Genomic DNA, 115,343 nt, shown 5'->3' with positions numbered 1-115,343 from the left:
CTCGGCAAAACCCAAGGTAGCGATATTGAAGCTAACAAAACCACCTATGTTAGTTTACTTGGCTTAGAGGGTGCGCAGCAGCGCCTCAACGATTTACACCATAAAGCGCTTCATGCGCTGGGCAAAATTCCTTACAATACCAAATTATTGGAAGCATTCGCAGATCATCTGCTGAACCGGGATCATTAATACATGTCGTCATCAAGTAGTCACTCAGCCGCTTCAACAGCTTTGTTGGACAGCATCAATACACCTGCCGACTTACGTTTGTTAAACGAACGTCAGTTGCCGCAGCTCTGTGCCGAAGTGCGCGAGTTTCTATTAAACTCAGTAAGCCAAAGCAGTGGTCACCTTGCCTCCGGGTTAGGCACCGTTGAGCTGACGGTGGCGCTACACTACGTTTACTCGACACCGCATGATCAACTCGTATGGGATGTTGGCCATCAAGCCTACCCACACAAGATTCTCACTGGCCGTAAAGACCAACTGCATACCATTCGTCAGAAAGACGGCTTACACCCGTTCCCATGGCGTCCAGAAAGTGAATACGACACACTCAGCGTCGGCCATTCGAGTACCTCAATTAGCGCTGCTTTAGGCATGGCCATTGCTGCACAACGCAACAATACCCAGCAAAAAGTTGTTTCGATTATTGGCGATGGTGCGATTACCGCGGGCATGGCTTTCGAAGCCTTGAATCACGCGGGTGATATCAAACCCGACATGTTGGTGATTCTGAATGACAACGACATGTCGATTTCGGAAAATGTTGGCGCATTGAATAACCATTTGGCGCGCGTATTATCGGGCAAGGTATATACCTCCATTCGTGAAGGCGGTAAAAAGCTATTGCAAGGTATGCCAGGCATTTCTCACCTTGCGAGCCGCGCCGAAGAGCATATGAAAGGCATGGTTGCGCCGGGCACGATCTTTGAAGAGCTGGGTTTTAATTATATTGGCCCGATTGATGGTCATGATGTGAACCTGTTGGTTGATACCCTTCGCAATATGCGTAATTTGAAGGGCCCACAGTTTTTGCACATTGTGACGCGCAAAGGTAAGGGCTACGCACCGGCTGAAAAAGATCCAATTGGTTACCACGGTGTGCCTAAATTTGATCCGTCGCAAACCTCATTACCTAGCAAAAAGGCCGCTACGCCGTCTTATTCAAAAGTATTTGGTGATTGGCTCTGCGAAATGGCTGCTGCAGATGAGAAACTTATGGCCGTAACACCAGCTATGCGTGAAGGCTCAGGTATGGTCGAGTTTTCGCAGAAGTTTCCACAGCAATATTTTGATGTTGCCATTGCCGAGCAGCACGCGGTAACTTTTGGTGCGGGTTTAGCAATCGGCGGCTATCATCCGGTGGTTGCGATTTACTCAACGTTTTTACAGCGTGGCTACGATCAATTCATTCACGATGTGGCGCTACAGAATTTACCGGTGCTATTTGCGATTGATCGAGCCGGTATTGTTGGTGCCGATGGCCCAACCCATCAAGGCGCGTTCGATATCAGTTACATGCGCTGTGTGCCGAACATCGTCATCATGACACCGAGCGATGAAAACGAGTGTCGTAATATGCTCTTCACCGGCCACCTGCACCAAGGGCCGGCAGCCGTTCGTTATCCACGCGGTAATGGCTCGGGTGTGAGCATGGATGAGCAAATGCAGAAGCTTGAGATCGGCAAAGGCCGCATGGTTCGTGAAGGTAAAAAGGTCGCGATTCTTAACTTCGGTACATTGCTTAGCGAGGTGATGAGCTGTGCTGAAACGCTTAATGCCAGCGTGGCCGATATGCGTTTTGTGAAGCCACTGGATACCAACCTCATCGATTCGCTTGCCGCTGAGCACGATCTATTGGTGAGTGTTGAGGAAAATGTAGTTGCTGGTGGGGCTGGTAGCGCCGTCAGTGAATACTTGGCCCAACAAGGTAAGACAGTGCAAATGCTTCATCTTGGCTTGCCTGATGAGTTTATTAAACATGGTAGCCAAGAAGAAATCCGTGCTGAGTTACAACTCGATGCCGCAGGCTTAGAGGCTCAGATTAAGCAACGCATGAGCAGCATGTAAAACTACGGTGCTGGCCACTCCGGCCAGCAAGTCGTCAACCATAATGCCCGCCCCACCTTTTAAGTTTCGATCGCACCAACCGATTGGTCCTGGCTTGACGATATCAAAAAAGCGAAACAGTGCGAATGCCGCCAAAACGTTGTACCACGTGAATGGCAATGCAATCATTGCAATCATATAGCCAGCAATTTCATCCCAAACAATCGCAGGATGGTCATGCACGCCTAATGTTTTTGCGGTGTAACCACAAATCCAAAAGCCAACGATGGCAGCAATGATGGTAATGATACTGTAGGTGAGCAAACCACTCAGTTGCATTGCATAAACAAGTGGAATTGCTGCTAACGTGCCAAAGGTTCCCGGCGCTTTTGCCGCAAGCCCACTGCCAAAACCAAACGCCAAGCAGTGAACTGGATGCAACAATAAACGCTTCATCATTTACTCTGCGGATGAATCAGCAGGCGAACGAAAATGTTCGAAACCTGGTGTAATATCGGGGAGTTGCCACGGTTCGTCATCATGTAACAACTGAATCATTTCGGCATCTTTGGTGACCCGTCCTATGCATACAGGTTTGCTAGGGCTATGTGCAGTCACCGTATCAAACAAGCCCCGCTGGGCTTCTGGCACGGTAAACAACAATTCGTAATCATCGCCACTCGTTAAAGCGTAAATCAGCGCTTGTTCCTCGGTGAGGCTCTCCGTTAAGGCCAACGATAAGGGCACTTCGTCGACACTTAAACGTGCACCAACATGCGATGCTTTAAGAATATGGCGCAAATCGGCGAGTAGTCCGTCTGATACGTCGATAGCACTACTGGCTATTCCACGCAATGATTGACCTAGGGCGACACGCGGTGATGGGAAATACAGGCGTTCAGTGAGTTTACGTTGATAATCAGGGCTTAACTGCTGGCGATGTTGGCGAGCAGCTAAAGCTAACCCAGCATCACCTAAGGTGCCGCTCACGTAAATCCAATCGCCTGGCTTCGCACCACTGCGACGTAACGCTTTGCCTGTAGGCACAAAACCGTGGGCGGTGATCGTTACTGATAGCGGACCTTGTGTCGTATCGCCACCAATGAGTTGGCAATTGTAGTAGTCGCAGATTTCACGTAAACCATGCGCAAAGCCGGTTAACCAGTCATCGTTGATTTCCGGTAACGTAATAGCGAGGCTGATCCATGCGGGTTCTGCTCCCATTGCTGCTAAATCGCTAAGATTCACCGCAACGACTTTATGGCCTAGTGCGCGAGCCGGGGTATCGCGATCAAAATGCACGCCCTCAACCATAGTGTCGGTAACAATCACCAGTTCACTATTTTCAGGAACCCGCGCAATTGCGCCGTCGTCACCAATACCTAAATCAACATCGTCACGTTGCGGTAGACGATGTGTGAAATAGGTTTCAATCAGATCAAATTCGCCAAAGGCCATAGCAATAACGCTTACTGACGAGCAGCGCGGAGTGAGTCGATAGCTTTATCAAGAACACCATTCACAAAACGATGACTATCATCAGCGCCAAACGATTTCGCTAATTCAATCGCTTCGTTGATAGCAACTTTGTATGGCACATCCAAGCGCTCACGCAACTCATACGCAGCTAAACGCAGCACGGCGCGTTCTACTTGGTCGAGATCTTTGAGCGGACGGTCTAAAAATGGTTCAAGAGCTTCATCTAAAGTTGATGATTGCCCAGCAACACCGCGTACTAACGCCAAAAAGTAATCAACATCTACTTTACTGGTGTCATTATCGGTTAAAAACTGGGCTTCAATGTCACTCATGCTATTTTGTGACAACTGCCATGAATATATTGCCTGAACGGCGAGCTTTCTTGCCTTACGGCGTGCAGCTGGTTTCATGAATAACTCTCTTAAATTTGACTCAGAACATTAACCATTTCGAGCGCACTCAAAGCAGCTTCAGAGCCTTTGTTTCCGGCTTTTGTGCCACTGCGCTCAATAGCTTGTTCAATGCTGTCGGTGGTAATAATACCAAACGCGACTGGAATCTCGTGCTCCAGTGCCACACGACCTAATCCACTATTGCTTTCACCAGCAACGAAATCAAAATGCGGTGTACCGCCACGGATCACTGCGCCAACAGCAATAATCGCATTATAGCGACCTGATTTAGCTAATTTTTTTGCAGTCAGTGGAATCTCGTAAGCGCCAGGAACTCGCACGACCGTAATATCGTCAGCATTGACTTGGCCATAGTGCTTCAGCGTTGTTAATGCGCCTTCGAGCAGGCTATCAACCACAAAGTGATTGAACCGAGAAACAACAATCGCAAATTTCTTACCTGGGGCGGCAATTCCGCCTTCAATGACGTTCATGGTTGGATCCTTTTCTAAAAATCGGCGGGATGATAGCACAATTTTGCCAATCAGGCATGTTCTGGATATTTTCCTACTGCATGAGCCAGAGCATCTTTAACTCGCTGCAATTCATCATCAATTGAACCGGTGATCATAAATGCTGGGGTAATCTCCACGACCTTCCTTGAGAAATCTAGTGCAATCGGCACCACTGGTACCTGCGCCGCCTGCGCGATATGGAGAAAACCTTTTTTCCACTCGGCGACTTTCTTGCGTGTTCCCTCTGGTGACAACGCTAAGATTAAATGGTCGCGCTGGTTAAACTGCGCCACCATTTGTTCAACGACGCCGCTGGCTGCTCGTCTATCAACAGGAATTCCACCCAGCCAACGCAATAAGCCATTTACTGGGAAACGAAAAATGGTGTGTTTGCCGAGGTAACTTAAGTTCAGGCCAAGTGCCAACATGGCAAAAACACCAATAAAGAAATCCCAATTCGAGGTATGCGGTGCAACCGGTATAATCGCCTTTTTCACATGCGGCAAATCGCCAACGACACGCCAGCCACCCAACAAACGCAAGCCAACACGACCAACCCAACGACTAAAGGCATTCCCGCGTAACGGAAATGCCCCTTTAACGTTATCCGGTATGGACTCAGGATAAGATTGTGTCATGGTTGCTTACTGCATTAATGCGTCTTGAATCGCTTCAAGTTTCAATTTGATACGGCGAATATTATCTGGACCGGTACGTAACATTTGCTTCTGTGCTGCTGGCAATGCTTCCAAGGTCGGGTCTGCATAGCGATACATGACGCTATCATCATTTAATTCGATAACGGTTCCAACCGACGGAGTTTCCAGCAACACGTTAATCGCTTCTAACAACATCTGGTTTGGATCTTGGTCGGGGTAACCAATTTCACCAAGGGCTTGCTTCACCAGCGGTTGATAGCGTTCAAACATCGACACCAACACATCTGTATCTAAACTAACAAACCAGTCAACCATTGGGTTGTAGCGATCATAGCTACGCGGGTCGATATAAATTTTGCCGTTTTGTTCGAGCACTCGGAATGACGCGGTAGGGCCTGCAATAACAGCTTTCTCGCGAATCACTAACCCTTGGCGCAAGTTATCGACAAACACAACGGTATCGCGAATCAGTTGCTGACCAGAGATAGGCTCAACGTTTTGCTCTGCAGCTTTCAGTTCATCTAACACTGCCGTGGTGCTATTCGCCATGTCTGGCAACGGTACTTCCGGCTCAGGTTCAGGCTCTAGTTCAACTGTTTCGCTAATTTCAGGCACCGGCTCATCAATTTCTGGCGAGGTTTCCAGTTCAGCTTCGGGTTCTGGTTGTTGAGACTCTTGAACAACTGGCGCAGGTTGCTTGATTTCTGGCTTCGCCGCTTGCTCCTGTTGCTTGGCAAGATAGAACACCACAGCAATTGCTATTGCGAGTAACACAATAACACTGATAATCAACTTACCTTTATTGGTGGCGGTTGTTGCTGCCGGTGATGGATCTTGCCCAAAATCTCTCATTATTTGCCCCTTGCTCGATTATTTCTGATCGCGCTCAGCTCGATAAAAAACCAATTCACTATCGGTAGATTCATCGGCGTTAAATCGATAACCACCGGCGTTGAACTGGCGCAGTTCTGCCACTGACTTCGGCTGTTCGGTCATAATATAGCGCGCCATCATACCGCGTGCTTTTTTAGCCCAAAAGCTAATAACCTTGTACTCACCGTTTTTCTCGTCCTTGAACACTGGGGTCACAATTTGCGCTTTCAAACGTTTTGTTTGCACGCTTGAGAAGTATTCGTGTGACGCTAAATTAATGACCAGCTCTGAATCGATCGTCTCTAAATCTTCATTGAGCATGTCAGTAATTTCATCGCCCCAAAACTCATACAAATTACGTCCACGCGACGTGTCGAGCTTGGTGCCCATCTCTAATCGGTAAGGCTGCATTAAGTCGAGTGGCCTCAATACACCATATAGACCTGACAATATGCGTAAATGTTCCTGAGCATAGGCAATTGATTCAGCAGATAACTTTTCTGCGGCTAAACCACTGTATACATCACCGTCAAATGCATAAATAGCAGGACGCGCATTGTTTGGCGTAAATGGCGTATGCCACTCGGCGAACCGAGCAGCATTGAGACCTGCCAACTTATCGCTAATTTTCATTAATTCGCTTAACTGCATCGGAGATAGCGCTTGGCACCGATCCACCAGTTCCTGCGCCCGTTCTAACATGCGCGGCTGCGAATGTTCAGCGGTTGGCAATGGACTGTCGTAATCTAAGTTCTTTGCTGGCGATATGACTACTAGCATCGTTATCTCCGTTTGTTTGTGACTTTAGCCCTATGGCATCGGGTCTAAATCTTCACCCTCTTTTTCCACCTCTGGCGGCATCAAGTCTTCACGACTAACACCAAGCGCAAGCGCTAATGAGCTGGCAATATAGATTGATGAATAGGTACCAATGATGACACCAAACAATAACGCTGTCGCAAAACCGTGGATTAACTGGCCGCCTAAGAAAAATAGTGCCATCAATACTAAAATCGTGGTTAACGACGTGATCACCGTCCGGCTCATCGTATCTGTTAAGGCACCGTCAATAATCTCCTGCGAGGTACCTTTGTGGTACTTACGGAAGTTTTCACGAATTCGGTCACATACCACCACGGTATCGTTAATTGAATAACCAATTACCGCGAGCAACGCTGCCAATACCGTCAAATCGAACTCAAGCCCGAGCACTGAGAACAAGCCAAGGGTGATGATGACATCGTGCGCCAATGCGCCTACAGCACCGAGAGCGAGTCGCCACTCGAAGCGCAATGCAATATAGATGAGAATACAGATCAGCGCGGTTAACATCGCTAAACCACCCTGCTCGGTCAACTCGTCACCCACTTGCGGCCCAACGAACTCAATCCGACGCATTTCCACTTGACCGTCAGATTCGGCTTGTAGCAAAGATAAGATTTGATTACCTAGCTCTTGTGCTTTAACGCCTTCACGCGGCTCGATACGAATCAAAACATCTTGTTGTGTACCGAAGTTTTGTACAACGGCGCCACCGAACCCATTGGCGTCTAGGGTTTGGCGCACTGCTGGCAAATCAGCGGCAGTTTCATAGCCAACTTCGATGACGGTACCACCAGTGAAATCAAGCCCCCAGTTCAACTGGTTGACGCTCAAGCTCACGATAGACGCGATAATCAATAAGCCACTAATAAACCATGCGCCAAGACGATAGCGCATGAATGGTATCGTTTTATTTGTCTTAATAATCTCATGCATAACAGTACCCCTTATACCGACAATTTATCGATGCGCTTGCCACCCCAGACAGCGTTTATAACTGCACGGGTACCGATAATTGCGGTAAACATCGAGGTGATAATGCCGATTGCGAGGGTTACCGCAAAGCCTTTAACTGGCCCTGTACCCACCGCAAACAAGATGATTGCAACAATCAACGTGGTAATGTTGGCATCCATAATGGTCGAAAATGCGCTATCATAACCATGGTGAATGGCTTGTTGCGGACTTCGTTTGTCACGAATTTCCTCGCGAATACGCTCAAATATGAGTACGTTCGCATCAACCGCCATACCAACAGTCAAAACAATACCGGCCATACCTGGCAAGGTAAGCGTGGCGCCAGGGATCATGGACATAACGCCAACAATAAGAACTAGGTTAGCCGTTAGAGCAAGGTTCGCAACCAGACCAAACTTCTTGTAATACAGCACCATAAAGAAGATAACGAGGATAAAGCCCCATAATATGGCTTGTGTTCCCAAGGCGATATTCTCTTTACCGAGACTCGGACCTAGAGTTCGTTCTTCTACGATTTGGATTGGTGCAATCAAAGCACCGGCACGCAGTAACAGCGCTAAGTTCTGAGCTTCTTGTTGCGAACTGATACCAGTAATTCGGAAATTGCTACCTAGGCGGGCTTGAATAGTGGCAACGTTAATCACTTCCGCGTGACGTTCGAACACGATGCGATCGTTCTCGTCACGCTCGCCAGTTGCTTTAAATTCAATAAACAACGTGGCCATCGGTTTGCCAATGTTGTCACGTGTCGCCAGCGACATTTTGTCGCCGCCAGCACCATCGAGTGAGATACTCACTTGGGGACGCTGGTTTTCGTCAAAACCTGACGTGGCATTAACAATATGGTCACCCGTTAAGATCACGTCTTCGCGTAATAAGGTGTTACCACCGTTACGGTTAGGAAACAATTCTGAACCAAACGGCACACGACCCATTTCGGCATCACGCAAACTATTTTCATCATCGACCAAACGGAACTCGAGGGTCGCTGTTGCGCCCAAGATTTCCTTAGCGCGAGCTGTATCTTGCACACCCGGTAATTGAACCACAATGCGCTCAGCACCTTGACGCTGCACGATAGGCTCGGCAACACCAAGCTCGTTCACACGGTTACGAAGAATCGTCACGTTTTGTGAAATGGCGTAATCTTGGGTCTCTTTCAGTTTTGCTTCAGTCATACGCAGACGCAGCGTTTGCGTTGCTTCGTCTTCAATGAGCGTATATCCAGGGTAACGGTTATCTAAGTACTGCTCCGCTGCGGCGTAATCTTCGGCACTGCGCAATTCGACCACAACGTCTGAATCGTCACGGCGAATACTGGTTGAACGAATGCGTTCTTCGCGCAATTCAGAGCGAACGGTGTCACGCATTTGGTCTTGAATTTTACGCACTGCTTCTTGCATATCCACTTCCATTAAGAAGTGAACACCGCCGCGCAAATCAAGACCGAGTTTCATCGGCTCTGCACCGATATCTGCCAACCAGTCTGGCGTCGCCGGGGCTAGATTCAAAGCAACGATATAGTTGGTGCCTAGCTCTTTTAACAGCGCATCCCGAGCTTGCAATTGTTCAACATCAGAATTGACGCGAACCAAAATCTGCTCGTTCTCAAGCGTGACACCCTTGGGTGTGATGTCCAATTGCTCAAGGGTTTGTTCAACACGCCCTAACGTATCTGTCGTTACAGATGCATTACGACTTGCCGAGATTTGCACGGCGTAATCTTCACCGTACAAATTTGGAAGCGCATACAAGGCAGCAATCGCCAATACGGCGATTACCATCAAGTTCTTCCACAACGGAAACTTATTTAACACGTTAAATCCTTATCTCTTATTACAGAGATTTCATCGTACCTTTTGGCAGTACTGCAGTAACCGCTGATTTCTGAACTGTTACTTCCATACCTTCGGCAACTGTGATCACCATAAAGTCTTTATCGTCTGAAATTTTGCTGATACGGCCAACAAAACCACCGTTCATCAGTACTTCATCACCTTTGCTGATGCTTGATACCAATTCTTTATGCGCTTTCACACGTTTTGCTTGTGGACGGTAAATCATGAAATAGAAAATCAAGCCGAACATAACCAGCATGAAAACCAGTTCCATACCGCCACCTTGTGGTGCTCCGGCTTCTTGTGCGTACGCTGTTGGAATTAAGAAATCCATGAATATCCCCTTACTGTATTTTTAAGTTATTGAGGTTAGAAATGGGGCTGAATATATTGCAAACAAGCCCTAATTTCTAATTTTTAATGAATGGCGGGCATTCTAACGAATTTCTGCTTAAATAGGGAGTAAATTGACGTAAACTAGTATTTCAGTACGTGCAACGGTTACGAACCATATTAGGAACCACAATAACAACATGGAATTGGCCACATTATTTTATTGGATTGACCATTTAGGCGTCGCCGTTTTCGCGGTTTCTGGCACCTTATTGGCGTTTCGCAAAAACATGGATGGCTTTGGCGTCATCGTATTGGCTACCGTAACCGCTATCGGTGGTGGAACTACGCGCGATCTCATTTTAGATATGCCGGTGTTTTGGGTATACGATCCATACTATTTATACACCGTTGCCCTTGCCGCTTTAGTCACTATTCTATGGTTGCGCTACAAAGATTACATTCATCAAAAAACCTTGTTACTCGCCGATGCGGTGGGCGTTTCGTTCTTTACCGTGATGGGCGCACTGAAAGCCTTTGAAGCAGGTTTTTCACCACTCATCTGCGTGATTATGGGTACCATGACTGCCTGTTTTGGCGGTATGCTACGCGATGTCCTCGCACGCGATATCCCCATGGTGTTAAAAGGTGAGTTGTATGCCACAACTTGCCTCATTGGTGCATCAGTGTTTGTACTGATTGAGCCGTACTCGCAATTGTTTGCGATTTTAATCGGTGGTATCACCACATTATTAATACGCTTAGGCGCGATTCGCTGGCAATGGTCTCTCATAGTCTTTCATGAGAATCAGGATGGGCACCGTTAACCATGCTCAGTACTGGGTTTGCTATACTCATCGCAATTATTTATATCGCCATCTTATACAGCATCGCGTATCGCGGTGAGCGCAAACCTCCAAATCAAGTCAAACCCTATCGTTATGCGCTTGCACAAGGTATTCACTGCACCACTTGGGCGTTTTACGGCACCATCACGCAATCCGCTTATTACGGTTGGTCGGTTGCGCCGACATACATTGGCGCCATGTTGGTGTTTTTATTTGCGCACCGCATTCAAATGCGCCTACTACACGTCTGTAAACAGCAAAACTTAACCTCAATCGCTGATGTTATTAGCCATCGTTATGGCAAATCACCCACGCTTGCAGTAACTGTGGCACTGATTGCCCTGATTGGTATCGTGCCCTACATTGCACTGCAATTACGCGCTGTTACCGGAAGCTTTGCGGCGGTTACTGGACTGGCAGAAAAACCGTTGCCATGGTTTGGTGATGTAGCGGCCCTCGTGGCGCTGGCGATGATGATGTTTGCAATATTATTCGGTACTCGACGCATGAGCTTGGCCGAACAGCATTCTGGCTTAATGGACGCCGTTGCATTTGAATCCATTGTTAAGCTACTAGCGTTTATGGGCGTTGGCGCATTCGTGAGTTACGCCATGTTCGATGGCGTTGCCGATGTGTTCATTCAAGCTTCGCAAACAGCCGAAATTAGCACTGTTCTAACGGGTCGCGATGACGGCGCCTTTGTGTATGTCACGCATATTCTACTGGGCGCCATTTCAATGTTTTGTTTACCGCGCCAGTTCCATGTCAGTTACATCGAAAATACCGATCCCGAAGAGCTAAGAGCCGCACGCTGGGCATTTCCGCTGTATTTATTTGCCATTAATTTGTTCATTTTGCCAATTGCCCTGGCTGGTTTGTTACTTGTTCCCGAAGCGGCACAAACGGATACGTTCATGATTACGTTGCTGTTAGAAGCCGACCAACCAGCGGTTACCGCCGTTGCCTTTGTTGGTGGGCTTGCCTCGGCGACCAGTATGGTTATCATCGCGACGCTGGCTCTGAGTATTATGATGTCCAACGACGTTGTCATGCCATTTTGGTTAAAGGCAACCAAGCGTAAATTACGTAATGTGTCATTTACTTCGCAACGTATTTTAGCTATTCGGCGCACCACCATCGCACTGATTATTATTCTGGCGTTTGGCTTTCACAAGTTAACCGAAGCGAATTTACCATTAGTCAACGCCGGCCTCCTGTCGTTAGCTTTATTGGCACAGTTAGCGCCAGCTTTACTCGGCGGTATCATCTGGCAGCGCGGCAACTACACGGGGGCCACTTTTGGCATTGCCGCCGGTACCGCATTGTGGCTATGGCTGTTGTTTCTCCCGTCAGTCCAACTCAACCGCGGTCTATCCGATACTGAATTGAGTTTTGGGGTACTGGTAAGCCTTGGCGTTAACTTAGCGCTATACGTGTTTGCCTCATTCGTTTCTAAATCTTCGACTATCGAGCAACAGCAACGACGTTTGTTCACAGACCCGACGGGTGGTCATGCCGAGCTTTATCAGCATCAGCCCATCACTTGGGGCCGCTTACGCCAATTGTTAGCACGATTTTTCGATTCGGTTGAGCTTGAGCGTTTGAGCGAACGCCTAAATCACGGTCTGACTATCGACAATGCTGACGAGCTGGTGCCTGGCTCATTGCTTGCCCGAATTGAACGTGAACTCTCAGCGGTCATTGGTAGCGCCGCCAGCCGTATCCTGCTCGATACCGTAACCCAGCAACCTTCGGTACCGATTGCGCAAGTAGTCACTTGGGCCACTGAGGCATCGCAGCTTTATAAATTCAATCGTGAGTTATTACAGGCCTCAGTCGAAAATATTCCGCAAGGAATTAGCGTGATTGACCAAGACCTTCGCCTCGTGGCTTGGAATCACCGCTACGTTGAAGTATTTGAATATCCATCAGGATTTCTGCAAGCTGGCATGCCGGTAGCCGATCTCCTCCGTTACAACGCGCAACGTGGCTTAATTAATACGGACTCACAATCTGATTTAAACGATGAAGTTGAAAAGCGCTTAAACTATCTACGCCAAGGCAGCGCCTATCGTTACCAGCGCCAGCAAGGCCAACATGTGATTGAATTACAGGGTGCGCCAATGCCGGGTGGCGGGTTTGTCACGACGTACACCGACATTACGGAGCTCGTTGAAGCGCAGCGCGCACTTGAGAAAGTAAATTTAGAGTTGGAACAACGGGTCGCCGATAGAACCGTTCAGTTGGTTGAAGCAAAACAAGCAGAAGAGCGCGCGCATCAGAGTAAGTCGCGTTTCTTTGCGGCGGTTAGTCACGATTTGATGCAACCATTTAATGCCGCAACATTGTTCTGCGACATGCTAACGCAACGGCTTGACGGTGATGCGGCCAAGCTATCGCGTCAAATACAGCAATCATTACAAAATGCAGAAGAACTGCTGACCATGCTGCTTGAAATGACCCGACTTGAAGCGGGTAACCTTCCGGTCAACAAACAACAAATCGCCTTGCACGATGTGATTCAACCACTGGTTGATAGCCAACGCATTATTGCGGCAGAAAAAAATCTTCAAATACGTTATGTCGCAACTCACGCTCAGCTATTTACTGACCGGAAGATGATTAGCCGTATCATTCAAAATCTTCTGTCTAATGCGGTGCGCTACACCGATTCAGGGAAAGTTATGATCGGTTTGAAACGCCACGGTGATAGCGTCCAACTCAAAATTTATGACACCGGTAGAGGCATACCAGCGGATCAACGCGACAAAATATTCCGCGAGTTTCATCAAGTCAGCCAATCGGGAGATAACCCAGGTTTGGGGCTGGGGTTAGCGATTGTAGAGCGAATGTGTCGGCTACTGGGTATTCCACTTTCATTAGAGTCAACGGTTGGCAAAGGTACGGTATTCACCTTATCGCTACATAATGTGACGTGGCAAAAGTCGATACCACGGGTCGCACCGCCGCAAACATTGAGCGCTGAACGATTTCTGGAAAATACCAACGTTTGGTTACTCGATAATGATGCGCAAGTGCTGCAAGCAATGGAACAGTTATTTACGCACTGGGGAGCCCGAGTGGTTGTGGCAACCAGTCGCGCGCAATTGCCATGGCATGAACACGAGCCGGACTTGTTAGTATTTGACTACCATTTGGACGAGCAAGATACCGGCATTGCGGTACTTGAAGCGGTTCGCGAGCACTATGAAAATGCGACCATTCCTGCCATTATCAACTCCGCTGACCCCGATGAAACAGTGCGTGAGCAGGTTATTGCCAAGTCGGCACTGTTTACCCCGAAGCCAATCAAAACGGCGGCGTTAAAGCGGCTGGTTAAACGTCTGTTGCGTCGCTAAATTCACTGGCATTCAGCATTTGTTTGAAGAGGATGCCAGCTTGGGTTCGATTGATGACGTTTAGCTTGCGCAAAATGGCAGACACATGCTGTTTAATCGTTGTCTCTTGCACATTCAATTCATAAGCAATCTGCTTATTTAACAAGCCATCAGCTAAACATTCCAACACGCGAAATTGCTGTGGTGTTAGCTGCTCAAGACGCTGCGCAAAATCGAGATATTGTTCTGGATGTTCGGCTTCAACTGCATCACGTAAATGCGTCGGCAACCAAGTGTCGCCCGCAAGCACACAGTGAACAGCTTGCTGTAATTCAGCGAGCGGCATCGATTTTGGAATATAGGCACTAGCACCAAATGCCATGGCTTGACGAATTGTCTGCAATTGTTCGTTAGCCGACACTATAACGACCAAGATATCAGGGTAACGACTACGCAAGGAGGTAAGTCCGGTTAGCCCGCGATTACCTGGCATGGTCAAATCTAACAATACAAGTTCAACTTGGGGTTCTTGCTCAATAACTTGCAACAACTGCTCAAATGAGGCGACTTCGAGAATAGGGGCAACCAGAGTTTCAAGTAATGCTTGTTTTAACGCTGCCCGAAATAATGGATGATCATCTGCAATGATTGCTCGCGCCATGCCTGAACCTATGGAATGTTTATCGAAAGTATCCATGCTAGCGCGTCCAATGAAAAAAGTCAGTGGTTACCTGCCATTTGCGACAGGTAACCACCAAGTGGGGATAAATTAAAACTTATACCCCACAGCCAGGGAAACAGTGCGTGGATCACCGTAGTAACCGACAACTGCGTCATCGCCGAAGGTTGGTCCGAAGTTGTAACCACCAACACGATATTCTTCGTCAGTTAGGTTCTTGCCGTGTACGCCAACCGTCCAGTTGCCGTTAGCCGAATACCACACTACGCTGGTGTTGAGTAAACCGTAACCTTCTTGGTCAAGCGGTGACGGGGCTTCAAACATTTGCACGTCATCACGATAGGCATAGTTTGCTGACCATACAATTTCACCACCCGCCATTTCGAATGACTTATTAAAGCCAATGCTGTACGTCAATTCTGGTGTATTTTGGAATGACCAAGCATCGGTTACATCAGTGGTTTCACCGGTTGCCGGCTCTTCATAGACAACTGAATCGAATTCAGCATCGATATAGCCAAGCATAGCAGTGAAGTTCAAGGTATCGGTTGCCGCGAATACTGATTCAACCTCAAAACCTTTCACCGTCGACTCACCGGCGTTCAATACTTGCGATGAAATACCTGCTGGCACAACACGCTGTACCGTCACTTGCATATCTTGATAATCAGAGTAGAAGATGGCGCTGTTCAGACGCATACGGCCGTCCAACAACTCAGACTTCACCCCGAACTCGACGGTATCAACGATTTCTGGATCGTACGGCTCGTTAATCGTTGGGTTCAACGACTGGTCAGCACGCATATCGACGCCGCCTGACTTAAAGCCATTGCTGTAACTACCGTAAACCATGACATCGTCAGAAACCTTATAGTTTAAGGCAACATGCGGTGAGAATCGGCTCCAATCAGCTTTCGTCGTAAACTCTGAGTTCACCGCAAATGGGTCGCCAAAACTGTCCACTGGGGCCGTATTGACGTAGTGCACGCCTAAGTAGGTATAACGGAAGACATCTGCTTCTTTCTCATCTTTGGTGTAACGACCACCGACCGTTAACGTCAGGTCGTCAGTCATTTGATAGTTACCTTGACCGAACACTGCAAAGCTGTCGGTTTGCACACAACCACCATTATCAACTGTTACACCGCCTAAGGCAGCGAGGTACATTGGTAGAACGGTTCCGAATACACCACAAGCTTCACCATCATAGAAGTACACACCACCGACAAAATCAAAGTTGTCGTTGTTGCTGTAATTTACTTGGAATTCTTGGGTAAATTGCTCGTCTTCATAGATAGCTGGAACCATGAAGATTGGCTCACCAGTCGAGTTAAAGTCGATGTTGGTGTTGGTATAACCTTCACGACTTGCGGTAACCGATTTAAAGCCCCACTCGGCGTTAATATCCCAGTTATAAACCAATGACCATCCTTCGGTTTCAACCAAGTTATCAACTGGCATTGCAGTGTTTGAGTCATACACATCATCAAGTGGCTCTTGGCCGGTCACTGAACTGGTCAGTAAACGATGTGCACCTTTCGCGTTTGATTCGTCTTCAGTGTTATCGTAAGAGAATTTCAAATCCATATTCTCGTTGATCAACCACTTAGCCGATAACCGGTAGGTCAGTAAATCTTTGTTGTAGTTCTCGTCGCCGGTGTTTAAGAAAGTACCAAAACCATCGCGTTGTAATGAGGCAATGGCGCCACCGACAAAGAAATTATCACTTAACGCAGTTTGACCAGAGATTTTCAGGTCACGTTGGTTGTAACTACCAATGGCACCCTGAACTGATAACTCATTATATCCAGTGAGCTCTTTGGTGACGTATTTTAACGCACCACCAATGGTGTTTTTACCGTACAAAGTACCTTGTGGGCCACGTAGTACCTCAATACGTTCAATATCGAACACTTCTAAAACGGCGCCTTGAGGACGCGCAACATACACATCATCAATATAAACACCCACGCCAGGTTCAAAACCCCAGAGCGGGTCTTGTTGGCCGACACCACGAATATATGCGGTTAGTGTTGAGTTGGTACCGCGACTGACTTGAATGGTGGCGTTAGGAATACGCTGCTGCAATTCGGTGATGTCTTCAACACCAATTTCTTCCAGATCGCCCGCACCAAATGACGATACCGATACCGGAACCTCTTGTAGGCTTTCAGTTTTACGACGTGCAGTAACTTCAATGCGTTCAAGACCTTGCATTTCATCTTCATTGGCCTGTTCTTGTTGCGCATAGGCTGGCATCGCCATTACCGAAGCAATGGTCATCGCAAGTAATGAGCGGCGAAAAATGGGTTGACTCATGATGTCGTTCTCCCGGATTGTTAAGTTGTTTTGTGTGCTAGTTGTTTTAATAATTTTCAGTGCAACGAAAGCAAACTGTTGTCATGGCCTAAGTACCCTAGCCTAAAGTTTTGCTTTTGTATTCTGTACGTTAGTACTATGTAAAAAAAAGTGCGCTTGCAGCATGATACGTCACATCAATGCAGCAGTTCAGGTCATGGCACTCCTGAAACCAACCTTCAAAGAGGTAATGCATGTTAAGCATGATAGGACTTGTTGGGGGCTTAGCCCTGCTCATCATTCTGACTTTGCGAGGAATGAACTTATTTATCAGCGCACCACTGTGTGCTGTGCTTGTTGCACTATGCAGCAGCGTTCCCCTATTCCAGGGTGATTTAAATTTCGTCAGCGCTTATATGAGCGGATTTTCAGGCTTTGTGGCCTCTTGGTTTTTCATGTTTTTGCTCGGATCGATTTTCGGTAAATTCATGGAGGACACCGGTGCCGCCGACAGCGTTGCCAAATGGATTATTGAAAAACTCGGCCGCAAGCAAGCAATGCTAGCGGTGGTTCTGGCTTGTGCGATTTTGACCTACGGTGGTGTTAGTGTCTTTGTCGTTGCGTTCTCTGTTTATCCCATGGCGCTATCGCTATTTAAAGATGCGAATTTACCACGCCGGTTTATTCCAGCGGCACTCGCCTTTGGCTCGGTCACATTTACCATGACGTCAGCCGGCTCACCAGAAATCCAAAACTGGATTCCGATTGAGTTCCTCGGCACGTCACCGTACGCGGCGTGGGAAGTCAGCTTGTTTGTAGCGATTTTAATGGCGCTATTTGGTTATTGGTGGCTGAACCGACTGATTCGTCGCGCGGTGGCGAATGGTGAATGCTTTGAAGCGCGCAGTGATGACCCGAAAAACTTAGAGCGTAAACTACCTAACCCCATTAGCGGTCTTGTGCCATTAATCGTGGTGCTTGCACTGAGCTTTATGTTTCATGAAGAGCTCAAGCAAAATGCATTGATTATTGCGCTATCTGGCGGGGTCTTAGCGATTTCAATCATCAACCACAAATACTTCCAAAATATATCGCAAGCATTAACCGAAGCGTCCACTGGCGCTTTAGTTGCAATCGGTAATACCGCAGCAGTGGTGGGCTTTGGTAGCATCGCTAAAGTCACACCAGCATTTGAACAAGCTGTCGCATTGATGACAAGCCTGCCTGGCAATGAACTTGTTGGTGCTGCGGTTGCGGTCAGTGTTATCGCTGGTTTAACCGGTTCAGCGTCGGGTGGTCAAGCCATCGCGTTACCTGTGCTTGGTCCACATTATATTGACGCTGGCGTGAATCCGGATCAGCTTCACCGGATTGTGGCGATTTCTTCAGGTGCGCTCGATTCCTTGCCGCACAATGGCTACGTGGTAACGACCATTCGCGGTATTTGTAAAGAGACCCACCAAGCGGCGTATTGGCCAGTGGCCGCCGTAACCGTCGTTGTTCCATTTGTTGGCCTTGCCGTGGCAATTGGCCTGTTTATATGGCTATAAATTATTTGCACTTAATCGAGGCACTTTATGTTTGAAGTATCTACAAGCGCCGCTGTCAGCCTACCAGGCGATGTTCAAGATAGTCAGTTACTGATTATCGATTTGCTGCGGCATGCGGTGCGCCGACACCCGCAGCAAGAAATTGTTTCGCGACGGCTAGAAGGCGATATTCATCGGTATTCCTACCAAGCCTGTTACGAGCGCACGTGCCAGCTTGCACACGCATTAAAACAGCTCGAAATTGAGCCTGGCGATCGCGTGGCGACCCTCGCTTGGAATACCTATCGACATGTCGAATTATATTATGCTGTCAGCGGCATTGGCGCCGTTATTCATACTGTCAACCCGCGCTTGATAGCTGAGCAGATCAAGTGGATTTTGGACGATGCTGAAGCGAGTTGGCTGTTTGTTGACTCGAGCTTTATCCCGCTTCTGGATGAATTTGCCAACGAGCTCAAAACGGTAAAAGGTATTGTGATTTTAACCGACGCAGAACAACAACCTATGTTGGACCATATCTGGTTACCTGTGCAAAATTATGAAACCTTGCTCAGCGAACAACCACGCGAATTTGATTGGCCTATTTTCTCTGAGCAAAGTGCTGCATTGTTGTGCTACACCTCGGGCACCACCGGTAATCCCAAGGGCGTTTTAACATCGCATCGCTCAACTGTATTGCATGCGCAGGCAACCCTGAGTGCTGAGTTACTCGACTTACGCACCGACACCGTGTTGATGCCGATGGTATCGATGTATCACGTTGGTGCGTGGGGCGCCCCCTACGCTGCCCCGCTTGCGGGAAGTAAGTTGGTGCTACCCGGCGCCGGTATGAGTGGTGCCGACATGCATGAGCTTATTACTTCTGAAAATGTCACTGTAGGTTTGGGGGTTCCAACAATTTGGCTAACCTTGCATAACTACTTGCACGAACATCAGCTGCATATTCCTTCATTAGAGCGTGTATGCGTAGGTGGCGCGGCATCTCCGCTTGGTTTAGTGAAAACCTATGACGAGCTTTATGATGTTTATTGGCAGCCTATTTGGGGCATGACTGAAACGGGCCCGTTAGCCTGCTCTGCGCCACCGACCGCAGCGATAATGGCGCTTCCTGCAACCGAACGCTATGCCATTCAAACTACTGCGGGCCGAGCCTGTTTCGGTGTGGATATGGCGATATTTGATGCATCTGGTCACCCGCTCCCACACGATGGTGTTACTTCGGGAGAATTGAAGGTACGTGGCCCTTGGATTGCCAGTAGCTATTACCGCCGTGACGACCCTGATATTTTTGCTGATGGCTGGCTTGCCACCGGCGACATTGCCGTGATTGATACGCAGGGTTATATGAAAGTCGTCGATCGCAAAAAAGACGTCATTAAAAGCGGTGGTGAATGGATTAGCTCGTTAGATATTGAAAATATTGCAAGCCAGCACCCAGATGTTAATGAAGGTTGCGTGATTGGCGTCAAGCACCCGAAATGGGACGAGCGCCCGCTGTTGCTTGTAGTCGCTAATAAAGGGCATCACATTGATAAGCAAGATATTTATAAATTCCTCGAAGGTAAAATCGCAAAATGGTGGATGCCCGACGACATTATTGTTGTCGATAGTCTGCCACATACCGGCACCGGTAAATTAATCAAAAACGAACTGCGTAAGCAGTACTTAAATTATCTGATGGAGCAATCAGCATGATTCTTCGACTCACAACACTTATTTTTATCATGGCAGTTTCGTCTGTAAGTGCCGTGCATGCATCTGAACTATTGGTTGAAAAAAAGTCATTTACAACCAAAAACTTTGCCACTGTGAGTGGCGAAGTTATTCCGGAAGTGACCATTGGCTGGGAAGCTTACGGTGAACTGAACGAAGCGAAAGACAATGTTATTTTGATTACTCACTTCTTTTCCGGCAATAGTCATGCGGCTGGTAAATACACGCCAAATGACCCGCAGTCGGGCTACTGGGACGCGATTATTGGTCCTGGTAAAGCAATTGATACTAATAAGTACTACGTATTGAGTTCGGATACGCTCGTTAATGCATTTCCGCATTTACCGCACGTGATTACAACCGGCCCAGCATCAATTAATCCGAAAACTGGAAAGCCTTATGGGTTAGATTTTCCAGTTGTCACTATCCGCGATTTCGTCAACGTGCAACATGCGCTCGTTACCAGCTTAGGTATCAACAAGTTACATGCTGTTGTGGGCGCTTCAATGGGCTCGTTACAAGCGCTGGAATGGTCAGCAGCTTATCCAGATATGGTGGAGCGCATGGTATCAGTGATTGGTGCCGGCGCAATGGATGCTTGGACCATTACCGCACTGGAGCACTGGGCGCGTCCAATTAAATTGGATCCGAATTGGAACCACGGTAATTACTATGATGGCGAGGCACCGCTACAAGGCTTGGCCAGTACACTAACAATGATTACCCAGCAAGCGATGCACCCAGTTGCTTTCAATCAGTCATCGCCGAAACAAGAAACGCTGCCAAAAGCAGCACTTGAAAGTGTGACCAATGGCTTGCCTGCAACCGACTTTTGGTTTGGTGCGGCCGCTAAGAACGCGCCATTAGCAGACGCGAATCACATTCTTTATTTAGTGCGGGCGAATCAATTGTTTGTCGCTGGACATGAGCAAGATTTAGCAACTGGCCTAAGTAAGGTAAAGGCAAAAACGCTATTTCTGCCAGCGAAAAATGACCTGCTATTACAGCCTTATTTAGCGAAGCAAGCAGTAGAGATTCTTAAAGAGCAAGACAAAGCACCGCAGTACGCTGAAATTGACGGTATTTTTGGACACCTTGATGGCGTTTACAATATTCAATCCAAAGCCACGGAGCTTGCCGAATTTATCAATCAATAAATGCAGAGAAAAACACCGGCATTTGCCGGTGTTTTTTATTGTGCTTAGTCACCTAAAACGCCTTTCAAACGATCTTTAAGCTTGTCTTCCAGCTTGCTTTCAAACTTAGCTTTAAGCAATTCTTGCAACTTCGCATCGCGCTGGTCTGCATCACCAAGAAGTGTTGAAAAGCTCGCTAAGACGTCTTGGTTTTCACCCAGAAATCCGCCAGTCTGCTCCTGTAATTTAGACTGCAAGCCAGCTAGCTCTGTACGACCGGCATCTAATGCGGCGGCTTTCAAAGCACTCCCTAATTGACGATCTAAATCAGAGTTAAATGAAAACTCCGGAGCATTGAGCGCACCTTGAATATCCGCGTTAATATCCAATCGGTTTAATTGGCGAAGCGCATTGGCAATAACTTCCGTCCAGCGGTTTTGCGCACTCGCCTCTACTTTCATATCAGCCAAACGAACGGTGCCGCCACCATCAAACATATTGTCGCGTAACGACACTTCACCTTCTGAATCGAGCAGTGCCGCCGCCAGAGTAGCGACAAACTCGGCTTGCTCGCTCAACTCGAGGCTATTCAGTTGAATCCCTTTCACCTGCCATTGCTGCTTCGCGTCAATTCCTTCTGCAGTTAGTGCAAGTTCGCCATTTAAGTTTAAGTTTTGCCACAAACTTGAGTTATCGGCACGCGCCATAAATGTTGTCGGTTGACCAAGTTGCTCATGTTGATGGGTAATGTTTGCCCAATCAACATCAAGTACGGTTTCGCCCCAAGCAAACTCAGTTTTTGCCTTTTTAATTAAAAACGATGGTGGTTCGTTGGCGTCACTAAACTCGAACCATATACCCTCGCCACGCTGTGGCTTAACCAAGGTTTCATCTGCTGAACGGGCTAACATTGGCGCCAACTGCTCATAAGCCAACAAGATGTACTGACTCCACTGACGCATTTGCTCACCAAAGAGAACTGCCGTGATTTCACTCAGGCCTTCACTATTAAGTTGCATCAGCTGCTGGGCACGCTCTAAATCTTGCTGCGGTGCAGACTTTACAGCTTCAAAATCAGCTTTTAACGTATCGACAGCGGCGGACGCTTGTTCTTTTACTTCTTTCAAGCGTGCTCTGTCGGCCTCAAACTTTTCCTTAAGCGCATTAAATTGTTCGCGCCGCTCTTGCAACTGCTGCGGGGTTTTGATCTCACCTTCAGTAATTTTTTTCAGTTCAGCTTCATAGGCTTTGAGATCGTCTGCAGTGGGCAGACTATCACGTGCTTCTTCCAGTACAGCTTTTTGCTCAGCGACCGTTACTTTTGCTCGTTCAATTGCTGCGGGTGTCTGCAAATCAACTCGAGCGATAATGTCGTCAACATTAGGCATCGAGAGATTCAACTTCGCTAAGCCATCTTTGGTCCAATCCTGGATGTCTTGCTTATCCGGAATCTGATATACCTCACCCGGGGCTGAGCGTTGTTGATGGACGCGAATACCAGTGCTCACCACGTTCTCGAAATGGAAGCGACCAAGCAATAACTGTTCGACATTAATCTCACCCGTCACATCACCAATTACCAAGCGATTAAATTCGGGCTCTGCGGGATCAGTTACCTGAATACCAGTAATTTTCAAACCCAGTGGGCTCCAGTGATGTTCCACTTGGCTAATATTTACTTCCGCCCCATTTAAGGTGCCTATAGTTCGCTCCAAGGTCCACTTAATAATGGTATCGAGGAGCAACCAAGAAAACGCAACGAGAAGCGCGCAGATAATGATAAAAGCACTCAGCCCCGACCAGCGAATAGCGCTTGGGCGAACGGTATTTTTTGTATTAGTTGCGGACATAACAGCTTACCCCCGTAAATCTGAGTAAATGACCCAAAAACGATTCGCTTTAAGCATTTGCACTAACTTGAGCTTGTTAAACCACTTTTGAATGCGCGTACGATACTGGGTAATGATAAAGAAACTGACAAACAATAGGATGGGCGCAAAGGCAACACTAATTATAAAGCTACCTAAGGTAATACTGTGGTGAAACTGTAACACGCGCCAAAATGCAGATTGATACATGGATTGCCATAGTGGTTGCCAGCTTTCGCTCGACAGCAGATAGAAACCAAACTGATGGAACCAAGGATCAAGTAAATACGCGATTCCCGAGCAAATGATAAAGCTCAGAATAAATCCAGTAAGGTTAATACGAAATAGCAACGCAATCAGCAGTATTGCTAAGTTATGCAGACGCCAAAGTGGCGTGAACCCCATCATCATACCAAGCACAAAAGCAAACGCTAATGCCCACGCACCAGACTCCGAGTTGAGCGCCTTTAAAAATTTTGCCAGTAATGTAAGCATAACAACATACTCCGAACTATATTTGTAAGCACAAGAATAGCTTACCTAAATTCATTCGGCTATTTTTCAACGTCTTTTTTACAAAAATAATAATAGAAGAAATTATATAAAAATATCTTTCTGAGCTATTGTAATTTGTTCAAATTAGGCATAAAAATGCGCGGCAATTTCGCTTTGGAGCCACTATGCAAAACGCAGCTTTAATCATTCTTGACGACATTACCGATTGGCAACCTTACTACCCTAGTCAGGCCACGGTTACGGCAAGTGAATACTTACTTCAGTCGACGAGCAAGACACGCACACAAATTCTCAATTTGTGTGGTGACTTGAGTTATTTATCGACTGGCTATTACGTCAGTTTGTTAGCTGAAGCACGAGGCCAACGCGTTTTGCCATCCGTGACAACCATTAACGATTTGGCGAACTTCAGTCACTATCAATTGCTGCTTGCCAATACCGATAAGCACCTCAATAAATTTTTAGCGACGGCTGATAAGTCGTTGCCTGTTCGTGTCCTGATTTGTTTCGGGCAAACCGAAGAACCACTGTTGAATAACTTCGCTCGTCAAATGTTCGACCGTTACCCGTGTCCGATCATGTGGGTCGAATTTAGTTATCAAGGGCGTTGGTTTATCAATCAGTTAGTTGCTGGTGCATTACCGGACCTCTCCGATACGCAACAGACATTTTTTGGTGATGCTCTAGACAGTTTCAGTAAACGGGTGTGGCGCAAGGCACGCGCGCCGAAAGAGTATCGCTACGACCTCGCCATTTTGCACGACCCAGAAGAGCCGATTCCGACCAGCGACAAAAAGGCATTACAAAAATTTATTAAAGCGGCCAAAGAAGCTGATATCGATGCAGAATTAATCACAGCGGATGACTACAACCGATTACTTGAGTTTGACGCGCTGTTTATTCGTGAAACCACGCGCATCAACCATTACACCTATCACTTTGCTAAAAAGGCTGAAGCGAATGGCATGGTTGTCATTGATGCGCCGCATTCTATTTTGCAGTGCGCGAATAAAGTATTTTTGAAAGAGTTGTTAGACAAGCACGGTATTCCAACACCGCGCACTGAGTTGTTATTGAGCCAACAAGATATTGATTACGGAAAAATTGGTCAACGATTGGGATATCCTGTCGTGCTGAAGATTCCTGACGGGTCGTTTTCAATTGGTGTCGAAAAAGCAGAGTCAGAGGAAGAGCTACAACGAGTGGCCGCTGAGCTGTTTAAGAAATCGACAATTTTGCTTGCACAAGAATTCGTGAAAACCGAATTTGACTGGCGTATTGGGATTTTGAACAACCGCCCTATTTATGCCTGTAAATACTTTATGGCACGCAATCACTGGCAAATATACAACCATGCCAGCACGACAAGTCGGGCAAAATCGGGTGGTTTTGAAACCGTCGGCGTTCATCAAGTGCCAAAAGATGTGGTGAAAACTGCGCTACAAGCAACTCGTTTAATTGGCGACGGCTTGTACGGTGTTGATATGAAGGTGACGGCAAAAGGCCCTGTGATCATTGAGATCAACGACAACCCGTCGATTGATTCTGGGGTCGAAGATTTGCTGTTAGGTGATGAGCTGTATCACATTATCATGCGTGATTTTGCCCGTCGCTTGGATGAAAAATAATGCGTGAAAATAGCGCTCGTTGGCATATTCGCGAAGCCACATTCAATGATGTTGGAGCTTTAGTTCAGCTTGAAGAGCGCTGTTTCGATTACAGCCGCATGGGGCGCCGAAGTTTTCGGCGCTTATTAGCCGGGAATACCGGGCATGTTTTTGTTTGTATGAGCGAAGACGGCGCGCTTGCCGGTTACTATTTATTGCTGACGCGAAAGAACAGTCGTCGTTGGCGGCTTTACTCCATTGCTACCGCACCAGAGTCACGTGGCACCGGACTCGGCCGCGTACTCCTCGAGCATGCAATTCACACCGCTCAGCAACAGGGTGCAATTAGTCTGGGATTAGAAGTGAAAGTCGATAATACAGCAGCGATAAGTTTGTACGAAAAGCTCCATTTTGCGGTTATCGATTTACTTCCTGAGTACTACGACGATGGTACGGATGGTTATCGGATGCGAGTTAGTTTTGATACGTCTATAAATCAGGAAAATCGGTAAACACGCCATCGACACCAAGCTCAAGTAACCAGTCTTTGAGTTGCTGATAACTCGTCACGCCTTCCGGTAAATCATCGGCACGCAACGTATAAACGTGTACCTTCAAGCCCGCAGCTTGGGCATGGGCGATAACATCCGAGAACTTTGGCTGGCCGTTCTCATCGAGGCCCAAATAAATATGGTTCAACCAAATACCGACACCACCGGCGTAGCTACTTAGCGTTTCTAAACCTGCGGCAGTGAGCATCGTGTTGTAATCAATATCGCTCTCATTCCAACTATTTTCAGCGACCAACTGCACTAGTGGTAGCTGTGTCATGAATTCGCGCTTCAATCGGCGCAATACTTCGGGGTCAAAACTTTGCAAATAAATCGGCGCTGGCGGCACAACGTCGCTGAATCCATAGCGTGCTAAAACACCGAGTGTTGCTTGAACGACATCATAATTTTGAGTTTTATGCCAACGCGCCGCCTTGAATTCAACGTATAGGCCGGTATTCGTATTGCGCGTTTGATTTAAGCCAAGAATAAGCTCAATCTGCTGCGCCAGCGACATGATTTTAAAATCCCCGCTGGTCACGGAGAATCGCTGTGGGTAACGCTGCTCGCCATGTTTACTTTTACGTTCGGTGAGCGTTAACTTTTGGAGTTCCGCAAAGGTAAAGTCAACCACATAGTAGTGGCCATTGGGACGGTGTTTGTCCGGATAAACCTCTTTAACGTTGGTCACAAAATCCAAAATAATATCGTGCAACACGACGGGAACATGGTCGCGTGTCAGTACTACATCTTGTTCGATGTAGTCGGCATTTTGGGCATGGGCCAAAGCGACCGCAACCGCAGAGTGCTCAGGCGCATAACCTGAAGCTCCGCGGTGAGCAATAATTAACGGTGACTTAGCCTCTTCGCTTGCTGACGGTTCAGTTAACTGCTGTGCCCAACTATTCGAGCATACCAGTCCGCTTACGACCAGAAGAGCGGCGAAGCTGAGTTTGCCTTTCATGATTGACGATACCAAACTTTATCACCCTGATTCTGGTAACGACGAATTAACTCAGATATCTTCTCGGGCTCGGTACGAACGCCGCGTTGTTTTAAATAGTCTTCGTTGTAGAGTTTGCTCGCCGAGCGCTCGCCAAGATCACAAGAGAACGTCACGACCGTCTTTCCTGGGCCATGCAATACTGCGGCTTGCAATGCGCCAGCCACGTTTAAACACGAGCTACTGCCAAGCACTAAACCCTCGTGCTCCACAAGGTATCGCGACAACGTAACTAAATCGTCATCAGGAAGGTTTACTGCCGCATCAATACGCGCCTGTTTAAAGTTCTCAACCAAACGCATAATGCCGATGCCCTCGGTGAACGAGCTACCTTGACTGACATATTCTCCAGTTTTCAAATAACTGTAGATGCCAGAACCATCTGGATCAGCCAACCAAACTTGCATGTTCGGGTTGCGCTCTTTGAGATACATTGAGTTACCAGCAATCGTTCCTCCGGTGCCAGCGACAGACACCAAAATATCAATGTTGCCATTGGTTTGTTGCCAAATTTCAGGGCCAGTCGTCAGATAATGAGCTCGCGCATTACTGGTATTCTCAAATTGATTGGCCCACCAATAGTCATCATTTTGTTCAGCCAATCGGCGCGCCGTATGATAAAAATGGTTTTCGTTTTTAAAAGGAACTGGGTCAACCGTTTTAAGTTGGGCGCCGTGCAACGTAATCATGCGCTCTTTTTCTTTGCTCTGATCATTGGGCATAACTGCCAGCATGTTCAAGCCAAACGAACGAGCAACCACCGCGAGACCTATTCCAGTGTTTCCGGCGGTGCCTTCAACAATCGTCATACCGGGCTTGAGTTCACCTTTGTCCATCGCATCTTTAATCATTTGCAATGCAGCACGATCTTTTATCGAACCACCAGGGTTTTGCGACTCCAACTTCACCCAAATATCACAACCGGTTAAATCCGAAAGTGAGTTCAATCGCAATAAATCTGTTTGACCGATTAACTCTGCAGAACGCTTAGCAACTTGCATGACGACTCCTTCTACAAAAATTCACTTACTGTAACGGTTGTGCCTGGTGCGCATCACCAGTGCAAATCCAGCGCGCTCGACAATCATCTGTTTGGTCTTGCTGACAACTGCGTAATATCAAACGATTTGCACCGAGTTTTGCCGCTGCAATTTTCATGCGCAGTAAAGCTTTTTGTTGGGTCGGTTTTTCGGAGAACACGTTTGCTTGGCAAGATTCACCTTGTACTTGCCCCAAACTGACAAAGCTCACATCGTTACGTGACAACTCATAAGGTCGCATAAAGTCTACCGACTCTGCCGCAGACATATCTACCTCACTCACTGATGAGTGATTCGATGAACAGCCTGCGAGCACAAATAAGACAGTCATTAAGGATAGATATTTCATGGCGATACCTTTGGTTTCTTTGCGTTAACATTACGGAGCTTACAGCACCTTGTAAAGATTCAATCATTATATGTTATCCCTCAGCAAACCGCATGTGTTCGACTTACCCGTTCGTTGTATGCCACCAATGTGCTCACTCATGTGCCCTCTCATATGCCCACCAATGGTGCAAGTTCTCTGCGAAAATTGAACAATCGCACCAAGTTAGTGCAGCTTTCGCGTATTTTCGGCGATTTTAATCTTTTTTTTATGCTTTTTTTGGCATGGCAATTGCTTGGTTATTGAGCGGAGACGATGAATAACCCAATAAATCTAGTTCGCTGAGAAAAAGGAGTCACCATGCAACTTGTTATCGCCATCATAAAACCCGCCAAACTCAACGACGTTCGAGAAGCCCTTGAACAGATTGGCTGTCAGGGTATGACCATTACAGAAGTTCGTGGTTTTGGTCGGCAAAAAGGTCACACCGAACTCTATCGAGGTGCCGAATATCGTATCGATTTTCTACCCAAAATACGCATCGATATTGCCGTCACCGATGAACAGCTCGAAGCTGCTATTGATGCTATTCGAGACGCCGCGCATACCGGCAATACCGGCGATGGCAAAATCTTCGTCACGCCGCTCTCAACCGTGATTCGGATTCGCACCGGCGAAATTGATCGCTTCGCGATATAAGGAGATTCCCATGACTATGACCGAATTAAGTTATGCATTAGATACCTTGTTTATTTTATTAAGTGCGGCATTAGTGATGTGGATGGCGGCAGGCTTTTCCATGCTTGAGGCTGGTTTGGTACGAACCAAGAATACCACCGAAATTCTGGTCAAGAATATCCTATTATACGCTCTCGCATGCCTCTGTTATTTTTTCATCGGCTATCGCCTGATGTATGGTGAAACAACAATTTCCGATTACTCCCCGAGCGCTTACCTGTTCTTCCAAATGGTCTTCGTCGCAACCGCGATGTCAATTGTATCCGGAGCCGTGGCAGAGCGCATGAAGCTCTCAATGTTTCTGGTATTTACCCTTATCATGACGAGTGTCATCTATCCGCTTGTTGGTAGCTGGACTTGGGGCGGTGGCTTTTTAAGTGAGATGGGATTTGTAGATTTTGCCGGTTCAGGCGTTGTACATATGACGGGAGCTGCTGCTGCTCTTGCTGGTGTGATGATTCTCGGTCCGCGTAAGGGTAAATATGGACATAGTGGTGCTATTTATCCAATCCCTGGCGCCAATATGCCGCTGGCAACTCTCGGTACACTTATTCTTTGGTTTGGCTGGCTAGGCTTTAATGGTGGTTCGCTCTTAAGCATTCACACTGTGGAAAACGCCAATGCGGTGGCCAATATCTTTCTCAATACGAATTTGTCAGCTGCTGCCGGTGCCGTTTCTGCTTTTGCTATTACTCGCCTCATTTGGCGCAAAGCTGATCTCACCATGATTTTGAACGGTGTACTTGCAGGCTTAGTCGCAATTACAGCTGAACCTGCGGCTGCAACAGCAACTAGCTCGGTACTAATCGGTACGGGTGCGGGTGCGCTTGTTGTGGCTTCCATAGTATTACTCGACCGCTTAAAAATTGACGACCCAGTTGGTGCTATTTCGGTGCACGGCGTGGCAGGCCTTTATGGGTTGATTTGTGCGGTGCTGACATCTGTATCGGCATCAATTTCGGTTCAATTACTCGGTGCTGCCATTATTTTTCTCTGGGTATTTTCAAGTAGTTTGCTGGTGTGGTGGTTTTTAGCCAGAGCATTTGGCATTCGCCTCTCTATGGAGCATGAATATATAGGTGCTGATATTTCGGAATGTGGCGTTGAAGCCTATCCCGAATTTGTGGCGTCTAAGTCACGCTAGAACTTATTTGGCAGCCGTGCAAATGCCGTTATCTTGACTACACTTGTGCGTAAATCGTGTCACTGGAGGTAGCATGGCGAACGCACAAGCATTTGTTAGTGAGTTATTAGCTCCGGCCGATATCCAACTCAATGGAAATCGGCCGTGGGATATGCAATTGCGCGATGCCTCATTTTTAGGTGACGTTTTAGCTCGCGGTAATCTTGCACTCGGTGAGGCCTATATGGCTGGCGATTGGGACTGTGAGCAACTTGATGTGTTCTTTTGCCGACTATTAGCTAATCGCGTTCAAGATCAGGTTCGAACTTCACGACTCATTTGGCATTACCTTAAAAACCGCGTAATAAATTTACAGTCTCCGCAGCGCTCTTGGCTGGTTGGTCAACATCACTATGATCTAGGTAACACATTGTATCAATCCATGCTCGACCCGCACATGGTTTATACCTGCGGCTATTGGCAGACAGCGCAGTCGCTCGAACAGGCGCAAATAGACAAGCTCGAACTGGTATGTAAAAAACTGCAACTACAACCTGGCATGCGTATTCTTGATATCGGTTGCGGCTGGGGTAGCTTTATGAAGTATGCCGCGGAGCATTATGGCGTTGAATGTGTCGGTGTGACCGTTTCTAAAGAACAAGTGAAACTAGGTCAGCAGCTATGTGAAGGTTTACCGATAGAATTTCGTCTGCAGGACTATCGACAACTGAATGAATCTTTTGACGCTATTGTCAGTCTCGGAATGTTTGAGCATGTCGGTCACAAAAACTATCGTAGCTACATGAAAGTTGTTGCTAATTGCCTCAAACCAAGCGGCCTATTCTTATTACATACCATTGGCCGAAATCGTGATGTTCGTGGTACCGACCCATGGATAGCCAAATACATATTTCCGAACGGCGAGTTACCTTGCCTAAGTCACATTGACGATGCATCACGCGACTTATTGTGTGCTGAAGATGTCCATAATTTGGGTGCCGATTACGATCCGACGTTAATGGCGTGGCACGACAATTTTGAGCGTTCGTGGCCGCAACTAAGCGAGCATTATGACACCACATTTTATCGTATGTGGCGCTACTACTTATTATCGTGCGCGGGCGCTTTTCGCGCCCGCGATCTACAAGTATGGCAATGGGTGTTCAGTAAGCCGAACCTCATTGGTGGCTACCGACGGCCGTAATGATTTACTCAGTAGTCTCCGACTGCTCTTTTAATTTGGGCTCATCGTTGAATGCGGGTTCATCATTGAAGTCCGTCATAAATATTTGCCACACCGCCATAAAAAGTGCGGCGACCAATGGCCCAATCACAAAACCATTGATACCAAATAACGAAATACCGCCAATGGTTGAAAATAACACGATGTAATCCGGTAACTTGGTATCGCGACCGACTAAAATTGGGCGTAACACATTATCTGCTAAACCGATAATAATCGCGCCGTAGGCCATTAATACCGTGGCACTAATCCAATCGCCAATAGCGTATAGATACAACCCTGCGGGGAACCAGACTAGCGCTGCGCCGACCGCTGGAATCAGCGATAAAAATGCCATGATGACGCCCCACAATAATGGGGCTGGAATATCAAGAAGCCAAAAAATGAAACCACCGAGCGCCCCTTGCACGACGGCGACAACAAGGTTGCCTTTTACAGTCGCGCGGGTTACTTCGACAAACTTCTCAAATAATGCGTGCTCCCGTTCATCGCCAATGGGTAATGCTTTAATGAGTAAGTCACGCAATTGTGAGCCGTCGCGTAGCAAGAAGAAGGTCAGGTACATCATCAGCGCAAGGCTGACTAAGAAGCTAAAGGTATTTTGACCAATGGTCAGTGTTTCTTTTGCTAAGAATTTAGAAGCGCCCTGCACGGCACTAATTACCTGCTCTCGAATGTCGTTTGGATTTACACCGAACTCAACCAACAGCTCGTCGACAATCGGAAACGCGTCGCGCAACTTCATTAACATTTCACGCGGATCGATATCGCCCGAGTCTAATTTTTGATAGAGCTGAATACCTTCTTGTATAAATGCGGTACTGATGAAAATCACTGGAATCACGACAATGAGCATGCACACTGTCAACGTCACTAGTGCGTTAATATTCGGGTGACTCCCCCACTTTCGTTCGAGTAGTTGTTGGAGTGGGAAGAAAATAACGGATACCGCGCAAGCCCAAAAAATGGCTGACCAAAATGGTTCCAGAATAAAGCCAAAAGCAATAGTCACTGCCGCCAGTAAAATCAAAAAGGCACGACGTTCGAGTTGTTCCCGCATGGGTTGTCCTTGTTCTTTATTAGAATCAGGTTAATATTGGCAATAAAACAATAGGTGAGCAAGCCATGAAAACAATTACAGAACATTTAGCCGGATATGCTGCATACCATCGTGATCGTCGCAATATCATGACGCATTTAGTTGGCATTCCTTTGATTGTTATCGCAATCGAAATTTTATTATCACGCCCCACCTGGTTTATCGCTGACTTTATGCTCTCACCCGCCATTATTGTGAGTGCGATTGCAGCGTTGTTTTACCTCAAACTCGATGTCGCTTTAGGGATTTTAATGACTTTGCTACTCGGGCTAGCCGTATGGTTAGGTAGCCAAGTTGCGATGCTTGAGACTTCTTTGTGGTTAGCCTGGGGTATCGGGTTATTTGTCGTCGGCTGGATTTTTCAGTTTGTTGGCCACTATTTTGAGGGCCGTAAGCCCGCATTTGTCGATGACATTATGGGGCTTGCTATCGGTCCATTGTTTGTTGTCGCGGAAGTTGTTTTTATGCTTGGCGGTAAGAAACAACTTCATCAGTCTATTGAAGCAAAATTTAAATAAAGAACACCCTCACAAACTTGCAAATGAGAACCATTCTCATTAATATGCAATTCAGTTTGTGGGGGATTTCTTTATGCAACGCACGAAAATTAAACTAACTTTATTTGTATTAATGGCATTGCCGCTATTATTTAATTTACTTTTAGTTGCTGCCAGTGTGCTTTTAGTTGCGTATTAAAGCCGCGTACCTTTGAGTAATCTATCTGTCTCAAGTTGACGTACAAAAAGCCTGTGATACAAATTCACGGGCTTTTTGTTTTTAAAAGAGATCATTATGTTCAGAACACTTGTCGTTACTTTATTAACCGCTCTGCTCATTGGTTGTTCGTCAGGAGATTGGCGTACAGCTTCGCGTGAGCCAGCCGGTATCGCCGCTAATCCGGTAACTGAAACGCAGCCGGTTATTGAGGTTTATGCCGCCGATGCCTTTGGTTGGCGCGGATGGTTCGCTGTGCACACGTGGATTGCCGTGAAACCAGCGAATGCAAAAGAATACACCGTGTATGAAGTGGTGGGTTGGAGGGTGAATCGCGGCCAGCCAGCGCTATATAGCTATCAAACAGCAACGCCCGATCGTTACTGGTATGGTGCTAAGCCAGAAAAAGTACTATCAATGGTAGGCAATAAAGCTGGTGAGCTTATTCCGCAGATTATTGCGGCTGCAGAGCGCTACCCATGGGCGAATGAGTATGAAGCTGTGCCAGGGCCCAATAGCAATACCTTCCCAGCATGGATTGGTCTCCAAGTACCTGAGCTTGGGCTTGATCTGCCCTTTAGCGCCATTGGCAGTGGCTATGCAGATAATGACCAAGAATAAGGCAAATACACTATTTTTTTGTCAAAACGTTCGTAGCCAAGTTTCTGATATTACCCTAATATTATGATTTAAAAGGAGTTATTATTTTTGGTCTAGATATTGCATGATTTTTGTCTATAGTGATTAAAGCAATAACAAGGAATCAATCATGCCAGTAAAACTTGAAGACCGCCCAATTGAGCAAGTTCGAGAAGAAACCGTCGATAAGCTCATTATTAACTATAGCCATGCAATCATTTCTGCCGAAGCATTTGAACGTCGACTGGACGAGGCAATGGCAACAGATTCTCATCAGCAACTCGTGGCACTCGTGGAGGATTTACCTCTAGAGGCCGATGCCAGCTATGACGCAAAAAAAGAGCGTTCGTTTACTCCTAATTATGGCGCTGGAGAGGAATCACAAGATGACAAACTTGTGAGTATTTTAGGTTCAAGTGTACGTGAGGGGCAGTGGGTTGTTCCTAAGAAAATTAATGTTATTGATGTATTAGGCTCCACCAAAATCGATTTCACTGACGCCATTTTTCAACATCAAAATATTGAAGTAAACGTGGCTAACGTGTTGGGCAGCCTAGAGATATTTGTTCCTGAAAGCGTCAACGTGACTATTCGTATGTACGATATTGTTGGCTCATCGGAAAATAAAGCGCCGTCGATGGCCGGACGTCAAGCACCGCAAATAACGATTACCGGTTACAGCGTACTGGGTTCAGTCGAAGTATCTGTGAAGCAAACAATGAAAGAAAAGTTCGTCGCGTTTGCCAACAGCATGCGCGAAGCGCTAGGTATGTCTAGAAATACCTAGTTATCATTGATCACTTCTTGTCGTTCGCGCATGTACTCGTCGTAAGATTTGTTCGTGCGCTCAAGACATTCGTGATAGGGAATCCCCTGCTCTTCAACACATTGACGTAATTGCTCGCGTTGCATTTCGTGGTATGCACCACGATACGTGCAGCCCGCAAGTAAAGTTAAGCTCACGCAAAAAGTTATCACGCCGACAGCGACTTGTGTTGTCTTCATAGCGAACATCCCTCGTTTCACCCGTCAAAATTTGAATTCACCAAGACAATTTACCTTAAACACGAGATAATAGCCGCTGAATTTTTAATAGTGGTTTAAATGAGCTCATGGAAATAAAAGTAAACTTTTTAGATAACTTGCGACTAGAAGCCAAGTTTGACGATTTCACGGTGATAACCGACCAACCTATTCGCTATAAAGGTGACGGTTCAGCGCCCAGTCCATTCGATTATTTCCTAGCATCATCCGCGATGTGTGCGGCTTATTTCGTGAAGGTTTATTGCTTATCGCGCAATATTCCAACGGACAACATTCGCTTATCGCAAAACAATATTGTTGATCCTGAAAACCGCTATAACCAGATTTTTAAGATTCAGGTGGAATTACCAGAAGATATTTCTGAAAAAGACCGTCAAGGCATCTTGCGTTCAATCGACCGTTGTACCGTTAAAAAAGTGGTGCAAACCGGCCCAGAATTCCAAATTGAAGTGGTTGAGAACCTCGATGAAGACGCCCAAGCCTTATTGATGGGACAACCTGAAGGTAGCTCGCTGACTTATATCGAAGGCAAAGACCTGCCACTTGAGCAAACTATCGCCAACATGACGAAAATTCTTGCTGACCTCGGCATGAAGATCGAAATCGCATCGTGGCGTAATATCGTGCCGCATGTGTGGTCTCTGCATGTGCGCGATGCCGCCTCACCGATGTGTTTTACCAATGGCAAAGGCGCCACCAAAGAAGCCGCATTAGCTTCAGCGCTCGGTGAGTTTATTGAGCGACTCAACTGCAATTTCTTCTATAACGACCAGTATTTCGGAGAAGAAATTGCGCATGCTGACTTTGTTCATTATCCGAATGAAAAGTGGTTCCCGTTAACCGAGAACAATGCGATTCCGGATGGACTCCTTGATGATTATTGTTTGGAGATTTATAACCCCGACAATGAGCTCCAAGGCTCGCATTTAATCGACACCAATTCGGGGCGTATTGACCGCGGAATTTGCGCACTGCCGTTTCAACGTCACTCCGATGGTGAGACCATTTACTTCCCATCAAACCTCATTGAAAATCTCTATTTGAGCAATGGTATGAGTGCTGGCAATACCTTGCCTGAAGCACAAGTGCAGTGTCTTTCGGAGATTTTCGAACGTGCGGTGAAGAAGCAGATTATTGAACATGAAATTGCGTTGCCTGATGTGCCGGCTGACGTGTTAGCAAAATACCCAGATATTGTTGAGGGTATTCAGGCGCTCGAAGCTCAGGGCTATCCGATTTTAGTCAAGGACGCTTCGCTAGGCGGTCGTTTCCCTGTCGCATGTGTGACGCTGATGAACCCGCGTACTGGCGGTGTGTTCGCTTCGTTTGGCGCGCACCCAAGCTTTCATGTGGCGCTCGAGCGCAGTCTCACCGAGCTGATGCAAGGCCGCAGCTTTGAAGGCTTGAATGACTTTTTACCACCAACCTTTAATAGTATGGCGGTGACTGAACCGAACAACTTTGTCGAACACTTTATTGATTCTTCAGGTGTCGTCTCTTGGCGCTTCTTTAGTGCACGAAGTGACTATGAATTCTGCGAGTGGGACTTCTCAGGCACTAACCAAGAAGAGTCCGATAATCTATTCGGGATTCTTGAAGGTATGGAACTTGAGGCTTACATGGCCGTTTACACCGAGCTTGGTGCCCCAGTTTGCCGCATCTTAGTGCCTGGCTACTCTGAAGTGTATCCGATCGAGGATTTAGTTTGGGATAACACCAACAAAGCACTCGATTACCGCGAAGATATTCTTAATTTGCACCGTCTTACGGACGAACAGCTTGAAGATTTAGTTGAGCGTTTAGAAGACAGTCAGTTGGACAACTACATCGATATCATCACATTGATTGGTATTGAGTTCGACGAAAATACCGTATGGGGTCAATTAACCATTCTGGAACTCAAGATACTGATTTATTTAGCGTTGGAACGACATGAAGATGCTTATGATTTGGTTGAAGCGTTCTTGCAATACAACGACAACACGGTTGCCCGTACCTTATTCTATCGCGCGGTAAGTGCAGTGCTCGAAATTGCGTTAGACGATGAAATGGCATTGGAAGAATACTTACCAAACTTCAAGCGCATGTTCGGTGAACAAACTATGGCTGACGTAGTGGGTGCAGTCGAAGGCTCGGTGCGCTTCCCTGGTCTAACCCCGACCAATATGCAGCTTGAAGGATTAGATCGTCACCTTCGGTTAATTGAGAGCTACAAGAAACTCCATGCTGCTCGCGCCGCAAAAGCACAAAGCTAGAAGGTTATAAGCGGTATCCGTGCTGGAAGTCACTAACGGATACCGCTTGATACATTAGTTACCTTGCCCACCTGATAGGACATCTCTCAAACTGCCCTGACCTTTTTCGGGTTTATTCACGGCACAAACACTGCCGGTGTCAGCACAACCAACGCCTTGAATGCGTGAACCAATTGAGCGGTTATCAAAATTGCCCGAAGCATCAATTTGGTCAATTAAGCGACCAAGTTGGGTACGATAATGGCTTGCATCGGCGGTAACCGTGATGCGTTCCATGCCCGCTTCTGCAGCTTGCAAACGTTTCGCCTCTTCGGTGTTATCCATGCCAGCTTGCGCGAGTTGCTGATTGATTAAGCGTAACTGCTTTTGTGCATCGGCATGCCCAGTGCGCGCCAGTTTGGCATACAGTGCGCCAGCAGCGGTTAGGTCTTGCTCAACCAATGTGCCGGTTTGGGTAAGCCGAGCGAGTACGTACATGGCACTCACCAAGTTGGTGTCAGCCGCCGCTTGGATGAGTTTGACGCCCTCTTGTTGACTCGTAGCTTCGGTTGTTGCGAGCAGTTGCATACCGCGCTGATACTGCGCTGGGGCGTAACCGAGATCGACCGAACGTTGTAGCCATTGTTGTGCTTGCGCATCATCTTGTTCAACTACGAAGCCACGGCCATGCCAATCCGACAGCACAAACATTGCCATCGCATTACGACGGCGCGCGCCTTGTTCAATAAAATCTTTTGCTTTCTCGAGATCTTGCTCGACACCATCGCCACTGGCGTACGCCATGGCTACAACGGCTGCTGCATCGCCACTACCTTTGCGTGCAAAGCGCTCCAGCTCAGCGATATCACGCCCGCAATCACCCTGCTGGCAAATGGTCACATTCTGAGTGGTGTCAGCCTGAGCGGCCGGCATGCCGCCAAAAGCAGCGAGGATACCTAAAACAACGAAAGATTTATATAAAGAAGAAAACATTTGAGCTCTCACAACAGCTTAACTGAGAGCTCAAATTTAGCAGTTACACCACTAGAACGACAGGTTGGCGTCGTAACCAATTGTTTCCGCAGTTACATTTGCGCTTTAGCTTATTTGCCAATCTGCGAGCGAATAAATTCTCGCGTATCTTTAAGTAAAGCTTGGCGCGCAGGTTCATGCACGTACATCATATGGCCGCCGTGATAATAGCGATAAATGATGTCATCTTTGGCTATGCCATGGCGGTTTAATGTGTACTCTGCATCAAAAAATGGCGTGATGAGATCATAATAGCCAGAGCCAACCATAACTTTTAATGCCGGATTACTTCGCAGCACTGACGCTAAATCTGGTGCGGTGTTCACATAATGCGGTTCCCACGAGCGACCTTCTGGCATCGGGCTCCAACGCCATTTACCTGAGAGTTCAGGATCAGATGGATTCAAATATTTACGATTCCAATCGATGCCTAGATCGTTACGCATGTAATGCATCAGCGAAGCTTTATACGCGGGCGAAATCGATCGTGCTGCGTCAGCTTCTGGGCGAGCTGCCACATCATCGCGTTCATCGTTGATATAGCGGCTGTCGAGTAAACCTACCGCAACACCATCGTCACGGCGTAATTCTTTTGCAAAACGGAACGCGTTAATACGCAGGTCCACTTGCTCAATGTACTCTTTACTCAAACCCGTGAAACGTTGCAGTTGGCTCACTAAATGCGCGCGTTTTTCTGCACTAAGTAAGTTACCTTGAAAGAGTGCTGGTAACAGTTCTTGTGATGCAAAATCACGACTCTGCTGAATAAAGGTTTCAAAATCACCCGAGTTATCAACTTTACCGTGATACCAAGCGGTAGCCGCCATGGTTGGCACGTAGGTGATGTAAGAAATGATATTGTCATCAACATACGGCGTTGAGCCTTGATAATCGAGTGCCTGTGAAACGAACACAATACCGTTTACATTAATCACGTAATCATCGAGTAATACTTTAGCAACCGCAGCAGCTCGCGTTGTACCAAAGCTTTCGCCGAGTAAAAATACCGGCGAATTCCAGCGATTATTCTCTGTTAACCACTCGGCAATAAACGCCGCCATTGAGTTTGCATCTTCGGTTAATCCCCAAAAATCCTCTTTCTTGCCTTTACCAATGGCGCGTGAAAACCCCGTGCCAACTGGGTCAACAAAGACCATATCGGTGACATCTAAAATGGTTTCTGGTGCATCTTTCAAGGTGTAAGGCGCTGCGCCTGGATTTTCGGCATCGCTCGGCACCACAATACGTTTCGGGCCATAACCGCCCATGTGCAACCAGTTAGACGAAGAACCAGGGCCGCCGTTCCAGATGAACGTGACCGGGCGGTTTTGTTTGCTATCAACCACATAATCGAATGAGAAAATTGCGGCAGTTGGGTCACCATCGTTATTACGAATATAGGTTTCGCCAGCATCTACGGTATACGTGACCCGAGTACCGTTAAACGTGCCTTTGTGCTCCGAGCGGAAATTAGTAGGTTCTGGAACGGATTGTTCCGCTGTTTCCTGCTTGGCTTCTGCGTCTTGCGCCTGAGTAGTGGCTGGCAACAGCAATGCGGTGAAAAGAGATAAGCAAACTAAGTAGTTATTTAATGGTTTCACGTTGTTACTTCCTATCTAGGTGATATCAGCAGATTACCACAAATAGGAAATACAAAACCACGTGGGATGATAAATGGTGGCCCCTCCCAGATTTGAACTGGGGACCAACCGATTATGAGTCGGCTGCTCTAACCACTGAGCTAAGGGGCCATTACAGGTAGGACGTTATTCCCGTGGGAATAACAAAGCGGGCGCAAGTATATGAAATTTCGACCCGCTTGTCATGACCCCGATTGGGGTTTTTTATAGGTTTATATGATAGAAATCCGCAGCGTTGCCGGCGAACACTTTATCAATGGCTTTGTCATCGCCAAGCGCTTCGCACACGGTTTCAATATCACGCACATTGAACGGACGCTCAGCTCGTGTTGATGGTAAGTCCGTGCCAAACATCAAGCTTTCTGGATTGATGGCGTAAATGGCTTTCACAGCTTTGCCGACATCCACTTCCGTGCGCCCGAAGCCTGATGCTTTTATATGAACACCATTCTCGGCGAGCTTTTGAATTTGCGATAAACCAGAACGCGCCATCCCTAAATGGTCAACCGACACTTTCGGAAGTTTCAAGAGCTTAGGCATCACTTCATCGAGTTCACGGCTATCAACGTAAATTTCTAAATGCCAGCCGGCTAAGTCCCAGATGCGCTGGCCGAAATCAACTAAGTTATCGAGACCACTCACCACGCGCCGTTTCAAGTTCACGCGAATGCCGCGAATGCGGTGGTCGCGTAATTTAAGAATTTCTTCATCGGAGACGCTGCTCGGTAAGTTGGTGATACCAACAAACTGGTCACCCATGTCCGCTAGCGCAGACTTTAAATAGCTCTGGTCAAACCCTTGCACAGAGCCCGACACGATCACCCCACCGCGGATATTAAAATCTTTGGTGCGGTGACGATAATCTTCAATGGAAAATGGTGCAGGCAAGAAGCCTTGGTTCTCTATTAACGGAAATGAATCGTTATAGATATGAAAGTGCGCATCGATAATTCGACGCGGTTGCTGGAATTCGGTGTTGTTCTGATCAACTGCGATCATATTTCATCCTTTTCAGCGAAGTTAGCCGACATTTTAACAAATTTCGTGCTAAAAATAAAAAAGCCCTAGCCACAAGGGCTAGAGCTTCTTAAGACGTTTTTAACGTGAATTCGTTCAGATTAAATCTGAGCTTATTCGTCCAAGAACGATTTCAACTGCTCTGAACGACTTGGATGACGTAGCTTACGCAAAGCCTTGGCTTCAATCTGACGAATCCGTTCACGGGTTACGTCGAACTGTTTACCAACTTCTTCCAATGTATGGTCGGTATTCATATCAATACCAAAACGCATACGCAGTACTTTCGCTTCACGCTGGGTCAAGCCACCTAACACCTCGCGAACTGCGTTGCGTAGGCTTTCAGACGTTGCTGAGTCCACCGGTAGATCCAATGTGGTGTCCTCAATGAAGTCGCCAAGATGCGAATCTTCATCGTCACCAATTGGTGTCTCCATTGAAATCGGTTCTTTCGCAATTTTTAGAACCTTACGGATCTTGTCTTCCGGCATCACCATGCGCTCGGCCAACTCTTCTGGTGTCGGTTCACGACCCATTTCCTGAAGCATTTGACGCGAAATACGGTTCAACTTGTTGATCGTTTCGATCATGTGAACCGGAATACGAATGGTACGAGCCTGGTCAGCAATTGAACGCGTAATCGCCTGACGAATCCACCAAGTTGCATAAGTTGAGAACTTATAACCACGACGGTATTCGAACTTGTCCACGGCTTTCATCAAACCAATGTTACCTTCTTGAATTAAATCCAAGAACTGTAAACCACGGTTGGTGTATTTTTTCGCAATGGAGATAACCAAACGCAAGTTCGCTTCAACCATCTCTTTTTTCGCCCGGCGAGCTTTCGCTTCACCAATCGACATACGACGGTTGATATCTTTTACTTTAGCGATGGTTAGGCCAGTTTCCACTTCCACTTCGGCAAGCTTGTGGATACAGCGCTCTAACTCAACCTGAAGTGTTGATAGTGACTCAGAATACGCTTCACCATCGTCAATGGCTTTCGCTAACCAAGCGGTGCTGTTTTCGTTACCAGCGAACGCTTTCATGAATGCACGCTTCGGCATACCAGCCTGCTCAACACACATCTTCATGATCAGACGTTCTTGCACGCGTACACGATGCATCATGTCGCGCATGTCTTTCACCAAGCGGTCAAACTGCTTCGGCACTAGACGGAATTGCTTGAAGAGTTCGCTCAGCGCTTCGATTTCTTTACGCGCTTTGGCGTTGTCACGACCATGCTTGCTTATCGCAGCACGCGTTTTCTCGTATTGGTCACGGAGTTCGCCAAACTTTTGACGCGCAAATTCAGGATCGATGCCGCTATCTGAGCTGTCATCATCACTATCATCGTCGTCATCATCAGCGTCGTCATCTTCGTCATCGAGTTGATCGTCGCTGAGTTCAGAACCAATGTGGGTTGCCACAACAGGCGCTTCATCAACTTCATTCGGGTCAATGAAACCAGAAATGATGTCGGTTAAACGCATTTCTTCGGCTTCACATGAATCCCACTGATCCAGTAAGAAGTTGATGGCTTCAGGATATTCTGCAACCGAGCATTGAACTTGGTTAATACCATCTTCAATGCGTTTTGCGATGTCGATCTCGCCTTCACGAGTTAACAATTCAACTGTGCCCATTTCACGCATGTACATGCGCACAGGGTCTGTGGTGCGACCCAACTCACCATCTACGCTTGCTAATGCTTGCGCGGCGGCTTCAGCTGCGTCTTCATCAGCGGTATCTTCGCTCATCATCAATTCATCGGCATCGGGTGCGTTTTCAAACACCTGAATACCCATGTCATTGATCATGCCGATGATGTCTTCGATTTGATCCGAATCAACGATCTCAGAAGGTAGGTGATCGTTCACTTCAGAAAAAGTGAGATAACCTTGCTCCTTACCTTTGGCAATAAGAAGCCTGAGCTGTGATTGACGACTCTGCTGCATACAGATCTACCACCTGTTATTAATGAGAAATGTAACCGGTCTTAAACTTACGGCGACTCAAATAGGTACGAATATGTACTCTAATTAGATGAGTGCGTGAGGTATAAAATTCAAGACCGGAAATTGTAGCAGATACTGTCGTTTTCAGCCAGAATTTAATCAGTTATTCTGAGGAATCCGTGATAACGCTAATTCGCCTGTGCCAATTAAATTGCCATTCGCAAAGACTATTGGCGTGCATTCGTCACGTGTCGTATTCCCATCGGCATGAACGCGCTGAGTGCGATAGTAAAGTACGCGATAACGTACGTTATCGACGGTCCACAAATCTGAAAATTCAGGCGTGCCCAATTCATTTTGCACGGTTTCAACGGTCATGCCGTCAGTGAATGATGCGATTGCAGCGCGATTGCTGGCTTCTTTTTTGCTGACACTATCACTCGTGCTGTAATTTTCACCGTCGCCATTAACTGCAATCACGCAGCCGTGTAATCCAGCAGACAAGATAACAACAGCACCGACCATGGCTAATTTTGGGAACTTCATGTTTTACTCCTAATTGTTATTCGAATTTGATTTATGTTTTGTACACAAGAGGTTATGCAAGACTAATGCCATAATCCTACTGTGTTGTTTTTATTGGGTTTTTAACGATTTGATGAGTTTTCGCGATAGTGGAAACTACTAATTTGTGGCAATTTCTAACGGCTATTAGCGCTTTTCACGATCTTTCAGATATTGCAACAAGGTGAGATATTCTTGCTTTTCCGATTTGCTCAATGGCGCAGTACGTTCCTTTTCGAGCAGTTCATTGGCTCGTTGTTCAACAAACAAATCAATGAAGTAAGCGAAGATATCGAAGAATTCGTGGACTGCTTTTTCGGCATCAAGATGATGCTCCCAAAGCGCCAATTGACGCAGAGCCTTCTCTTCCGGCTCTCCTCGCCATAACTCTAATATTTGAGCTGAGGTTAACGATTGTGCATGCGTCTGCTCATGCAGCTTCAACAACAAATCGATACCGGGTTGCTTCAATGCTTTTAACTCTGCATGTAGCGGAATCTCGCGGCCAATTTCGGGATGTTGAACTAATAACCCAATGGCTCGGCGCATCGGTGTCATTTTGAGCGTCGAACGCTCGGGCTTCGCGCGTTCTGGGGCTTTAATTTGTGCTTCGAGTTGCGAGGTTTCACGGCGCAGCAACCGTGCTAAGCGTTCCATCAAAGTTTCACGATAGAAGTCACTGGCAATCCGTTCAATGAGCGGTTTGGCTTGCTTCAGCAGTAATGACTTTCCAGCATCCGATTGAACATCAATGGTTTCGGTTAAATGTGCGAAAAAATAATCGGTGAAACTTTGCGCTTGCTGCAAACGGCGGGCAAATTCGTCAGCACCCTCTTTGCGTACCAAGGTATCTGGATCTTCGCCGTCGGGAAGAAACAAGAAGCTCAACTCAATACCGTCATTAAGCAGTGGCAAGGCATTTTCTAAGGCTCGCCAGGCGGCGTCTCTGCCGGCGCGATCGCCATCGTAACAACACACGACTTTACGTGTGGCGCGAAACAGCATCTGTAATTGTTCGGTCGTTGTTGCAGTGCCAAGCGATGCGACAGCAAAGCTGATGCCAGCTTGTGCTAATGCGACCACGTCCATGTAACCCTCAACGATAACGACCTGTTCCAGCTCGCGATTGGCCTGCCGAGCTTCATAGAAACCATAAAGCTCACGGCCTTTATGAAAAATTCTGGTTTCCGGCGAGTTTAAATACTTTGGGCCATCGCCCTCGAGTATACGTCCACCAAAACCGACAACACGGCCACGTCTATCGCGAATCGGAAACATCACGCGGTCGCGGAAGAAGTCATAAAGGCGACCCTGATCATTCTGATTAACTAGCTTCAGATCAACTAATTGCTGTTTTGATCGTTGGTCGGATCCTAACGCACTGAGCAAACCATCCCAGCCATCTGGTGCATAGCCAATTTGAAACTGCTTAACGATATCGCCACTGAGTCCACGCCCTTTGAGGTAATCGATGACACGGCTTGAGTTGGTATGATGACGGAGTTGGTGAGCAAAAAACTTCGACGCCCGCTCCATTTGTTCATAGTCACTTGATTCTTGCGCCCGCTTACGGGCATCAGCGACAGGATTACTTGACGTTTCTCTCGGTACTTCAAGCCCAAGCATATGCGCGAGTTCTTCAACGGCTTCAGGAAACTCAAGCCCATCGAATTTCATTAAAAAATCAAGCGCATTTCCATGCTCACCGCAACCGAAGCAATGATAAAACTGCTTGTCAGGCGCCACCGTAAAACTTGGTGACTTTTCATTATGAAATGGGCAGCAGGCTTGGTAATTACGACCAGCCTTTTTCAGCGGAACTCGGCTATCGACAATCTCTACAACATCAGCACGTTCAATGAGATCGTGAATAAAGCTCTTTGGAATTAAACCTGCCATGGTCTGCCTGTGTTGCGTGATGGTGAAATTGCGAAGCTAGAATTGTACTCGCTGTTGGAATTGGTGCAACCCAGATATGAAAAAGCCGGACTGAGTCAAACTCATTCCGGCTCTTCGAGGTCTGTGCTGTAGTGAAACGCAAGTGGCGTTATCGCTACGTTACCAGTGACACACCAGTTACTTAGTACAGACGAGTGCGACGTGCATTTTCACGCGACAATTTTTTCGCGTGACGCTTAACCGCAGCTGCTTTTTTGCGCTTACGCTCAGAAGTTGGCTTCTCGTAGAATTCACGACGACGAACTTCCGATAATACACCTGCTTTCTCGCAAGAGCGCTTAAAGCGACGCAAAGCTACGTCAAACGGCTCGTTTTCTTTTACTTTAACAACTGGCATTAAAATCTCACCTCAATGAAAATTCTGTTGTTGAATTGGTTGAATCAACTGTGGATTTGTAAAACTGGTTAATAAATAACCACCACGATTAAATTTGGTGCTGAATTGTAGCGAGTTCAGATCCTGATGTAAAGCCCAAGATCAATTTAAATCGGAATGTATTGAGAGGTGGAAGCTCCGCCGCTGTGAGACAGGCTGAACAGGCTCACATTGGGGTGCGGCAGCACTTCCGATAGCGTTATGAACCACCTTAACAGGTCAGTTCGATTTAATTTTCGCACAACTATGCGACGAAAACTGACGTTGTACTTAAGTATTTTCTAAAATAATTTAAAAATCATGCAGTTCTGCTCATTAGTTTGTACACTATGTGCACTTATATTGTGTCCTCACACTTTGCTCGGAGCTTGTCATGTTGGATACCTTTTTATTTCAGTTCACTTCGCTGTTCACCATGATTAACCCTATTGCAGCGGTTCCAATCTACATTGCGTTAACCGAAGCCATGGCGCCAAAAGCTGCGCGTTGGGTTGCGATGCGTGCCGCAATTACGGCTTGTATTGCACTATGTGTATTCGCACTCGTTGGTGAGGCGATCTTTAGCTTTTTTAATATATCTGTGAACGGCTTACGCGTTGCGGGCGGTATTTTATTCTTTGTGATGGGTTTCGAAATGCTCCGTGGTCGCACCGTACCAAAACGCGTTGATGGTGAAACTGAAAGCGATTTTGGCTCTGACGTGGCAGTGACACCTATCGGTATCCCGATGGTTGCTGGTCCAGGTGCCATCACTATGGTTATCTTGTTTATTCAGGAAAGTCCTGCAACTTCAAATACCATCAGCTTATTCGCTGCAATTATTGCTGTGTGTATTTTAACTGCGTTTTTATTGGCAACTGGGCGTCAATTAATGGCAAGGCTTGGTCGTAGCGGAAGTAAAATATTAATGCGCTTGATGGGCTTAATTGTGATGTTGATTGCCGTCGAGTTTTTCTTCGCCGGCATCAAGCCATATGTTATCGATATTGCCCGCGCTATTTAAGCGCGGGTACTTCCATGCCGCGTTTCGCATAAAACTCAGCAACATGATCATCTAACCGATCGGCTTCAATGGCATCACGTAAATCTTGCATAACCTTTTGATAGAAATGCAGGTTGTGAATGGTATTTAAACGTCCACCAAGCATTTCGTTTGAGCGGTCCAAGTGATGTAAATAAGCACGCGAGTAGTTTTTACAGGTGCAACAATCGCACTCAGGGTCCAATGGCCCAGTATCAGTACGATGCACGGCATTTCGAATTTTAACCACGCCATTACTGACAAACAGATGGCCGTTACGGGCATTTCGGGTAGGCATGACGCAGTCAAACATATCCACACCACGACGCACCGCTTCTACCAAATCTTCCGGTTTTCCAACGCCCATCAAATAGCGTGGCTTATCAACCGGCATCTCTGGCGCGATATGATCCAAAATGCGCATCATGTCTGCTTTGGGCTCACCAACTGACAAGCCACCGATAGCATAACCATCAAAACCGATATTAGTCAGACCTTCGAGAGAGATGGTTCGTAACTCTTCGTACATGCCACCTTGAATGATTCCAAACAGCGCCGATGGATTATCACCATGGGCAGCTTTTGAGCGCTCAGCCCAACGTAACGATAGCTCCATTGAAGAGCGTGCTTCAGCTTGGGTCGCGGGATAAGGTGTGCATTCGTCAAAAATCATGACAATGTCAGAACCAAGGTCACGCTGCACTTCCATTGATTTTTCTGGCGTTAGTAAAATTTTCTCGCCATTAATCGGTGAGCGGAAAGTTGCTCCCTCTTCCGTGATTTTACGAAGTTCGCCGAGGCTAAATACCTGAAAGCCACCTGAATCGGTCAAAATAGGTTTGTCCCAATTCATAAAATCATGCAAATCACCATGCTGCTTAATAATCGAGGTGCCTGGGCGTAGCATTAAGTGGAAGGTGTTGCCTAAACAGATTTGAGCGCCGGTTGCTGCCACTTCTTCTGGCGTCATACCTTTGACGGTACCGGCGGTTCCAACTGGCATAAACGCTGGCGTTTCAACCACACCACGCTCAAAAACCATACGACCACGGCGCGCTTTGCCCGAGGTTTTTAACAATTCAAATTTCATTTTTTTTCACCGACAAGTTATCACGGAAAAACAGTCCGAGGTGCGTAGTATACCTTAGCGCTCAGTTCGGGTCACAAACATCGCATCACCGTAACTGAAGAAACGGTAGCGTTCTTGTACCGCAGCAGCATACGCAGCTAATACGTGTTCTCGTCCTGCAAACGCCGAAACCAACATAATCAGTGTCGATTCAGGCAGATGGAAGTTGGTAATCATGGCGTCCACGACTTGGAATTCGTAACCCGGATAGATAAAGATATCGGTATCGGAAAAGAACGGCTGTAGTGGTTCACCTTTTTGCTTTGCCGCTTGTGCGGCAGATTCAAGTGAACGGACTGAGGTTGTACCGACTGCAATCACCCGCCCGCCACGGGCACGAGTTGCCTCAATGGCGGCAATAGTCTCTTCAGGCACTTCTGCGTATTCGCTGTGCATATGGTGCTCTTCAATGTTATCCACGCGCACCGGTTGAAAAGTTCCTGCGCCAACATGCAACGTAACGTATGCAAATTCAGCACCTTTCTCGCGTAGCTGGTTCAATATGGATTCATCGAAATGCAAGCCTGCAGTCGGCGCTGCCACGGCACCAGGCTTTTTATTGTAAACCGTTTGATAACGTTCGCGGTCGCTGTCTTCATCTGGCCGATCGATATACGGTGGCAATGGCATATGGCCATATTGCTCAAGCACGTTTAATACTGGTTCTTCGGTATTGAATTGCAATTCGAACAAGGCATCTTGGCGGCCGATCATTTCTACTTCGACTGCGCCCTCAAGTATCATTTTCGCGCCAGGTTTCGGTGAGCGATTACTCCGCAAATGCGCAAGCACCCGGTGCTCGTCAATAATCCGCTCAACCAATACTTCGACTTTTCCACCAGAAACTTTCTCACCTAGCATGCGCGCTGGAATAACGCGAGTATCGTTAAAGATCAACAAATCACCGGGGCGAATATGTGCAACGATATTTTTGAAGGTTTCATGTGCGACAGTACCGGTTGTGCCATTGAGGCATAACAATCGGCTAGCGCTACGCTCCGGTTGTGGATAGCGAGCGATCAACTCATCGGGCAATTCGAAACTAAAGTCTTTAACGTTCATGGCGGTTTCATCACAATTTCAATTGGCGCGTACTTTACCGTTTTTGGCTGGTGAAAAAAAGCTCTGCAAATACGTGCATGAGGCTATAGACAAAAAAAAGCGCGCCGAAAGGGGCGCGCTAAAAACGAGATGACAACCGATCAGGGTGACCGGTTGATATATGTACGTTGCTTTATCAAAAACTGGATCAAAAAAAGAGCACCGAAGTACTCTTTTTTTATTTCTTCAGTCATTAAGCGCCAAAGGCTGCCTTAATAATGAAGAAGAAAATAATCGACATGATAGCGCCGGCCGGCAATGTCACGACCCATGACACGACGATATTACGCACAACGCCGAGGTTCAACGCGGCAATACCGCGCGCCATACCAACACCCAAGACAGCACCAACTAATGTTTGTGTAGTTGAAATTGGTAAGCCTGTACCAGATGCGATAACAACCGTTGTTGCAGCAGCCAATTCAGCCGCGAAACCACGGCTTGGCGTTAAGTGTGTAATTCCTTTACCGATTGTTGCAATAACGCGACGGCCAAGCATGGCCAAACCGAGCACAATACCAAATGCACCAACCGGGAGAACCCACCATGCTAGTTTTGCTTTTGAAGCGATTTCACCGCCACTTTCGACCACGCTAACAACCGCAGCTAGTGGACCGATCGCATTGGCAACGTCGTTTGAACCATGCGCAAATGCCATGGCACAAGCTGTAACAATCATCAAAATGGCGAATACTTTTTCAACGTTGGTGTAGTGCATGTTTTTGTCGGCAGCTGGATCAAATTTCAAACGCGAAATTAGAATCTTACCTAACACGCCGACAACGACTGCAATACCGATAGCTAGCGAGTATCCTTCGAAACTAGTCAGCTCAATGCCAACATGCTTCAAGCCCTTCTTGATCGTCACCAAAGAGATCATGAAGCCCGTTAATGCCATATAGAATGGGACATAACGTTTCGCCATGTTTAATGGGTTTTCGCTATCAAAAATAAGCTTTTGTGCACTTAAAAATACAAAGTAGGCAATGATACCGGCAATCATTGGTGTAATAACCCAACTACCAATAATACCGACAACTGAACTCCAGTTCACCGATTCAACCCCAACACCAACGGCTGAGAAGCCAACAATGGCACCAATGATTGAATGGGTTGTTGATACCGGCCAACCGGCCCAAGAAGCGATTAGCAACCAAGTTCCTGCGGCCAACAAAGAGCCGATCATACCAAATACGAGTAACTCTGGTGTGTCAACGAAATAGGCTGATTCGATAATGCCTTTGCGAATCGTTGAGGTGACTTCGCCACCCGCCAAATACGCACCGGCAAACTCGAAAATCATTGCAACAATAATGGCTTGCTTAATGGTCAAGGCCTTAGAACCGACTGAGGTTCCCATGGCGTTGGCAACGTCATTCGCACCAATACCCCACGCCATAAATAAACCAAATACCGCAGCAAGCACGATCAATGTCATGCTATATGTGCTTAAAATATCCATCTATTTTACCCCGACTTAGACTCGTGCAAGCATGAGCTCAAAACGTGCACCCACGCGCTCGGCTAGGTCGGCTAAATCACCAACCCAATCTAAAATTTGATACAAGAACATGGCATCAAGCGGGGTCATATCCTGCTCGAGTGCGCGCAATTGACGACGCAATTTAACTTGCAACGCATCAGTATCTTGTTCAATTTCGTCCAATTCAGAAATCATTTTGTCAACGAGATTACGCTCGCGACCTTTGAAACCAACCTCAAGCAGGTCATCAAATTCGCCAATCGTCTCTTTCGCTTTGTCTGTTGCATCAAGGCAACGGGTTAAATAGGCATCGAAACCTTCAACCATTGAGGCAGGAATTTGCATTTCGCGGCCAGTCATTAAGCCTGAAATGTCTTTGGCTTTATTCGCAATGCGGTCTTGCTGTGATACTAATTCGAGCAAATCAGTACGCTCAACCGGCATAAACAAACCACCTGGAAGGTTTAAGCGAATTTCGCGTTTTAAATCGTCAGCAGCTTTTTCTCTTTTGACGATTTCTTTTCGGTGGATTTCAGCTTCTTCCCAGTTGCCAGCGTATACGGCTTGGAAAAAAGGTTTTAGAGTCATCGCACAATCGTGCACTTGATCAATATGCTCGATCATCGGCTTGATCGGTGACTTGGCAAATACACCAAGAAACGAATTTGCAGACATAAAAGTTCGCCTTTGTTGCTGCGGAAATATACGTTAATTATACCTGTATTCAGGTGCGCGAATACTAACGAAGATTAGTAAGCTGCGCAAAGAATAATTTAACAGTTGTGCGCAAACAATAACCTATTTATTGTGAATAAGTCACTTAACTTCATGGAGAGACCTGCAATGTTTGAATGGATCATGATGCCTGAAGCTTGGTTAGCGTTACTGACGTTGACACTGCTCGAAATCGTTCTCGGCATCGATAATATTATTTTTATCTCGATTCTGGTCGGGCGCTTACCTGAAGCACAACGTCAAAAAGCACGACAAGTTGGCCTCATGTTGGCCATGGGTATGCGTATCGCGTTACTCCTAGCTATCGTTTGGGTTATGGGTCTCACCAAGCCGCTATTTTCAATTTTGGAATTTTCATTTTCTGGGCGTGACTTAATCCTACTAGGTGGTGGATTGTTCCTGCTCGCTAAAAGTACATTGGAAATCCATCACTCACTCGAAGGTAGCGAAGCAGAAAAATCAGCTGGAAAAGCCGCAACTTTTGGCGCAATTATCACGCAAATTGCGGTCATCGATATTGTATTTTCTTTAGATTCGGTGATTACCGCGGTTGGCTTGGTCGAACACGTTAGCGTGATGATTATCGCGGTCATTATTGCCGTTTTGGTCATGCTTGTTGCAGCAAAATCGATTGGAGATTTCGTCGATGCACATCCAACAATTAAGATGTTGGCCTTAAGCTTCTTAATACTGATTGGCTTTACGCTGGTAGGCGAAGGATTAGGCTTCCACGTTCCGAAGGGCTACGTATATTTCGCTATGGCGTTTAGCTTAGGGGTGGAGTTACTGAACTTACGGATTCGCAAACGTCGCGAACCGATACATTTGAAAAAGCGTATTGGCGACGGACTCTAGTCCGTCGCAATACTAATTAAACTGGCTTAGAAAGAATAAACTAAGGTGACCGCAGTTTCGGTATCGAGTTTTTCTTTCGTCACGTCTTCAAGATATGAGTTATGCGAGCCCGCCACTGAGAATTTCAGCGCAAGAGAGCTATTAACGTTGGCAGAAATCGATACTTCTGCTCGCGTTTTTGTGTTCTCTTCACCAACTTCCGTTGACGCTAACGCATTAAACTTGGAGTTTTTCGTAATATCCCAAACAAGGTTACCGGCTAAACGCAAAATTGCGCTGCTTTCTTGCTCTTGTGGAACATCGCCAACGATTGGCTTATTCACCGAGTAACCAGGACCCACTTCGTAGTCAGCATAAAGTGCTTCGCTGTAACGGTAGCGAGCACCATAACCAATCGCAAAGGTACCTTGGTATTCATAACCACTGAATTTGTCTTCTTCATACGAGCCAAAGACAAACACAGAAGAACGGCTTTCCGGTGCGAACTTATAGTTACTTTGGGCTGACAAGAAGGTCTTGTCACCGGTCAAAATGGTGTCACCGGTCGCTTGGTCTTGCTGCTCTGAGCGATAGTAATCAATAACGCCTTTGTGTCGCCAATTTTCTACATCACGAGCAAGATTCAGTTTTGCCTTGAAGGTTTCTGTTTCCGTGTTACCTGAGGTAAACAGTAAACCGAGTTCAGCACTGGCATCCCATTCAGTTTTTGTTTCGGTATCTAAGTCGCTCACATCGTCGTACATAAAAATACTAGCTGATGCTGGTGAGCTAGCTAAACCAAGAGCGGATACTAAAGTAATTGATAATAGTGTTAAGCGCACGTGACCCCCAAGTCCATCTTTAAATTTCAAATTTCCTGCGAAACCTTACGCTACAGTATACAGAATAAGGTTTCGCTCGCTAAGAGGGAATTAATTCACTTTAGCGTCTAATTCGCCCCGTTCATAGCGCTTGAACATTTCTTCAAGCGATACAGGCTTAATTTTGCTCGCTTGACCGGCACAACCAAATGCTTCGTAACGCGCCTTACAAATTTCGTACATGGCATCAGTTGATGCTTTTAAGTATTTACGCGGATCGAAGTTGCTGGTGTTTTGCGCTAAGTGACGACGGATCGCACCCGTTGAGGCAAGTCGTAAATCGGTATCGATGTTGACTTTGCGTACACCATGTTTAATACCTTCAGCAATTTGCTCTACCGGTACACCATAGGTTTCCGGAATCTCACCGCCGAACTCGTTGATAACCTTGAGCCATTCTTGCGGCACCGAAGATGAACCATGCATAACCAAATGCGTGTTTGGAATACGCTTGTGGATTTCTTTAATGCGATCGATCGCTAAAATGTCACCTGTTGGTGGACGCGAGAATTTGTATGCGCCGTGTGATGTACCACAAGCAATCGCCAGCGCATCAACATTCGTTGCACGCACAAACTGTGCTGCTTCTTCTGGATCGGTCAGCAATTGGTCATGTGTTAGCTTACCTTCTGCACCAACACCATCTTCTTCGCCAGCTTCGCCAGTTTCCAGTGAACCCAAAACACCAATTTCACCTTCAACCGAAACGCCACAAGCATGCGCCATTGCTACTGCTTGCTGAGTGACTTTCACATTGTAGTCATAGTCTGCTGGTGTCTTGCCGTCTTCTTTTAACGAGCCATCCATCATCACTGAGCTAAAGCCAAGCTGGATTGAGCGCTGACAAATCGCTGGTGAAGTGCCGTGATCTTGATGCATCACAACCGGAATATGTGGCCACTCTTCAATGGCAGCCAAAATTAAGTGGCGCAAAAACGGGGCGCCAGCGTAGGTGCGTGCACCTGCAGATGCCTGCACAATCACCGGACTATCAGTGGCGTCCGCGGCTTCCATAATTGCACGCATTTGCTCAAGGTTATTCACGTTAAAAGCTGGTACGCCATAGTTATTTTCAGCTGCGTGATCAAGCAACTGACGTAATGAAATCAATGCCATATTCTATTCTCCTAATTTCCTATTTGGTTTGGCGTATTAGCCATTTAACGCGCGTTCTTCCAGAATCGCGACAGCAGGTAACTTCTTACCTTCTAAAAACTCTAAAAATGCACCACCGCCGGTTGAGATATAACTGATTTTATCAGCGATACCGTACTTATCAATTGCTGCAAGCGTATCACCGCCGCCAGCAATCGAGAACGCTTTACTGTTTGCAATGGCATGCGCTAACGCTTTCGTACCTTCACCGAACTGGTCAAATTCAAATACGCCCACCGGTCCATTCCAAACAATAGTACCGGCCTGTTCAAGAATCTTGGCAAACGCTGCCGCAGTATCTGGGCCAATATCAAAAACCATGTCGTCAGCGGTAATTGTATCAACCGCTTTGATCTCAGCTTCTGCGTCTGCACTAAATGCTTTGCCGGTAACAACGTCAGTGGGTAGTGGAATATCGCCACCTTTTGCTTGCGCGGCTGCGACAAGGCGTTTTGCCTCATCGATTAAATCTTCTTCGTACAACGACTTACCCACGTTGTGCCCTGCTGCAGCAATGAAGGTGTTGGCAATACCACCGCCAACAATGAGTTGGTCAACCACGCTTGATAACGATTCTAACACCGTCAACTTGGTTGAAACCTTGGAGCCACCGACAATGGCAACCAACGGACGAGCCGGGTTCGCCAGAGCTTTACCCAGTGCATCAAGTTCTGCAGCCAGCAATGGGCCAGCACAGGCAACATCGGCAAATTTAGCTACGCCATGAGTGGACGCTTGTGCACGATGCGCGGTACCGAAAGCATCCATCACAAATACATCACACAATGCCGCCAGTTTTTGTGCCAGCGCGTCATCGTTTTTCTTCTCGCCTTTATTAAAGCGAATATTCTCAAACACCACCACTTCGTTGGTGCTCACTTCGATACCATCAAGGTAATCTGTTGCGAGACGCACCGGAACATCTAGCGCATCGTTTAGGTAATCGACAACTGGTTGCAGCGAAAACTCAGCAGCATAAACGCCCTCTTCAGGACGTCCCAAATGAGACATCACCATAACTTTCGCGCCAGCATCTAATGCGGCTTGAATAGTCGGCATTGCTGCACGCAAACGCGCATCAGAGGCAACCTTGCCATCTTTAATGGGTACGTTTAAATCTTCGCGAATGAGAACTCGTAATCCTTCAAGGTCTAAATCCGCCATGGTAATTACAGCTGACATATCTTTGCCTCGTTTATTAAATTCAAATTATTCGTTACTTCTGCGCCAGCATAACTTGCGCAGTATCCAACATGCGGTTGGCAAATCCCCATTCGTTATCACACCAGCACAGCACTTTAATCAACCGTTTGTCGGCGACGCGTGTTTGTGTGCCATCAACAATGCTCGAACGCGGATCGTGGTTGAAATCGATTGATACCAAAGGTTCTTCAACAAACCCTAAGATATTCGCCATGGGACCGCGCGCCGCATCAGCTAATACTTCGTTGACGCGGGCCACAGTCACTGCGGTATTCACCGTTACGCTGAGGTCCATTGCGGTCACGTTGGTGGTGGGTACACGCACTTGTATGGCTTCAAAGCGCCCCGCAAATTTCGGTAAAATTCGCTCAATCCCGCGCGCTAAACGCGTATCCACAGGAATAATTGATCGTCCTGCAGCGCGAGCTAATCGTGGATCAGTGTGATAAGCATCGATGACTTGCTGGTCATGCATTGCCGCATGAATCGTAGTAATCGCACCGCTATCAATACCGAAAGCGTCGTCTAGTACTTTGATGACAGGAACGATACAGTTCGTGGTGCAACTGCCATTTGAAACCCATTTATGGCTTGGTTTGAGATCTTTCGTATTCACACCAAAAATAGCCGTGAAGTCTAATTCGGCACTGCCGGGTTGCGAAAACAACACCTTTGGCACACCCACTTGCTCGTATGCGACACCGTGATCCGGATCGCCATGAACACCCGTGCAGTCGAGCACTAAATCGAGCGCCATATCGTGCCAGTTCAAGTTCTGGATTTCGCTTTCGGCTGACACCACAATACTGTCGCCTGCCACTTCTAGATGATGCTCATCGCGAACTGCCACAGGGCTTTGAAAACGCCCATGACTGGTATCGTACTTCAACAAATGAGCCATTGCTTCAACCGGCGCTAATTCATTAATGGCTACCACCTCTACATGCTGGCGATACCCACGCTCGTAGAGTGAGCGCAGAACACTGCGCCCAATACGACCAAAGCCATTAATAGCAATACGTGCCGGTTTTACACTCATGCGTTTAGAAGTTCCTGTGCAGTCGCAATAACGTTTTCGGTTGTGAAGCCAAAGTGTTTAAACAAATCGCCTGCTGGCGCTGATTCACCAAAACTAGTCATACCAACAATACGACCATTTAAGCCAACGTATTTGTACCAGTAATCAGCAATTCCAGCCTCAACCGCGATGCGCTTGGTCACATTGCTCGGTAACACCTGCTCACGATAAGCCGCATCTTGTTGCTCAAAGACATCCGTTGCCGGCATTGAAACGACACGTACTTGATGCCCTGACGCTTGTAACGACTTCGCGGCACTCACAGCTAGCGCAACTTCTGAGCCAGTCGCAATGAAGATAAGTTCTGGCGTTTGCTCACAATCAAGCAACACATAACCACCGCGCTCGATATTTTTCAGTTGCTCACTATCGCGTTGCTGTTGCGCCAAGTTTTGACGACTGAAAATCAGCGACGTTGGCCCATTTTTGCGTGTTAAGGCATATTTCCATGCCACCGCTGATTCCACTTGGTCGCATGGGCGCCACGTGCTCATATTCGGAGTCAGGCGCAAACTCGCAATTTGCTCAACCGGCTGATGGGTTGGTCCGTCTTCACCCAGACCAATTGAATCGTGGGTATAGACAAAAATACTTTGCTGCTTCATCAATGCAGCCATACGCACAGCGTTGCGCGCATATTCCATGAACATTAAGAAGGTTGCGCCATACGGGGTAAAACCACCATGCAATGCAATACCGTTCATAATCGCCGACATACCGAACTCACGTACACCGTAGAACACATAGTTGCCATTGGCGTCATCTTTACTAACACCCTTGGAACCGCTCCATAATGTTAAGTTGGAACCGGCTAAATCTGCAGAACCGCCTAGTAGTTCTGGTAATAACGGGCCATAGGTGTTCAATGCGTTTTGCGATGCTTTACGGCTTGCGATATCCGCTGGCTCTGCTTGCAATTTGGCAATGTAGGCGTCGGCTTGAGCAACGAAATCCGCCGGCAAGTCACCAGCTAAACGACGCTTTAATTCAGCCGCTAGTTCTGGAAACTCTTGTGCATAGGCATTAAAGCGTTGTTGCCATTCGGTTTCAGCCGCAGCGCCAGCTTCTTGTGCCGACCATGCTGAATAGACATCTTGCGGAATTTCAAACGGGCCATGTTGCCAGCCTAACTGCTGACGCGCTGCAGCAATTTCATCAGCGCCTAATGGTGCACCGTGGCAACTTTCTGTGCCTTGTTTGTTCGGTGCGCCGAAGCCGATAATGGTTTTGCAGATAATTAGTGTTGGTTTGTCGGTTTCCGCACGGGCAGCTTCTACGGCAGCTTTTACCGCATTGGCGTCATGGCCATCAACGTCAGCAATCACATGCCAGTTGTAGGCTTCAAATCGCTTGACGGTATCATCAGTAAACCAGCCTTCAACCTCACCATCAATGGAGATGCCGTTGTCATCATAAAATGCGATTAGCTTACCAAGCCCCAGTGTTCCAGCAAGCGAACAGGCTTCGTGAGAAATACCTTCCATTAAGCAACCATCACCAAGGAAGGTGTAGGTATAGTGGTTGACTACGTCGTGACCTGGGCGGTTAAACTGTGCCGCTAACGTTTTCTCTGCAAGTGCCATACCCACTGCGTTGGTCACGCCTTGACCAAGTGGCCCAGTGGTGGTTTCAATACCTGGCGCATAACCATACTCTGGATGGCCTGGCGTTTTTGAGTGCAATTGACGAAAGTTTTTCAACTCGTCGAGGCTCAAATCGTAACCGGTGAGGTGCAATAGTGAATAAATCAGCATAGAACCGTGACCATTTGATAACACAAAACGGTCACGATCCGCCCAGTTCGGGTTAGCAGGATTATGTTTTAAGAAATCGCGCCACAGTACTTCGGCGATATCCGCCATGCCCATAGGCGCGCCTGGATGCCCAGAATTCGCTTGCTGTACGGCATCCATGCTTAACGCACGAATCGCATTGGCTAGGTATTTTCGCTCAGTTACTGCTGTTGTCATAACAAACCCCGAAGTTTAGCGTAAGAAAATTGCACAAATGGTGCGCGTATTCTCCACAATTCGGGGCTTTGACGCAAATTAGATATCAGCGCGAAGAGCTTCAGCTTTGTCAGTTTTTTCCCACGGGAACTCATCACGGCCAAAATGACCATAAGCTGCTGTCGGCTGATAAATTGGGCGTTCAAGGTCGAGCATTTGAATTAAGCCATAAGGGCGCAAATCAAAATGCTTACGAACCAGTGCGATCAATTTTTCTTCACTGTGCTCGCTGGTACCAAAAGTCTCGATGCTGATCGACGTTGGCTCAGCAACACCAATCGCATATGAAACCTGAATTTCCAAGCGCTCAGCTAAACCGGCAGCGACCAAGTTTTTCGCTACATAGCGAGCTGCATAGGCGGCGCTACGATCAACTTTCGACGGATCCTTACCAGAGAATGCACCACCACCGTGACGCGCCATACCACCATAGGTATCCACGATGATTTTACGTCCAGTTAGACCGCAATCGCCCATTGGTCCACCAATCACAAATTTACCGGTTGGATTGATAAAGATTCGATCTTGGCTCTTCGGGAACCATTCTTCAGGTAGCACTGGTTTGATGATGGTTTCAATCACCGCTTCTCGCAGATCTTTTTGGCTAATATCTTGATGATGCTGCGTTGATAAAACCACTGCATCAATACCAACCGGACGGCCATCTTCATAAATGAAGGTTAGCTGAGATTTCGCATCAGGACGCAACCATGGCAAGGTACCGTTTTTACGAACTTCCGCTTGGCGTTGCACGAGGCGATGCGCATAGGTGATTGGCGCCGGCATGAGCACGTCAGTTTCATTCGAGGCATAACCAAACATCAAACCTTGGTCACCAGCCCCTTGTTCTTCTAGCGAACCACGATCAACACCTTGATTGATATCTGGTGATTGCTTGCCAATGGCGTTCAATACCGCACACGAGTCGGCATCGAAACCCATATCAGAGTGCACATAACCAATATCACGAACCGTGTTGCGGGTAATTTCTTCGATATCGACCCAAGCGTTGGTGTTAATTTCGCCACCGACCAAAACCATACCGGTTTTCACATAGGTTTCACAGGCCACGCGCGCCCGCGGGTCTTGGGTCAAAATCGCATCGAGTACCGCATCAGAAATTTGGTCGGCAATTTTGTCTGGATGACCTTCTGATACAGATTCAGAAGTGAATAAATGCTGTGCCATGCTTTGCAATCTCTAATCAAAGTTGGGAAGAAAAAAGTGGGCGTAGTTTAACTGAACCACACCCACTTTTCTACATTTAGACGTCTAAAAGTCTTTATTTCTGTTTTAATGTCGCCATATCAATCACAAAGCGATATTTCACATCACTTTTGAGCATTCGCTCGTAGGCTTCATTAATGTCATCCATCGCAATCATTTCAATATCGGAAGTGATGCCATGTTCAGCACAGAAGTCCAGCATTTCCTGGGTCTCAGCGATACCACCGATTAATGACCCCGCTAAGCTGCGACGTTTCGCGATTAAATTATAAACCGCAGGAGACGGATGTGATTCCGCTGGCACACCAACCAACGTCATGGTGCCATTGAGACGGAGTAGGGTCAGATAGGCATCCAAATCGTGTGGCGCTGCAACAGTGTTGAGGATGAAGTCGAGGCTATTACGCCATGCTTTCATTTGCTCGTCGTCTTTTGAAATGACCACATGGTCAGCACCGAGACGTTTCGCATCGTCGACTTTACTTGGCGATGTCGTGAACAAGATCACTTCGGCTCCCATCGCCTTGGCTAGCTTGACCGCCATGTGGCCAAGACCACCTAAACCAACAACGCCAACTTTGTGGCCTTCACGAACGCCCCAATGACGAAGCGGTGAGTAGGTTGTGATACCAGCGCACAAAAGTGGCGCTACACCTGCGAGATCAAGCTTGTCTGATACTTTTAGAACGAAATCTTGGTCGACGGTAATGCGATTCGAGTAGCCACCGAAGGTAACACCACCTGAATGTTTGTCTTCACCGTTGTAGGTTCCGACGAAACCGTTCTCGCAATATTGTTCATATCCTTCTTCGCAGTTCGCGCAGGTACGACATGAATCGACCATACAACCAACGCCGACGGTGTCGCCGACTTTATATTTCGTGACTTTGCTGCCGACGCGAGTGACTTTGCCAACAATTTCGTGACCCGGTACACACGGGAACACCGTACCACCCCACTCATTTCGAGCTTGGTGCAAATCAGAGTGACAAACGCCGCAGTAGGCAATCTCTATTTCAACATCGTTCGCCGTGGGGTCGCGACGCTCAAATTCAAAATATTCAAGAGGCTTATCGGCTGCTTGAGCCGCAAATCCTAGTGCTTTAGGCATGTTTACTCCTTAGTTTTCACCGTACAACAATGCTTCATTCACGGTTTGGGTTAATGGGTGATAGCCTGGTTTTGCTTGTTCATAGACTTCTCGGGCCCATTTTAAGTTGTCTGGGGTCTTCGCCAGCTCTCGATATAACGGGCTGACTAATTTATTACGACCAATCGATAGCAAGTAACTACGCAATCTTTCGCGTGCTGGTTCATATTTTTTCACGATGGCTAATTTTAACCAGGCGTGTGCAATTTCACTGTTCTGGCTCTGCGTTAAATTAAATTCACGATCGAGGCGCGCCATATTGTTCGCAGAAATATCTAACGGCAAATTATTAATAAAGTGCAACCATTCATGGGTAGTCCAATCGTCCGTTTGTAACTGGCCACCTTTTAACCAACGCTGCATGTGTTGCTCAACTCGATTAAATGCATCAGACGTTGGTTTTGGCGCATCTTCTGGCAATCCGGGCTCATGTAACCATTCATTAATTTTGCTCAACGCAACCGTGTTTGGTTTTTTATCCAATAACTCACGTTTTAAATACGCTTCAAATTGCGCAGTTGAAATACTCTGAAACGCAAAATCATCAAAGTACTGGCGTAAGAACTTATCGAACAGGTCACGACCAAACTTTTGTTCCAAATAAACTAGGAACAACTGCCCTTTCACATAAGGAACTTGGGAAAAAACATCATCTGGATGGCGCATACCTAAATCGATATTTAAAATCGTATCTTTCGGCGGCAAACGCTTCAATTCACCCATCAGGTCTTGGTAGCCCAGCGCTAATTCCATATTGGCGCGGCGTTTCCCAAATAAGGCTTCCATAATGCGGTTTTCAACGTAGCTGGTGAAGCCTTCATTAATCCAAAGGTCGCGCCAGCTCGCATTGGTAACAAGATTTCCTGACCAACTATGCGCAAGCTCATGCGCAATCAAATTTACGAGGCTACGATCACCCGCCACAACCGTTGGGGTAATAAAAGATAACCGTGGGTTTTCCATGCCTCCGAAAGGGAAGCTCGGCGGCAGAATCAACAAATCATAGCGATCCCAGCGATATGGTCCATACATGGCCTCGGTGGCTTCAATCATTGCCGGCGTATCGGCAAACTCCCAAGCCGCATCGTCCAAAATGTATTTTTCCGCAAACACTGCGACATTATCGCTTATCGATTTAATCGCTAAATCACCCGCAGCAATCGCAATCAAATATGGCGGAATGGGCTGCGGCATGGTGAATTCGTAGGTGCCCGGACGCTCGTCACTCAAACTGTTGTCCGCACTCATCACCGCCAACAAGCCAGCTGGGGTGTTAATCGTTGCGTTATAGGTTAACCGTAGCGCAGGGCTATCTTGAATCGGAATCCAACTACGCGAATGAATTGGCTGTGATTGACTGAACATAAACGGATGCTGTTTGCCTGCTGTTTGTTCAGGTGTTAACCACTGCAGACCACTGGCGCTTGGCGCAGTTTCATAATGAATGCGCACATGTTTGGCGACGCTACCAATATCAATAATTAATTCTCGGCCAAGGCTTGGATGCACATCACCCAAAGTAAATTTGGTGGGCTGCCACTGTTCATTCACCAGCAACTCCGCACGCTCAATCGTTAAATCACTCGTATCAAGGTAAAGCTGTGTGGTTTGGTCATGGCGAGCTAGGGTGTATGTCGCATAGCCTTTCAATTTACGAGCTTCAAAATCAACCGCCAAGTTGAGATCAAGGTGCGGGGTTGATACTTGGTTTAAACGTGCGTAACTGTGCACATCTTCGGCCTTAACAGGGCTTATCGCCATCATCGTTACGGTCATACTCAACATCATTATGAATCGTGACAGATACATGTAATTCATCTCCTTGGTCATCACACTCTGGCCATGATCAGTCGGATGTCTGACAAAATCAAATTTTTTCGAGCTGTCAAACTCAGCGCTGAATGATAAGATGCAAGCTACTTTGAATACTCAAAAGGGTTCACCTTTCATGCGAATTCCACGCATCTATCAAGCAACCGCTAACCCATGGGTTGTCGGCGCACAGATTGAACTTGAGGCCGATGCAGCGAATCACGTTGGCCGGGTGCTGCGCATGTCCGCTGGGCAACAACTTGAACTTTTTAATGGTGACGGTAGTAACTATGCTGCAACCATTACTGAGGCTACAAAGCGCGCAGTACAAGTCAAAATTGACGCTGTGACAACCAACGTATCCGAATCGGCGGTGCACATTCACCTCGCTCAAGGAATATCGCGTGGTGATCGTATGGATTTTGTTTTACAAAAATCAGTGGAGTTAGGTGTTGCTGAGATTACACCGCTGTTCACCGAACGCTGTGGTGTTAAGCTAAGCGGTGAACGGTTGTTGAAAAAACAACAGCAATGGCAAAAAATAGTGATTGCCGCGTGTGAACAAAGTGGCCGAAGTCGGGTTCCAATGGTTCACACGCCTGTGTCATTTAGCCAGTGGTTACAGCAACTACCGAGTGGATTACGCCTGACACTAGACCCGTACGCGCAAAAACCATTGCGAGACCTTGCCGAGCAACCTCAACAGCTCACCCTTTTTATAGGCCCTGAAGGCGGCCTGAGTGAGCAAGAAGTTGTCAGTGCCAGTGAGCATGGCTTCCTGCCGGTGCGGTTGGGGCCGCGTATTTTACGAACTGAAACAGCGGCACTAACGGCGCTAAGTATTATTCAATATCAATTTGGCGACTTAGCTTAACGCTTAGCTTAACGAAGGAATTTTCATGAAACTTGCGATGATTATGGACCCGATTGAATCGGTAAAAACCTACAAAGACACAAGTTTTCGTTTACTGCTTGAGGCTCAGGCGCGTGATTACGAAATCTATTATCTCACCATGAATGATTTATCGCTCATAGAAGGTGAGCCAATGGGCAATGCTCGTTCAGTACAAGTGGTCGACCAAGCAACAGACTTTTTCACACTTGGCGAACCAACGGAAATAAATTTAGGTAGCTTTGACGTTATTTTGATGCGCAAAGATCCGCCGTTTGATACCGAGTTTGTTTACGCAACGTATTTACTTGAGCTTGCTGAGCGCCGTGGTGCATTGGTTGTCAACAAACCACAGAGCTTGCGTGATTGTAACGAGAAACTGTTCACTGCATGGTTCGCAGATTTAACGCCGCCAACCATTGTGACCCGTCGTGCCGAGCAAATTCGCGCATTTCATGAGCAACACCGCGATATTATTTTAAAACCACTCGATGGTATGGGAGGCGCGTCAATCTTCCGTGTTCGCGATGACGGTACCAATTTAGGCGTCATTATCGAAACGTTGACACAGCATGGTCAGCAGTTCGCTATGGTACAAAGATATCTACCAGAAATTACCGACGGCGATAAGCGCATCTTGATTATTGATGGTGAACCGATGCCTTACGCGTTGGCGCGCATCCCTTCTGCCGGCGAAACGCGTGGTAACTTGGCTGCCGGTGGTAGCGGTCGTCCGCAACCGTTGAGCGAATCAGATTGGGCGCTGGCGCGCCAAGTCGGTCCCGAATTAAAACGCCGTGGCTTAACCATTGTTGGCTTAGATGTTATTGGTGACCGGATTACTGAAATTAATGTGACAAGCCCTACTTGTATGCGCGAAATTGAGGCCGCATATGACATAAACATCGCAGCCAAAGTATTCGAAGCAATTGAGCGTCAACTAGGCTTGTGCTGAACATCCGCAAAATAAAGCTGTATTGGAGTTGTTGATCAGATGGAAACCTTACAAAGCCTGCAAAATCATTTTCTGATTGCCATGCCAAGCATGGACGATCCTTATTTTGCCCGCACCGTTACATACATTTGTGAACACAACGCGGAAGGGGCTATGGGGCTCATCATTAATCAACCCGTTGAGCTAAGCGTTGAAGATTTGCTTGAAAAACTCGAGATAGTTATTCCTGAACATGGTCAGCGGTTAGATGGCCCAGTATTTTCAGGTGGTCCACTGGCGCGTGATCGTGGTTTTGTTTTGCACTCCGCTGAACAAAGTTGGCGTAGCTCCGTTAAATTAAGTGACGATGTTGTGATTACCACCTCAAAAGATATCTTAGAGGCGATGGGCAAAGGCATCATGCCAAGTGACTACTTACTTACACTGGGTTATGCGGGCTGGGACGCAGGCCAGTTGGAACGTGAACTAGCGGAAAATAGTTGGCTGACCATTCCAGCGGATAAAGATATTTTGTTCCATACCCCAAGCAAGGAACGCTGGCAGAAGGCGGTTAAAAAATTAGGCATTCAAACCTGGCAACTCGGTCCTGATGTGGGGCATGCATGAGCCAAGTTCTTGGTTTTGACTTTGGTACCCACAGTATTGGCGTGGCGGTAGGCCAAACGATTACCGGAACCGCCTCACCGCTCGCCGCGCTCAAAGCAAAAGATGGCCAACCCAACTGGGAAATCGTCGAAAAGCTGATGAAGGAATGGCAACCCGAGTTTTTAGTGGTCGGGTTGCCGCTCAATATGGACGGTACCGAACAACCGCTCACTGACTTAGCGCGCAAGTTTGCCAATAGATTACACGGTCGATTCGGGATTCAAGTAATTTTACAAGATGAGCGCCTAACCACAGTTGCGGCCAAAGAAACCTTGTTTGGTCGCGGCGGCTACAAACAATTGCAAAAGGGCAAAGTTGATAGCGCCGCCGCTCAATTAATATTGGAAGATTACTTTAACCAACATTAAAGGTTTTCTTCTGCGTACTGCGCCAGCGAACTACGCACCACACCATTGAGATTCACCGTGGCACTGCCCGGATAATCTTTAAATCGCTCCACAATATAAGTTAAGCCCGACGTGACTGCAGTCAAATAATAGCTATCAATCTGCGCCAAGTTACCCGAGCAAATAATTTTCGTGCCGGTACCGCAACGCGTAATAATCGTTTTCAGTTGTGAAGCCGTTAAGTTTTGTGACTCGTCGAGTAAAACAATCGCATTCTGAATGCTCCGGCCGCGCATAAAGTTCAGCGATTTAAACTGAATGTTAGCCTTGTTCATAATGTAATTTAGGCTCGACTCCATGCTTTCATCGTGTTTATGCAATACTTCCAATGAATCGGTAATTGCAGCTAGCCATGGCGCCATTTTCTCTTCTTCAGTGCCTGGCAAGTAACCTATTGATTCGGCTATTTCAGGCGTATTACGTGTAACAATAATTTTCTCGTAAATGCCCTGCTCAACCACAAGTTCAAGCGCCGACGCTAACGCTAATAAGGTTTTCCCGCTGCCGGCTGGACCGGTCAAAATCACTAAATCGATGGCTGGGTCTAACAACGCATTCATCGCCATTGCTTGGTAAATATTCTTTGGCTGAATGCCCCAAGCTCGGTAACTCATCATGCGCTCGAAACCAATATCATGAAGGCGAACGTGTTCGGAATCATAGCCAACAACTTTGGCAGCAAAATGCTCTGTTTGATCGATTATATATTGGTTGCGAAATACCGTTGGTAGCACGTCACGTTCTACTTCGTGAAAGGTTTCACGGCCTTCTTGAGCACTAGTAACTTCGCCTACGTGCTCCCAAAAATCACCCTCAACTTCAACGAAACCTTTCGATAAGAATCGGATGTCATCGATCAACTGGTCGGTACGATAATCCTCAACGTGTTTGACGCCGGCACCCTTGGCTTTCAAACGCATATTGATGTCTTTCGTGACCAACACAACTTTGGTGTCTTGGTGTTGCTTTTGAATCGCTAACGCCGACTGAATAATTCGGTGGTCATTTTCAGACAGGTTTAATACCGCATCTTGCTGTTTTAATTGATAGTCGGGAAATATCGATAATGTTCCTTCCGCATGATGGGCGCCCTGCATGTTACTCAACGGTACGCCAGCGAGGATTTCTTCAGGTGTCGCATCTTTTAGTGCGTTTTCGAGTGAGCGAATCGCCGTTCGAGCCTCACGACTCACGTCTTTGTGGCGGTCTTTAATGTTATCGAGTTCTTCTAACACCACCATGGGGATAACAACGTGGTGTTCGTCAAAATTCAAAAATGCGAGGGGTTCGTGGAGCAGAATGTTGGTATCAAGCAGATAATACTTTGGGACGGTTTCAGTCATAATGGACCTCAAGCTACGTTGATATTTTAGTGATTGTGTTAACGTGCCTTTCATTTCTAAGACTAGCCCAACTTTTATGAAAATGGTGTGAATATTGAAATAATTTTCGCTACCATGTGCGCCCTTTTTATCGACTATGCTGTGTAGGTCTTTTATTCATGGTAGCGAACGCAACATCAATGCAATTTATTCCTGGTCAACGCTGGCTCAGCGAAACCGAAATGGAACAAGGCTTGGGCATGGTAAGCCAGCTTCAAGGGCGCATGGTGACGGTCCTGTTTCCTGTCACCGGAGAGTTTCGTCACTATGCCATGAATGAAGCACCGCTTGCGCGTTATCGCTTGCTGGTTGATGAACAAGGCCACCACGGCGATGGCTGGTCGTTTCGTGTAACCCAGGTGGATGAGCAAAATGGTTTGCTAACTTACCATGGCATTCGAGAAGGCGATGAATCAGCTGTGGTTGTTCCAGAAGCACAGCTTGCGGCGCAGGTTGCGACCAACCACCCATTAACGCGTATTCTCGCCGGCAAGGTCGATCGATTAGATATGTATCAGTTGCGCCAACAGGCACAACAACATTTGCAAGATTGGCAACGTAGCCCCGCGGTTGGATTGATTGGCGCCCGTGCTGATCTACTCCCGCATCAATTGTATGTAGCGGCACAAGTTGCTGATCGGCATCATCCACGGGTATTGCTTGCTGACGAAGTTGGCTTGGGTAAAACCATTGAGGCGGGCTTAATTCTGCAACGACGTTTATTAACTGGTCGCAGTGAACGCGTCTTAATTGTGGTACCTGATAGCCTCGCGCATCAGTGGTTAGTTGAGCTTCTGCGACGTTTTAATTTAGGTTTTAGCCTATTTGATGAAGAGCGATGTGAACAAGCAGCGCTAGATGGTGATGCAATTTTTGCGAGTGAACAACTTGCGCTGATTCCCCAGTCGTTACTTTCACACCCAGTCTGGTCCGGTGAACTGTTCGAAGTAAGTTGGGACTTACTAATTGTCGACGAAGCGCACCAAATGGCGCCATCAGAGCCGCGCTTTCAGTTGCTACAGAAACTTACACAACATACTCCAAGTGTACTTTTATTAACCGCAACACCGGAGCAAGCGGGATTAGCAGCACATTTTGCTCGCCTGCAACTCTTAGACCCTGACCGGTTTAATGATTTTGATGCATTTATTGAAGAACAAGAAGGCTACCAAGCCTTGGTGCCTAAAGCAGAAGAGTTTGCAGCTCGCGGTGATGTGCAAGCGCTCGATGAATTACTCGATAGTTACGGCACCGGTCGAGTTATGTTTCGCAATAGCCGTCGACACATTGGCGGCTTTCCGACACGTCACTTAGAAGTTGAAGAACTCGAAGCAGGTGATTCGCTGCTCACCCGCTTTGAGTGGTTAGTGACGTTGCTAAAATCACATAAGCAAGAAAAGTTCGTACTGATTTGCCGCAGTACTGAGTTGGTTCTTGCTCTGCATGAAATGCTTCGCGTACAACAAGGCATCCACGCTGCAGTTTTCCATGAAGGGCTCAGTTTGATTGAGCGCGATCGCGCGGCAGCATACTTTGCCAGTCTTGAAGATGGCTGCCAGTTACTCTTGTGTTCGGAAATTGGTAGTGAGGGACGTAACTTTCAATTTGCTCAGCATTTGGTGCTTTTCGATTTGCCGCGGCATCCTGACTTACTTGAACAGCGCATTGGCCGACTCGATCGTCTTGGTCAACAAGCTAATATCTACATCCATGTCCCAGTTGTTGCAAACACCCCAGAGCAAATTTTATTTGCTTGGTACGAGGCGATGCAGGCTTTCACGCAAACTAATGCCATAGGTGCAATGCTATATCAGCACTTCGCGCCAGCAATTGAACAACTGATTGATAGCCAAGCAAACGGTGATTTGGATACCGAGCTATTTGCTTCAACCACGCAAGAAACCCACGCGATGGCTGCCGACATGCGTGTTGCAGCAGACGCAGGCCGAGACCGTTTACAAGAGCTCAACGCATTTCGACCACATCAAATAGACCAACTCACGGATGCTATTGATGCGCTACAGAAGCCTGCTGAACTGGAACGGTTCATGTTGTCGTTCTGGGACCGTTTTGGGCTTGAATTTGATCGTTTAAATGACCTCAGCGGTTGGTTATATCCAACCGAACATATGCGTATCCCGCTGGCCGGATTGCCAGAGGAAGGTTTGACCGTCACCTTTTCGCGTAGCTATGCACTAGCACATGAAGACGTGACATTTTTGAGTTGGGATCATCCGCTGGTTCAGCAAGCGCTTGAACTATTAACTCGCGATACTTTTGGTAGTACCGCTGTCGCACTGCTCCAAAACCGTGCGCTAACAGCTGGTGCATGGTTCATTGAACTGCATTTTAGTAGTGTTGTTTTGGCTCCAAAACAACTCGCAGTGCAAGAGTTCTACCCACATCATAGCTTCCGAGTTCTGTTGGATGGGCAAGGACGTGATTTAACCCCGAAAGTAGCACCCGGTGTACTCGATAAGCAGCTCCAGTTTTTGGACAAGAAGCAAGCCAGATTGTTATTAAAACAACTTCGTGCAGAATGCCAGCAAGCCATTCAAGCCGCCTGGAAACCTGCTGAAGCGTTGCAACAGAAAGCGCTGACACAAGCAAGCGAACAAGTTACAGCAACGTTGAACCATGAACTCAACAGATTATTAAAGCTGAAGCAATCGAACCCGTTGGTTCGTGACAGCGAGGTGGAAGCATTGAATCAACGTCGCGATGCGCTCATTGAAGCATTTAAACAACCGCTGCTACAGCTTGATTCAGTTCGTATCATGGTGAATATGCCGAAATGACCTTGTTTCACTATGCGCCGCCAATAACGCCCTACTTGGATATTATCTACAGTGATGACGACGTTGTTGTCATTAATAAACCAAGTGGGCTGCTTAGCGTTCCTGGCAAAGCAATTGAACATCGCGACTCCGCTTGGTTTCGACTTGAGCGCAGTTGCCCAAATATCCGCGTTATCCACCGTTTGGATATGGCTACCTCTGGATTGTTGGTCTTTGCTCGAAATAAAGTCGCACAAGCTTCTCTACAGCGCCAATTTGAACGCCGCACTGTCGCTAAACGCTATCGCGCTATGGTGTGGGGGAATTTGCCGGCGCAACGCGGCGCGATTGAATTAGCCTTACGTTGTGACTGGCCGAATCGCCCGCGGCAAATGGTTGATTTAGTACTGGGTAAACCGGCTCTTACTTTTTATCAGGTGATCGGTCACCACAGTCATGGCGATATCGTCGGACTGACCCCGTATACCGGTCGCTCACATCAGTTACGTGTTCACATGCAAGCACTTGGCACACCTATTTTGGGCGATAAATTCTACGCTTCTGCCGAGGGGTATGCGGCAGCAGAGCGGCTTCTGCTGCACGCCGAACATCTTGCTTTTGACCATCCTTCAAGCGGTGAGCGACTGGTGTTTAATTGCCCTGCTGAGTTTTAATTAACTCATAAGCCGCTTGAATTTGTTGTGCTTTCGCCCGTGCTGACCCCCGCATTTCCGGCGGTAATCCTTGTGCCGCAAGTTTATCAGGGTGGTGTTTGTTCATCAGTTTGCGATAAGCCTTTTTCACCTCAGCAAAACTTGCTGAGCGACTAACACCTAACACGGCATAAGCATCATCGAGCTGATTCGCAGTTGTTTGCTGGCTATATTGACGTGACCGACCGCCGCTTCCAAAACGCTGTCCTGCTTGCGCCATCTGTAGCAAAATATCAAGTTGCGCACGACGGAACCCCAGCGCTTGCGTGACCTTAAGTAAAACATCATATTCAGCTTGCTCAAGTTGCCCATCATGCAGCGCGATAGTTAATAGCTGCTCGAGAAAGAATTGCAACAAGTCGCGTCGCCAAGCCAACTGAGCTCGCAACTGCTCAACGCGCTGAGTTAGCGGGAAATCGGCTTGCTTACCTTGGCGAAAACTCTCTTGAGCATTTGCGCGAGCCGCCTCTGACAACTGTAAATGGTCCATTAGGCGCGTCACGTAATCAATATCTTGCTCAGTCACCCGACCTTTTGATTTTGCTAAATGGCCAAGAACCGCAAATAAGGTGCTAACAAATTGCTGCGGTTGCGCGCTGTTTTGCTGCATGGCGCGAGTCAACGATTTATCAAACCAGTGACCAATCATCAGCCCCAATAACAGGCCAATAAATCGCGCAAATAAAAAGCCAAAAAAGCCACCGAGAATTTTACCCCAAATCATGGGAGCTCCTGTAATTGTGCTAAACGTTCAGGCGTGCCAACATCGGTCCACGCTGCGGTAATAACCGATGCGGCAATCTGCATGTTGGCGATACCGCGGTCGAGTAGCGGCCGTAAACGAACAAATTGTTCGCTACCTGGTTGATACGATTCAAATAACTGCGGTGAGAACAGCCCCATGCCAGTATAGGTGTAGCTTGGGAGGCTCTCTTCCGCGCATTGTAACATGCCCTGGCGCACACCAAAGTCACCGCCAGCATTGTGAGCGGGATTATCCACTAATAGCAAATGAGCATGAACGCCTTCAGATAGTTCGCGCGGTAGCTCGCTAAAGTCTAGCGAGGTAAAAATGTCACCGTTAATTAACCAAAATGGCTGATCGCCAAGCTTTGGTAATGCTCGAATAATACCGCCAGCTGTTTCAAGCCCACCGGCGGGTTCGGCTGAATAGGCGATCTGTAAGCCGAACCTTGCGCCGTTGCCTAGCACTTGCTCGAATTGCTCGCCCAGCCAAGCATGATTGATCACAACTTGCTTGACACCTTGCTGCGCAAGTTTTTCTATATGGAACTCAATCAGCGGTTTCCCATACACCGTCAGTAAAGGCTTTGGGGTAGTGTCAGTAAGTGGACGCATGCGTTCACCTCGCCCCGCTGCAAGAATCATGGCACGCACTAAATGCGCTCCTGCAGTGCTGGTTGGATATGCTCTGCTAGCCAACGGCGATAATCGGCAAACTCGGGATAAAGTCCGGCAATGTCATACAGATAATCGACTGTTCTTGGAATATCCTGCAAATAGCCAGACTTCCCATCGCGATGATAAAGACGGGCGAAAATCCCAGCGGCTTTGGTGTGGCGTTGCATGCCCATGAGATCAAACCAACGTTGCCACTGAGTCAAATCAACGCTTTCTGGCAACTTCTTTTGTTCGCGTAAGCGTTCAAACAGCTCGGCGCTCAACTCATTCACTTGTTGCTGTGGCCAGCGCACGTAGCAATCGCGTAGCAAACTCACCGCATCATAAGTAATGGGGCCTTGCACCGCATCTTGAAAGTCGATATAGGCCAGCTGTCCGTCTGCTTGCACCATAATATTGCGCGCGTGATAATCTCGATGCACACCTACTTGCGGTTGCTCAAGTGCGTTTGCAATCAGCACATCGGTTACTCGCTGCCACATGGCCTGATGTTCAACAGTTAAATTCAAACCCAAATGTTCAACGACTAACCAGTCATGAAATAAGTCAATTTCGCGCCGTAAGAGGGCTGTGTCATATTGTGGTAGGTCACCGAGTTCCGTATTAGAAACGGACATAATATCAATTAAATCGCTTAACGCTTTGCTGTACCAATCACGCATGTTGGTTGCCGTGAGTTCGCTTAAAAGCAGTGTCGAGCCTAAGTCGCTCAGCAGCATGAATCCTTGCTTTTCGTCTGCAGCAATTACCCGCGGCACGGCAACACCGGCGTCCGCATAAGCTTGGGCGACAGCCATGAAGGGCTGCAGCGATTCTTGCGGTGGCGGCGCATCAACCGCGATCAAACTGCGCCGACCATCGGAACAGCGGAAATAACGGCGAAAGCTGGCATCGCCAGATACCGGTTGTAATTGTTGCTGACGATAACCGGTAACGGCTTCACACCAGGCTTGCAATTTCAGTTCTCGTTGCTCGTTCACGTCATCCTCACAGTGCGCATTTCTTCGCCAGCCTACTTCGCTTTCGCAAGATTCTAAAAAAACCACAGTGTAGCAAATGGCGACAGAATAAAAATTGCTTTATCATACCCTGCACATTGTGAAGGACAACCCAGGATAAACGGCTCCATGGCAAAAATTTTTCAGACATCAATTTGGACAGTCGCACTCAGTGTTAGTTGTGCCGCCGTCCATGCGCAGCAGCCGTCTCGCCCTGCGTTGTCTGAAGTTTGCCCCATACCGGCGCCATTATTCACCACCCCTATTTCACCAATCAAAGATTTGCCAATCGGCGCCATTGGCGTTCGTGCTGATCGTGCTGATATTGATTCTGAATCAGAGGTCGCATCATTCTTTGGCAATGTTGAAGTTCAGTTTGATCAACAACAGTTGCGCACCGAACAAGCACAAATTGACCAACAAACCGGCAATATAAATGCCAGTGGCTCAACTCTGTTTACTGACGGCTATGTGCAGGTTTCATCAGAGAATTTTCGTTTAAACTCGGGTGAGAATCGAGCGTTTTTGAGTGGTGCCGAATACCAGCTAACCGAGACCGGAGCGCACGGTAAGGCCGATCTTTTGTCGTTATCACCGGCACAAGTTCTATTAGAAGGCTCAACCTTTACAACTTGCCCGAGTGATAGCCCTGTATGGCAAATGAGTGCGCAGGAAATTTCCCTCAACGAAGACGAAGCTTGGGGTGAAGCATGGCACGCGAAATTTGAATTATTTGGCGTACCCGTACTGTATTTGCCGTATATCAACTTTCCAGTAACTGAAGAGCGTAAATCAGGCTTTCTCTTTCCAACATTTGGTTCATCACAAAAAAATGGGTTTGAGGTTGAAGTCCCCTACTACTTCAATATTGCGCCCAATATGGATGCGACGATTGCACCACGCTACATGGCCGAGCGTGGCGTTCAGATGCAAGCTGAGTTTCGTACCCTCAGTACAACGGGTAGTGGGCAATACAACGTCGCCTATTTAGAAAGTGATAAAAGCACCGAGGATAATGCCGCGCGATATTTATGGCGAGTGGAACAAACACAGCGTTGGGGTGAGAACTGGCGGGCGTATGTTAATGGTACTTTTATTAGCGACGATGATTACTTGAATGACTTAGGTAGTGATTTTGCCGGACGCGCTGATGCACAGCTATATCGTCATGCCCAGCTCGATTACTTAAGTGAAGACTGGCAAGTGACCATGCGCGCTGAAGACTTTGAACTCCTGGGCTCCTATCGTTCGCCGTACCGAACTATGCCGCAAATTAAGAGCTTCTATGCAACGGATCTCGGGCTTGATTTGGATTTCTCGTTATTTTCCGAAATGTCACATTTCCAAAACCAAGATTTAAGCCAAGATACCGCAACTCGCGTGCATGTTGAGCCACAACTGAGTTTTCATTTAGAACAGCCAGGCTATGATTGGTTAGCCGAGCTTAGTTATGCTTACACCTACTACAATCAAGAGTTCGAATTAGAGCGTAGTCGTAGTAAAAATCCGTCACGCAGTTTACCGACGTTCCGCTGGCGTGGTCGGGTTAACTTAGAGCGTACCATTGATATCCAGCAACAAAGTTACACGCACACGCTACAACCGCAAATTCAGTATTTGTACATACCATATCGCGACCAAACAGGTATTGGCATCTACGATTCAACGTTAATGCAGGACGATTATCAGGGTTTGTTTCGAGCGCGCCGGTTCTCTGGTTTAGATCGTATTGCTGATGCTAATCAGGTGACTATTGGTGCTTCTTCTAGCCTATTTGACCAACAAGCCCGCGAAGTTGCCCGCGTGAGTTTTGGGCAGATTTACTATTTCGAAAATAGTGAAACGCAACTACTTGAAAGCAGCACAGCAACAACCGAAAGTCGTTCTGACCTTGCTTTAGAAACACGCTTTCGTATCAACAATAACATGTATTTTAATAGCTCGATTCAATATAACTTAGAGCTCGATAGCACGCGGAAAAGTCAAACGACTCTTGAGTATCGTCTCGATGAATTTAATTTGATTCAATTGAGCCATCGAACGGTCACCAATTTACTTGAAAATGACGTGGAACAAGTTGGCATGTTGGGTGTCGTAGAACTCAGTCCGACCTGGCAACTCGCGTCAAATTGGTATTACGATTTGCAAAACAATCGTACCAACGATGCCTTCATTGCGTTACAGTACAGCGATTGTTGTTGGGCCATGCGAATTAGTGGTTATCGGCGCATCAATCGCAATTTAGAATTGAATGCCGGTATGCCCGCTGTTGGCGAACCAGAGTTTGATAACGGTATTAGCATACAATTTATAATTAAAGGTTTGGGCAGCGATAATCGCAGCTTGCTTGATATGCTTGAGCAAAGTCTGTTCGGCTATCGTCACCCGTTCCATTTGAGCAACTAGGTAGTATTCATGGGTAAATTTGTAAAAGTTTTCGTTGCAGCCACGCTGCTTTCATTGAGCACGTCGACATGGAGTCAGCAGATTCTCGACCGTGTCGCGGTGGTCGTTAACGAAGGTGTTGTGCTGCAGAGTGAAGTAGAACAACTTCTGCAACAAGTTAAGCGCGGCGCACAAGAGAACGGTACTAACCTACCGTCTGATCGGGTGTTGCGAATTCAAGCAATGGATCGTCTGATCTTAGCGGAGTTGCAGCTTCAAATGGCGCAACGTATGGGTATCACTATTTCCGACACCCAATTACAACAAACATTAGAAGCCATTGCCCAAGACCAAAATATGTCGGTTGACGAACTACGTTCAGCTACAGAAGCAAGCGGGACCAACTGGGAGAATTATCGCGAATCAATTCGTAAAGAAATGATTATTACAGAAACTCAACGCGCTACCGTGCGTCGTCGTGTTTATGTCTCGCCACAAGAAATCGAAAACCTTGTCAACGCGATGAAAGAAATGACTGAACAAGAGGTTGAGTACCGCTTAAGTCACATTTTGGTTGGCTTTCGTGAAGGCGCAGATGCCGATGAGGTTCAGTCAACTCGTGAACGCGCTGAGCAGTTATTGGAACGCCTACGTAACGGTGCGGACTTCTCCCAAGCAGCAATTACATCATCCTCGGGGCCGCGTGCGCTTGAAGGTGGTGACCTTGGTTGGATGAATATCAATGCGATGCCAACATTGTTTGCCGATGCGGTACGCGATAAGGGCAAAGGTGAGTTTATTGGCCCATTACGTAGCGGCGTTGGTTTTCATATTCTGAAAGTTGCTGATGTGCGCGGTATTGAGCAAGTACAAGTTGACGAAGTTAAAGCTCGACATATTCTTATTCAGCCATCGATTATTTTGTCTGAACGTAAAGCCCAAGAAAAACTTGCGGGCATTCGTGAAAGTATTCTTGCCGGCGAAGTTGAATTTGCAGATGCAGCGCGCGAGCACTCGGCGGATCCTGGTTCAGCGGCAGCTGGTGGCGACCTCGGTTGGGCCGAGCCAAATATCTACGCAGAAGAGTTTAAACGCAAAGTTGAACGGCTTCCCATTGGTGAGTTAAGTGAACCCTTTGAAACGCAATTTGGTTGGCATATTGTTGAAGTGCTTGAGCGTCGTCAGTTAGATGCAACCAAACGCAGCCAGCAAAATCGTGCTTATCAATTGTTGTTCAGCCGTAAATACCAAGAAGAGCTTGAGAACTGGCAACAAGAATTGCGTGATCAAGCTTACATTGAAACCTTGATTGAATAAGGTAAACGATGACCGTTGCGCGAATTGCATTTACACCGGGTGAACCCGCTGGTGTTGGCCCTGATTTAATTATCAAACTCGCGCAACGTGCTTGGCCGGTTGAGTTAGTAGTGATTGCTGATGCAACGTTGCTAACTCGGCGCGCACAACAATTAAACCTTCCATTAGTTATTCGCGAGTACGAACCGCAGCAGCCAGCTACGGCGCAAGCTGCAGGGTCCCTTACGGTCTGCCATACCGCAATCGCTGAAAAAGTAATTCCGCAACAGCTTAATCATGCCAACGCGAGTTATGTCTTAGCGACGCTGACGCGAGCCGCACAGGGTTGTTTGAGCAAAGAATTTGCCGCCGTGGTCACCGGCCCAGTGCACAAGGGCATCATTAATGAGGCGGGTATTCCATTTAGTGGGCACACTGAATTTTTTGCCCAGCAAAGCAATACGCCGCGCGTTGTGATGATGCTCGCTACCGAAGGTTTACGGGTCGCGTTAGTGACGACTCACTTACCATTAAAGGATGTTCCAGCGGCTATCACTCGCAGTGCTGTTGAAGAAACCCTAACCATCCTTCATGCTGACCTCGTGGCAAAATGGGGTATCGCGAAGCCGCGAATTTTAGTCTGTGGTTTGAATCCTCATGCGGGTGAACAAGGTCACTTAGGACGCGAAGAAATCGACCAAATTATCCCTGCTCTTGACCACCTGCGTGAGCATGGCTTGGAGGTAAGTGGCCCCTACCCAGCAGATACCGTTTTTCAACCCCATTATTTAAGCGAAGCCGATGCAATTGTTGCAATGTATCATGACCAAGGTTTACCTGTGTTAAAATACAAGGGTTTTGGTAACGCTATTAATATCACTTTGGGCTTGCCATTTATTCGCACTTCAGTCGATCACGGTACTGCCCTTGATCGGGCTGGCACACACAATATAGATGACAGCAGTGCGCTACTTGCTTTGCACACTGCAATCGACATGGTAAATCGATGACAAAAACACACTTGGGCCACCGCGCACGTAAGCGATTTGGACAAAACTTCCTGCACGATCAATTCGTCATTAACGATATTGTTGACGCGATAAACCCACTGCCTAATCAAAATCTCGTAGAGATTGGGCCCGGTTTAGCAGCGCTTACTGAGCCTGTCGTTGAGCGCGCAGGAAAGTTAACCGTTGTGGAGCTTGACCGTGACTTAGCCGATCGCCTCGAGCAGCATCCATTCCTGCAAAGTAAATTAACAGTATTTCGCGGCGATGCTCTGAAAACAGACTTTCGCCAATTTGCTGTCGAGCAACCTATTCGCGTTTTTGGCAACTTACCCTATAACATTTCGACGCCATTAATTTTCCATTTGTTAGAGCATTTGGAAGTGGTCGAAGATATGCACTTTATGTTGCAAAAAGAAGTTGTTGAGCGCTTAGCAGCAGAGCCGAACAGTAAGGCTTACGGACGTATTAGTGTTTCGGTGCAACAAGCATGCGCGGTAGAGCCGGTGCTGATGGTGCCGCCGGGTGCGTTCACACCACCCCCAAAAGTTGAATCAGCGGTAGTACGCTTGGTACCTTACAAAACATCACCATATCCGGTGAATGATCGCGCGGCGTTACAAAAAATATGTTTGATTGCTTTTAATCAGCGGCGTAAAACAATACGCAATAATCTCAAACAGATTATGAATGACGAGCAGCTTGAAGCGCTTGGTATTGACCCTAATGCTCGCCCAGAAACATTATCGGTTGCGGACTATTGTCGACTAGCCAATTGGTACAGCGAACAGCAAGGTGAACATGTATAACATCGATATTCAGGTGAAAACGCATTTTATTGCGACGCACTCAGATGAAGCGGCTAATGAATATGCATTTGCTTACACTATCACCATTACCAACCATTCTGATGTCACTGTGCAGTTACTTAAGCGAGCGTGGAAAATAACTGATGCAGACCATAAAATCACCCGCGTTGCTGGTGATGGCGTTGTTGGGGAGCAACCGCATATAGCGCCAGGCGAAAGTTACAGCTATACCAGTGGCACGGTGTTGGCAACGCCAATTGGTACTATGGAAGGATTTTATAGCATGGTTTCTAACGCAGGCGACCACTTTGACGTTGAAATCCCGTCATTCCGACTAGCCATTCCAAATATTATCCATTAACGATGGCACGCTATCTGGTTGGCGACATACAAGGTTGCGCGGCACCACTTAAACAAGCACTCAAGCAAGTTAACTTTGATGCGAAGTTTGATGAACTTTGGTGTGTTGGTGATTTGATTGGGCGCGGACCAAATCCGCTTGAATGCCTCGAATTACTTCGTGATTTAGGTCACGCGACTAAAATAGTACTCGGCAACCACGATCTCAATTTGTTAGCGGTATTAAGCGGTGTCCGCGATGCCCATCCAAATGACCGGTTACAATCATTAATCCAGTTAACGGATAGCGAGAAGCGAGATTGGATTGATTGGCTAGTCCACCAACCGCTTCTTATTCGCAGCGATGATAACTTAGTGATGACCCACGCCGGCGTCTATCCTTGGTGGACCGTCGCTGAAGCTGAGTCTTATGCACACGAGGTTTCAGAAGCCCTTAAAGCGGCTTGGCGTGCTAACCGACTCGATAAATTTTTAGTGGCTATGTACGGTAATGAACCTGCGCAGTGGTCATCGACGTTGCAAGGTATGGATCGCATTCGGTTTTTCATTAATGTTTTTACGCGCATGCGCTTCTGTGATTTGAGTGGTCATCTTAATTTTTCGGTGAAATCGGCACCGACTGACCAGCAAGTTCCATCTCATTTAAAGCCATGGTTTGAATTATGGGATGTCAGCGAATATACATTGGTATTTGGTCACTGGGCGGCATTAATGGGGAATACTTTCCGCGATGACATTATTGGATTGGATACAGGTTGTGTGTGGGGCAAGTATTTAACCGTGATGCGATGGCCTGACGGCCACCGCACCATGGTACCTGCATCAACTAGCTCAGCGTAATTCGAGCAAATTTGCGTTTACCGACCTGATACACAGCAGTAGAACCTGCCGTTAAGACCAGCTTGGTATCGCTCACCTTTTCGCCATCAATTTTCACTGCACCTTGTTTAATCATGCGCATCGCTTCAGAGGTTGAAGCAACAAGTTCCGCTTCGCGTAGCAAGTTACCAATTGCTAACTCACCATTATCGCTGGCAACGGTTAGTTCTGGCATATCATCTGGAATCGCATTTTTACTAAAGCGCTGAATAAAATCCTGCTCGGCAGCATCAGCAGCTGCTTCATCATGGAATCGCGCAATAATTTCCTTGGCTAATAGCACTTTGTAATCACGCGGGTTGGCTCCATCTGCTACCGCTTGTTTGAAGCTGTTAATTTCATCCAGTGGACGGAAGCTCAGCAATTCGTAGTAACGCCACATCAGTTCATCAGATACTGACATGACCTTTCCGAACATGTCATTTGCCGGCTCGGTAATACCGATATAGTTACCCAGCGATTTCGACATCTTTTGCACGCCATCTAAACCTTCTAGTAGCGGCACCATGATGACGGTTTGTGGCTTTTGGCCTTCATCTTTTTGTAACTCTCGCCCCATCAACAGATTAAAACGCTGATCGGTACCACCGAGCTCAACATCGGCCTTAAGCGCAACCGAATCCCATCCCTGTACCAGCGGGTACAAAAACTCGTGAATTGCGATCGGTTGACCCGAACCATAGCGTTTTTTGAAGTCATCACGTTCGAGCATACGGGCGACAGTTTGACGCGCCGCGAGCTTGATCATGCCCGCAGCACCGAGCTCATTCATCCATTCAGAGTTAAAGCGAATTTTAGTTTTGGCAGGGTCAAGAATCTTGAATACTTGTTCTTTGTAGGTTTGCGCATTTGCTAATACATCTTCTCGAGATAATGGCTTACGCGTGACATTTTTACCGGTCGGGTCGCCGATCATGCCGGTAAAGTCACCAATCAAAAAAATGATTTCATGGCCGAGATCTTGAAAGACACGCATTTTGTTAATCAGCACGGTGTGGCCAAGGTGTAGGTCAGGTGCAGTTGGGTCAAAGCCGGCTTTAATTACTAGCGGCTTACCACTCGCTAACTTCTCTTTAAGCTCTTCTGCTAAAAGAATTTCTTCGGTACCACGCGCAATTTCTGCAAACGCATCCGCAGCTGACAAGGTCATATTCGGCTCTCTCCCAAGGCATCTCAATTTGGCGACAAGCCTTGCATTGTATGCTATTTCTTTAACTCTTTTAAGCGCAAATAATCGTAAATTGACTGGAAAATCGCCATACTTCATATTATTCTGCAAATTGATTTAACCAATAATAATGCGCTAACACACCGGAAGGTTATGAAGTCGATTCCTAAATATATGACAAGATTCATCGCCGCTTTACCGCGTCGACATCAAGTACTGCTCAGCTCTGTCTGCGCGGTAACGCTCCTTGTTGTGTTGCTTCCATCCGAATCTGCGACCGCATCTAAGCATGTAATCGAGCCGCAGTTGGGGCAGTCAGAGCTCATTCTAGGTCAACGCTATCAATTACAAATCGACGTTGAAAAGCTCAAGACTGATGCCTCAAGCCAACCAGATACAACAGTACAATGGAGTGGCTATGAAGTTCGCTCGGGCGACTCGTTAGCGCGTATCTTTGACAAAATGGGCTTCACCCCCCAGCAGCTGTATCGGGTTACACAAGATTCTCAAGCGGATAAGCTTCTGCGTAAAATTCATCCCGGCGATACGCTACGTTTTGCCAAAGATGAAAATGACGATTTGATTCAAATTGCTTATCAAATTAATCCGACCGACACCTTAATTGTCAGTAAATCGGACAATGGCTTCGTCAGTGAAATTGAATCAAAAACCGTTGAAGTTCGCACCGAAACTGCACACGCTCGAATCACGTCAAGCTTCTGGAATGCTGGCATTGATGCTGGTTTGACAGAAGGCCAAATCATGAGCATTGCCGACATATTTGGTTGGGATATCGACTTTGCACTGGATTTACGTGAAGGCGACGAGTTTAGTGTGATGTTCGAGAAAGAATATGCCGATGGTGAATTTGTCGGTTACGGTCGTGTTTTAGCTGCAGAGTTTGTGAATCGTGGCGAGCATTATCAAGCATTTTTGCATGACAACGGTGACTTCTATACCGCTGAAGGCCGTGCGATGCGTAAATCGTTCTTGCGTTCGCCGGTCAAGTTCACCTATATCAGCTCAAGCTTTAATCCACGTCGATTACATCCGGTTACTGGCAAGGTGCGTCCGCACAATGGTATCGACTACGCGGCACAAACTGGTACGCCAGTTATGTCCTCAGGCGCCGGTAAAGTTATCGCAAGTGCGTATAACAACCTCAACGGTCATTACGTGTTTGTGCAGCATGGTGAACGTTACGTAACCAAATATCTGCATTTAAGCAAACGTCTGGTGAAAAAGGGCCAACGTGTGAAACAAGGTGAATTGATTGGTCGCGTTGGTGCAACTGGCCGTGTTACCGGTGCTCACCTCCATTACGAGTTTTTAGTCGATGGCGTTCATCGCAACCCACGTACAGTTAAGTTCCCGCAAGCTGAATCACTGATTGCAGCAGAACTTCCGGTGTTCAAAGAGATTGCTCAGCAGCGTCTCGCAGTTTTGAATGATAGTAAACGGTTGTATTTGGCGATGCGCTAATGTCGCAGCGTGAGCTTTATTTAGGCCTCATGTCTGGCACCAGCATGGACGGGCTTGATGTGGTATTAGTTGAGTTTGATGCGATGCAGCAACCTGAGCTATTACAACATCGTCAATATCCAATCGATGACCAACTACAACAACAACTGCATAATTTGTGCGATCCAGCACCGAATGAACTCCACCAGTGGGCAACAGCAGAGCGACTGTTTGCTGAATATTGTGCTGAATCGGTCAATCACTTTTTACGTCATTTCAATATTTCGCCCAGCGCTATCACTGCTATTGGTAGTCACGGCCAAACCGTTCGCCATCAGCCAGACCATTCGCCAAGTTACACGTTACAGCTCGGCGACCCCAACACTTTGGCGGCGTTAACTGGGATACCAGTGATTGCTGACTTCCGGCGCAAGGATATTGCGCTCGGAGGACAAGGCGCACCGCTAGTGCCAGCATTTCATCAAGCAATATTCAGTAGTTTTGACGAGTCTCGCGTTATCTTGAACCTCGGTGGTATTGCCAATATTACCTGGCTGCCAGGCACACCTGCCGGTGTGACAGGCTTTGATACTGGCCCCGCCAATACCTTATTAGATAGATGGTTTAAGGCGTGTCACCCAGAACATGAGGATGATTTCGACCGTCATGGTGCATTTGCTGCACGTGGACGCGTACTCGACGAGGTATTAGAAAAATTACTTCGTGACGAGTATTTCAAACGCAGGCCACCTAAGAGCACCGGCCGCGATGATTTTAATTTGAAGTGGCTAGAGGAACATCTTGGTGATTTGTCGCAATTTGTGCCCGCAGACTTGCAAGCCACGCTCGTAGAATTGACAGCTCACACTGTCACGCATGCTATTAAGGAATGGCTACCAGAACGTCCAGAAACAATCTTTGTCGCTGGCGGCGGTGCTTATAACCCAATCTTGATGAGCGCGTTAAAGTCGAAGTTACCACATTGCGGCTGGCACGCCACCTCAGTACTTGGCGTAGCCCCACAACATGTTGAAGCGATGGCTTTTGCTTGGCTTGCACGCTGTTATATGCAACGTGTGCCAGGCAATTTGCCTGCCGTTACAGGAGCGAGCCGCCCTGCTATTCTGGGCGGCTTATTTTTACCGTAACCGGCGACACTATCTGTGAACTAGCTTTCTAGTAAAGCAAACGCATCACGGGTTAGATTCTCATTGTGGCCATTCTCACCAACAACGATACTATCTTCAATACGAATGCCACCGTATGGGCGTAGTTCCGCAATTTTATCCCAATTGAAGTCTTGGTTATCGGCATGCTCTTCGAGCAGTTGATCTACCACATACAAGCCCGGCTCAATGGTAAATACCTGACCAGCCTCAACATCACGTAACAACCGCAAGAATGGATGACGTGGATCACGCGCAATTGTATCGCCGCGGTCATTCGCCAAGAAGCCGCCAACATCATGCACTTGCAGGCCAATGAAGTGACCCAAACCATGGGGGAAGAATGCACTGCTGTAGCCTTGCTCGTAAATACTTTCAGCCGACCCGTTAACGAAGCCGAACTCACTCAAAATTTTGGCAATTTTGAGATGTTGGCTTACGTGCAGCTCGTAGTAATTAATACCCGGCTTAATTTCACTCAATAAATCTTGCTGTGCTTGATCCATTGCGGCAATCAGATCGGCAAAGAAGCCCTGTTCACGGGCATAGGTACGAGTGATATCAGCGCAATAGCCGCGGTACAATGCACCAGCATCAATCAAAAACGAACGTGACTGTGCCGGTGCGCTCGTTTCATACACGTCATAGTGCAACACAGCGCCATGCTCGTTCAGCGCCACAATACTGTTATACGGCACTTGGCTTTCACGGAAGTTAATGGCCGCTAGGTAGGCATGATGAATTTCCAGCTCGCTGGCACCTGCTAAAAAGGCATCACGTGCAGCGAGGTGCGCTTTTGCCGCTAGTTTGTTAGCTTGGCGCATGTTCTCGACTTCCCATTCGGTTTTAATGGCGCGATGGAAGTGCAAATGATCAATTAAGTTACCAGGGTTACGCGCTTTAACCGGCCAGCTTGCTACCGGTTCAGCAAAATCTTCGCCGATGAATGCGGCTGATTTTATCTTATCGCCCAACCAGTCGGTCATTTTCTCTTGGCTGTCGATTACAACAAGTTCAACATGTTGCTGCCATTCTTCAGCAGGGATTTTAACTTCGGCATGCCAAAAGTCGCGAGCCTTGAACAGGAATACGACCGGCTTATGGCCTGGTTGATAATAAATCGCACTCTTTGGGCTTTCGATGACAGGAATCCAATATTTGAACAGTGGATTCACTTTATAAGGAGCTGGATTATCATCTAAAAAAGCAACGCGGGGTTGCCCGGCATAGATAAGTACTGAATCGAAACCAGCTGCAGCGAGGGCTGCATCGAATCTGGCTTTAACTGTGGCGATATGGTCTGCGTATGCGCTCATAAATACCTCGGTTAGAATGTGTGGCAACATTCTAACCGAAACAGCACATTAACTCATCTTTAAATAGCGAAGCTTGACCCACAACCGCAGGTAGTCGTCGCATTCGGGTTATCGACGAAAAAGCGGGCGCCTTGTAAGCCTTCTTCGTAATTTACCGTGCCACCAACCAAATATTGCAGGCTCATCGGATCGACGACCAAAGTCACACCGTTTTTCTCGATTTCCATATCACCTGGGTTGGTCTTTTCATCGAATGTAAAACCGTATTGGAAACCTGAACAACCGCCACCAGTTACATAAACACGCAGTTTCAATGCTGGATTTTCTTCTTCAGCGATAAGCTTTTTCACTTTATTGGCTGCGGATTCAGTGAACTGAATTGGCATTGCTTGTGCGACGTCTGACATAGTCTCTTGGTACCTCTTGAAAATTCTTGTGCTATTTTCTCTTACCTGACTAAAAGGGTCAAGTATTGCCTTGCAGAAGTTGACTCCAATAGAAGCTTCGCGTCAACGATTGGCTCGCACCGTTAATTTTGACTTCAACATCAATTCGCTCGGGCAAAAAGTCTGCGGGTAATACGAAATCGCCCGCCTGAACGGTAAAGTAACGCATACTGAATTGGCGATCTTTGTCTTCAACATTCGCCAATGCCAATAAATCAAAGCTCGCTGATTGATCATCTTTACGACCGTGCAAGCGCATGCTCAGCGTGCCTTTAGTGAGATTACGTAAGCGCTCCATTTGCACAATCGCAATGCGAAAATGATAATGGTCGGCCGCAATATTCTGTTGCAGCTCAAGCGAATCAATGACCACGCCACTGGCTTCCATTTCTGGTGCCATGATTTTTTGATAAAACGTCAATTCACGCCGTAACGCAAAGTTCTCGTCTTGCGCCATTAACAACTCTTGTTGCAAACCTTGGCTTGCCGCACGCTCAATACCTAATTCAACGGTTGCTATGTGTTGTTGATAATCAAATGTCTCAGCACGCTCATAAAGTTGCTCAATAGTCGCTTCTTGCTGTGCGATACGCTCATTGAGTGTTAACACGTGCCAATTCCCGCCCCAATAGCCGGCTAGTGCACCAATGCTTATTGCCAACGCAATGACGCCCCAGCCGCCAAAGCGATGAACTAATGCGCTCGTTATGATATTTTGCTTCTCTTTCATGGGCTCACTTCTTATCATGAATTAGCGCCATGCTACGCAGGCACTGGTTAGGACGCAACTAAAAATAAACACATAGGCCTTCACATGATTCTTTGGTTAAAAGCGTTTCACGTAATTTTTATGGTGGCATGGTTTGCCGGTATCTTTTATTTACCGAGATTATTCGTGTACCACGCGCAAAATCAAAACCAAGATGTGCATGAGCAATTCAAAGTCATGGAACGTCGTTTACTCTATTTTGTCACCCCATTCGCTATCTTAACCCTCGTTTTTGGTCTCGCTTTGATGTGGGTTTATGGTAGTGCCTGGCTAAAGGCTAGTGGCTGGCTGCATATCAAACTCGTTATCGTAACCCTGCTCTACGTGTATCACGGTTATTGCTTCAAGCTGTTAGCCGACTTTAAACACAATCGAAACACGCGTAGCCACAAATTCTACCGCGTTTTTAACGAGATTCCGGTACTGGCATTATTCGCCATCATTATTTTAGCTGTGGTCAAACCGTTTTAGCGGTTTGATCATTCTTTTTAAGCTCAGTTTCTGCTAAAGTACTGGCCCAGTGTGTGCAATCACTGCAGGGCCTTTCATCATGAATTTTACTGGTTCAAATATCCTTTCTGTTGAGCAATTCGATATCGACAGTATTCAGACCATTTTTACTATCGCCGACCGCATGCAACCCTATGCACGCCGGCAAAAGCGCACCAAAGTTCTCGACGGTGCCATTTTAGGTAATTTGTTTTTTGAACCATCAACCCGAACTCGGGTGAGCTTCGGTACCGCCTTCAATCTCCTTGGTGGTGAAGTACGTGAAACCACTGGCATGGAAAGCTCAGCATTAGCGAAGGGCGAATCGCTTTACGATACCGCGCGCGTACTCAGTAGTTACAGCGATGTCATTGCGATGCGCCACCCTAAATCAGGTTCAGTCGCCGAATTTGCTGAAGGTAGCCGTGTTCCGGTCATCAACGGTGGCGATGGTGCCAATGAACATCCAACGCAAGCCCTGCTCGATTTATATACCATTAAGAAAGAATTGGCTTATCACGGTCACGGCGTTGATGGCATGCACATTTGCATGATGGGTGATTTGAAGTTTGGCCGTACCGTGCACTCGCTTTCGCGCTTGCTTGCCATGTATAAAGATATTCGCTTCACGTTGATTTCACCGCGTGAATTAGCGATGCCTGATAGCGTACTTGAAGTTCTTGATCAGGCTGGGCACCACGTAACGGTGACCGATCAAGTTAGTGGTAGTTCAGATGCCGATATTGTCTATCAAACGCGGATTCAGCAAGAGCGCTTTACCACACCACAAGAAGCGGACATGTATCGCGGTAAATTCCGCTTGAATAGCGAAATCTACACCAAGCATTACAAACCCAATACCGTCATAATGCACCCGTTACCACGCGATTCGCGTGCCGAAGCAAATGAATTAGATAACGATTTGAACCAAAACCCGAATTTGGCCATATTCCGTCAAGCAGACAATGGCGTACTCATTCGGATGGCACTCTTTGCCCTCACCTTAGGGGTGGCAGATCAGATTGAAAAATATGAGTGCGACGTCAACTGGTACAGCGAGAAACGCACCAGTTATTAAGTAACTTAAACGATTACGAGGAAACGAATGTCACGTTCTGACGAATTATTCGCCCAAGCTCAACACAGTATCCCTGGTGGTGTGAACTCACCCGTTCGCGCTTTCAATGGCGTTGGTGGCTCACCGATTTTCATCGAAAGCGCTGATGGGGCCTACATGTTTGATGCCGACGGCAAGCGCTATATCGATTATGTTGGTTCTTGGGGGCCAATGATTCTTGGTCACAACAATGCGGCGATTCGTGAAGCAACCCATAAAGCCGTCGACCGTGGGTTAAGCTTTGGTACACCAACAGCCAATGAAATCACCATGGCTGAAAAAATCAAAGCGTTAGTACCGTCGATTGAAAAAGTACGTATGGTTAACTCTGGCACCGAAGCAACCATGACCGCCATTCGCTTAGCGCGCGGCTTCACTGGACGTGACAAAATACTGAAATTTGAAGGTTGCTATCACGGTCACGCAGATGCTTTGTTGGTGAAAGCAGGCTCAGGTGCTTTAACCCTTGGCGTGCCTAATTCGCCGGGGATTCCTGAAGATTTCGCGAAGCATACACTCACTGTAACTTTTAACGACATTGATTCAGTTCGTGACATTTTCGCCGAAGTTGGGCATGAAATTGCGACAATTATCGTCGAACCAGTAGCTGGAAACATGAACTGTATTCCGCCTGCACCAGGCTTCTTAGAAGGTTTGCGTGAGATTTGTGACGAATATGGTAGCGTCTTGATTTTCGACGAAGTGATGACCGGTTTCCGCGTGGCACGGGGTGGTGCTCAAGAACGTTATCAAGTGACGCCTGACCTAACCACCTTAGGTAAAGTGATTGGTGGCGGCATGCCAGTTGGTGCGTTTGGCGGTAAACGCGAAATTATGGACTACATTGCGCCGGTCGGCCCGGTTTATCAAGCTGGGACATTATCAGGCAACCCAGTTGCCATGGCTGCCGGTTTAGCAGCGCTGATACAACTTGATGACGAACAACTCTACCCAGGGCTTTATGCAAAAGTTGATCGGTTGGTTGATGGTTTACAAGCGCTTGCCGATGAAGCGGGTATTCCATTTACCACGAACCGCGCTGGCTCGATGTTTGGCTTTTTCTTTAGCTCAGATGGTCCAATTACCAGCTACCAGCAAGCAACGCAGTGCAATATGGAACACTTCCGTAGCTTCTACCACAGCATGCTGAAACAAGGCGTATACTTAGCACCATCGGCTTTTGAAGCGGGCTTTATGTCAGCCGCACATACCGATGCGGACATCGATGCAACCTTAGCCGCAGCAAAAGTAGCATTCGCAGCGCTAAAATAAGCGCTGCCACCACGATTTTTCTTCAATATTGCCCGAGCACCCAAGGTCCTCGGGCAATTTTTTTTGTCGCGCTGGTAATAATCGTGCGTTATTGCAATCCACTGGGATGCGCACGCCAAGTTGCGGATGAAAGCCCGCTGCCTCTACAACTAATGGTGAATTCAATTGCAATGGCGCTATGGGCATTTGTTCTAGCACCTGCTGTACCACTCTGAGTGCACCACTACTGCCAGTAAGCTGCACTGGTTGGTTATCGTCTCGCCCGAGCCACACAGTTACAACGTGCTGGTTATCGTATGCGACAAACCAGCTATCACGGTAGTCATTCGTGGTGCCGCTTTTTCCAGCTAACTTATTCACCCCGAAAGCATCAGCTAATTTGCTACCGGTACCCTCATTAATCACGCCCCGCAAACCAAAATTGACTAAAAAGCCAGCGGCTTCGCTAAATACTCTTTGCGACTGCGAAGACTGACGCTCATAAACCATCAGTCCCTCATGATTGGTCACCGCGCGAATACTCTGTAATGTCTGATGTCTCCCTTGTTGCGCCAGCATGGTATAGATCTCAGTAATTGCCATTGGCGATAAAGGCACAGCACCTAAAGTAATCGCCGGTACGCTTGGAATCGGTGAGTCCACCCCGCTCATTTGCAGTAGTTCAGTCAAACGTTCAATGCCAACTTCAATGCCAAGACGCACCGCTGGAACATTGCGTGATTGTGCTAACGCGTCATAAGCCAGCATTTTACCTTCAAATTTTTTATCGAAATTTTGAGGTATCCAGACTGGCTGATTGGCTTGTTCCAATTGCAATGGTTCATCGTAAACCAGCGAACCTAATTCAAAGTCGGGTAACGATTGAAATGCGTCGGCATAAATCAGCGGTTTTATTAACGAGCCAACGGGTCGCATCGCCGCAACGGCTCGGTTAAAACCTACCTGGCGCGGATTTTTGTCCCCTACCACGGCGGTAACACCCGCCGCCTGATGGTTTGCCACAACAATCGCACCCTGCAATTTCTCATCGTCACTGACTCGCGGTAATTCCGTGACAATGGCCGCTTCGGCGGCGTTTTGAATCACCGGATCAAAATAGGTAAACACACGTAAACCTTCTTGTTGCCAGTTTGCTGGCAGGTTTAAGCGCCCTAATTCGAACTTCACGAGTTCCATATAATGCGGCAGATTCTCGGTAACTAATCGTCCCGTTCCTGCAGGCAGGACAGGTTGACTAACGCTCGCCACATACTGCGCTTTACTCATGAGGTTTTGCGCAAACATCAATTGCAATATCAGGTCGCGGCGTTCTTGTGCTCGCTCCGGATAACGACGCGGATCGTAGTACGATGGTCCTTTGATAATACCTACCAACAGCGCGATATCTGCGGCATCTAACTCCTCAACTTGTTTACCAAAATATAATCGGCTGGCAAGCCCCACGCCATGTATGGCTGAGCCGCGATCTTGTCCAAAATACACCTCGTTCAGATAAGTTTCTAAAATCTCATTTTTACTAAAACGATAATCCAGCACTATCGCCATTAAGGCCTCGTTCGCTTTTCGCCACAACGATCGCTCACGGGTTAAGTAAAGATTTTTGACTAACTGTTGCGTGAGCGTACTACCACCTTGAACCGTACGCATTGCTGACAAGTTGGCGAGAGCTGCGCGGGCAATGGAGGTGACCGAAACACCAGAGTGATGATAGAAGTCTCTATCCTCAACCAACAATAGAGTTTCAATTAAAAGGCTCGGAACACGTTCAAGCCCAACCAGCAACCGGTCTTCGCTGTTACCACCGGACAGTCGGCCCAAATAAGGCGGTTCCAGTTGAATACGATTCAAGCTGCGACCATCTGGCAAACTCATGATTGATTGCACGCGATTACCGGCAAAATTAACCTGCACGCGTTTGGCCATTTGCGGACCCGTTGCAAAATCAAAAGGGCGTCGATAGAACTCAACGCCATACTCAGTTGAGCGATATTGGCCTGAATCCTTAATCGTATTTACTGCGCGATAATTGAGACGTCGCAGTTCAGCGACGACGGTTGCTTTGTTAATCACGGCTTGCGGCTCAAGGGTTAAACTACGCCCGTAGATTAATGCAGGTGCTTGATAACGGTTTGAACTAAACCGTTCGGTTAGGGTTGCGTCGAGGTAAATAAGATAAGCGACCAAAATCACCATACCAACAATCGACAGCTTTAACCCCAACATCAGAATACGACGAAGCAGTGTGGGTTTCGGCGGCGACTTTTTCTTTCGGGTCATTGTAACTGTCTCTTCGTTTTGTGCGTTGCTTGGGCTTGAAGTGGATCATCGGGCCAAGGATGCTTTGGGTAGCGCCCTTTCATTTCTTTTTTGACGTGTTGATAAGCATTTTCCCAAAAACTAGCTAAATCCGCTGTGCGTTGCAACAAACGTCCCGCTGGAGAAAGTAAATCTATGGTAATACTTTGTTTCCCATAACAGATTGTTGGTGAAACTGGCTCCCCAAATAGTTCTTGTAGCTTGGCAGAAAGCGTTGGTTTTTCAGCACAATAATCAATCCTAACAGAGCGTCCACTCGGAATTTGAATAGCCACAGGGCAAGCTTCATCCAACTGTTGTTGCTGCTGATAAGTCAATCGTGCTTGTAATGCAGGTAGCGGATTCCACGCATGCAGTTGGCTGAGACTCTCAATAGACTGCCAGTGTGGTTCCGCCCACTGCGCAATTTCATGAGCCAACGATTCACAATCAAACTGCGGCCAATCGCTTGGCTGCTGTAGCATTTGGTAGAGGTTTACCCGCGCCAGCCACTGCTGTGCTTCATGATTTAACTTAAATAAATTCAGCCCCTGCTCAAGCAATTGTGCTTTGACATAACCACTTAACGCATGCAGACGCTGTTCAGCAGTCACTTTATCAGGTTTCGACATCTCGCGAACGATGATGGCGCCAATGGCATCTACTGCAATTGCTTGAAGTCGCTGATTCGGCCCTTGCCAACGCACTTCTAAGCGTTGTTCACGTTGAATTGCAGGATGGTTAAGCTCGGCATCCGATAATGGCACCACAGCACGAATAATTGCATCACGTTGTTGCTCTGATAGCGTCATCTCCACAACCAACAACCATTCGTCGCGGGTGCGGGTATCCTGCTGATGAAACATCGCACCCGCACCATTACTCAAAAGATAACGATCGGAGCTCGCACGTCGTTTCGCAACCCGATCAGCAAAGCCCCACAGCAAGACTTCACTGGCGAGATTAGGGTTCACTTGTGGTTGTGCAAGCGCAAATTGCTGACACCAATAGCGATAGCGCTGACGCAACAATGGCGTCAATCGCTCGAGCGCCAGCGGAAATTGACTCGACTCAACATTCAATTCTAATTGCGCGACCAACCAAGCTGCAGTGGCGAGATGTGTTGGTGACGTTAATTTAGCGCGCGTTAGAATCGTTGCTAGACGTGGTTCGGTGCCAAGCTCAGCAACTTGGTGCCCCAGTGTGGTTAATGATCCTTGTTCATTACACAGCTCAAGTGTTTTCAGTAATGTCGTAGCTTGTGCCAGATTGCCACGGTTGGGCGCACTAAAAAACTGTAATTGTTCTGGGCTTGAGCCCCAGCGCCTGCATTCCAATAAGAAACTGGTTAAATCAGAAGTTTCCAGCTCAGGCGCTTGATAATCTCTCAAACCATGTTCATCGGCTGCTGCCCATAACCGTAAGCAGTGACCAGGCCCGGTGCGCCCGGCCCGGCCTGCGCGTTGAGTCGCTGACGCTTTACTAATTCGGCTGGTAATGAGCTTGGTTATACCGTGTTGCGGGTAAAACTGCGCTTGGCGCTCTCGCCCGCTGTCCACAACCACATCAATATTTGGAATGGTCACACTGGTTTCAGCAATATTGGTTGAAATCACCAATCGCTTGCGAGAGTCATTTGCATTGAGCACTTGTTTCTGTTGTGCGAGAGGAATCTGGCGATGCAATGGCATGACCTGCCAATCGGTCTCAGCACTAAAAACTTCATACAAACGATCGATTTCACGCTTACCCGGCACAAATACCAGCACCCCCTTATTGGCGAGTGTCATAGCTTCGCGAATAACACGCGGTAATGCCTGCAACCAATCTTCGTTCGCCGGCACTGGGCGGTGCTGAATATGAATTGGATACTGCCTGCCCGCACTTTGTAAAACGTGAGCATCGCCAAGCCAATTTGCAATCGTTTGCGCAGGTAGCGTTGCTGACATGATGAGTAAGCGTAAATCTGTGCGCAAATGGAAGCTTTCGAGAGCCATTGCCAACCCCAAATCAGTGGCAAGATTGCGCTCATGAAATTCATCAAAAATAACTAACCCAGTGCCGGTTAGTTCGGGGTCATGCTGAATATATTGGGTGAACATGCCCTCGGTAATCACCAAAAGTCGTGTGTTCGCATGAAACTTCGCTTCGCCACGAATGTGGTAACCGACCGATTCACCAACGGCTTCACCAAGCTGTTCGGCTAAAAAGTGCGCAATGGAGAGTGCTGCCATGCGGCGTGGTTGCAGGAGCAAAATGCGTTGCCCTTGTAACTGTTCGCTCTGCATGAGCGCAAGTGGGAGCGCTGTTGACTTACCAGCGCCGGGCGGCGCTTCAAGCACCACAGGTGCACTCGGCAATAGCCGAATCACATCATCGATCAGTGCTGTGACCGGCAGCACCTGTGGTGTTGTCATAGAATTACTTCAATAAGGTTGCGGCGATGGTTCGAAATCCAAGTGCAGTTGCACCGGCTGGCCACATCGCATTGGCACTACCGTTATAGGCACCAGCGATATCAAAATGCAACCATCCGGCACCATCATTTGGTGCGAAACGCAATAGGAAACCCGCCGCATTGCTTGCACCACCAGCACCACCACCTTTTTGTGGACGGCTATTCGCAGTGTCAGCAAATGGCGATGGACAGTTATCTTTATGCCAATGATTTAACGGTAAACGCCAGAGTAGTTCACGTTGCTCGTCCGCGGTTTTGAGGGTCGATTCGGCCAAGCTATCATCAACACTAAACAACGCATTGTATTCTGTTCCAACGGCAACCTGAGCAGCCCCTGTTAACGTCGCGGCATCAATAATTAGCGGTGCCTTAACCTCGCCGGCATAGATTAATCCGTCAGCCAACACTAAGCGACCTTCAGCGTCGGTATTGACGATTTCTACGGTTTGACCATCTTTATAGGTAATAATATCGCCGAGTTTATAGGCACTACCGTCAATCAAGTTTTCTGCGCAACACAACACCAATTGCACGCGCTTTTGTAAACCTTCTTGGATGGCATGTACCAAAGCGCCAGCAACAGTGGCTGCGCCGCCCATGTCACACTTCATGGCCAACATGCCTTCACTGGCTTTGATACTATAACCACCGCTGTCGAAGGTGATGCCTTTACCGATCAGTACCGCATCAACTGGTGCATTAGCATTTTTGGATGGATTGTAATCTACCACCAACATCACCGGTGGGCGCTTACTCGCGCGACCAACGGTATGAATACCCATCCGTCCATCTGCGACCAGATCGTCACCCACAATGGTTTTCACGGTGACTGCATCACCACCAATACCGCTTAGTTTGTCAGCAACTTTGCTGGCGAGCGATTCTGGATAAATTTCATTCGGTGGCAAGTTGATTAACTGCCGAATCCAAGCTGCAGTTTCACGAAGTTGCTGCATTTTTTCAGCGGCACCCGCCCAGCTGATTTGGTTCTTGGTTAACGTATCGGTAAAGCCATTTGAAAACGCCCATTGACGCTCAATATCCCAACCTTCACCACTGAGGGAAACCGATTTCACACCCATTGAATCGAGCTGACGACCTGCCTTTTGTATCTTGCGCAAGTTATTAGCTTCGTTATCACCAACATAAATCGTTGCTCCTTGCTCACCTAAAATCACTGCGGTGCTAGGCTTCCACGCCGATTGATTTGGTTGCTGTGTCGAAACAAAGACAGATACAGTGCTAGACATGCGAATACGCTCCCAGTATGTTTTTGACTTTTAAGGCTCTATCGTATCCGAGCTATATGAGGCTGACAATGCTGTTTCACAACCCTTTACGACAGGCGGTGCTAATTAAACGCTATAAACGATTTTTAGCCGATGTTAAATTGGAAAATGGCGATATTATCACAGTGCATTGCCCAAATACCGGCGCGATGACAGGGTGTGCCGAACCCGGCATGCGGGTTTGGTTAAGTGATTCTGCGAACCCGAAACGCAAATATCGTTACACTTGGGAACTCGTTGAAGACTTTGCCGGTCATCTTATCTGCGTGAACACTCATCGTGCCAACCAAATTGCCGGTGAAGCACTTGAGCACAACCTTCTTGCACCCTTGCAAGGGGTACAAAATTTACGTGCCGAGCAAAAATATGGCTATGATAATCGCCGCATCGATTGGTTTGGAGTCGATTCGCAACAGCGTCGCACTTTTATTGAGGTAAAAAGTGTCACACTCGCCACGCATAATCAGGGCTACTTTCCGGACACCGTCAGCAAACGCGCGCTCGAACATCTGCGTAGTTTGCAGGATATGGTCACCGATGGTCATCGCGCTTTAGTTTTATATACAGTTTTACACAGTGGGATTGAGCAAGTCAGCGCAGCTGACCACATTGACCCCAAATACGCCGATGCTTGCCGTACCGCGAGAGAAGTTGGTGTTGAGTTTTATGCACTGGGATGTAAATTGACACCGACAGGAATATCACCGTTGCGAGAACTACCGGTATTAATGTAAACATAACGATTGCGACTGGCGTAAATAATTAGAAATTAAATTGCGCCGGTATTCGCTTTCTGGTATATGTACCGACCTTTTTAATAACAACGTCTCATACAGGAGAACCATAATGCCTCAAGGAACGCCGAAAAAAGCCCATGGCATTCTGGCGCAAGCTGGTTTGGAGCCATACGAGCTCGGGCCGGACGAAGAGTACATGAATGAGGCGCAACGTGCGCATTTTCGTAAAATTCTTGAAGTTTGGCGCGCGCAATTGCGTGAAGAAGTCGATCGCACCGTGCACCATATGAAAGATGAAGCAGCAAACTTCCCTGATCCGGTTGATCGTGCTGCGCAAGAAGAAGAATTCAGTTTAGAGCTACGTACGCGTGATCGCGAGCGCAAATTAATCAAGAAAATCGAGAAAACACTGCAAAAAATCGAAGCCGACGATTTTGGTTTTTGTGACCAGTGCGGAATCGAAATTGGCATTCGCCGTTTAGAAGCTCGTCCAACTGCCGACCTTTGTGTTGACTGCAAAACTTTAGCTGAAATCAAAGAGAAGCAAATGACTGGCGCCTAATATGGCCGCATCCTTTTCTTACTGTGGACGCTTTGCCCCGACTCCGTCGGGGCCCCTTCATTTTGGCTCTCTGATTGCCGCCCTTGCGAGTTATCTTGATGCCCGCGCAAATAGCGGAACTTGGCTGGTTCGTATCGAAGATATTGATACCCCGCGTGCTGTTGCTGGTGCTGACCAAGTTATTCTGGAGCAACTCAAACAGCATGAGTTACATTGGGATGGTGAGATCTGGTACCAAAGTGCACGCACCGAAGTTTATCAACAAGCACTCGAACAGCTTCAACATCGCCCATTAACCTACCGCTGCACCTGTACACGTAAACAAATCAAGGCATTAGGCCCTTACTACACGGGAACCTGCCGTAATAAACATATCCGCTCTCCTAACTCAGCAGTGCGTTTTCGCAACGATGACCCAATACTTAGTTTCAACGATGGTTGGCAAGGTCATGTCGATATCGAGCCCAATTTTGCTGGTGAAGATTTTGTATTGTTTCGCCGCGATGGTTTATTTACTTATCAATTGGCCGTGGTGGTTGATGATATTGAACAAGGTGTTACGGATATTGTTCGTGGTGAAGACTTACTGACAGCAACCAGTTGGCAGCTCAACCTATGGCGGTATTTTACCGACCGCACACCACATTTTAAGCATGTGCCATTAGCGCTTGATGAGCAGGGCCGAAAGCTCAGTAAACAAAATCATGCGCCAGCACTAAGTAACACGGACGCAAAAGAACAACTGCAAGCTGCAATGCGGTTTCTCGGATTAACACCCAATAGCCGTTTAAATATACCGCAAATGCTCGCTGATGCGGTGGCACAATGGCAAGCGAGAAGCTTCCCTGAAACGCGCCAGCAGGATACAATATAACCGTTTGCGACATTAGCTGGAGAACCTCTTATTATCAAACGCATGAAAGCTTTGGCTCAACGCGCATTGAAGCGCTCTGCGGACAACGCAAATTTACCGCAGAATATTCTCGCCAAACCTAAAATTATTTCTCGCGATAAACATCCGATTTCGCGCAAAGATATTTCAGAACCGGCTCTGAAAGTGCTGTACCGACTGCATAACTCAGGATACCAAGCTTATTTGGTAGGCGGATGCGTGCGTGATTTGATTCTTGGCCTGCATCCCAAAGATTTTGATATCGCCACCAACGCGACACCTGAGCAAGTCCGTAAACTATTTCGTAATTGCCGCTTGGTCGGCCGTCGTTTTCGTTTGGCTCATGTTGTCTTCGGTCGCGAAATCATCGAAGTCGCGACATTTCGTGGCCATCATGATAATACCGACGATGGCACCGATAATGATGTGGATAACAAACGCGCTGATAAAATTTCCAAACAAGATGATGAGGGTATGCTCCTTCGCGACAATGTTTACGGGACTATCGAGGAAGATGCGCAACGCCGTGACTTTACGGTTAACGCCCTGTATTACAACATTGCCGATTTCAGTATTGTTGATTTTGCCGATGGCATGAAAGATATCGAAGCTGGCGTGCTACGCATGATCGGCGATGCACCAACGCGTTATCGTGAAGACCCAGTACGCATGTTGCGAGCGATTCGCTTTGCCACAAAGCTCAACATGCGCCTCGATGATACGGTTGCCAAGCCTATTCGGGAACTCGCGCCGCTGCTACAAAACATTCCACCGGCACGATTGTTTGAAGAAGTCTTAAAGTTATTTACCGCCGGTAAAGGTTTGGCAAACTTTGAAATGCTAGTGGATTATCATTTATTCCAGCAACTATTTCCGTTGTTAAAGTCCTACTTAACCGCGCCAACAGAAGCGCCTTATCAAATGCTTCGCCAAACGTTTTTGGATACCGATACACGAGTTCGCAATGAACAACGGATTACGCCAGCATATTTATTTGCCGCGTTACTTTGGTGGCCACTGCAAGCGCGTATGGAGCAGTTAAGTGTTGAGAGTGGCTTACCGCCTGTTGATGCGCTCAACATAGCTGCTGCAGATGTTATTGGACGCCAAGTGCAAACCATTGCTATTCCAAAACGTTTCAGCATCCCAGCCCGAGAAATTTGGCAATTACAGCAACGCATGGAACGTGCTAAAGGGAAACGCATCAATAGTTTGTTGACGCATCCAAAATTCCGCGCCGCTTATGACTTTTTATTGTTACGCGCGAAAACTGCAACGCCGCTTGAACAAAAGCCGCTACAGCAGCGCGCTCAGTTCTGGACGAAACTGCAAGAAAATACGGAGTTTAGTCCAGCACCAGCGGCAGCCGATGAAAGCAGACCAAGCAAGAAGCGCGGTCGCCGTGGTGGCCGTCGTCGCCGCGCAAAAACAAACAAAAGAGCAGAGTAATGGCGACTGCATACATTGCGCTTGGAGCCAACTTGGGCGATCCAGTACAGACACTTAAAGACGCAATCTTGCACTTAAGTGGCCTGCCGCAATTACAGTTTTTACGCAGCAGTTCGCTCTATTCCAGTACGCCGATGGGCCCAAGTGATCAGCCCGATTATGTGAATGCGGTGTGCTGTACTGAGACCGACTTAGCGCCCCTTGAATTACTTGATTTACTGCAGACTGTCGAGAACCAGTTTGGTCGCCAACGCATAAGACATTGGGGACCACGTACGTTAGATCTCGACCTGCTACTGTATGATGATCAGGTCATCAATGAACCTCGCTTGTGCGTACCGCACCCGGGTATGACAGAACGTGATTTCGTTCTCATTCCACTAGCCGAACTAGCACCCGAACTGAACTTACCTAATGGTCGAAGTGTTGCGTCGCTACTGATTGACATGACGCATCATGACCTTAAAAAAATAACCTGATACAATCGACCCTCTCTAGGTTGCCGCAAGGAGTTCGCTATGGCGGGCATGACGATTTCGAAATTAACCAAAATGAAAGCTGCGGGAGACAAAATCGTCTCAATTACCGCTTACGACGCATCTTTTGCGAAACTCTTTGCAAATTGTGGCATGGATTTCATGCTCGTCGGCGATTCACTAGGAAACGTCATTCAAGGGCAAGCGACAACGCTACCGGTTACCGTTGAACAAGTTGCCTATCACACCGAAGCCGTGCGACGTGGCGCACCGGATGCTTTTGTGATGGCTGACATGCCATTTATGAGTTATGCCACGCCAGAACAGGCTTGCCAAGAGGCTGCAAAACTCATGCGCGCTGGCGCCAACATGGTGAAACTGGAAGGCGGTGATTGGTTACTCGAAACTATTCGTATGCTGGTAGAACGCAGTGTGCCGGTTTGTGCACATTTGGGCTTGCTGCCACAATCGGTCAATGTACTCGGTGGATATAAAATTCAAGGTCGTGAGCAAAGCGCAGCAGAAAACACAGTTCGCCAAGCACTTGCTTTGCAGCAGGCTGGTGCCCAAATGTTAGTGCTTGAGTGTGTGCCAACCGAATTGGGACAACTGATTAGCGAAAAATTATCTATTCCAGTGATTGGTATCGGTGCCGGCCCTCACACCGACGGTCAGATTCTTGTCATGCACGATATGTTTGGCATGAACAGCGATTACTTGCCTAAGTTTGTGAAGAACTTTCTTGCCGAAGCTGGCGATTTAGCCAGTGCAACTGAGCTTTACATTAAGCAAGTCAAAGACGGAAGTTTCCCTGGCCCAGAGCATTCTTTCGAGTAATCATTATGCAGCTATTGAAAAGTCTTGAGGAGCTTCGCGGCTGGCGGAATCAAGTGGAAGGTACCGTGGCACTGGTGCCAACAATGGGCAACCTTCATGAAGGCCACTTAAAGCTCGTCGATTTAGCGAAGCAACATGCCGATCATGTTGTGGTGAGTATTTTCGTCAACCCCATGCAATTTGGCGCCAATGAAGATCTCGATAGCTACCCACGCACGCTCGACGCAGATTGTCTTGCCCTTGCCGAGCGCAAAGTCACGGCGGTATTTGCACCGACCGTCGCCGATGTGTATCCGCGAGGTTTAGCCCAACAAACCTTCATTGAAGTTCCTGAGATTTCAGATATTTTGTGTGGCGCCAGCCGACCTGGACATTTTCGTGGCGTTGCTACGGTTGTTGCAAAACTATTTAATATGGTGCAACCAGATGTGGCGGTATTCGGCGAAAAAGACTTCCAACAACTGCAAGTGATTCGCTTGATGACGCAAGATTTGAGTTTGCCTGTAGATATTATTGGCATGCCAACCGAGCGAGCTGACGATGGTCTTGCCTTGAGTTCGCGTAATGGTTATTTGTCGGCGGAACAACGCAATATAGCGCCTGTGATTTATCAAACGTTGCAACAAACGGCCGCCACGATTCAATCTGGTACCGCAGTTGAGCAAGCCTTATTAGAAGCTCAAGAACATCTGAAAAGCAAAGGTTTTAGAATGGATTATCTCGAGTTGCGACGTCGCGATAATTTAGCTCAGCTTCAGGAGAACGACCGCCAACTCGTATTGCTCGTGGCGGCCTATCTTGGCACAACGCGTCTAATTGATAATTTGCAGTTCGATCGTTAACGACCGTGCGGTTCACGCACCAATCCTAACTCACGTAGCTCAGTGTAAAGCGCCCCGCGTAAGCTCATCGCTTGCGCGGCAATCTCCCGTTGCTCTTCGAGCACTTCTTCGAGCATTTCTTTCGTTGTGAGCGGATTTGCTAACACGACACGGAATACGACTGTCGGCTCGCGATGGTATTGCGCTGGCGTGATTTTTGTCCGCGATACAAATGAGCGACCGGTTTCACGTTGACGCTTCTGTATAAATCGCGTGAGTGCATTTAAATGCGGCATAATTCGGCGGATTTGCTCAGCGCTTGCCTGTTTCAATAATGGCTTCACTTTCGTCGGCACAAAGCGATAGGTTAACAAACAAAGCTCTGGCTTAGTAATTAACTCAAAGTCATCTTGCTGTTTAATTAATTCGGCAAATTCTTGTGCTTTTTCGATGCTTTGGTCGATTAATAGCTCATAACCACGGCGCCCCATGACATGCATCGCTGAGTAGACCAACATCGCCATACCGGGACGTGAGCCTTCCATTGTGTGTGCACCGAGGTCTTTTGAGCCATGACGGATCACGTACTCGGCGTGATGCTCAATTGCACGCACCATACTCGGGTCTTTAAACAGCACCATGCCAGCACCCATGGGCACATACATTTGCTTATGCGCGTCAATCGTAACACTATCAGCGCGCTCAACGCCTCGCAGTAACTGACGATGCCGGTGCGATAGCAAGGTTGCCCCACCCCATGCGGCATCAACATGAAAGTGAGCACCAATCTCCTCGGCCACATCCGCAAGGTCATTCAAAGGATCAATGTGACCCGTTTCGGTAGTGCCACCAACGCCAATAATGGCAAGCACTCGGCCACCTTCATTGGCAACTTTGTCACAAGCTTCACGCAATTTATCGATACGAATTCGATTATTCTCATCGGTTGGCACAGCAATTAAGTTACGCCGACCAATCCCGAGTACGTCGGCAGCTTTACCCAGTGAGTAGTGACCGCGCTCAGACACCATAATGGTGAGGCGCTTGTACCCGTAATGCGCCAAGCCGGCAGCGAGCCCTTCAGCTGCAATACCAGCGAAATCGCCATCAGGGCGCAGTGCTAGATTTCGAGCAACCCACAGCGCGGTAATATTCGCAATGGTTCCGCCAGAGCACATCGCTCCTAGCGAGTGCTGCGCACTATGCATCCAGCGCTGATAGAAACTCTCATTCTGCTGATAAACCAAATGATGCAGCATACCTAATACGTTGCGCTCAAGTGGTGTGAATGCTTTTGAGGTTTCTATTTTAACTAGGTTTTGATTGAGCCCGACCATAAGCTTTGCCAATGGCAACAGAAAATATGGCAAAGCTGACGTCATATGTCCGATAAAACGCGGAGATGACGTGTGTACCGAATGGGCAACGAGGTTATTTAATAAGAATTCGGTATGATCGGATACATATCGAGGTTCTTCAGGGATTTCGCTAGAGCTAAAATTCTGCTCAATTTCATGCAACGGCTTTTCGCGGGCAACAATATGCTCTCCCAAGAATCCCATAAGGTTTTCTGAGAGGTGCTTCTCGATTTTGCCAAGCGTGGAGTCTGGCGCTTCGGGAATAGTAAATATTTTCAGTAACGCTTCTTGGCTTACTTCTGCAAAATTGTTGTCGCTCAAACAAATTTCCTTGTGATTCCTGAGCCCTTGATTCCTAGAGAATGCGGCGCTCTATTCTGCCTCGATTGCAGAAAAATATCGACCATCTTCCGGCAACTGCGCGTGTAATTCCCATAGTTGCTGACCACTACGTTGATATTTCCGCTCAAATGGCGTGATTGGTTCATGCCGAGCCAGTAGTGGCGATATTGAAGCGCTGCAATTGACCAATGCCAAGCTGCTAGCAACTTCCGTCAAATAAGTCACCCAATTTGATCGCATAACCAAACGCCCTCCCAGACCTAACACATAAGGCCAAACAGGACTGCCATGCCAACGACGGCCGAGGTGGGCGGCTTTTGGCCATGGGTTCGGATATAAAATATAGTGCTGATCCAATTGCCAATGCGCCTCAACGGCTAAGCGCCAAAAGTCATGTAAATCAGCACGCACTAGTATGTATCGCTGGCCGGCTTCGGCATTTTGATAATGGGCGTGACGACCAAGTCGATGCGCTGACTTATCAACACCAATCACTAATGCGTTCGGATTTTGCTCGGCGATATATGCGGTGCTCTCGCCAACACCACAACACGAATCTAAGATAATCGGCCCTTGCCAATCAGCGACTAGCTTTTGCACTTGCGCAAATGCTTCGCGATTATGTTCTTGGATTGGCTTACGAAACGGCGAGCGCAAATGGCGCATGACAACAGCAACCAAGTCATCGTGGTTGCCATGCTGATTCGTGGTAACTGCTCTTGATTCCTGATTCACGAACGAATTCCTGCGCCGCGCTTCAATAAGGTATAAGCGGTAACAAATAGCACGACGTTAAAGCCGATAATAACGGTCAACGCAACCGCGACGTTCACATCAGAAACGCCAAGAAAGCCGTAACGGAATGCATTCACCATGTATAACACTGGATTTGCTTGCGCTACCGTCTGCCAAATTCCTGGCAACAATTGAATACTGAAAAATACACCGCCTAAGTAAGTCAGTGGCGTTAATACGAAAGTTGGCACAATCGATATATCGTCAAATGTTTTTGCGTGTACCGCGTTAATCAGACCGCCAAGAGAGAATAAGGTCGAGGTCAAAATCACGGTCAAAACTAAAATCAATAGATTATGAATACTGACGTTATCGACAAACAAAAACGACACGCAGGTAACAATCACCGCGACAATCAGCGCTCGCGCTAGGCCACCACCAACATAACCACCAATAATGACGGCTGGAGATACTGGTGCTACAAGCATCTCTTCAATATTGCGTTGAAATTTCGCGCTAAAAAACGACGAGGCAACGTTTGAATAGGAGTTGGTAATCACCGACATCATGATTAATCCTGGCACAATAAATTCCATGTACGGACGTCCGCCCATCTCGCCAATACGCTCACCAACAATGCTACCGAAAATCACAAAGTATAGGGTCATTGTAATGGCCGGCGGTACCAGGGTTTGAACCCAAATACGCAAAAACCGGGTGCATTCTTTAATCCAAATGGTTTTGAGTGCAATGTAACTGATAGAAGATGTCATATTACGCTCCCGCAGCCGCTGGCTGACGGCCCTTTTCGACTAAATTCACAAACAATTCCTCTAAGCGATTTGCTTTATTCCGCATTGATAATACAGTGATTTTCTGTTGGCTAAGTTGCTCAAAAACGCGGTTAAGCCCTTGGCTCTTTTCAACGTCCACTTCAATCGTGTGGCCATCAACAGCACGCCAATTAAAGCCTTCTAGCTGCAGAGATTGCGCGACATCATCAACGTCATTTGGCGCTAGGTCGAATACAAAAGTTTCCATATTCAGGGTCGCCAACAAGCGCTTTATTGAGGTGTTTTCGATAATGGTGCCTTGGTCAATAATCGCAATATTGCGACATAAGGTTTCTGCTTCTTCTAGATAATGTGTGGTTAAAATGATCGTAATACCTTGTTTGTTAATCGCTTCAAGGTAATCCCACATGCTACGTCGCAATTCGATATCGACGCCTGCTGTTGGCTCATCCAAAATCAATAGTTTGGGTTCATGCAATAACGCACGTGCAATCATTAAGCGACGTTTCATACCGCCAGACAGCATACGCGCAGGGCTGTTGCGCTTGTCCCACAAACTCAATTGCTTCAGATATTTTTCTGAACGTTGTTTTGCGACTTCACGCGGCACGCCGTAGTAGCCAGCCTGATTCACCACAATCTGTTGTACCGTTTCAAATTGGTTGAAATTAAACTCTTGCGGAACAAGACCAATTTGGCGTTTCAGATCGCTCAGTTGCGTGTCGAGATCAAAACCAAAGACATTCACTTGTCCTTCGGTTTTATTCACCAACGACGAAATAATACCGATAGTGGTTGATTTGCCAGCACCGTTAGGGCCCAGTAGCGCGAAAAAATCGCCTTCTTCAACATCTAAATCGATACCCTTCAAGGCAACATGTCCGCCTTTGTAGGTTTTCTTTAATCCACGAATAGATAGTGCTTTCATAAATTATTTTGACTCCTCGCCGTATCCCCAGCGTGGTTGTAGTGTTTGCTCTAAGCCGAGATGATCTAAGATGCGTGCCACCACGAAATCGACCAAGTCGTCGATGGACTCCGGTTTGTGATAAAAACCAGGGGCTGCTGGCATAATCGTGACACCCAAAAGCGCGAGCTTGTGCATATTCTCGAGATGAATGGCTGAAAGGGGCATTTCGCGCGGTAGCAAAATAAGTTGCCCGCGTTCCTTCATTACGACATCGGCAGCCCGTTCAATAAGATTATCACTGCTACCATGGGCAATGGCTGATAACGTACCGGTTGAACATGGGCAGACAACCATTTTCTTTGGTGCCGCAGAGCCCGAAGCCACCGGCGAAAACCATTCCTCTTTACCGTAGACACGCAATTGTTCTGCGCCCACACCAAAGTGCTGTTGTAATGCTTCACTCATGCCTTGCGGCGATGCTGGTAGTTGCCAATCTAACTCTGTTGCAAATACCACTCGTGCCGCACTCGACATCAGTACATGAACGTGTTGCTGTTGTGCTAACAAACATTCCAATAAGCGCACAGCGTATGGCGCGCCGGACGCACCAGTGATGGCTACAGTAACGCTTGACCGAGTCATGCTTTGTCCTTATCAGTTCATTGGTTACGACGCTTTTAAGCTGGCCAACAATCGTTGATGAATATTCTCAAAACCGCCATTACTCATGATCACGATATGGTCACCAGCACGAACTTGATTACTTATCATCTCGACTAACTGTTCGACCGAATTGCCAACCTGAGCGCGCGGTACTTTCTCAGAAACCAACCATTGTACCTTGTCTGGTTGCAGCATAAAAATTTCATTCGCATCAGCTAATGCACCGTCTAGCGCATCAGCCATGGTGCCAAGCTTCATAGTATTCGAGCGCGGCTCTAGCACGGCAATGATACGCGCATCACCAACATTCTTGCGCATACCGGCCAATGTTGTGGTGATTGCCGTCGGGTGATGGGCAAAGTCATCATAAACTTTAATGCCTGCTACCTCGCCGAGCAATTCGAGCCGACGCTTGGTATTTTTATACTGCGTAAAGGCTTCCGCACTCACCGTAACTGGCACCCCAACATGATGCGCGGCTGCGATTGCCATCAGACCGTTATATACGTTGTGTTGACCGATTAAAGACCACTCCACAGTCGCTTGTTTTTCGCCACGGTAGAAAACCTCGAAGGCACTACCATCCGCTTGAACGAGCTGAGCAACCCACTCTCCATCCTTACCAATTGTGACTTTTTCACTCCAGCAACCTTGCGCTAGTACTTCACACAACGCTTGTTCATGTTCTGGATAAAAGATTCGTCCATAGCTTGGCACCACTCGTATCAAATGGTGAAACTGCCGCTGAATGGCCGCTAAATCAGGAAAAATATCGGCATGGTCATATTCAAGGTTATTCAGCACCAACGTGCTTGGACAGTAATGAACGAATTTCGAGCGCTTATCAAAAAACGCCGTATCATATTCGTCTGCTTCAATGACAAAAAAGTCGCTCTCACCCAAACGCGCTGATTGCTGAAAGTTCGCCAATACGCCACCGACTAAAAAGCCAGGTTTCAAACCAGCGTACTCGAGCAACCAAGTCAACATGCTAGAAGTCGTGGTTTTACCATGGGTACCAGCTACCGCCAGCACCCATTTGTGTTGCAGTAACGCATCGTGAAGCCACTGTGCGCCAGATGTGTAGGGAATACGTTGATTTAACACGGCCTCGACCGCCGGATTGCCACGACTCAGTGCATTACCGATAATCACTAAATCAGGACGCGGTTCCAACTGGCTCGGCTCGTAGCCCTCAATCAGTTCGATACCAAGTTGACGCAATTGGTCGCTCATTGGCGGGTACACTTGAGCATCACTACCTGTCACTTTATGTCCAAGTTGCTTCGCCAGTGCAGCAATACCACCCATAAAGGTGCCACAGATTCCAAGAATATGAATATGCATGGGTTTCACTCAATTTTTTATATTAACCTTAGTGTATCACGGCACATTCACACGACGACAATCTGAGCAGGCAATTTGCTTAAATTTGCGGTAAACTTAGCCGCGTTTAAAACTCGGTTCGCAACTAACAAGTAATTTCACGAGGGTTCCATGCAACGCCTAATTCCGACCTTACGCCATGATCAGGTCGACGAAGCTCTGATATCAGTTATTAATTCCTTGCAAATTTGTGCGAAGGAGATTTCTTTTCGTGTTGGGCAGGGCGAGTTAGCCGGCGTGCTTGGTTCGACGCTATCGGAAAATATTCAAGGCGAAACGCAGAAGAAATTGGATATTTTGTCGAATCAGCTGATCAAAGAGATCTTGCTGGAATGTCAACATGTTCGTGCCGTTGCATCGGAAGAAGAAGAAGGCATTGTGCTTGGCAACGAACAAGGTAAGTACTTGGTTGCCTTTGACCCGCTTGATGGAAGTTCGAATATTGATATCAACAGCATGGTCGGTACCATTTTTTCAGTTTTGCCGGTACCTGAAAACAATAGCGGCGATGTTGATATGTTCTTGCAACCTGGTAAAAACCAAGTTGCCGCCGGTTATATCTTATACGGCCCGTCTATCATGCTTGCCTTTACCACTGGTCAAGGCTTACGTCTATTTACCTTAGACCAAACGGTTGGTGAGTTCTTACTCACGAAGAAAGATTTGAAAATCGAGCCGGAAACATCAGAATTTGCCATTAACATGTCTAATTTCCGTCACTGGCAAGAAGGTATGCAACTGTATGTTGATGACTTGTTAGCTGGCACGAGCGGTCCGCGCGCGAAAAACTTTAATATGCGCTGGGTTGCCGCAATGGTAGCTGATGTGCATCGTATTTTATGTCGGGGCGGTTTATTTGCTTATCCATGGGATGCGCGTTCGGCCAACAAACCGTATAAATTGCGGTTAATGTATGAAGGCAACCCGATGGCGTGGCTCATTGAGCAAGCTGGCGGCGCTGCGCACAGTGGCGAAGAGCGAATTTTGGATATTCAGCCCACTGATATTCATCAGCGCGTCGGCATTATTCTTGGTGCCAAGCACGAGGTTGAAACGTGTTTGCGGTACTTAGAGGGTTCGCAATCGGGCGACAAGACCGTATAATATTGCCCCATAATTTTATCGTCTTTGAAACAGGAAAAAACATGAGCTTAAGTCACGTTAGCGCAGGTAAAAATCTGCCAGAAGAAGTAAACGTTATCATTGAAATCCCTGCTAATGCAGATCCGATTAAATATGAAGTAGACAAAGACACCGGCACGTTATGGGTAGACCGCTTCATGTCGACGCCAATGTTCTATCCATGTAACTATGGTTTTGTCAATGAAACCTTGTCGCTTGATGGTGACCCAGTGGACGTTTTAGTGCCAACACCTTATCCATTGCAACCAGGCTCTGTCATTAAATGTCGCCCTGTTGGCGTATTGAAGATGACCGATGAATCTGGTGAAGACGCAAAAGTTATTGCGGTTCCAGTTAGCAAATTAACCAAGGAATATGATCACATTAGCAATGTGGACGACCTTCCTGAGTTACTGAAAGCCCAAATCACTCACTTCTTCGAGCGTTATAAAGAGCTTGAAAAAGGTAAGTGGGTAAAAGTTGAAGGCTGGGGTGACATCGACGCTGCGAAAGAAGAGATCATGACTTCATTCGAGCGCGCGAAGCAGAAATAAGCCCTATGGGTGGCACCTGTATTGAACTCAAACAACTTGAGTTTCGGTGGCCAGGTGCCACAAGCCCGCTCCTGCACATTCCTGAATTAACCATCCATCGCGGTGAACATGTGTTACTGCGCGGTGCGAGCGGTTCAGGTAAATCAACCTTACTCAGTCTCATAGCCGGTATTCACCAAGCCGCTCCAGAACAAGTTTTTGTTTTAGGAAAAGACCTCAGCAAGCTCTCACAACGCCAACGCGACAAACTCCGAGCTAACGAAATCGGCTATATTTTTCAACAGTTTAATTTGCTTCCATATTTGTCAGCTTGGCAAAACGTCGTTCTCGCACAACAGTTTTCTCCTGTGCGACGTCAACGACTCGCTCAGCAATCAAAGAACCACGAACAGTTAGCGAAACAACTACTGCAACAGTTAGGGCTAAACACCGAAGATCTCGATCGTCCTGCTCATCAACTGAGTGTTGGGCAACAACAACGGGTGGCAGCGGCGCGCGCATTATTTGGAAACCCAGCACTGATCATTGCCGATGAACCAACATCAGCACTCGATGCTGACCATCGCGATAACTTCATTGAAGTACTTTTCACCGCCTGTAAGCAACATGATATAACGCTGCTGTTTGTTACGCATGACGGAAGCTTGGCACATCATTTCGACCGTGCCATTGAGCTCAATGAAATCAATACTGCGCGGAGGGAAGCAAAATGATTCGGCTCGCCATCGCCAGTTTGGCGAACCGTAAAGCGAGTGCGTGGTTAACCATACTCGCTATTGCTGTCAGCACTCTATTATTATTAGGTGTTGAACGTGTGCGCACACAAACTCAAGAAAACTTCGCCAATACAATATCAGGTACCGACCTCATTGTCGGTGCACGCACCGGTTCAACTCAACTCCTGTTAAGCAGCGTGTTTCATATCGGTGCTATGAATAACAGTTTGAGCTGGCAAAGTTACGAATACTTACAACAGTTGCCCGGCGTGGCCTGGCATATACCAATGGCTCTTGGTGATAGTTTTGCCAGCTATCCCGTAGTCGGAACCACACCAGCTTTCTTTGAGTATTTTCAATATGGTAATCGTGAGCGTTTACAGCTCAGCGCGGGCACCGCGTTTACTGACGCTCAACAAGAAGCTGTTGTTGTAGGTGCAGAAGTTGCACGTCGGCTTGACCTCAATGTGGGTGACGAACTGACAATCGCGCATGGCTCAGGTGGTATTAGCTTTAGTGAGCATGATGCTCATCCATTCATTGTACAAGGCATATTAGCGCCAACCGCAACGCCTGCCGATCAAGCCCTATATGTCCCATTAGCTGGGCTTGGCTTGGTGCATGGTGAAATCATGGCGAGCGAACATGACGATCATGACCACAAGCACGAACTTGTCCATGAGCAGCCGGTTTACACCCTCAGTGCGGTATTATTGGGTTTATCAAATAAGCCCTTGGCGCTTCGATTACAGCGTCAAATCAATACCTATGAAGGTGAGCCGTTAACAGCTATCATGCCGGGTCTTGCCTTAACCGAACTATGGCGAACACTGAATCTTTTCGAAAAAGCACTCTTTGCAGTTTCAGCATTGGTCGTTGCCACAGGGTTGCTGGGTATGTTAACAACACTACTTGCTAGCTTGCGGGAACGACGTCGAGAAATGGCGGTCTTACGTTCCATTGGCGCCGGCCCGTTTACGATATTTGGGTTGTTAGTGAGCGAAGCCTTTTTATTAGCTATCGCTGGCGTCACGCTTGGTATCGGGCTCCTATTTATAATTTTAGGAGTGGGTTCTGATTGGTTACTGGTGAATACAGGTATGTTGTTACGCGCAACACCGCTTACCACCACTGAATTTTTATTTGCAGGGGCAGTTCTTGTCGCTGCCATATTATTAAGTTTTATTCCGGCATGGCGAGCTTATCGCAATGCCTTAGCTGATGGGTTGACGATTCGATTATGAGATTAATTTCTGCTGTATTTTTGACTGCGATACTTAGCCTAATTGCGCCACAAGTACTTGCCGATGAATATCAAACAACGCATTGGAAAGAGCTAGTTCCAGAAGGCTATAAACCACCACCCGTGCGCAGTCAGGCTTTTTATGACGCGAACCCAGAGTTAGCCATCCAACCAGAATTGGATGCGCCCATGGTTGAAAGCTTGGATGGCAAAAAGATCAAGATTCCTGGTTACGTTGTTCAATTAGAAGGTGATGCTGAAAAAGTCACACAATTCTTGTTGGTTCCATATTTTGGTGCCTGTGTGCACGTGCCGCCACCACCACCGAATCAGATCGTTCTAGTCGATTTTGCTGACGGCGTGAAATACGAAGATACCTTCGATGCCGTGTGGGTAGAGGGTACGATTGAAGTCAAACGAGTGGAAGGCGATGTCGCTGTAGTCGGCTATCGTATGACCGCCGCTACAGTGACACCTTACTACTAAAAAACCTTTTTGTGCTGGGTTTAGAAATGGACTTCTAAACCGAGATAAGGCCCTTTGAACTGCAAGTCTGAATAGATACCATCAAGATCATCAAGTTCGATAGTGATATCGCGATAACCTAACTGTAAGTTCAAATCGACTGCTAAGTTTTCTACTAAACGATATTCGATGCCCGCTTCGATATCACGAACACTGCTATCATCGATGCTGATTGCGTTTGCTAAACCATAAACCGTTAATGGTGTGGCAGGTATGCCTACTCGCAATTGAGCGTAACCGGTAGGAATCCATCCATCACTCTTTAATGAGTTCTCTGATTGCGCATCGCGCACGGCCAATAAGCCATCAACTTTTTTACCGGTAACACCGATATCGAATGACAGTAAATCGTTGTCAAAAATTTCATAATACAAGGTGACATCGGTATGGCTTAAGTCGATTGCGCTCGCAAGCGATGTACCAGCGCTATAACCTTCACCGTTATAGACGAAATCTTCCGAAAGCGTCACGAAGCCTTGCGTCGATAATTCATTTTCGCGAATTTTAATGTTTGGCAACAACGGAACTGGATGTTCTAACGCGATATAAAAGCTTTGTTGCTTTTCATCCGCGAATCCAAATGATTGATTTCCTGCACCAGATCCAAAACTCCCGGTATTTTCCGTATCCCAAATCTGCCCCCCTGCATAAACTCCGAGCAAGGTATCGGCCTGAACCGCACTTGATAACAACATAGCTGGAGCAAGAATGACTGCGGCAACCTTTTTCATGTATATGATCCTTTCTAACGGATTGATCGAACTTCGGCGTCGAAGCTTACACTATCACCATCACTGAATTGAAGCGTAAATTCAACTTGATCACCCGGTTTAAACGCATTCTTTACACCAAATAGCATCAAATGGTAGCCGCCCGGCTGAAAAACCACCGTTGCGCTGGGTTCAAGCGTTAACTCTGGTACCCGTCGCATACGCATCATGCCATCGCGCATCACGTGTTGATGCACCTCAACAGCTCGTGACGCAGCAGTGGTAGCTCCAACTATACTAATCACTGACGAGCCAGTATTAGTAATCGTAAAGTAACCAGCGCCATTCTCTGTACCCGGAATCGACTCTTTAACCCACGGATTGGAGATTTCGACTTCAGCAGCACTGAGCGAAATCGGTAATAACAATCCCAAAGCCAATAATATCTTTAATACTTGCATCATCGTCTCCACAACCATTGATGATTGCAGTTTACACAGTATTTGGCTTTTTTCGAACCGCTAAGTACACCAAGAATCCGACGACTAAATAGGGCAGAAGCCAACCGAACAAGCTCATCACCAATGCTACCACCGCAATTGTTAGAGCAAGTCCAACACTACAGCCGACAAAAACGGCTAATGCAAACGCACCTGCGGCAAGGGCCAGAACCAATAACCCGGTTAATCCAATACTAAAAACAATGCCAAGAATTGCGCCAACAAAGCCGAGTATTTCGTCAGCAAAGAATAAAGCCGCGACAATAGCGAGAATAATCCAGACGATGTTTGTTTTGCGTTGCATAGTAAATCTCCTAATAAATCCGAGTAACTGATCAAACCAAAAATTATGTGTCTGATATTTACTATGCAATTGTCGTGCCTACTTTTATCTACTTGTTTTTATTGTGTTTAATTTAGAAAATAAAAAAGCCACTAACTTGGAGTTAGTGGCTTTGACAACTATTTCGTTAGATTTTTAATTTAAAACGAATAGGTTAACTCAGCAAAATAATAGCCGCCGTTGAAGCCGAAAGGCGCGTTCGTGTTTGGATAAATAAAGATGCCATTGAACTGATTCGACGGATCTTGTTCGTCTGGATATTCATCAAATAGATTCTGTACCCCAACACTCACATTCATATTGTCGGTGGCCTGGTAACGCATCGACAAATCGGTAACCCATTTACCACTGAACGTCGTTTGCAAACCTGAATTATTCTCGAGCACGTAGTCACCAAAATAGTTGAATGCCAAGCGCGTCTCGAAATCATTGATGCTATGGGTCAATGCGAGTGACCCGCTATTGCGCGGGACTGAGCGCGTCATACGTGTGCGTTCGACACCATCAAACAACTTGCCCTCTAAGCCATCAAGAATTTGTGGCAGATTGACGCCATCAATTTCGGTTTTGTTATAGCCATAAGCAAACTGCGCACGCAAGTCACCATATTCCAATTGGAAATCCTTGGTGAGAACGACATCAACACCTTGTGTTGTGGTGTCTACGGCGTTGATAAAGAATCGTGCATTATCCGCACCTGCTTGCGCAAGGGCTTCGGCAACTGCTGGAGAATCTCCCGGCACTAACGAACTCGATAGAATGATGCGATCATCAATCGCAATTCGGAAGGCGTCGACAGTCAACGTTAAATCTTCAGCACCACGCCAGACGAAACCGAAACTGAAACTTTGCGATTCTTCTGGTTGGAGAGCGCCCAGTTCCAGTGATTGTGCGACTGGACTAATGTTATTGAACGTACCTGATTGTTCTGGAACAAGCACGCCATCACGATTAATAAACAGTGTTGAGATGTTGGTAAAATATATCTGCTGCACACTTGGCGCTCTAAAGCCTGTATTAGCCGTAGCGCGCACCGCAAAACTATCGGTGAAATCGTACCGTCCAGATAGTTTCCAACTCGTATTACTACCGAAGTCAGAATAGTCTTCGTAACGAATCGCCGCGCCCCACTGGAACTGACTCGTTAGCATGTTTTCGACTTCAGCATAAATACCAATGTTATCACGCGATTCGTCAACTTCTGATTCAGGCTTGAATCCTGTGAAACCTTGGCTTCCTGCCGGACGCCCGTCAAATTCGCCATTCACGTATGAAGCTTCATCGCCAGCTGTAATTTCGTATGCATTCTCGCGATAACTAACACCAAATGCGACAGCTAAATCCGAGTTATTTACAAATGGAATGAAGCGAGAGAAATCAATGCTTGCATTCGTTTCTTCCATTTTTAAAGTACCGGCATCAAATTCAGTTGGCGTGGTTGGGCCTAAAGATGCATTAAGTGAGTTTTCGAGACGGTACTGGAATTCACTCGATCCCATACCCGCACTCACATCGACATCCCACTCGCCAACACGGAATTTATAACCACCAGTGAAACTCACATCTTGTGTTTCCGGCGACAATAATGGCAAGAAACCATCAGGGTAAACTTCTAGAAGGTTACGATTATCGAGTGCGCGACGATAAAATGCGCCCGATTGCGAAGTACGATCACTATAACCTGCAAACGCATACAATTGCGAAGAATCACCCACAGGCATCTTAAAGTTTGCAAACACTGCTTTGTTTTCAAAGGAAGCGTCACCGACGTGATGATTTAAGCGATTAAATGTTTCTTCACGCGGATCTAATTCACCATTCACGAGTGGGTACTGTTGGCGCGGATCTAAACCGGCGCGATTGGTCTTATTCTTATGGTGATACTCAGCTGCAAGGGTTAACGAGCCAGCGTCACCAATTAAGAATCCTGTATTACCATGCACTTTGTACTGCTCGCCATCACCTTCATAAGTCTGACCGCCATTGGCAGTAATAGAGCCACCCTCGCTTTGGTCTTTCAAAACAATATTAATCACACCAGCGATTGCATCTGAGCCATACAGCGCGGCAGCACCATCACGCAATACTTCAATGCGCTTAATAGCAGAAATAGGAATAGCATTTAAATCGACATTTGAGCTACCACGACCAGTCGTACCGTTCAAATGCACTAATGCGCTGCTATGACGACGTTTGCCGTTAATTAATACCAGCGTATGGTCAGGCGATAAACCACGCAACGAAGCAGGACGTACGGCATCCGAACCGTCAGTAATCGAAGAACTTGGGAAGTTAAAGCTCGGCACAGCATATTGAAGGGCGCGAGCAGTTTCTGTGATACCGCTAGCAGCAAGATCATCACCAGAAATGATATCAACAGGCGCTGAACCATCGGTCGCGGTGCGATAGGAAAGTCGTGACCCGACAACTTGGATGCGCTCTGCGGCTTCAGCCTCTGTGTTATCTTGAGCAAATGCCGTATTTCCAGAGATATACAATGCTGGGCTTAATGAAGCCAATATTGCTAATCGTAAATTAGAATTAGTCATATCGATGTCCTCTACTTCTATTGTTTGTAATTAATATGATAGTTGATTTTGTGACTTATTAATTACACCGATTTGTTCTGATATAGATCAGAATGTTCCGAAGATATGAAGATAGAGATGATATTAGCTATTGGATATTAGATATTAGTGGAAGGCAGAGACGAAAGGCGTTGTTCGTGCGCTGCGCTGTTGGGTCCGTAAACGAAAAAAACCCCGAGCGTTAGCTCGGGGTCTCGTCGTATTTGAAGCCTGGCGGTGTCCTACTCTCACATGGGGAAGCCCCACACTACCATCGGCGCTGAAGCGTTTCACTACTGAGTTCGGAATGGATC

Annotated in this window: 106 protein-coding genes, 1 tRNA gene and 1 rRNA gene (1 of these 108 running past the window's edge); 47 read left to right on the top strand and 61 right to left on the bottom strand. The window is 47.2% G+C overall.

Annotation, left to right across the window (positions count from 1 at the left end; all coding sequences use genetic code 11):
• On the top strand, nt 1-189 hold the 3' portion of the coding sequence (gene ispA, locus CWI82_RS10630) for a (2E,6E)-farnesyl diphosphate synthase (RefSeq protein WP_130203519.1). It extends 699 nt beyond the left edge of the window; only the last 189 of its 888 coding nucleotides appear in the window; its start codon lies off the left edge, out of view; its stop codon occupies nt 187-189.
• Nucleotides 190-192: 3 nt separating this feature from the next.
• Entirely contained in the window at nt 193-2,073 is a 1,881-nt protein-coding gene (dxs, locus tag CWI82_RS10625; RefSeq protein WP_130203518.1) for a 1-deoxy-D-xylulose-5-phosphate synthase, read from the top strand.
• On the opposite strand, the gene CWI82_RS10620 is transcribed toward dxs, so the two are convergent.
• Genes CWI82_RS10620 through yajC form a run of 10 tightly spaced genes read right to left on the bottom strand, consistent with a single transcriptional unit; the run spans nt 2,035 to nt 9,942 of the window.
• On the bottom strand, nt 2,035-2,511 hold the full coding sequence (locus CWI82_RS10620; protein ID WP_130203517.1) for a phosphatidylglycerophosphatase A family protein: 477 nt from the start codon (nt 2,509-2,511) through the stop codon (nt 2,035-2,037). The genes dxs and CWI82_RS10620 overlap by 39 nt on opposite strands.
• Entirely contained in the window at nt 2,512-3,510 is a 999-nt protein-coding gene (thiL, locus tag CWI82_RS10615; protein ID WP_130203516.1) for a thiamine-phosphate kinase, read from the bottom strand.
• An 11-nt stretch (nt 3,511-3,521) separates the two neighbouring features.
• Complete coding sequence (gene nusB, locus CWI82_RS10610; RefSeq protein WP_092858434.1) at nt 3,522-3,941, bottom strand: transcription antitermination factor NusB; 420 nt, start codon at nt 3,939-3,941, stop codon at nt 3,522-3,524.
• Between the two features lie 11 nt (nt 3,942-3,952).
• Complete coding sequence (ribH, locus tag CWI82_RS10605) at nt 3,953-4,417, bottom strand: 6,7-dimethyl-8-ribityllumazine synthase (protein WP_130203515.1); 465 nt, start codon at nt 4,415-4,417, stop codon at nt 3,953-3,955.
• Nucleotides 4,418-4,467: 50 nt separating this feature from the next.
• On the bottom strand, nt 4,468-5,076 hold the full coding sequence (locus CWI82_RS10600; RefSeq protein ID WP_130203514.1) for a lysophospholipid acyltransferase family protein: 609 nt from the start codon (nt 5,074-5,076) through the stop codon (nt 4,468-4,470).
• A 6-nt stretch (nt 5,077-5,082) separates the two neighbouring features.
• Nucleotides 5,083-5,949, bottom strand: a complete 867-nt coding sequence (locus tag CWI82_RS10595; protein WP_130203513.1) for a DUF3014 domain-containing protein — start codon at nt 5,947-5,949, stop codon at nt 5,083-5,085.
• Between the two features lie 18 nt (nt 5,950-5,967).
• Nucleotides 5,968-6,750: a peroxide stress protein YaaA gene (gene yaaA, locus CWI82_RS10590; RefSeq protein ID WP_092858442.1), complete on the bottom strand. Its 783-nt coding sequence runs from the start codon at nt 6,748-6,750 to the stop codon at nt 5,968-5,970.
• A 30-nt stretch (nt 6,751-6,780) separates the two neighbouring features.
• Nucleotides 6,781-7,728: a protein translocase subunit SecF gene (gene secF / locus CWI82_RS10585; protein WP_130203512.1), complete on the bottom strand. Its 948-nt coding sequence runs from the start codon at nt 7,726-7,728 to the stop codon at nt 6,781-6,783.
• A gap of 11 nt (nt 7,729-7,739) precedes the next feature.
• A complete protein-coding gene (secD, locus tag CWI82_RS10580; protein WP_130203511.1) occupies nt 7,740-9,587 on the bottom strand; it encodes a protein translocase subunit SecD in 1,848 nt (615 codons plus the stop codon).
• Nucleotides 9,588-9,606: 19 nt separating this feature from the next.
• The gene (yajC, locus tag CWI82_RS10575) at nt 9,607-9,942 is read right to left on the bottom strand and encodes a preprotein translocase subunit YajC (RefSeq protein ID WP_092858448.1); all 336 of its coding nucleotides are present in this window, start codon (nt 9,940-9,942) and stop codon (nt 9,607-9,609) included.
• 199 nt (nt 9,943-10,141) lie between these two features.
• Between yajC and CWI82_RS10570 the strand changes: the two genes are divergently transcribed.
• Together CWI82_RS10570 and CWI82_RS10565 are read left to right on the top strand one after the other, a co-directional pair.
• Nucleotides 10,142-10,768, top strand: coding sequence for a trimeric intracellular cation channel family protein (locus tag CWI82_RS10570; RefSeq protein ID WP_130203510.1), 627 nt, complete (start codon nt 10,142-10,144; stop codon nt 10,766-10,768).
• Nucleotides 10,769-10,770: 2 nt separating this feature from the next.
• Complete coding sequence (locus CWI82_RS10565) at nt 10,771-14,148, top strand: hybrid sensor histidine kinase/response regulator (RefSeq protein ID WP_092858452.1); 3,378 nt, start codon at nt 10,771-10,773, stop codon at nt 14,146-14,148.
• Here CWI82_RS10565 and CWI82_RS10560 read toward each other — a convergent pair.
• The gene (locus CWI82_RS10560) at nt 14,126-14,824 is read right to left on the bottom strand and encodes a response regulator (RefSeq protein WP_233340254.1); all 699 of its coding nucleotides are present in this window, start codon (nt 14,822-14,824) and stop codon (nt 14,126-14,128) included. The two genes, CWI82_RS10565 and CWI82_RS10560, sit on opposite strands and share 23 nt — an antisense overlap.
• 72 nt (nt 14,825-14,896) lie before the next feature.
• Nucleotides 14,897-17,125, bottom strand: coding sequence for a TonB-dependent receptor (locus tag CWI82_RS10555; protein ID WP_092858456.1), 2,229 nt, complete (start codon nt 17,123-17,125; stop codon nt 14,897-14,899).
• Nucleotides 17,126-17,358: 233 nt separating this feature from the next.
• Between CWI82_RS10555 and CWI82_RS10550 the strand changes: the two genes are divergently transcribed.
• Genes CWI82_RS10550 through CWI82_RS10540 form a run of 3 tightly spaced genes read left to right on the top strand, consistent with a single transcriptional unit; the run spans nt 17,359 to nt 21,524 of the window.
• Complete coding sequence (locus CWI82_RS10550) at nt 17,359-18,654, top strand: GntP family permease (protein ID WP_130203509.1); 1,296 nt, start codon at nt 17,359-17,361, stop codon at nt 18,652-18,654.
• A gap of 27 nt (nt 18,655-18,681) precedes the next feature.
• Nucleotides 18,682-20,349: a long-chain fatty acid--CoA ligase gene (locus CWI82_RS10545; protein ID WP_130203508.1), complete on the top strand. Its 1,668-nt coding sequence runs from the start codon at nt 18,682-18,684 to the stop codon at nt 20,347-20,349.
• Entirely contained in the window at nt 20,346-21,524 is a 1,179-nt protein-coding gene (locus CWI82_RS10540) for an E22 family MetX-like putative esterase (RefSeq protein ID WP_199286269.1), read from the top strand. Before CWI82_RS10545 ends, CWI82_RS10540 begins: the two co-directional genes overlap by 4 nt.
• A 44-nt stretch (nt 21,525-21,568) precedes the next feature.
• Here CWI82_RS10540 and CWI82_RS10535 read toward each other — a convergent pair whose 3' ends face one another.
• Both CWI82_RS10535 and CWI82_RS10530 read right to left on the bottom strand, forming a co-directional pair.
• A complete protein-coding gene (locus CWI82_RS10535) occupies nt 21,569-23,353 on the bottom strand; it encodes a TIGR03545 family protein (RefSeq protein WP_130203507.1) in 1,785 nt (594 codons plus the stop codon).
• Between the two features lie 6 nt (nt 23,354-23,359).
• Nucleotides 23,360-23,866 (bottom strand): TIGR03546 family protein, encoded by a 507-nt coding sequence (locus tag CWI82_RS10530; protein ID WP_130203506.1) that lies wholly within the window; start codon nt 23,864-23,866, stop codon nt 23,360-23,362.
• Between the two features lie 185 nt (nt 23,867-24,051).
• Between CWI82_RS10530 and CWI82_RS10525 the strand changes: the two genes are divergently transcribed.
• Entirely contained in the window at nt 24,052-25,515 is a 1,464-nt protein-coding gene (locus tag CWI82_RS10525) for a RimK family protein (RefSeq protein ID WP_092858466.1), read from the top strand.
• Nucleotides 25,515-26,006 (top strand): GNAT family N-acetyltransferase, encoded by a 492-nt coding sequence (locus tag CWI82_RS10520; protein ID WP_130203505.1) that lies wholly within the window; start codon nt 25,515-25,517, stop codon nt 26,004-26,006. Before CWI82_RS10525 ends, CWI82_RS10520 begins: the two co-directional genes overlap by 1 nt.
• On the opposite strand, the gene glpQ is transcribed toward CWI82_RS10520, so the two are convergent.
• Genes glpQ through rcsF form a run of 3 tightly spaced genes read right to left on the bottom strand, consistent with a single transcriptional unit; the run spans nt 25,984 to nt 28,437 of the window.
• Nucleotides 25,984-27,009, bottom strand: coding sequence for a glycerophosphodiester phosphodiesterase (glpQ, locus tag CWI82_RS10515; protein ID WP_130203504.1), 1,026 nt, complete (start codon nt 27,007-27,009; stop codon nt 25,984-25,986). The two genes, CWI82_RS10520 and glpQ, sit on opposite strands and share 23 nt — an antisense overlap.
• Nucleotides 27,006-28,049: a cysteine synthase A gene (locus CWI82_RS10510; RefSeq protein WP_130203503.1), complete on the bottom strand. Its 1,044-nt coding sequence runs from the start codon at nt 28,047-28,049 to the stop codon at nt 27,006-27,008. Before CWI82_RS10510 ends, glpQ begins: the two co-directional genes overlap by 4 nt.
• Before the next feature lie 25 nt (nt 28,050-28,074).
• Nucleotides 28,075-28,437: an Rcs stress response system protein RcsF gene (gene rcsF, locus CWI82_RS10505; protein ID WP_130203502.1), complete on the bottom strand. Its 363-nt coding sequence runs from the start codon at nt 28,435-28,437 to the stop codon at nt 28,075-28,077.
• A 339-nt stretch (nt 28,438-28,776) separates the two neighbouring features.
• Here rcsF and CWI82_RS10500 point away from each other — a divergent pair, with 339 nt between their 5' ends.
• The 3 genes from CWI82_RS10500 (at nt 28,777) to cfa (ending at nt 31,481) form a co-directional block, all read left to right on the top strand.
• The gene (locus CWI82_RS10500) at nt 28,777-29,115 is read left to right on the top strand and encodes a P-II family nitrogen regulator (RefSeq protein WP_130203501.1); all 339 of its coding nucleotides are present in this window, start codon (nt 28,777-28,779) and stop codon (nt 29,113-29,115) included.
• 10 nt (nt 29,116-29,125) lie between these two features.
• The gene (locus CWI82_RS10495; RefSeq protein ID WP_092858478.1) at nt 29,126-30,298 is read left to right on the top strand and encodes an ammonium transporter family protein; all 1,173 of its coding nucleotides are present in this window, start codon (nt 29,126-29,128) and stop codon (nt 30,296-30,298) included.
• A gap of 73 nt (nt 30,299-30,371) precedes the next feature.
• On the top strand, nt 30,372-31,481 hold the full coding sequence (gene cfa / locus CWI82_RS10490) for a cyclopropane fatty acyl phospholipid synthase (RefSeq protein ID WP_130203500.1): 1,110 nt from the start codon (nt 30,372-30,374) through the stop codon (nt 31,479-31,481).
• Between the two features lie 4 nt (nt 31,482-31,485).
• On the opposite strand, the gene CWI82_RS10485 is transcribed toward cfa, so the two are convergent.
• Nucleotides 31,486-32,580 carry an AI-2E family transporter gene (locus CWI82_RS10485; RefSeq protein WP_092858482.1) on the bottom strand — a complete coding sequence of 365 codons (1,095 nt, stop codon included), beginning with the start codon at nt 32,578-32,580 and terminating at the stop codon, nt 31,486-31,488.
• 65 nt (nt 32,581-32,645) lie between these two features.
• Between CWI82_RS10485 and CWI82_RS10480 the strand changes: the two genes are divergently transcribed.
• From CWI82_RS10480 to CWI82_RS10470, 3 genes are all read left to right on the top strand, one after another.
• Nucleotides 32,646-33,137, top strand: coding sequence for an Mpo1 family 2-hydroxy fatty acid dioxygenase (locus CWI82_RS10480; RefSeq protein WP_092858484.1), 492 nt, complete (start codon nt 32,646-32,648; stop codon nt 33,135-33,137).
• Nucleotides 33,138-33,411: 274 nt separating this feature from the next.
• Nucleotides 33,412-33,954 (top strand): DUF3750 domain-containing protein, encoded by a 543-nt coding sequence (locus CWI82_RS10475; protein ID WP_130203499.1) that lies wholly within the window; start codon nt 33,412-33,414, stop codon nt 33,952-33,954.
• 148 nt (nt 33,955-34,102) lie between these two features.
• Complete coding sequence (locus CWI82_RS10470; protein WP_130203498.1) at nt 34,103-34,759, top strand: LiaF domain-containing protein; 657 nt, start codon at nt 34,103-34,105, stop codon at nt 34,757-34,759.
• On the opposite strand, the gene CWI82_RS10465 is transcribed toward CWI82_RS10470, so the two are convergent.
• Nucleotides 34,756-34,977 (bottom strand): hypothetical protein, encoded by a 222-nt coding sequence (locus CWI82_RS10465; RefSeq protein WP_130203497.1) that lies wholly within the window; start codon nt 34,975-34,977, stop codon nt 34,756-34,758. The two genes, CWI82_RS10470 and CWI82_RS10465, sit on opposite strands and share 4 nt — an antisense overlap.
• Before the next feature lie 107 nt (nt 34,978-35,084).
• Between CWI82_RS10465 and CWI82_RS10460 the strand changes: the two genes are divergently transcribed.
• A complete protein-coding gene (locus tag CWI82_RS10460) occupies nt 35,085-37,271 on the top strand; it encodes an OsmC domain/YcaO domain-containing protein (protein WP_130203496.1) in 2,187 nt (728 codons plus the stop codon).
• A 54-nt stretch (nt 37,272-37,325) separates the two neighbouring features.
• Here CWI82_RS10460 and CWI82_RS10455 read toward each other — a convergent pair whose 3' ends face one another.
• From CWI82_RS10455 to rpsU, 8 genes are all read right to left on the bottom strand, one after another.
• A complete protein-coding gene (locus CWI82_RS10455; protein ID WP_130203495.1) occupies nt 37,326-38,243 on the bottom strand; it encodes a tetratricopeptide repeat protein in 918 nt (305 codons plus the stop codon).
• A gap of 110 nt (nt 38,244-38,353) precedes the next feature.
• Nucleotides 38,354-39,883, bottom strand: coding sequence for a S10 family peptidase (locus CWI82_RS10450; RefSeq protein WP_233340253.1), 1,530 nt, complete (start codon nt 39,881-39,883; stop codon nt 38,354-38,356).
• 74 nt (nt 39,884-39,957) lie between these two features.
• A tRNA-Ile gene (locus tag CWI82_RS10445) sits at nt 39,958-40,033 on the bottom strand.
• A gap of 93 nt (nt 40,034-40,126) precedes the next feature.
• On the bottom strand, nt 40,127-40,921 hold the full coding sequence (locus tag CWI82_RS10440) for an amidohydrolase family protein (protein WP_130203494.1): 795 nt from the start codon (nt 40,919-40,921) through the stop codon (nt 40,127-40,129).
• Nucleotides 40,922-41,052: 131 nt separating this feature from the next.
• Complete coding sequence (rpoD, locus tag CWI82_RS10435) at nt 41,053-42,897, bottom strand: RNA polymerase sigma factor RpoD (protein ID WP_092858504.1); 1,845 nt, start codon at nt 42,895-42,897, stop codon at nt 41,053-41,055.
• Nucleotides 42,898-43,056: 159 nt separating this feature from the next.
• A complete protein-coding gene (locus tag CWI82_RS10430; protein WP_130203493.1) occupies nt 43,057-43,443 on the bottom strand; it encodes a DUF3192 domain-containing protein in 387 nt (128 codons plus the stop codon).
• A gap of 165 nt (nt 43,444-43,608) precedes the next feature.
• Nucleotides 43,609-45,360 (bottom strand): DNA primase, encoded by a 1,752-nt coding sequence (dnaG, locus tag CWI82_RS10425; protein WP_130203492.1) that lies wholly within the window; start codon nt 45,358-45,360, stop codon nt 43,609-43,611.
• 181 nt (nt 45,361-45,541) lie between these two features.
• The gene (gene rpsU / locus CWI82_RS10420; protein WP_034733010.1) at nt 45,542-45,757 is read right to left on the bottom strand and encodes a 30S ribosomal protein S21; all 216 of its coding nucleotides are present in this window, start codon (nt 45,755-45,757) and stop codon (nt 45,542-45,544) included.
• Nucleotides 45,758-46,169: 412 nt separating this feature from the next.
• Between rpsU and CWI82_RS10415 the strand changes: the two genes are divergently transcribed.
• Complete coding sequence (locus CWI82_RS10415) at nt 46,170-46,799, top strand: MarC family protein (protein ID WP_130203491.1); 630 nt, start codon at nt 46,170-46,172, stop codon at nt 46,797-46,799.
• On the opposite strand, the gene tgt is transcribed toward CWI82_RS10415, so the two are convergent.
• The 4 genes from tgt to CWI82_RS10395 form a co-directional block, all read right to left on the bottom strand.
• Entirely contained in the window at nt 46,792-47,907 is a 1,116-nt protein-coding gene (gene tgt / locus CWI82_RS10410) for a tRNA guanosine(34) transglycosylase Tgt (protein WP_130203490.1), read from the bottom strand. The genes CWI82_RS10415 and tgt overlap by 8 nt on opposite strands.
• A 54-nt stretch (nt 47,908-47,961) precedes the next feature.
• Nucleotides 47,962-49,008 (bottom strand): tRNA preQ1(34) S-adenosylmethionine ribosyltransferase-isomerase QueA, encoded by a 1,047-nt coding sequence (queA, locus tag CWI82_RS10405; RefSeq protein ID WP_130203489.1) that lies wholly within the window; start codon nt 49,006-49,008, stop codon nt 47,962-47,964.
• A gap of 232 nt (nt 49,009-49,240) precedes the next feature.
• Complete coding sequence (locus CWI82_RS10400) at nt 49,241-50,509, bottom strand: inorganic phosphate transporter (RefSeq protein WP_130203488.1); 1,269 nt, start codon at nt 50,507-50,509, stop codon at nt 49,241-49,243.
• 15 nt (nt 50,510-50,524) lie between these two features.
• Nucleotides 50,525-51,205 carry a TIGR00153 family protein gene (locus tag CWI82_RS10395; RefSeq protein WP_130203487.1) on the bottom strand — a complete coding sequence of 227 codons (681 nt, stop codon included), beginning with the start codon at nt 51,203-51,205 and terminating at the stop codon, nt 50,525-50,527.
• Between the two features lie 168 nt (nt 51,206-51,373).
• On the opposite strand from CWI82_RS10395, the gene CWI82_RS10390 reads away from it, so the two are divergent.
• A complete protein-coding gene (locus CWI82_RS10390) occupies nt 51,374-52,120 on the top strand; it encodes a TerC family protein (RefSeq protein ID WP_130203486.1) in 747 nt (248 codons plus the stop codon).
• A gap of 26 nt (nt 52,121-52,146) precedes the next feature.
• On the opposite strand, the gene CWI82_RS10385 is transcribed toward CWI82_RS10390, so the two are convergent.
• The 8 genes from CWI82_RS10385 to CWI82_RS10350 all read right to left on the bottom strand — a co-directional run bounded on the left by CWI82_RS10385 (nt 52,147) and on the right by CWI82_RS10350 (nt 62,611).
• Entirely contained in the window at nt 52,147-52,941 is a 795-nt protein-coding gene (locus CWI82_RS10385) for a DUF481 domain-containing protein (RefSeq protein WP_233340252.1), read from the bottom strand.
• 90 nt (nt 52,942-53,031) lie between these two features.
• Entirely contained in the window at nt 53,032-54,096 is a 1,065-nt protein-coding gene (gene fba, locus CWI82_RS10380) for a class II fructose-bisphosphate aldolase (protein WP_092858522.1), read from the bottom strand.
• Nucleotides 54,097-54,132: 36 nt separating this feature from the next.
• Nucleotides 54,133-55,317 carry a phosphoglycerate kinase gene (locus tag CWI82_RS10375; protein ID WP_130203485.1) on the bottom strand — a complete coding sequence of 395 codons (1,185 nt, stop codon included), beginning with the start codon at nt 55,315-55,317 and terminating at the stop codon, nt 54,133-54,135.
• A 34-nt stretch (nt 55,318-55,351) separates the two neighbouring features.
• Entirely contained in the window at nt 55,352-56,377 is a 1,026-nt protein-coding gene (locus CWI82_RS10370) for a glyceraldehyde 3-phosphate dehydrogenase NAD-binding domain-containing protein (protein WP_130203484.1), read from the bottom strand.
• Complete coding sequence (tkt, locus tag CWI82_RS10365; RefSeq protein WP_130203483.1) at nt 56,374-58,386, bottom strand: transketolase; 2,013 nt, start codon at nt 58,384-58,386, stop codon at nt 56,374-56,376. Before tkt ends, CWI82_RS10370 begins: the two co-directional genes overlap by 4 nt.
• A gap of 78 nt (nt 58,387-58,464) precedes the next feature.
• A complete protein-coding gene (gene metK / locus CWI82_RS10360) occupies nt 58,465-59,613 on the bottom strand; it encodes a methionine adenosyltransferase (RefSeq protein WP_092858530.1) in 1,149 nt (382 codons plus the stop codon).
• A 94-nt stretch (nt 59,614-59,707) separates the two neighbouring features.
• Nucleotides 59,708-60,763, bottom strand: coding sequence for an NAD(P)-dependent alcohol dehydrogenase (locus CWI82_RS10355; RefSeq protein WP_130203482.1), 1,056 nt, complete (start codon nt 60,761-60,763; stop codon nt 59,708-59,710).
• Between the two features lie 9 nt (nt 60,764-60,772).
• Nucleotides 60,773-62,611 carry a M1 family metallopeptidase gene (locus CWI82_RS10350; protein ID WP_130203481.1) on the bottom strand — a complete coding sequence of 613 codons (1,839 nt, stop codon included), beginning with the start codon at nt 62,609-62,611 and terminating at the stop codon, nt 60,773-60,775.
• 139 nt (nt 62,612-62,750) lie between these two features.
• Here CWI82_RS10350 and CWI82_RS10345 point away from each other — a divergent pair, with 139 nt between their 5' ends.
• From CWI82_RS10345 to ruvX, 4 genes are read left to right on the top strand one after another with little or no spacing between them, the layout of a single operon-like run.
• Nucleotides 62,751-63,488, top strand: coding sequence for a 16S rRNA (uracil(1498)-N(3))-methyltransferase (locus CWI82_RS10345; RefSeq protein ID WP_092858536.1), 738 nt, complete (start codon nt 62,751-62,753; stop codon nt 63,486-63,488).
• Between the two features lie 25 nt (nt 63,489-63,513).
• Nucleotides 63,514-64,461, top strand: coding sequence for a glutathione synthase (gshB, locus tag CWI82_RS10340; protein WP_130203480.1), 948 nt, complete (start codon nt 63,514-63,516; stop codon nt 64,459-64,461).
• A 39-nt stretch (nt 64,462-64,500) separates the two neighbouring features.
• Nucleotides 64,501-65,067, top strand: a complete 567-nt coding sequence (locus CWI82_RS10335; protein WP_130203479.1) for a YqgE/AlgH family protein — start codon at nt 64,501-64,503, stop codon at nt 65,065-65,067.
• Complete coding sequence (gene ruvX / locus CWI82_RS10330; RefSeq protein ID WP_092858542.1) at nt 65,064-65,474, top strand: Holliday junction resolvase RuvX; 411 nt, start codon at nt 65,064-65,066, stop codon at nt 65,472-65,474. Before CWI82_RS10335 ends, ruvX begins: the two co-directional genes overlap by 4 nt.
• On the opposite strand, the gene CWI82_RS10325 is transcribed toward ruvX, so the two are convergent.
• Nucleotides 65,471-66,856, bottom strand: coding sequence for a PhoH family protein (locus CWI82_RS10325; protein WP_092858544.1), 1,386 nt, complete (start codon nt 66,854-66,856; stop codon nt 65,471-65,473). The genes ruvX and CWI82_RS10325 overlap by 4 nt on opposite strands.
• Nucleotides 66,857-67,014: 158 nt before the next feature.
• On the opposite strand from CWI82_RS10325, the gene CWI82_RS10320 reads away from it, so the two are divergent.
• Nucleotides 67,015-69,693 carry a helicase-related protein gene (locus CWI82_RS10320; protein ID WP_233340251.1) on the top strand — a complete coding sequence of 893 codons (2,679 nt, stop codon included), beginning with the start codon at nt 67,015-67,017 and terminating at the stop codon, nt 69,691-69,693.
• Nucleotides 69,690-70,346, top strand: a complete 657-nt coding sequence (locus CWI82_RS10315) for a pseudouridine synthase (protein WP_130203478.1) — start codon at nt 69,690-69,692, stop codon at nt 70,344-70,346. Before CWI82_RS10320 ends, CWI82_RS10315 begins: the two co-directional genes overlap by 4 nt.
• Here the strand turns inward: CWI82_RS10315 and djlA are convergent.
• From djlA to CWI82_RS10300, 3 genes are read right to left on the bottom strand one after another with little or no spacing between them, the layout of a single operon-like run.
• A complete protein-coding gene (gene djlA / locus CWI82_RS10310; protein ID WP_130203477.1) occupies nt 70,324-71,109 on the bottom strand; it encodes a co-chaperone DjlA in 786 nt (261 codons plus the stop codon). The two genes, CWI82_RS10315 and djlA, sit on opposite strands and share 23 nt — an antisense overlap.
• Nucleotides 71,106-71,774, bottom strand: coding sequence for an N-acetylmuramate alpha-1-phosphate uridylyltransferase MurU (gene murU / locus CWI82_RS10305; protein ID WP_199286271.1), 669 nt, complete (start codon nt 71,772-71,774; stop codon nt 71,106-71,108). Before murU ends, djlA begins: the two co-directional genes overlap by 4 nt.
• Before the next feature lie 8 nt (nt 71,775-71,782).
• Complete coding sequence (locus CWI82_RS10300) at nt 71,783-72,787, bottom strand: aminoglycoside phosphotransferase family protein (RefSeq protein ID WP_130203475.1); 1,005 nt, start codon at nt 72,785-72,787, stop codon at nt 71,783-71,785.
• Nucleotides 72,788-72,934: 147 nt separating this feature from the next.
• On the opposite strand from CWI82_RS10300, the gene CWI82_RS10295 reads away from it, so the two are divergent.
• The 6 genes from CWI82_RS10295 to CWI82_RS10270 are packed head-to-tail and all read left to right on the top strand — an operon-like array spanning nt 72,935 to nt 79,502.
• Nucleotides 72,935-75,211, top strand: coding sequence for an LPS-assembly protein LptD (locus tag CWI82_RS10295; protein WP_130203474.1), 2,277 nt, complete (start codon nt 72,935-72,937; stop codon nt 75,209-75,211).
• A 9-nt stretch (nt 75,212-75,220) separates the two neighbouring features.
• Nucleotides 75,221-76,507, top strand: coding sequence for a peptidylprolyl isomerase SurA (gene surA / locus CWI82_RS10290; RefSeq protein WP_092858558.1), 1,287 nt, complete (start codon nt 75,221-75,223; stop codon nt 76,505-76,507).
• Nucleotides 76,508-76,515: 8 nt separating this feature from the next.
• On the top strand, nt 76,516-77,496 hold the full coding sequence (pdxA, locus tag CWI82_RS10285) for a 4-hydroxythreonine-4-phosphate dehydrogenase PdxA (protein WP_092858560.1): 981 nt from the start codon (nt 76,516-76,518) through the stop codon (nt 77,494-77,496).
• On the top strand, nt 77,493-78,302 hold the full coding sequence (gene rsmA, locus CWI82_RS10280) for a 16S rRNA (adenine(1518)-N(6)/adenine(1519)-N(6))-dimethyltransferase RsmA (RefSeq protein WP_092858561.1): 810 nt from the start codon (nt 77,493-77,495) through the stop codon (nt 78,300-78,302). Before pdxA ends, rsmA begins: the two co-directional genes overlap by 4 nt.
• Nucleotides 78,295-78,663 (top strand): Co2+/Mg2+ efflux protein ApaG, encoded by a 369-nt coding sequence (apaG, locus tag CWI82_RS10275; protein ID WP_165383925.1) that lies wholly within the window; start codon nt 78,295-78,297, stop codon nt 78,661-78,663. Before rsmA ends, apaG begins: the two co-directional genes overlap by 8 nt.
• A gap of 2 nt (nt 78,664-78,665) precedes the next feature.
• On the top strand, nt 78,666-79,502 hold the full coding sequence (locus CWI82_RS10270) for a symmetrical bis(5'-nucleosyl)-tetraphosphatase (RefSeq protein WP_092858565.1): 837 nt from the start codon (nt 78,666-78,668) through the stop codon (nt 79,500-79,502).
• Here CWI82_RS10270 and tyrS read toward each other — a convergent pair.
• A complete protein-coding gene (gene tyrS / locus CWI82_RS10265) occupies nt 79,489-80,691 on the bottom strand; it encodes a tyrosine--tRNA ligase (RefSeq protein WP_092858567.1) in 1,203 nt (400 codons plus the stop codon). The two genes, CWI82_RS10270 and tyrS, sit on opposite strands and share 14 nt — an antisense overlap.
• Nucleotides 80,692-80,862: 171 nt before the next feature.
• Here tyrS and CWI82_RS10260 point away from each other — a divergent pair, with 171 nt between their 5' ends.
• Together CWI82_RS10260 and CWI82_RS10255 are read left to right on the top strand one after the other, a co-directional pair.
• The gene (locus CWI82_RS10260; RefSeq protein WP_130203473.1) at nt 80,863-82,191 is read left to right on the top strand and encodes a peptidoglycan DD-metalloendopeptidase family protein; all 1,329 of its coding nucleotides are present in this window, start codon (nt 80,863-80,865) and stop codon (nt 82,189-82,191) included.
• A complete protein-coding gene (locus tag CWI82_RS10255; protein WP_130203472.1) occupies nt 82,191-83,318 on the top strand; it encodes an anhydro-N-acetylmuramic acid kinase in 1,128 nt (375 codons plus the stop codon). The genes CWI82_RS10260 and CWI82_RS10255 overlap by 1 nt, the downstream gene beginning before the upstream one ends.
• Before the next feature lie 20 nt (nt 83,319-83,338).
• Here CWI82_RS10255 and pepQ read toward each other — a convergent pair whose 3' ends face one another.
• The 3 genes from pepQ to CWI82_RS10240 are packed head-to-tail and all read right to left on the bottom strand — an operon-like array spanning nt 83,339 to nt 85,828.
• On the bottom strand, nt 83,339-84,652 hold the full coding sequence (gene pepQ / locus CWI82_RS10250; RefSeq protein WP_130203471.1) for a Xaa-Pro dipeptidase: 1,314 nt from the start codon (nt 84,650-84,652) through the stop codon (nt 83,339-83,341).
• A gap of 59 nt (nt 84,653-84,711) precedes the next feature.
• Nucleotides 84,712-85,059 carry an iron-sulfur cluster insertion protein ErpA gene (erpA, locus tag CWI82_RS10245; protein ID WP_092858575.1) on the bottom strand — a complete coding sequence of 116 codons (348 nt, stop codon included), beginning with the start codon at nt 85,057-85,059 and terminating at the stop codon, nt 84,712-84,714.
• A 58-nt stretch (nt 85,060-85,117) separates the two neighbouring features.
• Nucleotides 85,118-85,828, bottom strand: a complete 711-nt coding sequence (locus CWI82_RS10240; protein ID WP_092858577.1) for a DUF6776 family protein — start codon at nt 85,826-85,828, stop codon at nt 85,118-85,120.
• 84 nt (nt 85,829-85,912) lie between these two features.
• Between CWI82_RS10240 and hemJ the strand changes: the two genes are divergently transcribed.
• The 3 genes from hemJ (at nt 85,913) to hemL (ending at nt 88,745) form a co-directional block, all read left to right on the top strand.
• Nucleotides 85,913-86,338, top strand: coding sequence for a protoporphyrinogen oxidase HemJ (gene hemJ, locus CWI82_RS10235; protein ID WP_092858579.1), 426 nt, complete (start codon nt 85,913-85,915; stop codon nt 86,336-86,338).
• 79 nt (nt 86,339-86,417) lie between these two features.
• A complete protein-coding gene (locus tag CWI82_RS10230; protein ID WP_092858581.1) occupies nt 86,418-87,434 on the top strand; it encodes an aspartate carbamoyltransferase in 1,017 nt (338 codons plus the stop codon).
• 27 nt (nt 87,435-87,461) lie between these two features.
• The gene (hemL, locus tag CWI82_RS10225) at nt 87,462-88,745 is read left to right on the top strand and encodes a glutamate-1-semialdehyde 2,1-aminomutase (RefSeq protein WP_130203470.1); all 1,284 of its coding nucleotides are present in this window, start codon (nt 87,462-87,464) and stop codon (nt 88,743-88,745) included.
• On the opposite strand, the gene mrcB is transcribed toward hemL, so the two are convergent.
• From mrcB to pepB, 3 genes are read right to left on the bottom strand one after another with little or no spacing between them, the layout of a single operon-like run.
• A complete protein-coding gene (mrcB, locus tag CWI82_RS10220) occupies nt 88,737-91,022 on the bottom strand; it encodes a penicillin-binding protein 1B (RefSeq protein ID WP_199286268.1) in 2,286 nt (761 codons plus the stop codon). The genes hemL and mrcB overlap by 9 nt on opposite strands.
• A complete protein-coding gene (gene hrpB / locus CWI82_RS10215) occupies nt 91,019-93,457 on the bottom strand; it encodes an ATP-dependent helicase HrpB (RefSeq protein WP_130203469.1) in 2,439 nt (812 codons plus the stop codon). The genes mrcB and hrpB overlap by 4 nt, the downstream gene beginning before the upstream one ends.
• Before the next feature lie 4 nt (nt 93,458-93,461).
• Nucleotides 93,462-94,748 carry an aminopeptidase PepB gene (pepB, locus tag CWI82_RS10210; RefSeq protein ID WP_130203468.1) on the bottom strand — a complete coding sequence of 429 codons (1,287 nt, stop codon included), beginning with the start codon at nt 94,746-94,748 and terminating at the stop codon, nt 93,462-93,464.
• A gap of 68 nt (nt 94,749-94,816) precedes the next feature.
• Here pepB and sfsA point away from each other — a divergent pair, with 68 nt between their 5' ends.
• From sfsA to panC, 7 genes are all read left to right on the top strand, one after another.
• Nucleotides 94,817-95,521 carry a DNA/RNA nuclease SfsA gene (gene sfsA, locus CWI82_RS10205; protein WP_130203467.1) on the top strand — a complete coding sequence of 235 codons (705 nt, stop codon included), beginning with the start codon at nt 94,817-94,819 and terminating at the stop codon, nt 95,519-95,521.
• Between the two features lie 112 nt (nt 95,522-95,633).
• Entirely contained in the window at nt 95,634-96,086 is a 453-nt protein-coding gene (dksA, locus tag CWI82_RS10200) for an RNA polymerase-binding protein DksA (RefSeq protein WP_055439665.1), read from the top strand.
• A 1-nt stretch (nt 96,087) separates the two neighbouring features.
• Nucleotides 96,088-96,960 (top strand): tRNA glutamyl-Q(34) synthetase GluQRS, encoded by an 873-nt coding sequence (gluQRS, locus tag CWI82_RS10195; RefSeq protein WP_130203466.1) that lies wholly within the window; start codon nt 96,088-96,090, stop codon nt 96,958-96,960.
• A gap of 42 nt (nt 96,961-97,002) precedes the next feature.
• A complete protein-coding gene (gene pcnB / locus CWI82_RS10190; RefSeq protein ID WP_130203465.1) occupies nt 97,003-98,427 on the top strand; it encodes a polynucleotide adenylyltransferase PcnB in 1,425 nt (474 codons plus the stop codon).
• A complete protein-coding gene (gene folK / locus CWI82_RS10185) occupies nt 98,427-98,906 on the top strand; it encodes a 2-amino-4-hydroxy-6-hydroxymethyldihydropteridine diphosphokinase (RefSeq protein ID WP_092858595.1) in 480 nt (159 codons plus the stop codon). Before pcnB ends, folK begins: the two co-directional genes overlap by 1 nt.
• Nucleotides 98,907-98,945: 39 nt before the next feature.
• The gene (gene panB / locus CWI82_RS10180; protein WP_092858597.1) at nt 98,946-99,740 is read left to right on the top strand and encodes a 3-methyl-2-oxobutanoate hydroxymethyltransferase; all 795 of its coding nucleotides are present in this window, start codon (nt 98,946-98,948) and stop codon (nt 99,738-99,740) included.
• Nucleotides 99,741-99,745: 5 nt separating this feature from the next.
• Nucleotides 99,746-100,582 (top strand): pantoate--beta-alanine ligase, encoded by an 837-nt coding sequence (gene panC / locus CWI82_RS10175; RefSeq protein WP_130203464.1) that lies wholly within the window; start codon nt 99,746-99,748, stop codon nt 100,580-100,582.
• Here panC and panP read toward each other — a convergent pair.
• The 6 genes from panP to mpl are packed head-to-tail and all read right to left on the bottom strand — an operon-like array spanning nt 100,579 to nt 106,710.
• Nucleotides 100,579-102,240, bottom strand: coding sequence for a pyridoxal-dependent aspartate 1-decarboxylase PanP (gene panP / locus CWI82_RS10170; RefSeq protein ID WP_130203463.1), 1,662 nt, complete (start codon nt 102,238-102,240; stop codon nt 100,579-100,581). The genes panC and panP overlap by 4 nt on opposite strands.
• A gap of 51 nt (nt 102,241-102,291) precedes the next feature.
• Nucleotides 102,292-102,996 (bottom strand): tRNA (guanine(46)-N(7))-methyltransferase TrmB, encoded by a 705-nt coding sequence (gene trmB, locus CWI82_RS10165; protein ID WP_233340250.1) that lies wholly within the window; start codon nt 102,994-102,996, stop codon nt 102,292-102,294.
• Entirely contained in the window at nt 102,993-103,769 is a 777-nt protein-coding gene (locus tag CWI82_RS10160; protein ID WP_092858603.1) for an ABC transporter permease, read from the bottom strand. Before CWI82_RS10160 ends, trmB begins: the two co-directional genes overlap by 4 nt.
• Nucleotide 103,770: 1 nt before the next feature.
• Nucleotides 103,771-104,718: an ABC transporter ATP-binding protein gene (locus tag CWI82_RS10155; RefSeq protein WP_130203462.1), complete on the bottom strand. Its 948-nt coding sequence runs from the start codon at nt 104,716-104,718 to the stop codon at nt 103,771-103,773.
• A 3-nt stretch (nt 104,719-104,721) separates the two neighbouring features.
• Nucleotides 104,722-105,342, bottom strand: coding sequence for a flavin prenyltransferase UbiX (locus CWI82_RS10150; RefSeq protein ID WP_130203461.1), 621 nt, complete (start codon nt 105,340-105,342; stop codon nt 104,722-104,724).
• 24 nt (nt 105,343-105,366) lie between these two features.
• The gene (gene mpl, locus CWI82_RS10145) at nt 105,367-106,710 is read right to left on the bottom strand and encodes a UDP-N-acetylmuramate:L-alanyl-gamma-D-glutamyl-meso-diaminopimelate ligase (protein WP_130203460.1); all 1,344 of its coding nucleotides are present in this window, start codon (nt 106,708-106,710) and stop codon (nt 105,367-105,369) included.
• A 150-nt stretch (nt 106,711-106,860) separates the two neighbouring features.
• Between mpl and CWI82_RS10140 the strand changes: the two genes are divergently transcribed.
• From CWI82_RS10140 to CWI82_RS10120, 5 genes are read left to right on the top strand one after another with little or no spacing between them, the layout of a single operon-like run.
• Complete coding sequence (locus CWI82_RS10140; protein WP_092858610.1) at nt 106,861-107,853, top strand: class 1 fructose-bisphosphatase; 993 nt, start codon at nt 106,861-106,863, stop codon at nt 107,851-107,853.
• A gap of 41 nt (nt 107,854-107,894) precedes the next feature.
• Complete coding sequence (ppa, locus tag CWI82_RS10135) at nt 107,895-108,425, top strand: inorganic diphosphatase (protein ID WP_092858612.1); 531 nt, start codon at nt 107,895-107,897, stop codon at nt 108,423-108,425.
• A gap of 5 nt (nt 108,426-108,430) precedes the next feature.
• Nucleotides 108,431-109,138 carry an ABC transporter ATP-binding protein gene (locus tag CWI82_RS10130; protein WP_130203459.1) on the top strand — a complete coding sequence of 236 codons (708 nt, stop codon included), beginning with the start codon at nt 108,431-108,433 and terminating at the stop codon, nt 109,136-109,138.
• Nucleotides 109,135-110,385 carry an ABC transporter permease gene (locus CWI82_RS10125; protein ID WP_130203458.1) on the top strand — a complete coding sequence of 417 codons (1,251 nt, stop codon included), beginning with the start codon at nt 109,135-109,137 and terminating at the stop codon, nt 110,383-110,385. The genes CWI82_RS10130 and CWI82_RS10125 overlap by 4 nt, the downstream gene beginning before the upstream one ends.
• Nucleotides 110,382-110,870, top strand: coding sequence for a DUF3299 domain-containing protein (locus CWI82_RS10120; RefSeq protein ID WP_092858618.1), 489 nt, complete (start codon nt 110,382-110,384; stop codon nt 110,868-110,870). Before CWI82_RS10125 ends, CWI82_RS10120 begins: the two co-directional genes overlap by 4 nt.
• 20 nt (nt 110,871-110,890) lie before the next feature.
• Here CWI82_RS10120 and CWI82_RS10115 read toward each other — a convergent pair whose 3' ends face one another.
• From CWI82_RS10115 to rrf, 5 genes are all read right to left on the bottom strand, one after another.
• The gene (locus CWI82_RS10115) at nt 110,891-111,640 is read right to left on the bottom strand and encodes a TIGR04219 family outer membrane beta-barrel protein (protein ID WP_092858620.1); all 750 of its coding nucleotides are present in this window, start codon (nt 111,638-111,640) and stop codon (nt 110,891-110,893) included.
• 14 nt (nt 111,641-111,654) lie between these two features.
• Complete coding sequence (locus tag CWI82_RS10110) at nt 111,655-112,083, bottom strand: copper chaperone PCu(A)C (RefSeq protein WP_165383924.1); 429 nt, start codon at nt 112,081-112,083, stop codon at nt 111,655-111,657.
• Nucleotides 112,084-112,111: 28 nt separating this feature from the next.
• Nucleotides 112,112-112,423: a hypothetical protein gene (locus tag CWI82_RS10105; RefSeq protein WP_092858624.1), complete on the bottom strand. Its 312-nt coding sequence runs from the start codon at nt 112,421-112,423 to the stop codon at nt 112,112-112,114.
• A 179-nt stretch (nt 112,424-112,602) separates the two neighbouring features.
• On the bottom strand, nt 112,603-115,011 hold the full coding sequence (locus CWI82_RS10100) for a TonB-dependent receptor plug domain-containing protein (protein ID WP_130203456.1): 2,409 nt from the start codon (nt 115,009-115,011) through the stop codon (nt 112,603-112,605).
• A gap of 247 nt (nt 115,012-115,258) precedes the next feature.
• Nucleotides 115,259-115,343, bottom strand: a 5S ribosomal RNA gene (gene rrf / locus CWI82_RS11595); the annotation flags it as partial.

The organism is Pseudidiomarina tainanensis, assembly GCF_004214835.1.
Lineage (GTDB): Bacteria > Pseudomonadota > Gammaproteobacteria > Enterobacterales > Alteromonadaceae > Pseudidiomarina > Pseudidiomarina tainanensis.
Note: the sequence above shows the minus strand (reverse complement) of the source record. Positions and strands in the feature narration are given on the sequence as shown.

Excerpts from the sequence above, each read along its gene's own strand:
- dxs (WP_130203518.1), top strand. The coding sequence starts at position 193 with ATGTCGTCATCAAGTAGTCACTCAGCCGCTTCAACAGCTTTGTTGGAC.
- CWI82_RS10620 (WP_130203517.1), bottom strand. The coding sequence starts at position 2,511 with ATGATGAAGCGTTTATTGTTGCATCCAGTTCACTGCTTGGCGTTTGGT.
- thiL (WP_130203516.1), bottom strand. The coding sequence starts at position 3,510 with ATGGCCTTTGGCGAATTTGATCTGATTGAAACCTATTTCACACATCGT.
- nusB (WP_092858434.1), bottom strand. The coding sequence starts at position 3,941 with ATGAAACCAGCTGCACGCCGTAAGGCAAGAAAGCTCGCCGTTCAGGCA.
- ribH (WP_130203515.1), bottom strand. The coding sequence starts at position 4,417 with ATGAACGTCATTGAAGGCGGAATTGCCGCCCCAGGTAAGAAATTTGCG.
- CWI82_RS10600 (WP_130203514.1), bottom strand. The coding sequence starts at position 5,076 with ATGACACAATCTTATCCTGAGTCCATACCGGATAACGTTAAAGGGGCA.
- CWI82_RS10595 (WP_130203513.1), bottom strand. The coding sequence starts at position 5,949 with ATGAGAGATTTTGGGCAAGATCCATCACCGGCAGCAACAACCGCCACC.
- yaaA (WP_092858442.1), bottom strand. The coding sequence starts at position 6,750 with ATGCTAGTAGTCATATCGCCAGCAAAGAACTTAGATTACGACAGTCCA.
- secF (WP_130203512.1), bottom strand. The coding sequence starts at position 7,728 with ATGCATGAGATTATTAAGACAAATAAAACGATACCATTCATGCGCTAT.
- yajC (WP_092858448.1), bottom strand. The coding sequence starts at position 9,942 with ATGGATTTCTTAATTCCAACAGCGTACGCACAAGAAGCCGGAGCACCA.
- CWI82_RS10570 (WP_130203510.1), top strand. The coding sequence starts at position 10,142 with ATGGAATTGGCCACATTATTTTATTGGATTGACCATTTAGGCGTCGCC.
- CWI82_RS10565 (WP_092858452.1), top strand. The coding sequence starts at position 10,771 with ATGCTCAGTACTGGGTTTGCTATACTCATCGCAATTATTTATATCGCC.
- CWI82_RS10560 (WP_233340254.1), bottom strand. The coding sequence starts at position 14,824 with ATGGATACTTTCGATAAACATTCCATAGGTTCAGGCATGGCGCGAGCA.
- CWI82_RS10555 (WP_092858456.1), bottom strand. The coding sequence starts at position 17,125 with ATGAGTCAACCCATTTTTCGCCGCTCATTACTTGCGATGACCATTGCT.
- CWI82_RS10550 (WP_130203509.1), top strand. The coding sequence starts at position 17,359 with ATGTTAAGCATGATAGGACTTGTTGGGGGCTTAGCCCTGCTCATCATT.
- CWI82_RS10545 (WP_130203508.1), top strand. The coding sequence starts at position 18,682 with ATGTTTGAAGTATCTACAAGCGCCGCTGTCAGCCTACCAGGCGATGTT.
- CWI82_RS10540 (WP_199286269.1), top strand. The coding sequence starts at position 20,346 with ATGATTCTTCGACTCACAACACTTATTTTTATCATGGCAGTTTCGTCT.
- CWI82_RS10535 (WP_130203507.1), bottom strand. The coding sequence starts at position 23,353 with ATGTCCGCAACTAATACAAAAAATACCGTTCGCCCAAGCGCTATTCGC.
- CWI82_RS10530 (WP_130203506.1), bottom strand. The coding sequence starts at position 23,866 with ATGCTTACATTACTGGCAAAATTTTTAAAGGCGCTCAACTCGGAGTCT.
- CWI82_RS10525 (WP_092858466.1), top strand. The coding sequence starts at position 24,052 with ATGCAAAACGCAGCTTTAATCATTCTTGACGACATTACCGATTGGCAA.
- CWI82_RS10520 (WP_130203505.1), top strand. The coding sequence starts at position 25,515 with ATGCGTGAAAATAGCGCTCGTTGGCATATTCGCGAAGCCACATTCAAT.
- glpQ (WP_130203504.1), bottom strand. The coding sequence starts at position 27,009 with ATGAAAGGCAAACTCAGCTTCGCCGCTCTTCTGGTCGTAAGCGGACTG.
- CWI82_RS10510 (WP_130203503.1), bottom strand. The coding sequence starts at position 28,049 with ATGCAAGTTGCTAAGCGTTCTGCAGAGTTAATCGGTCAAACAGATTTA.
- rcsF (WP_130203502.1), bottom strand. The coding sequence starts at position 28,437 with ATGAAATATCTATCCTTAATGACTGTCTTATTTGTGCTCGCAGGCTGT.
- CWI82_RS10500 (WP_130203501.1), top strand. The coding sequence starts at position 28,777 with ATGCAACTTGTTATCGCCATCATAAAACCCGCCAAACTCAACGACGTT.
- CWI82_RS10495 (WP_092858478.1), top strand. The coding sequence starts at position 29,126 with ATGACTATGACCGAATTAAGTTATGCATTAGATACCTTGTTTATTTTA.
- cfa (WP_130203500.1), top strand. The coding sequence starts at position 30,372 with ATGGCGAACGCACAAGCATTTGTTAGTGAGTTATTAGCTCCGGCCGAT.
- CWI82_RS10485 (WP_092858482.1), bottom strand. The coding sequence starts at position 32,580 with ATGCGGGAACAACTCGAACGTCGTGCCTTTTTGATTTTACTGGCGGCA.
- CWI82_RS10480 (WP_092858484.1), top strand. The coding sequence starts at position 32,646 with ATGAAAACAATTACAGAACATTTAGCCGGATATGCTGCATACCATCGT.
- CWI82_RS10475 (WP_130203499.1), top strand. The coding sequence starts at position 33,412 with ATGTTCAGAACACTTGTCGTTACTTTATTAACCGCTCTGCTCATTGGT.
- CWI82_RS10470 (WP_130203498.1), top strand. The coding sequence starts at position 34,103 with ATGCCAGTAAAACTTGAAGACCGCCCAATTGAGCAAGTTCGAGAAGAA.
- CWI82_RS10465 (WP_130203497.1), bottom strand. The coding sequence starts at position 34,977 with ATGAAGACAACACAAGTCGCTGTCGGCGTGATAACTTTTTGCGTGAGC.
- CWI82_RS10460 (WP_130203496.1), top strand. The coding sequence starts at position 35,085 with ATGGAAATAAAAGTAAACTTTTTAGATAACTTGCGACTAGAAGCCAAG.
- CWI82_RS10455 (WP_130203495.1), bottom strand. The coding sequence starts at position 38,243 with ATGTTTTCTTCTTTATATAAATCTTTCGTTGTTTTAGGTATCCTCGCT.
- CWI82_RS10440 (WP_130203494.1), bottom strand. The coding sequence starts at position 40,921 with ATGATCGCAGTTGATCAGAACAACACCGAATTCCAGCAACCGCGTCGA.
- rpoD (WP_092858504.1), bottom strand. The coding sequence starts at position 42,897 with ATGCAGCAGAGTCGTCAATCACAGCTCAGGCTTCTTATTGCCAAAGGT.
- CWI82_RS10430 (WP_130203493.1), bottom strand. The coding sequence starts at position 43,443 with ATGAAGTTCCCAAAATTAGCCATGGTCGGTGCTGTTGTTATCTTGTCT.
- dnaG (WP_130203492.1), bottom strand. The coding sequence starts at position 45,360 with ATGGCAGGTTTAATTCCAAAGAGCTTTATTCACGATCTCATTGAACGT.
- rpsU (WP_034733010.1), bottom strand. The coding sequence starts at position 45,757 with ATGCCAGTTGTTAAAGTAAAAGAAAACGAGCCGTTTGACGTAGCTTTG.
- CWI82_RS10415 (WP_130203491.1), top strand. The coding sequence starts at position 46,170 with ATGTTGGATACCTTTTTATTTCAGTTCACTTCGCTGTTCACCATGATT.
- tgt (WP_130203490.1), bottom strand. The coding sequence starts at position 47,907 with ATGAAATTTGAATTGTTAAAAACCTCGGGCAAAGCGCGCCGTGGTCGT.
- queA (WP_130203489.1), bottom strand. The coding sequence starts at position 49,008 with ATGAACGTTAAAGACTTTAGTTTCGAATTGCCCGATGAGTTGATCGCT.
- CWI82_RS10400 (WP_130203488.1), bottom strand. The coding sequence starts at position 50,509 with ATGGATATTTTAAGCACATATAGCATGACATTGATCGTGCTTGCTGCG.
- CWI82_RS10395 (WP_130203487.1), bottom strand. The coding sequence starts at position 51,205 with ATGTCTGCAAATTCGTTTCTTGGTGTATTTGCCAAGTCACCGATCAAG.
- CWI82_RS10390 (WP_130203486.1), top strand. The coding sequence starts at position 51,374 with ATGTTTGAATGGATCATGATGCCTGAAGCTTGGTTAGCGTTACTGACG.
- fba (WP_092858522.1), bottom strand. The coding sequence starts at position 54,096 with ATGGCATTGATTTCATTACGTCAGTTGCTTGATCACGCAGCTGAAAAT.
- CWI82_RS10375 (WP_130203485.1), bottom strand. The coding sequence starts at position 55,317 with ATGTCAGCTGTAATTACCATGGCGGATTTAGACCTTGAAGGATTACGA.
- CWI82_RS10370 (WP_130203484.1), bottom strand. The coding sequence starts at position 56,377 with ATGAGTGTAAAACCGGCACGTATTGCTATTAATGGCTTTGGTCGTATT.
- tkt (WP_130203483.1), bottom strand. The coding sequence starts at position 58,386 with ATGACAACAGCAGTAACTGAGCGAAAATACCTAGCCAATGCGATTCGT.
- metK (WP_092858530.1), bottom strand. The coding sequence starts at position 59,613 with ATGGCACAGCATTTATTCACTTCTGAATCTGTATCAGAAGGTCATCCA.
- CWI82_RS10355 (WP_130203482.1), bottom strand. The coding sequence starts at position 60,763 with ATGCCTAAAGCACTAGGATTTGCGGCTCAAGCAGCCGATAAGCCTCTT.
- CWI82_RS10350 (WP_130203481.1), bottom strand. The coding sequence starts at position 62,611 with ATGTATCTGTCACGATTCATAATGATGTTGAGTATGACCGTAACGATG.
- CWI82_RS10345 (WP_092858536.1), top strand. The coding sequence starts at position 62,751 with ATGCGAATTCCACGCATCTATCAAGCAACCGCTAACCCATGGGTTGTC.
- gshB (WP_130203480.1), top strand. The coding sequence starts at position 63,514 with ATGAAACTTGCGATGATTATGGACCCGATTGAATCGGTAAAAACCTAC.
- CWI82_RS10335 (WP_130203479.1), top strand. The coding sequence starts at position 64,501 with ATGGAAACCTTACAAAGCCTGCAAAATCATTTTCTGATTGCCATGCCA.
- ruvX (WP_092858542.1), top strand. The coding sequence starts at position 65,064 with ATGAGCCAAGTTCTTGGTTTTGACTTTGGTACCCACAGTATTGGCGTG.
- CWI82_RS10325 (WP_092858544.1), bottom strand. The coding sequence starts at position 66,856 with ATGACTGAAACCGTCCCAAAGTATTATCTGCTTGATACCAACATTCTG.
- CWI82_RS10320 (WP_233340251.1), top strand. The coding sequence starts at position 67,015 with ATGGTAGCGAACGCAACATCAATGCAATTTATTCCTGGTCAACGCTGG.
- CWI82_RS10315 (WP_130203478.1), top strand. The coding sequence starts at position 69,690 with ATGACCTTGTTTCACTATGCGCCGCCAATAACGCCCTACTTGGATATT.
- djlA (WP_130203477.1), bottom strand. The coding sequence starts at position 71,109 with ATGATTTGGGGTAAAATTCTCGGTGGCTTTTTTGGCTTTTTATTTGCG.
- murU (WP_199286271.1), bottom strand. The coding sequence starts at position 71,774 with ATGATTCTTGCAGCGGGGCGAGGTGAACGCATGCGTCCACTTACTGAC.
- CWI82_RS10295 (WP_130203474.1), top strand. The coding sequence starts at position 72,935 with ATGGCAAAAATTTTTCAGACATCAATTTGGACAGTCGCACTCAGTGTT.
- surA (WP_092858558.1), top strand. The coding sequence starts at position 75,221 with ATGGGTAAATTTGTAAAAGTTTTCGTTGCAGCCACGCTGCTTTCATTG.
- pdxA (WP_092858560.1), top strand. The coding sequence starts at position 76,516 with ATGACCGTTGCGCGAATTGCATTTACACCGGGTGAACCCGCTGGTGTT.
- rsmA (WP_092858561.1), top strand. The coding sequence starts at position 77,493 with ATGACAAAAACACACTTGGGCCACCGCGCACGTAAGCGATTTGGACAA.
- apaG (WP_165383925.1), top strand. The coding sequence starts at position 78,295 with ATGTATAACATCGATATTCAGGTGAAAACGCATTTTATTGCGACGCAC.
- CWI82_RS10270 (WP_092858565.1), top strand. The coding sequence starts at position 78,666 with ATGGCACGCTATCTGGTTGGCGACATACAAGGTTGCGCGGCACCACTT.
- tyrS (WP_092858567.1), bottom strand. The coding sequence starts at position 80,691 with ATGACCTTGTCAGCTGCGGATGCGTTTGCAGAAATTGCGCGTGGTACC.
- CWI82_RS10260 (WP_130203473.1), top strand. The coding sequence starts at position 80,863 with ATGAAGTCGATTCCTAAATATATGACAAGATTCATCGCCGCTTTACCG.
- CWI82_RS10255 (WP_130203472.1), top strand. The coding sequence starts at position 82,191 with ATGTCGCAGCGTGAGCTTTATTTAGGCCTCATGTCTGGCACCAGCATG.
- pepQ (WP_130203471.1), bottom strand. The coding sequence starts at position 84,652 with ATGAGCGCATACGCAGACCATATCGCCACAGTTAAAGCCAGATTCGAT.
- erpA (WP_092858575.1), bottom strand. The coding sequence starts at position 85,059 with ATGTCAGACGTCGCACAAGCAATGCCAATTCAGTTCACTGAATCCGCA.
- CWI82_RS10240 (WP_092858577.1), bottom strand. The coding sequence starts at position 85,828 with ATGAAAGAGAAGCAAAATATCATAACGAGCGCATTAGTTCATCGCTTT.
- hemJ (WP_092858579.1), top strand. The coding sequence starts at position 85,913 with ATGATTCTTTGGTTAAAAGCGTTTCACGTAATTTTTATGGTGGCATGG.
- CWI82_RS10230 (WP_092858581.1), top strand. The coding sequence starts at position 86,418 with ATGAATTTTACTGGTTCAAATATCCTTTCTGTTGAGCAATTCGATATC.
- hemL (WP_130203470.1), top strand. The coding sequence starts at position 87,462 with ATGTCACGTTCTGACGAATTATTCGCCCAAGCTCAACACAGTATCCCT.
- mrcB (WP_199286268.1), bottom strand. The coding sequence starts at position 91,022 with ATGACCCGAAAGAAAAAGTCGCCGCCGAAACCCACACTGCTTCGTCGT.
- hrpB (WP_130203469.1), bottom strand. The coding sequence starts at position 93,457 with ATGACAACACCACAGGTGCTGCCGGTCACAGCACTGATCGATGATGTG.
- pepB (WP_130203468.1), bottom strand. The coding sequence starts at position 94,748 with ATGTCTAGCACTGTATCTGTCTTTGTTTCGACACAGCAACCAAATCAA.
- sfsA (WP_130203467.1), top strand. The coding sequence starts at position 94,817 with ATGCTGTTTCACAACCCTTTACGACAGGCGGTGCTAATTAAACGCTAT.
- dksA (WP_055439665.1), top strand. The coding sequence starts at position 95,634 with ATGCCTCAAGGAACGCCGAAAAAAGCCCATGGCATTCTGGCGCAAGCT.
- gluQRS (WP_130203466.1), top strand. The coding sequence starts at position 96,088 with ATGGCCGCATCCTTTTCTTACTGTGGACGCTTTGCCCCGACTCCGTCG.
- pcnB (WP_130203465.1), top strand. The coding sequence starts at position 97,003 with ATGAAAGCTTTGGCTCAACGCGCATTGAAGCGCTCTGCGGACAACGCA.
- folK (WP_092858595.1), top strand. The coding sequence starts at position 98,427 with ATGGCGACTGCATACATTGCGCTTGGAGCCAACTTGGGCGATCCAGTA.
- panB (WP_092858597.1), top strand. The coding sequence starts at position 98,946 with ATGGCGGGCATGACGATTTCGAAATTAACCAAAATGAAAGCTGCGGGA.
- panC (WP_130203464.1), top strand. The coding sequence starts at position 99,746 with ATGCAGCTATTGAAAAGTCTTGAGGAGCTTCGCGGCTGGCGGAATCAA.
- CWI82_RS10160 (WP_092858603.1), bottom strand. The coding sequence starts at position 103,769 with ATGACATCTTCTATCAGTTACATTGCACTCAAAACCATTTGGATTAAA.
- CWI82_RS10155 (WP_130203462.1), bottom strand. The coding sequence starts at position 104,718 with ATGAAAGCACTATCTATTCGTGGATTAAAGAAAACCTACAAAGGCGGA.
- CWI82_RS10150 (WP_130203461.1), bottom strand. The coding sequence starts at position 105,342 with ATGACTCGGTCAAGCGTTACTGTAGCCATCACTGGTGCGTCCGGCGCG.
- mpl (WP_130203460.1), bottom strand. The coding sequence starts at position 106,710 with ATGCATATTCATATTCTTGGAATCTGTGGCACCTTTATGGGTGGTATT.
- CWI82_RS10140 (WP_092858610.1), top strand. The coding sequence starts at position 106,861 with ATGCAACGCCTAATTCCGACCTTACGCCATGATCAGGTCGACGAAGCT.
- ppa (WP_092858612.1), top strand. The coding sequence starts at position 107,895 with ATGAGCTTAAGTCACGTTAGCGCAGGTAAAAATCTGCCAGAAGAAGTA.
- CWI82_RS10130 (WP_130203459.1), top strand. The coding sequence starts at position 108,431 with ATGGGTGGCACCTGTATTGAACTCAAACAACTTGAGTTTCGGTGGCCA.
- CWI82_RS10125 (WP_130203458.1), top strand. The coding sequence starts at position 109,135 with ATGATTCGGCTCGCCATCGCCAGTTTGGCGAACCGTAAAGCGAGTGCG.
- CWI82_RS10120 (WP_092858618.1), top strand. The coding sequence starts at position 110,382 with ATGAGATTAATTTCTGCTGTATTTTTGACTGCGATACTTAGCCTAATT.
- CWI82_RS10115 (WP_092858620.1), bottom strand. The coding sequence starts at position 111,640 with ATGAAAAAGGTTGCCGCAGTCATTCTTGCTCCAGCTATGTTGTTATCA.
- CWI82_RS10110 (WP_165383924.1), bottom strand. The coding sequence starts at position 112,083 with ATGATGCAAGTATTAAAGATATTATTGGCTTTGGGATTGTTATTACCG.
- CWI82_RS10105 (WP_092858624.1), bottom strand. The coding sequence starts at position 112,423 with ATGCAACGCAAAACAAACATCGTCTGGATTATTCTCGCTATTGTCGCG.
- CWI82_RS10100 (WP_130203456.1), bottom strand. The coding sequence starts at position 115,011 with ATGACTAATTCTAATTTACGATTAGCAATATTGGCTTCATTAAGCCCA.